This is a genomic window from Gordonia sp. UBA5067, assembly GCF_002414845.1.
GTDB classification, from domain to species: domain Bacteria; phylum Actinomycetota; class Actinomycetes; order Mycobacteriales; family Mycobacteriaceae; genus Gordonia; species Gordonia defluvii.
Genome location: NZ_DIAX01000045.1, coordinates 13,138 through 115,847 on the forward strand (window position 1 = coordinate 13,138; position 102,710 = coordinate 115,847).

The window sequence follows — 102,710 nt, forward strand, 5'->3', positions numbered from 1 at the left end:
GCGGGAGCAGACCCTCAACCAGCTCCTCGTCGAGATGGACGGGTTCGGCGAGCGTTCCGGCGTCATCCTGATCGCCGCGACCAACCGGCCCGATATCCTCGATCCGGCCCTCTTGCGCCCCGGGCGGTTCGACCGCCAGATTCCCGTGAGCAACCCGGACATGCGCGGCCGGGAGGCGATCTTGAAGGTGCACGCGCAGGGCAAGCCGCTGGCGCCGGACGCCGACTTGGCCGGGCTGGCCAAGCGCACTCCGGGGATGTCGGGTGCGGACTTGGCGAACGTGATCAACGAGGCGGCACTGCTCACCGCCCGGGAAAACCAGCTGGTGATCACTGCGGCAACGCTGGAGGAGGCCGTCGACCGCGTCGTCGGCGGGCCGCGTCGCAAGAGTCACATCATCAGCGAGCACGAGAAGAAGGTCGTCGCCTACCACGAGGGTGGCCACACGCTGGCCGCGTGGGCGATGCCCGACCTTGACCCGATCTACAAGGTGACGATTCTGGCCCGCGGTCGCACCGGCGGCCACGCGCTGGCCGTACCCGAGCAGGATAAGGACGTCCTGACCCGCTCGGAGATGATCGCGCGACTGGTCATGGCGATGGGTGGCCGTGCGGCCGAGGAACTCGTGTTTCGCGAGCCGACGACGGGTGCGTCGTCCGACATCGACCAAGCGACCAAGATCGCGCGCGCGATGGTGACCGAGTACGGCATGAGTGCGAAGCTGGGCGCGGTCCGCTACGGCCAGGAACAGGGCGACCCGTTCATGGGCCGCTCGATGGGGGCGCAGGCGGACTACTCCGACGCGGTCGCCGCCGAGATCGACTCCGAGGTCCGCCGACTGATTGAGGCGGCGCACAACGAGGCGTGGGCCATCCTGGCCGAATACCGTGACACCCTCGACGTTCTCGCCAGCGAATTGCTCGAGAAGGAGACGCTGACCCGCAAGGATCTCGAGGAGATCTTCGACGGCGTCACCAAGCGCGACCGCATCTCCGACTTCAACGACTTCGGCGGCCGCACCCCCAGTGATAAGCCGCCGGTGAAGACTCCGGGCGAGATGGCGATCGAGCGGGGCGAGCCGTGGCCGCCCGAGCCCGATCCGGTTCCCTCGCCGGCCGGGGCCCGCCCTCCCATCGGCGCGCCCGCGTATCCGGCGGATACCGGCTATGCGCCGGTCCCGGGCACCGACTACGGCGCTCCGGCTGGCTGGTCGGCACCAGGGTGGCCGCCGGCCCCGCACAACCCGGGCCGACCGCAGGGAATCCCGGTCGCCCCCCCGAACGGCCAGCCGCCGGCATCCGGGCAGCCGCCGGCATCCGGGCAGCCGCCGGCATATGGGCAACCGCCGGCATACGGGCAACCGCCGACGGCGCCGGGATACGGGCCGGCGCCCGAGTCTGATGAGCGCTGAGGGCATTCCCGGCGCCCCGGCCGGGGTGTGCGCCGGACGATTCGACCAGGCGCGCGCCGAGGCGGCCGTGCGCGAGCTGCTGATCGCGATCGGTGAGGACCCCGACCGGGAGGGGCTGCGCCGGACGCCGACCCGCGTCGCGAACGCGTACCGAGAGGTATTCGCCGGTCTCTACACCGATCCCGGCGCGGTACTCGAGACGACCTTCGACGAGAACCACGAGGAACTCGTCCTGGTCAAGGACATCCCGCTGTACTCGACGTGCGAACACCACCTCGTCGCCTTCCACGGGGTCGCCCATGTCGGCTACATTCCGGGGGCATCCGGACGCGTGACTGGCCTGTCGAAGCTGGCGCGCGTCGTTGACCTCTACGCCAAGCGGCCGCAGGTGCAGGAGCGGCTGACCAGCCAGATCGCCGACGCGGTCATGGTCAAACTCGATCCGCGGGGAGTCATCGTCGTGATCGAGGCCGAGCATCTGTGCATGGCCATGCGAGGTATCCGCAAGCCCGGGGCGAGCACCACCACCTCGGCCGTGCGCGGCATCTTCAAGACCAACGCGGTGTCGCGCAGCGAGGCCCTGCAACTGATAGCCCGCTGACGTGGTGGACGGGGCCGGCGTGAAGATCCTGGGAGTGGTCAACGTGACCGCCGACTCGTTCTCCGATGGTGGCCGGTACCTGGACCTCGATGCCGCGCTGGCGCACGCCCGGGCCCTGCACGCCGACGGCGCCGACATCATCGATGTCGGGGGCGAGTCCACCCGGCCGGGCGCGCACCGGGTCGACGAGGCGGTGGAGGCGCGGCGAGTCGTGCCGCTCGTCGCCGCGCTGGCCGCCGACGGCATCGATGTCTCCGTCGACACCATGCGCGCGGGGGTGGCGGCGGCGGCGATCGAGGCGGGCGCGAGCTTTGTCAACGACGTGTCCGGGGGACGTGCCGACCGGCGGATGGCCGAGGTGGTCGCCGACTCGGGGCTGCCCTGGATCCTCATGCACTGGCGCCCGTTGACCGAGCGCGCCGGGTCGGGGCCGTATGGACCGGAGGACTTCACCCATCGCGCCGGGCAACCCAGCGCCTACCGCGACGTCGTCGGCGAGGTCAGTGGCGAGTTACTCGCCCAAGTCGATGCGGCCGTCGCGGCGGGCGTCGACCCGGATCGGCTGATCCTCGACCCCGGGCTTGGCTTCGCCAAGGGCGCCGAACACAATTGGGGCCTCCTGCGCGGCCTGCCGACGCTGGTCGGACTGGGCTTTCCGGTCCTCGTGGGGGCATCCCGCAAGAGGTTCCTGGGATCGTTGCTCGCCGCCGACGGCGTCGCCCGCCCCCCGGCGGGGCGGGAAGTGGCCACGGCAGCGGTATCGGCGCTGGCCGCCGCAGCGGGGGTGTGGGGCGTGCGGGTGCACGACGCGGCCGCGAGTCGGGACGCAATCGCGGTCGCGCAAGCATGGGCCGGCCGGACGACAGGAGAGATCGGTGGCTGATCGAATCGAGTTGCGGGGGCTGACCGTCCGCGGACACCACGGTGTGTTCGACCATGAGCGCCGCGACGGCCAAGACTTCATCGTCGACGTGTCCGTGTGGCTGGACCTGTCGGTCGCCGCCGACTCCGATAACCTCGCCGACACCCTCGACTACGGCGAACTCGCGCAACTCGTACACGACATCGTCGCCGGTGAACCGCACAACCTGATCGAGAAAGTCGGGGCCGACATCGCCGAGGCCGTCATGGCCGATGACCGACTGCATGCCGTCGAGGTCACCGTGCACAAGCCGTCGGCGCCGATCCCGCTGTCGTTCGCCGACGTCGCAGTCGTGACCCGTCGCTCGCGAAAGACGCTGCTCGCCCGGGGGCGGCCATGACAACGGCGATCCTGTCGGTCGGGTCGAACGTCGGCGACCGGCTGGCTCACCTGGCCGTGGTCGTCGGGGGCTTCACCGCGCCCGGCGACCACGTCGTCGCGATCTCCCCGGTGTATGTCACGCCACCGTGGGGTGGAGTCGAGCAGGACGACTTCTACAACATCGCCATGATCGTGACGGGCCGCCGTGACGGATCGTCCTGGCTGCGCCGCGGAGCCGAGTTGGAGGCAGCGGCCGACCGTCGCCGCGACGTCCACTGGGGGCCGCGCACCCTGGACGTGGATGTGATCGCGGTGCGCGACGACAGCGGTCGGCCGGTGTTTCGCGCGACCGATGAATTGACGCTGCCGCACCCGCGCGCACACGAGCGCGGATTCGTCCTGATCCCGTGGCTGGCCATCGACCCCACCGCGGTACTCGACCTGCCCGACGGCTCGTCGCCGGCTGTTGCCGACCTTATCGCGGCCCTCAACCCGGCCGAACGGTCCGGCATCGAGACACTCGGTGCCGAACCGCCGTGGCGCCTCGGGGCCGTCCGATGACCGCCACCCGACCGCCCAATCGCCGCGACGATGCCGACGGGCGTCTGGGTCCGACGCGAGTCCGCGACCTGGCGTGGATCACTCTCGCCGCAGCGATCCTCGCGTGGGTATTCGTCTCCTACAATTTCGGCGACCTGCCGACGATCGCCTGGTACACCAGCGCCGCACTGCTGGTCCTGGCGGTGCTCGAGGCGATCGCCGGCTTCGCGGTCCGGCGGCGCGTCACCGATAACGAAGTCGGTCAGGACCGTGAGCAACTGCATCCGGTAACCGTGGCCCGCCTCGTCGCCCTGGCGAAGGCGTCGGCGATCCTGGGCGCGGTCGCGGCCGGCGCCTGGGGTGCCATCGCCCTCTACCTATTCCGTCTGCAGGACGTGGCCAGTGCCAATGCCAGCAAGCCGGGAACCGTCATCGGAACCCTCGGCGGAGTCACCCTCGTCGTCGCCGCACTGTGGCTCGAACACTCCTGCAAGACACCCGATGACCCGACCGAGGACGGCCAGGCGGCCAACGCCGACGCCGCCTGAACCGATGGGTGCGAATTCTCGAAATGTGACGCTCCGGTGTAGGTTGACCCGTGATCGTACGAGAGACGGGTAAGTTCACGACTATGGCGACCTCCACGAGTCGTTCGACTGATAAGCGCACTGCGTCAGCTCAGCGAACTGCGTCCGCGCAGCGCGCTGCGGGCCAGTGGCTCCTTGGCCTCTTGATCGTCCTCGCGCTCGTCGCGAGCGTCATGATGGTCTGGAGTGACCAGTTGTCGATCAACGCCTCGGTCGCGGTGATCGCCGCGTTGTGGGCGGCGGTGCTCGGGGCGATCGGCGTCACCCGCTTCCGGCGTCAAGCAGAGGTCGCCGAGGCGAAGAGCCATGACATGCGACTGGTGTACGAACTCCAGCTGGAGCGCGAGATCGCCGCCCGCGGACAGTACGAAGCCGACATCGAGGCCCAGATCCGTCGGGATATCGCTGCCGGGGCGAGTGACGACCTGCGTGAGCTGCAAGCGCAGATTGCGGCGCTTCGCATCAGCCTCGAAACGATGATGGGCCACGAGTTGCCCGATGATCGGGTCGCGCTGCCGAATGAGCGCCTCCGCGAGCTGTCCTCGGCGTTGTCGAGTTACACCGGTGACGACAGCCTGTTGGCCGCCACGGACTTCGCCTCGACCGCGCCGCCGGCCGCAGATGGCCGGCATTTCCCGCCGCAGGGAGGCCGGGACGATCTCACCGAGATCATCCCCGTCGTCGAAGATGACGCCACGACCTACGTGAGTCCCTTTGGCGGGACGACGTACACGGTTCCGGTTGACGCCGAGAGCTACACGATTCCGGCGACCGACCAGACCTACGATCCGCCTGCCGTCGAGGAGACGTACACGGCGGCCTGGACCGGCGCGCAGGCGTACACGGCCGGCGATTACCACGCCAACCAGTCGACGGCCGGCCGCCCCGAAGCCGACGGGGAGAATCCCACCGTCGCATGGGTGACACCGTCCTCGACGGCGGAGTCCGCCGTGGAGACCGGTGGCCGCCGCCGTGCCGAGGGGCAGCACGAGTCGGGAGTCTCGGCGGCAGATCTGCTCAATCAGCTCCGGGGTAGCCGATCGGTGAGAACCCCGGCTATCGCGGGTGAAGCCGATCACACCGCGTAGCCACCGCTGACGCGGTGGCACTATCCTCGAGCACGTAAACGTCTGGTACCCGCCGCTGGTGGTGGGACTGGAACGAAACTGGAGGATCCGCGGTGACCGATTCACCGATGATTGGTATTGCCGACCCGCTCCCCGCGCCGGCCCGGCTGGCCGTGGGCGTCATTTCCGCCGGTCGCGTCGGCACCGCGCTGGCCCAAGCCCTCGAAGCGGTCGGCCACGTCGTCGGTGCCGCACTCGCCCGATCGCCGGAGTCCCGCGCGCGCGTCACCCGCCAACTGCCCGATACCGAGATCTTCGATAGTCCCGGTGCGGTCGCGGCCCGCGCCGAACTGCTCATCCTCGCTGTTCCCGACGACGTGCTGCCCGCGGTCATCGGGGAGCTCGCCGACGGCGGGCACGCGCGTCCGGGCACTATCGTGGCCCACGTCGCCGGTGCCCACGGAACCGGCATTCTCGCGCCGCTGACCGCCCACGGGGCGCTGGGGCTGGCAATCCATCCGGCGATGACCTTCGTGGGCGGGCCGCCGGACGCCGAGCGGATGCGCTCGGCCTGTTTCGCGGTCACCGCCGACGACGAGATCGGCCACGCCGTCGGCGCGTCGCTCGTCTACGAGATGGGCGGCCATCCGGTCCGGATCGCCGAGGCCGACCGCACCCTCTACCACGCCGCACTCGCACACGGGGCCAACCATCTCGTCGCATTGATCAGCGACGCCGCCACGGTGCTCAGATCGGTGATCGAGCGTGCCGACCCCGAGGGCACCGCCGCGCCGCTGCGATCGGCGCAGGAGGTACTGGCCCCGCTGGTGACCGCAGCCCTCGGTAATGTGCTCGACCTCGGTCCGTCGGCCCTCACCGGACCGGTGGCGCGCGGGGACGCCGCTGCCGTTGCCGCACATCTGGCCGCACTGCGCGAATGGGGTGCGACGGCACCGCCGGCCGACGCCACGATCGTGGACTCCTATCTGGTGCAGGCCCGCCGCGCCGCCGCGCACGCCGGCCCGGCACCGTCGCTGGACCGGGTCCTCGGGGAGGCATCGTGACCGCAACCGATCGGGCCTTCGCACCGGGCGAACTGACCGTGCACCGCGACCCCGCAGTGATGAGTCAGGTGACCGCGGCGCTGCGCGGCACCGGTCGTCGCGTGGTGTTGGTGCCAACGATGGGCGCGTTGCACGACGGCCATCTGACCCTGGTCCGAGAGGCGCGCAAAGCCGGCAACACCACCGTCGTCGTGTCGATCTACGTGAATCCGCTGCAGTTCGGGGCGAATGAGGACCTCGACGCCTACCCGCGCACATTCGACGAGGACTGTGCGAAGCTGCGCGCCGCCGGCGTCGAGTTGGTATTCGCCCCCACCGATACCCAGATGTACCCGAACGGGCGCCGGACCACGGTTCATCCCGGCCCCGTGGGGGAGATCCTGGAAGGGCGGTCGCGCCCGACCCACTTCGCCGGGATGCTCACCGTCGTCGCCAAGCTGCTCTCGATCGTCCGGCCGCACGCCGCGTTTTTCGGAGAGAAGGACTATCAGCAGCTTGTGCTGATCGCACAGATGGTTACCGACCTGAACCTGGGCATCGAGATCGTCGGTGTTCCGACGGTGCGCGAGCCCGACGGTCTCGCCCTCTCCTCCCGTAACCGCTACCTCGATTCCCGCCAGCGCGAACTCGCCACCACCTTGTCGGCGGCGCTGACCGCCGGATCACATGCCGGACCAGGTGGGCCGCAGGAGGTGCTGGCCGTGACCCGCGCCGTTCTCGACGCCTGCCCCGAGCTCGTCGTGGATTATCTCGAGTTGCGCGGCCGCGACCTCGGACCGCCCCCCGACACCGGCGACGGGCGTCTGCTCGTCGCCGCGCGGCTCGGCTCGACGCGACTGATCGACAACGTCGGCGTCGCAATCGGGATGCCGCGCGCCGAATCACCTTCCGTCCCCGACCACGCCGACCATCCCAGAGGGAGCTGACATGTTCCGCACCATGATGAAGTCCAAGATCCACCGGGCGACGGTGACGCAGGCCGACCTGCACTACGTCGGCTCGGTGACGATCGACGCCGACCTGCTCGACGCCGCCGATCTACTCGAGGGCGAGCAGGTGTGCATCGTCGACATCAACAACGGCAATCGACTCGAAACCTATGTGATCGCCGGTGAGCGAGGCAGTGGTGTCATCGGGATCAACGGCGCTGCCGCCCACCTCGTCCACCCGGGCGACCTAGTGATCATCATCGCCTACGGGATGCTGAGCCCAGCTGAACTGGCCGACTACTCGCCGGCCGTCGTGTTTGTCGACGACCACAACTGCGTGCTCACCGAAGGCAGTGACCCGGCCGATGTCCCCGCCGGATCTGGTCTGAAGGATCCGCGCGGGCGCGCCGGTGCCGTTGTCGACGACCTCATTGCGTCGCTGGCCTGATGCTGCTCACCGCAGCCGTCGGCAACACCAACATCCACCTGGGGGTATTCGCCGGTTCGGCCGAGCATGCGCGCCTGGTCCGCGACTGGCGCATCCACACCGACCCGAACCTGACCGCCGACGAACTCGAACTGCTCATTCGCGGACTGCTCGAAGCCGACCTGGATCAGGTCACCTCCGTTGCCGCCCTCTCGACCGTGCCGTCGCTGCTGCGAGAGTTGCGGGTGATGGTCGACAAATACTTCGGCGCCGGGCCCCATGTCTTGCTGGAGCCGGGCGTGCGGACCGGGGTGCCGCTGCTGGTGGACAACCCCAAGGAGGTCGGCACCGACCGGGTTGCCAATGCGGTCGCGGTCAGCGGATCCTTTCCGGGTTCGCCGTGCATCATTGTCGCCTTCGGCACGGCCACCGTCGTCGACGCGGTGTCGGCCAAGGGCGAGTTCCTCGGCGGCGCGATTGCGCCGGGGGTGAACCTGGCCGTCGATGCGCTGAGTGAACACACCGTCACCGTGCGCCGCGTCGAGCTGCGCCCACCGCGCGGCGTGCTCGGAAAAAATACGGTCGAGGCGCTGCAGTCCGGGATCCTGTACGGGTTCGCCGGGCAGGTCGACGGGCTGGTCGACCGCATCCGCGACGAGGTGGACGGCTTCGGTGGCGACGACGTGCGGGTCGTCGCCACCGGTCACGCGGCCCCGCTGATGCTCGGCGAGTGCGAGACGATCACCGACCATCACGCCCACCTCACTCTCGACGGGCTGCGGCGGGTGCACGAGCGGGTAAGTCAATCAGTGCGGTTCCCGCCGACCGCTCGTCGGTGACACTGTCCCGCAGCGTGATTGTGATCGTGCAGCGTCGATCGGCGCTGCATCGTCATAATCACGCTGCGCGACTCGGGCGGCCGATAACAAGCGAGCCCCGCACCTGGTGGTGCGGGGCTCGTCGTCGAACTGTCCCTTACGGGATGGTGACGACCTGACCGACGTTGATCAGGTCCGGGTTCGCGATGTTGTTGAACTTCGCGATCTCCGGGTAACGGTTGCCGTCGCCCAGGAAGCGCTCGGCGATGGCCCACAGGGTGTCGCCCTCGACGACGGTGTAGGTCTGCTTCGGCGCGGGGGCCGGCTTCTCGTCGGCGACCGGAGCAGCGACCGGGTGGTCGGTCACGGTCTTGGAGCTCCACTCGCCGTTCTCGCCGATGTAGAGGACGACGTTGCGGTCGTCCTGCAGCACCAGGCGAGCACCGGCGCCGGAGGTCTTGGTCGACCAGACGCCCTCGTCGGAGCCGTTGTACAGGACGAAGTTGCCGTCGTCCTGGACCGATGCGCGCACGACGCCCTTGCCGTTGGTCTTGGTCGACCAGACGGCGTTGCCGCCGTCGGTGAGAACCAGGTTGCCATCGTCCTGCAGGGTCAGCGTGTAAGCGCCGTTCGCCGATGTCAACGACTGGCCGGTGCCGAGACGGTCACCCACGTTCAGAGTGTCACTCATCAAAAATCCACCTTCGGTTTTGGTTGTACTCCGTGCAGTGCACGATGCCTCGTCCACCCTAGCCACCGGCGTATGCAGGTGGGTGAACCGGTAGTGAAATCAACCGGATTGGGCGCAGTGCTGCGTGAAAGTGTTGAGCCGATGGGTGCACTCGTGGCACACTGGTGGCCGTGATCAAGCGTTGTCGAATGTGTTGCCAGGGCTGAGCTGCCTCATCAGCAAGCAATTGCTGTGGCGCCGGCCCCGAGTCCGCACCTTCTGACATACCGCAACGCTCGCCCGTCCCGGGCTTGAGCGATCACCCGGAAAGATCTCTGATGACCATCACCACCCTGCCCGTCGCACCCATCGAGGCCCCCGCGTCCGGCGACCGTTTCTCTGTGCCCGCCCACCATTTCCGCGTCGCGGTGGAGGCGGGCCTGCGTGCCGTCGACATCCGGACCCAAGACCGGCGCAGCGCCGGCGGGGCCATCCACGGCGCGCTGGCGCTCGACCCGCACGACGCCCTGGAGCGACTAACCCCGGGGACGGGGGATTCGCTGCGCACCGCGTCGGCCGATGCGCGGTGGCTGCTCATCTCCGATGACGGCGATGATGCCGAATGGCTGGCCTGGCACCTGCGGGCGCGCGGTGTCACCGGTGCTGCCTTCCTAGCCGGCGGTCACGATGCGCTGCGCCGCCATCGGCTCAACGGCGATCTGGCCGCGGGGGAGCTGGCGATGATCTCCGATCACCCGCAATAGCGCCGGTGTGCCCGAGAATCCGCCGAGCGTGCCCAGCGGATACAGTTGTGACCCGTGAGTGACGCCAAGGAGCCGGCTGGGAGCGGGCGGTCCGAATTGACTGACGATCTGCCCGAGCAGCTGCGTATTCGCCGTGAGAAGCGGGCGCGGATCCTGTCAGAGGGGCGTGACCCGTACCCGGTTGCGGTGGCGCGCACCCACCCGCTGGCTCAGATCCGTGCGGAGTATGGACACCTCGAAGCGGGCGCGGAGACCGGGGTGGAAGCCGGGGTCGCCGGCCGTGTCATTTTCGTCCGAAACAAGGGAAAGCTCTGCTTTGCCACCCTGCAAGACGGCGACGGCACGCAACTCCAGGTGATGATCAGCTTCAACGGGGTGGGCGAGGAGGCCCTCGCGCGGTGGAAGGCCGATGTCGACCTGGGTGACATCGTGTTCGTGCACGGCCAGATCATCTCGTCGCGGACCGGTGAGCTCTCGGTGCTGGCTGACTCGTGGAGCCTCGCGTCGAAGTCGCTGCGTCCGCTGCCGGTGGCCCACAAGGACCTCAGCGAGGAGACGCGGGTGCGACAGCGCTACGTGGACCTCATCGTTCGCCCCGAGGCCCGGGCGACCGCGCGGATGCGCATCGCGGTGCTGACCGAGCTGCGCGCCTTTCTAGCCGAACGCGACTTCCTCGAGGTCGAGACGCCGATGCTGCAGACCCTGCACGGCGGTGCCGCGGCCCGGCCATTCGTCACCCACTCGAACGCCTTCGATATGAACTTGTACCTGCGCATCGCGCCGGAGCTGTTCCTCAAGCGCTGCGTCGTCGGCGGCATCGACCGCGTCTTCGAGGTCAATCGCAACTTCCGCAATGAGGGCGCCGACTCCACCCACAGTCCCGAGTTCGCGATGCTCGAGACCTACCAGGCCTACGGCACCTACGACGACGCCGCCGAACTCATCCGCGGCCTTGTGCAGACCGTGGCACAGCGCGCGGTGGGCACGCTCACGCCCGCGATGCCCGACGGAAGTGTCTACGACTTGTCTGGCGAATGGATGTCGGTCTCGATGTACCCGTCGCTCTCGGAGGCGCTCGGTCGCGAGATCGTCCCACAATCGGAGATCGATGGGGTTGCGCAGGGCACCAGCGTCGACCAACTACTCATGATTGCCGACGAAGTGGGTCTGGAGGTCCCGCCAGACAAGGGTTACGGCCACGGCAAGCTCGTCGAGGAATTGTGGGAGCAGCTCGTCGGCGCGAAACTCGACCAGCCGGTTTTCGTCCGCGACTTCCCGGTCGAGACGTCGCCGCTCGTGCGGGCACATCGAACCATTCCCGGTGTGGTCGAGAAGTGGGACCTCTACGTGCGCGGTTTTGAGCTGGCCACCGGGTACTCCGAACTGGTCGACCCAATCATCCAGCGTGAACGCTTCGTCGATCAGGCCCGATTGGCGGCCGCGGGCGACGACGAGGCGATGATCCTCGACGAGGAGTTTCTCGCTGCGATGGAGTACGGCATGCCGCCGACGGCGGGCACCGGGATGGGGATCGACCGCCTGTTGATGGCGCTCACCGGATTGGGGATCCGTGAGACCGTGCTCTTCCCGCTGGTCAAACCGCGGGCCGACTAACCGCGCAGCGCACGCGTCACGGCCGCGACGGTGTGCCCGTCGGATAACAGGCACGTCCAGCCGGCGGCAGGAGGCTCCACCGAGTTGGTTTGGGCGCGTGCGACGGCGGCCGTGGCATCGGAGGCATCTGGGCCCCGGCCCTCGATACGGGTGATGCGCTGTCCTTCGGGCAGCTCCAGCCAGATGCCGGCGAACTCGCAGCCGGCCCGCGACGCGGTGGCTATGATTCCCTCGCGCTCGGCGTTCTGGCCGAACACCGCATCGGCGATGACGCTCATGCCGCCGGACAGATCGGCGGCGGCGAGTCGACCCAGTTCGGCGTAGACCTGTGAACCCCGCTCCGGGGTGTATCCCGACGACGGTAGCCCGGTGAGTGCCGGCACCCCGGCCAGCCGTTTTCGCAGCACGTCGGATCGGAGGACGCGCGCCCCCGGTGCCGCACCGATGTCGCCGCTGATCGCCCGGGCCAGCGTCGACTTCCCGGTGCCCGACGCGCCGCCGACCGCAATGAGGCGGGCCGGCGTCGGCTCGAGCACCGACCGGGCGAGGGCCAGATAATCGCGGGACTCCTCGGCATCGCCGGCGGCGGCACGGACGTGGGCACGCACCGTCGCACGGACCGCAACCATCGTCGGGAGCAGGACAAAACCGGACTCGTCGTCGGGGGCGGCGTCCAGGTAGGCGTTGACGAGAAGGTTCGCCTCGTGTCGTAGCCCGCGGGCCCACAGGTCCATGAGCGTGAACGCCAGGTCGTAGAGAACGTCGGCGATGGCGTATTCCGGATCGAATTCGAGGCAGTCGAACGGGACCGGTATGCCGTCGAGGACGGCGATATTGTCCAGGTGTAGATCGCCGTGACCGTGGCGGACCCGACCGCCCGCCGCCCGATCGTCGAGCAAAGCCGACTGGGCCCCGATCTGCGCGGTGAGCTGATCGGTGACGGTGTCGGCGAGCGCGGGGTCCAGGATCGCCGGATAGCGCGCCATGCTGGCCCGGTTGCCGACAACTACGTCGAGCAGGCGGCGCGCACCGTGGGTGTCCCCGGAGATCTCGGCACCGTGATGCAGGGCAGCGATCCGTTCGGCCAGCGCGGTCAGGAGAGCGTCGTCGAGCAGCCCGTCGTCGGCGTACCGGGCCAGCAGCGCGTCATCGGGGAACCGGGTCATCTCCAGCACCCAGTCGACCGGCTCGCCGGCACCATCGAGAGAAACCCCACCGCCGTCGTCGCGGGTGATGGCGTGCACGCCGCGGTAGAGCTGCGGTGCGGTCCGGCGGTTGAGCCGTAGCTCCTCCCGCAGGGTGTCGCGACGCCGTTCGGCGGTGGAGAAGTCCAGGTACCGGTAGGCCACCGGGCGCTTGAGCTTCCAGGCCCGGTCGCCGTCGAGGATGATCACCGCCCCGTGCGTGACGATGCGGGTGGCGTCGGGGCTGATGGCGCCGGTGCGGGCGAGTAGCTCGACCAGGGGGGCGTCCGGATCGTCGCGGGCCATGGCAGCGAGCCTATGGTCCCTACGCAACTGTGGCCAACAGCACCCCGTACCCGCTGCTCCTAGGCCTAAGCTGAAGGGGTGAGCAACAAGTATCCGCGGCCGGGTATCGGGGAGTTCATCCCGTATGCGTACGGTCGGCGCACGTACGGCAAGCGTCCGCTGCCGGCGAAGTATCAGGACTGGGTGCGCGAAGACAACGCCGGTCCGGGGGCAACTCGCCGGGTGGTGATTCGGTTCATGGCGCCGGTCCTGCTGCTGCTGCTGCCGATCGGGTTCGCCGCCTACCCCAGCGTGGGTATCGGCACCGCGATCATCATTACGATGCCGATCTTCCTCGGTGCCCTCTACTTCACCTTCGTCTTCGACAAGTCCTATCGTCGCGCAACGCTTCAGCGAAACGGGCTCGATCCGGCGCTGGCCGACGAGGCGGTCCGGATGAAGCACGAGGCCGAGTACGAGGACTACGAACGCCGCCACGGCCGAGCCTGACGGCTGGCCGATGCCGGTGGCGCAACGTCGGGGTGCGCGCTAGCCGAGTTCGCGTTTGAGGATCTTGCCGGACGCGTTGCGGGGGAACTCGTCGATGACGATGACCGACCGCGGCACCTTGAAGTTCGCGAGGTAGTTGCGCGCGTGGGCGAGCAACGCATCGGGATCGATGTGTGCGCCCGGTCTGGCTGTGACAAACGCGCGACCCACCTCACCGAGCCGGTCGTCGGGCACGCCGACGACGGCGACCTCGGCGACCCCGGTCAGGCGGGCGAGGACCTGCTCGACCTCGGCCGGGTAGACGTTGAAACCACCGCAGATGTACATGTCCTTGAGTCGGTCGGTGATCCGCAGGTTGCCGTTCGCGTCGATTGTTCCGACGTCGCCGGTGTGCAACCAGCCGTCGTCGTCGATCGTCTTCGCGGTGGCCGCCGGGTCGTTGAGATAGCCGCGCATCACCATCGCGCCGCGGGCGAGGACCTCACCGGCGCCGTACTCGTCGGGGTTTCCGAGCTTGATCGCCATGCCGGGGTATGGGCGCCCGCAGGTCGTTGCGACGGTGACCGCGTCGTCGTCGCCGGTGCAGGTGGTGATAAATCCACTGGTCTCGGTCTGACCGTAGGCGGTCAGCACGGTGTCAACACCGAGGTCGGACTGCAGGCGCTCGATGAGGACCACGGGAACGACGGTGGCACCGGTGACGACCAGGCGCAGTGACGACAGGTCGTAGCCGGACCGCTGCGGACTGTCGAGAATGGTCTGGAAGACCGTGGGCGCGCCGGGGAAGACGGTGATCCGGTGCTCGGCGATCATCTGCATTGCCGTGTCGGGAGTGAAGACCGCCAGCGGCACCATGGTCACGCCGAACAGGATGCTCGGCAGGATCCCGGCCTTGTAGCCGAAGGTGTGGAAGTAGGGGTTCGCCTGGAGGTAGCGGTCGTTCGGGTTCAGTTGGCCGTTGGCTCCCCAGGCGTGCGCGCCCGCCAGGGTCTGGCGGTGCTCGGCCAGCACGCCCTTGGGGGCGCCGGTCGTCCCGGAGGTGAAGAGGATGTCAGCGATGTCGGTCGGTTTGACCGCGGCGGCCGCAGCGTCGGCCGCCCCCAGTTCGGTGCCGCTGGTCAGAAACTCGGCCCAGGGGATCGCCGGGGTGGGCATCGTGCCCGACCCGTCCAGACCGATGCCGATGACGGTGCGGCCGGCCCTGACCGGATGGCCCAACAAGTCGGCGAGCCGATTGGTGCCGACGAAGTCGTCGACGGTGACGACGACCCGCGCATCGGCGCGATCGATGATCTCGGCGGCCTCGCTGATCGTGTAGCGGGTGTTGAGGGGGACCAGTGCGGCTCCGGCGTAGTGGGTTCCCAGTGCGGCGATCGGCCAGTGGTAGCTGTTGGGCGCCCATATCGCCACCCGGTCGCCGGGTTCGATGCCGGCGGCGATGAGTGCCGCGGCAAAGACGCGGACCTCGCCGAGTAGTTGGCGCCAGGTGAGGGTGATCGGCTCGGTGCGATCGAGCGCTGCGTCCCACTGTCCGTCAATGACTGCGGTCCGGTCCGGCCAGGTCGCAGCGGTGCGTTGGAGAGCTTGCGGGGTGGTTGGGGCGGGCGCATCCATAACAGAAACCTAGCAAATGCTTGGTAGGTTAAGCTAGGGGTCATGACGTCGATCAATCTGGCCGACCGCGCCGTCGACCTCGGCGAATGGGCCAGCACCGTCCCCGAGGCCGATGAGGTGTTCGCGCGAGCGGTACGCACGTGGCTCGACGAGAATCTGGTGGGCGACTTCGCGGATCTGCGCGGCCGCGGCGGCCCCGGCAGCGAACACGAGTTCTTCGAGCAGCGCCTGGCCTGGGACCGCCGCCTCGCGCAGGCGGGCTGGACGTGTCTGGGCTGGCCGTCGCGTTATGGCGGCCGCGGCGCGACCATGGGTCAGCGCATCATCTTCCACCGCGAATACGCGCGGGCCAACGCACCTGCGCGGGTCAACCATCTGGGTGAGGAACTGCTCGGCCCGACGCTCATCGAGTTCGGCACCGAGGAACAGAAGGATCGCTTCCTGCCCGGCATCGTCAACGTCACCGAACTGTGGGCGCAGGGCTACTCAGAGCCGGGCGCCGGCTCTGACCTCGCCGGGGTGTCGACCACTGCACGACTCGACGACGGCGCCTGGGTCATCAACGGGCAGAAGATCTGGACATCGCTGGCCCACCACTCCCAATGGATATTCGTCCTCGCACGATCCGAGCCCGGGTCCGGGCGCCACGCCGGGCTGTCGTTCCTGCTGGTGCCGCTCGATCAGCCGGGCATCACGATCCGGCCGATCCAGCAGCTCACGGGTACCTCGGAGTTCAACGAGGTCTTCTTCGACGACGCCGTCGCCGACGCCGACCAGATTGTCGGCGAGCCCGGGCAGGGCTGGGCGGTGGCGATGGGGCTGTTGCAGTTCGAGCGCGGGGTGTCCACCCTCGGCCAGCAGGTCGGATTCGCGCGCGAGCTCGACCACCTGATCGCCGTCGCGACGACAAACGGGTCGATCGACAAGCCGGCGATCGCCACCGCGCTCAAACGCGCGCGTATCGAGCTCACCGTCATGCGCGCCCACGCCGGGCGAACCCTCGGCGCAACACTCGACGGTATCGGCGTCGTCCGCACGACCCACGGGTTCGACACGAGCGCCGGTGACGCTTCGGTCGCCAAACTGCTCTGGGCCAACTGGCATCGACGTCTGGGCGAGTTGGCGATGCAGGTCGTGGGCGCGCAGTCTCTCGTCGGACCGTCCGCCACGTCGGAGGGGCGGCCCAATGACGTCGCCGACCCCGAGCACGTCGAACTCGACGAGTGGCAACGACTCTTCTTGTTCACCCGCGCCGACACGCTCTATGGCGGGTCCAACGAGGTGCAGCGCAACATCATCGCCGAGCGTGTGCTCGGCCTACCCCGAGAGGCCCGTGCATGACTGACCGCCCCGTTTCCCCGCTCGCCGCCGTGCCCGACGAGATCGGCGGCCACGACCTGCTCGTCGGCAAGAAGGTGGTCGTGACCGCCGCCGCCGGTACCGGAATCGGGTTCGCCACGGCTCGGCGCGCCTTGCTGGAGGGGGCCGACATACTCGTCTCCGACTTCCACGAGCGACGTCTCGGCGAGACGGTGACGGCGCTGTCGGCCGAGTTCCCCGACCAGCAGGTCGTGTCGTTCGTCTGCGACGTCTCCAGCACCGACCAGGTTGATGCGCTGATCGCCTCGGCGGCGCAGCAACTCGGGCGCATCGACGTCCTGGTGAACAATGCCGGCCTCGGTGGCGAGACACCGGTCGCCGACATGACCGATGAGCAGTGGGACCGCGTCCTCGACATCACGCTGAACAGCACTTTTCGCTCCACTCGCGCCGCGCTGCGGTACTTCCGCGACGCACCGCAGGGTGGCGTGATTGTCAACAACGCTTCCGTGCTCGGGTGGCGCGCCCAGCATGGCCAGGCGCACTACGCGGCAGCCAAGGCTGGGGTCATGGCACTCACGCGGTGTTCGGCGATTGAAGCCGCCGAGTATGGCGTGCGCATCAATGCGGTGGCGCCGTCGATCGCACGGCACCCGTTCCTGGCGAAGGTCACCAGCGACGAACTGCTCGATGAACTCGCCTCGCGAGAAGCCTTTGGCCGGGCTGCCGAGGTCTGGGAGATCGCGGCGACCATCGCGATGCTCGCCAGCGACTACACCACCTACCTCACCGGTGAGATCGTCTCGATCTCCAGCCAGCGCGCCTGACACCAAGGAGTCCACATGAGCACACCGCAGGCCTATATCGTCGACGCGATCCGCACCCCGGTCGGCAAACGAAAGGGATCGCTCGCCAACGTCCATCCCGCCGATCTCGGTGCCCATGTGATCTCGTCGATCGTCGAACGGACCGGCATTGACCCGAACGTGGTCGACGATGTCGTGTTCGGCTGTGTCGACACCATCGGACCGCAGGCCGGCAACATTGCGCGTACCGCGTGGCTGACTGCGGGGATGCCGCTGGCGGTACCCGGAACCACCGTCGACCGGCAGTGCGGCTCGAGCCAGCAGGCGATTCACTTCGCCGCGCAGGCCGTGATGAGCGGAACGCAGGACGTGGTGCTCGCCGGCGGGGTGCAGAACATGAGCGCCATCCCGATCAGTCAGGCGATGATCGCCGGCCAGGAACTCGGCTTCACCACGCCGACCGCCGAGTCCCCCGGATGGCGCAAACGATTCGGTGATGCCGAGATCAGCCAGTTCGTCGGCGCGGACATGATGGCCAAGAAGTGGGATATCAGCCGCCGCGATATGGAGGAGTGGGCGCTGCAGTCTCACGAGCGCGCCCGGGCCGCGATTGCTGCGGGCCGCTTCGACAACGAGTACGTGCCGCTGGGCGATTGTGTCGTCGACGAGTGCCCGCGCGAGACGTCGCTGGAAAAGATGGCCTCGCTCGACGTCTTGGCTCCCGGCTCGGATCTGACCGCCGCGGTCGCCTCGCAGATTTGTGACGGATCGTCGGCGGCACTTGTCGTTTCGGAAAAGGCGCTGAAGGAATATGGCCTGACCCCCCGCGCCCGCATCCATCACATGTCGGTGCGCGGGGACGATCCGGTGATGATGCTGTCCGCGCCGATTCCGGCCACCGCGTATGCGCTGGCGAAGGCTGGTCTGGGGATCGATGACATCGACGTCGTCGAGATCAACGAGGCCTTTGCGCCGGTTGTGCTGGCCTGGCTCAAGGAGACGGGCGCCGACCCGGCGCGGGTCAACCGCAACGGCGGTGGCATCGCACTGGGCCATCCGCTCGGCGCGACCGGTGCCAAGCTGTTCGCGACACTCCTCAACGAGCTCGAGCGCACCGGCGGCCGCTACGGCCTGCAGACGATGTGCGAGGGCGGCGGCACCGCGAACGTCACGATCATCGAGCGCCTGTAGCGGTGACCATGGGTGTGACTCCGGCCACCCGAGGGGTAGTCTCTGGGATATATCAGGGTGTTTGTCTCACGTATGGGAGTTCCACATGACCAAGCCTGCCGAAGCCGGTGTGCGCACCGGCGACAAGGTGTCCTCCGAAACACACACCATGGAGGAGTTGCTGGAGATCCAGCGCGCCGCGTTCCTGCGCGACGGGATTCCGGATGCGAAGACGCGCATTGACCGAATCAACCGCCTGCAAGCACTCCTGCTGGACAACGCCGAGGAGATCTGCGAAGCGCTCGACGCGGACTTCGGCACGCGGCCGCGCGAGCTGTCCATCGCCGCGGACGTCGCCGGCTGCATGATCGACCTGACGCACCAGCGGCGCAGCGTCGAGAAGTGGATGAAGGAGACCAATGTTGCCAAGCTGCAGGGCCTGCTCGGCTTCAAGCAGCGTCTCCGCCACGATCCACTCGGCGTCGTCGGGATCATGGGGCCGTGGAACTTCCCGCTGCAGCTGACGGTCGTGCCGGCCGGGTCGGCCTTTGCCGCGGGCAACCGGGTGCTGATGCGCCCCTCGTCGATCACCGCTCGCACGACCGAGGTCATCGCCCGCCACGCGCCCGACTACTTCTCCATCGAAGAGTTGGCGGTCATCACGCCCAAACACGGCGGCGGGTCGGACTTCGCCAAGCTCAAGGTGGACCACATGTTCTTCACCGGCTCCCCCGAAGTGGGTGCATCGGTGGCGTCGGAGGCCGGTAAGAACCTGGTGCCGGTGACCCTGGAGCTCGGTGGGAAGAATCCAGCTGTCGTCGACATCGACGCAGACATCGACGAGGCGGCCTCCTTCCTGGCCGATGCGCGGATGGTCAACGGTGGCCAGGTCTGCTTGTGCCCGGACTACGTGTTCGTGCCCGAGGCCAAGCTCGGCGAGTTCACCGACAAGGTCATAGAGCGGTGGACGGCAAACTTCCCGACGGTTCTGTCCAATCGGCAGTACACCTCGACCGTCAACGAGAAGAACTACCAGCGCATCGTCGGGCTGATCGATGATGCAGTCGACCTCGGCGCCACCAAGCGTCAGGTCATTCCGGCGGGGGAACAGCTTCCGGACGCCGGCGCACGCAAGATTCCGCCGACCGTGCTGACCGGTGTGAAGGCCGGGATGAAGATCGAAGAGGATGAGGTTTTCGGTCCGGTGCTGACCGTCTACCCCTACCGGGACCTGGGCGAGGCGATCGACAAGATCAATTCGGCGAGCCACCCGCTCACCCTGTACTGGGTCGGCAAGGACAACGAAAACCTGGCGTGGGTCGCCGATAACACCCGGAGTGGGTCCATCAGCGGCAACGATTTCGCACTGCACCTGATCTCGCACGGTCTGCCATTCGGCGGTGTCGGTCGGTCTGGCATGGGCAATTACCACGGCCGGTTCGGATTCGAGACGTTCAGCCACGCGCGTGCGGTAACGGTCTCGACGCTGCCGATCAGCTTTGCCGAGATGATGGTGGCGCCGTTCACCGATCGCGACGTGAAGCTCACCGACGGGCAAATGGCGATGTTCCGGCGATTCCTGAAGGGATCGATCCGCAAGAACGCCAAGCGCTAGCGGCCATGGCGGTTCATGGGATATCCGATCCGCGATTCGATCGCGTTCGGGTGGCATTCCGGCGCCTGCTCGCCGGCCGGATCAACGGCGGCGGTGCGCTGTGCGTCTATGAGGATGGCGTGCCCGTTCTCGATATCTGGGGCGGGACCAGTGACCGCCGGGGCACGGCCGCGTGGACGCCGTCGACCGGCGCAATGCTCTACTCGGCGTCGAAGGGGCTGTCGGCGATCGTGGTGCACCGCCTGGCGGACCGTGGGCTGATCGACTATGACGAACCCGTGGCGACGTACTGGCCGGAGTTCGCCTCGGCCGGCGGTGAGCGTGTCACCGTGCGCAAACTGATGCTGCACCGCGGCGGACACTCCCAACTGCGCGGGATCGCCGCCCATCCATCGGAATTGCTGGACCACGAGTTGATGCAGTCCCGATTGGCCGCCGCACTGCCGGACCGGCACTACGGCAAACCGGCCTACCATGCGCTCACGTTCGGGTGGCTGCTGGCGGGCCTTGCCGGAGCGGTGACCGGGCTGTCGATGCGGGAACTGTGGGCGGCCGAACTGTCGGGACCGCTGGGGATCGACGAGTTGTCGCTCGGCGCGCCCGGGCCCGGTAGCCCGTTGACACTGGCCGAGGTCGTCGATCCCTTTCGGCTGGGCAACGCCGGCCTGCGCGACCCGGTGCTGAAGGTGATGGGTAGATTACCGAGCCCGCTCGGCCCGCTGGCGGGCGGCATCGATGCAGGTCGGGGGAGTGCGCGCCTTTTCAAGGCGCAGGATCCAGCGATTTTCGAGGCCGAGATGGGTGCGGCCAACGGTGTCGCCTCGGCGCGCGCGCTGGCCCGCATCTATGCGCCGCTGGCCGGCGACGGGACGCTCGACGGGCAGCGCTTTCTCTCCGCGCAGACCGTCGCCGCGTTCGAGGGCCCGTTCCGGCGGAAGGCTGATCGCGCCCTCGGCGTGCCGATGTCGTGGAATCACGGCTTTCATCGCGCACCCATCCCCGTGGTCAACGGCTTCGGCCACGTCGGCTACAGCGGGTGCTTCGGGTGGGCCGACCGGGAGACCGGGATGTCCGTCGGGTTCGTCCACAACCGCCTGACGTCGACGGTGGTCGCCGACCTCGGAATCTTCCTCTGGTTGCTGCCGATGATCACCCGCGCTGCCAGCGGAACCCAGAAAGGCGCGAAGTTGGCCCTTCACCAGGGTCAGTCGCCGGGGTCCTAGGCCCCGCCAACCCGGAAGACGTCGAGGTCGGTGCCGCTGCGGCGCCGGCCTTCGTCGGCGTTGGCGTGGCGATGACGACCCTTCCGCCGCCAACCAAGCACTTGCTAGGGTGGGGCGACGTAGACACGTGAGGAGGCGTTGTGGCGACCAGGCCGACAGCAGGGGCGACCCGGCGCGAGGAGTTGCTCAGTATCGCCGGCGGACTCTTCGCCGACCGCGGCCTGCGCTCGACGACGGTGCGCGATATCGCCGACACCGCGGGAATCCTCTCCGGCAGCCTCTACCACCACTTCGATTCGAAGGAGTCGATGGTCGACGAGTTGTTACGCGGATTCCTCGACGCCTTGTTCCAGCGGTACCGAGAGATTGTCGACGAAGGCCTGTCGGCAGCCGAAACGTTGCGTCAGCTGGTGGTGGCATCCTTCGAGGCGATCGACGCCAGTCACACCGCGGTCGCCATCTACCAGAATGAGGCGCGGCACCTCGCCACGCAAGATCGGTTCTCCTATATCAACGAGCGCAACGTCGAGTTCCGTGATCTGTGGGAGTCGGTGTTGCGGCGTGGAGTGGTCGAGGGCGACTTCCGGGCCGACCTGGACGTGGACCTCCTGTACCGATTCCTGCGCGACACGGTGTGGGTGGCGGTGCGCTGGTACCGTCCGGGCGGCGCGATGCCCGTCGACGAGATCGCCGCTCAGTACTTGAGCGTTGTGCTCGACGGAATCCTGTCTCGCTGATTCATCGGCGGGTGGACGCGGTCACCGTGAACTTGTGGTTACGCACAACTTGCCGGGTCGGCCCGACAATTCGCTGCAGCGCGCCGCGATAGCGCAGGTGCGAATTCCACACGCACCACAGCTCGCCGCCCGGTTTCAGGATGCGGCCCGCTTCGGCGAAGAGGCGGAGGGCCACTGCCGTCGACACCGCGGCGTCCGAGTGGAACGGAGGATTGAGGAGCACGAGGTCCGCTGTTGCGCCGGGCAAAATCTGGGCGCCGTCAGATTGCGCGACCTCGATGCGGTCGGCGACGCCGTTCAGAGCCGCTGTCACTCGCGTCGAGTCGACGGCGGACGCCGATCGGTCGACGGCGACGATCCGAACGTCGGGGTGCGCCCGGCCGAACCATGCGGACACGGTCCCGTTTCCGCAGCCGAGGTCGACGACCGTCTCGACGTCGGGCAGCCCGTTCTGTGCGGGGCGGGCCAGATGTGCCAGCAGCAGCCGGGTGCCGATATCGACGCCGGTGCCGGCGAACACGCCCCCGTGGGCGGCAATGGTGAGATCGAGGCCGGGGTGGAACTCGGTACGCGGCCACTCGAGGAGTAGGCGATCGGCGGCGCCGGTCCGTGGACCGCGGGCGAACAGAACGCGCGACTTTTGTCGCGCATGACTGACGTCGACGCGGTCGAACACCTCGCGCAGGACGTCGTTCATCCGCGGTGTCATGTGTTTGATTCGCCCGCCGGCCACGACGACCACGTCGGGTGCGGCCCGCGCTGCGATCAGGGCGCTGACTTCGGTGAGCCGGTCGAGTGATCGCGGCAGTCGCATCACGACAAGCCGTGCGCCGTCGAAGAGTTCGGGACCCCACCGCATCGAGTGATACCCCGTGGTGGTGTTGCGCTCGGCGTTGGCGGCGAGGGCTCGCTCTCCGGTGACCAGGTCCTGGTGTACGCGAATCTTGCCCGGACCGTCGATGAGGCCGACCAGCCCCAGGGTTAGTGCCCCATAGGCGTCGTCGATGACTGCTACTTCGTTGCGGGCCCGCGGTGCTGGGCCCGGCAGTGCCGGGAGCTCGTCGAGGATTAGCCGATCTGCCGCATCGACGGCGACCAATCCGGGTCCCTCGACGTCGGGGAAGCGGCGCAGATTCACGAACAAGAGCCTACGTCGTCCCGATCGGCAGGAATTGTGCCGATCACCTGACCCCGCATGTACACCCGGATCGGCACCGTGCTCTGCTGCTTGCTTTGCCCGGCACACTGGACATCAACTGGCGGCGGGCGAACAATCGTAGACATGACTGCCTACTCCGCGCCGGTCGGCGCTCCCATCTGGTTCGATCTCGCCACCAACGATCCGGTCACCGCGGCCTCGTTTTACAACGAGGTCTTCGGCTGGGCCGCCGAGGTCGCCAACACCGAGTTTGGCGGCTACCAAAACTTCATCCTCAACGGTAGGCGCGTCGCCGGGATGATGCCGAGCATGCCGAACAGCGGCAGTCCAGAAAACGTCTGGTCGGTGTACCTGCGCACCACCGATGCGGCGGCGACGTCCCGAGCAGCGGCGAAGGCCGGCGGCCAGGTCCTGGTCGAACCGATGAAGGTCGGGGACGAGGGGACGATGGCGGTGTTCATCGATCCGGCCGGCGCCGCGATTGGCGCGTGGGAGTCCGACACGCACACCGGCTTCAGTGAGTGGGGGGTGCCCGGTGCGCCGTACTGGTTTGAGAGCCTCACCCTCGGCCAATCGGCCGCAATACCGTTCTACGAGAATGTCTTTGCGGCCCGCGCGCAAGCCGTCGAGGGCGCTCCCGGCAACTACACGCAGCTCTTCTGGGGCGACACCTCCTACGCCGGGATCATGGACGCGAGCGGCATGCTGGCCGAGGGTGCACCGTCCACGTGGGGCGTGTACATCACCGTCGACGACGTCGAGACGACCCTGCAGAAGGTCGTGGATCTAGGTGGCACGATCATCGTCGGCCCAGACGCAACCCCGTGGGGCATCCTGGCAACCGTCGTCGACCCCCTCGGCGCGGTCATCAGCATCGGTAAGGCTCCAGCGGAGTCGAGCTGAGATCCGCACCGTGACGACCCTGCGGCGTGATAGTCACACCAGCACCCCGGAGCGGGCCGGATCTTCGCAGGACTGTTGCTAGCCGGTACGCCGGATGGCCAGTTCGGCGAACACCGCGAGGAGATCGGGGTTGTCCACCGATGCCGGGTTGACGACGTCGCCGACGTCGGCGCCCTGGAGAAGGCGCTTGACAGGAACTTCGAGCTTCTTTCCGGTACGCGTGTGCGGGACGCCGGGGATGGCGATGACCTCGTCGGGGACGTGGCGGGCCGATGCGCGTTCGCGGATGCGGGACTTGATCTGGTCGATCAGCTGCTGGTCGAGTTCGCGGCCGTGCTCGAGCACGACGAACAGCGGCATCCAGTAGGAGCCGTCGGGCTGTTCGGCACCGATCACCAGTGACTCGGCCACCCCGTCGACGGTGTCGACCGCGGCATAGATGTCGGCGCTGCCCATCCGGATCCCGTGCCGGTTCAACGTCGAGTCGGAACGCCCGTGGATGACGACGCTCCCGCGCTCGGTCAGGGTTATCCAGTCGCCCTGCCGCCACGCAGTCGGGAACATCTCGAAGTAGGCGTTGCGGTACCGCTGCCCGTCGGGGTCGTGCCACAGCTGCACCGGCATGCTCGGCAGCGGTTTGGTCAGGACAAGCTCGCCGTATTGAATTGGCCCGCTCGCTTCGCTCCCGGCGCCGGGCTGACCGTCTGGCACCGGCTTCCCGTCGGGCCCCCACGCTTCGATGGCCGCTCCGAGGCAGCGCACCGATAGCTCGCCGGGCCATGTCGGGACGGTGGGGACACCGGCGATGAAGGCGCTGCACACGTCGGTGCCGCCGGACAGCGACCACAGTGGGACGTCGGGGAGCTGCGCCGCCTGCCAGCGGTGTACGTCGGGGGAGAGCGGTGAGCCGGTCGAGCCCATCGACCGCAGCGACGCCAGCGTGCGCGTACCACTGATGGGCACCACGCCCGCCGTCTGGCTGGCCAGCAGGTAGCCGGGGCTGGTGCCGAAGAAGGTGGCCGCATGCCGATCGACGAGATCCCACATCGCGGCCGGATCGGGAAAGGACGGCGACCCGTCGTAACAGATCACCGACGCGCCGACGGCCAGGGCGGCGATCTGGGCGTTCCACATCATCCAGCTCGGCGAGGTGTACCAGAACAGGCGATCGCCGGGGCCCAAGTCCCAGTGCAGTCCAAGTTGCTTGAGCAGCTCGACGAGGATCCCGCCGTGCCCGTGGACCAATCCCTTGGGGATACCGGTGGTTCCGGACGAGAAGAGGACCCAGAGCGGATGGTCGAAGGGGACGCGGACGGGGGCAAAGGCGGCCGGTTCGGCGACCGCGTCGGCCCAGCTCATCCCGAGGCCATCGCCGTCGAATCCGGTGCGCGGCACGACGATCGTGGTGGTCACGCTCGGCAAGCCGGCGCGCAACCGGGACACATCGTCGCGGCGGTCATGGGTGCGGCCGTTGAAGTGATAGCCGGTGGCGGTGATCAGTACCTTCGGCTCGAGCTGACCGAACCGGTCGATCGCCGCGTCGGCGACGTAGTCCTGCCCGACGCCGGACCAGATTGCGCCCAGCGACGCGGTGGCGGCGAGGGCGACGATGGTCTCCGCGATGTGCGGCAGATAGCCGGCGACGACATCGCCCCGTGCCACCCCAGCCTTGGCGAGGGTGGCGGCCAGCGACCCGGCCTCGTCGCGCAGGCGCTGGCGGGTCCAGGTGGTGGATGCGCCGGACTCGTCGGTGGCGATCACCGCGACATCGTCAGGCTCGCCCGGCTGCAGGAGGAACTCGGCGAAGTTCACCGTCGCGCCGGAGAACCACTGCGCGCCGGGCATGGTGGCGTCGGCCAGCACGCTGTCATAGCTACTCACCGCATCGAGGCCGAAGAAACTCCAGATCGCGCCCCAGAAGCCTTCAAGGTCGGAAACCGACCACTCCCACAAAGCTGCGTAGTCGTCGGAACCTCGGCCGGTGAAGGCGGCGAAATCGGTGATTCGGGCCCGGGCGACCCGATCAGCGTCGGGGGTCCACAACGGCTCAACAGATTCACTGCGCATGTCCGACATTATCGCTGAAGGGGCATTTAGTTACTAGTGACTAACTGAGATTTCGACGCGGTTTGCTAGATGTAGGTGCGCAGCGCCGCCAGCCGAGCATGTGCCGTCGTCATTATCGATTCGATCAACTCGGCGCAGGACGGCAAATCATCGATCATTCCGACCACCTGCCCAGACGCCAGCACGCCGGCCTCGGTATTGCCCTCGACGAGCCCGGCCTTCAGGAGCATCGGGGTGTTGCCGGCCATGATGATCTGCTGCCAGGAGCGCTCACCGGACTTCTTCATCGACCGGCCGTCGCGCAGCATGGTCGTCCAGCGCATGCCGGTCATCTGCTTGAACTCGTTGGCGTTGCGCGCCGCGGCCGTCAGGGCACGCACGCGCGAGCCACTCTCCAAGGCCTCCACCAGTTCGGTGCGCAGCACCCGGTGCGGCATGCCGTCGACCTTCGTCGACACGACCGTGTCGCTCAGTCCGCGCTGCAGGTACTCCTGCTTGACCGAATCGGGCACGACCGAATCCGACGTCAGCAAGAAACGGGTGCCCATCGCAACGCCTTCGGCGCCGTAGGCCAGTGCGGCGACCAGGCCGCGTCCGTCGAAGAATCCGCCGGCTGCGACGACGGGAATCGACGTCACGCCGTTGTCGTCGGCGAGCGCATCGATCACCGACGGCAGCAGCAGCGTCGTGGCGACCGGGCCGGTGTGTCCGCCGCCCTCGCCACCCTGCACGATGACTGCGTCGGCGCCCCAGGAGGCGACTTTCACCGCATGCTTGGCGGCCCCGATCGACGGGATGACGACGACGCCGTGGTCCTTGAGCTTGGCGATCAGCTCGGGCTTGGGGGCCAGCGCGAAGGAGGCGACCTTGACGCCCTCGCGGATGAGCAGGTCGATCCGTTCCGGCGCGTCGGTCGCGTCGGCGCGCATATTCACCCCGAAAGGCTTGTCGGTCAACGACTTCGTCTTGACGATGGCCGCCTCGAGTTCGGCAAAGGTCATCGTCGCCGAGGCGAGGATGCCCAGGCCGCCGGCGTTGGCTGTCGCGGAGGTCAGCGCGGGGCCCGATACCCAACCCATCCCGGTCTGCACGATCGGGTACTTGACTCCGACCAGCTCGGTGAACCGGGTGGCCAGGGTCGGCGCACTCACGACTTCACCTCTCGGTTGCGAACGCCCTTGGGGTCCAGCACCTCTCGGATGATCCGTAGCTGCTCGGCGGTCGGTGTCGCGGTGGTCGGTGCGTCGGCGAGCCCGTCGATCTCGAAGGTCGTGTTCTCGGCCACCTCGTCGGCGGTCACGCCGGGGTGCAGCGACAATGCGCGCATCGAGTGGTCGGGGCCACTGAAGCCGAACACCCCGAGATTGGTGACGACGCGGTGGATGTTGAGGTGGTCGAAGGCCGGGTTGGCCGGGTCGACCTTGTCGAAGCCGACGCCGGACACGATGTCGACAGCGTCGACGAACACCCGCGCCGAATGGCGGGGCACCCAGTAGCTCGTCGGGTGGTTGATCGTGTTGCCGGGGGCGCCGCGCACACCGAACATCTGACGGGTCGGATGCTGCAGCGGACCGAAGGCCGACAGGTTCTGGTTGCCGAACCGGTCGATCTGGTTGGCGCCCATCACGACGTGGCGACGGCCCGACGCGACGACGTCGAACACCCGGCGAAACGGCATCCAGCCTTCGATCGGACCAGGCCTGCCGATGGCGGGAGTGTCGGCGAAGATGAGTGCCTCGCCGTCGGTGATCAGCAGGTCGGGCTCGGTGGTGAGGCGGGCCAGTCGGGCGCCGAGCAGCGGGGTGGGGGCCATGGGGGAGGCCATGATCTCGCCGGCACCGGTGAAGATGTCGGCGCAGGCGGCCACGCAGTATTCGGCGCGGGTGATATCGGTACCGTCGGTGCTCACTTGTTGTCCTCCTGCTGCGCCTGCCACGCGGAAACCTCGCGCTGGTAAGTCTGCTCGTCGACGTCGAGGAAGCGATGCTTGAACGCTGCCCACGTCTGCTCGTCGCCGGCCTGCTCGACGTAGAACCGCTGGAATGCCTCGTCGCGGCCGTAGGAGCCGCTGAAGGTGAAGTGGGCGCCGCCCGGCGTGTGGATCACGCGGTCGACGTTCATCCGGTTGATCAGCAGCCGCTCGCGCTCGACGGAGCCGACCAATTCCTCGGTCGACACAACCTCGTCGGCCTCGAGGTAGCGACGGTCGGCCGCGGCGAGGAACAGATCGTCGAAATACGGGTCGATGCCGGTGTAGGCGGCGTTGCCGTGCGCGTCGGCGCGGTCGAGGTGCACGAACGCCGCGTCCAGGCGCAGTGCGGGCATCGCGATGAGCGTCTGGGTGCGGCCGTCACTATCTGCATATGGGGAGACGACGGTCTTCAGCTCGCCATCCCAGAAATTCGGCACGTCCGAGCCGAGGCCGGCGCGAATCGGCAGGAAGGGCAGACGGGCCGCGGCGGCCTCCAGGCCGCATTTGATCATGCCCTCGTCCATCTCGCGCACGGTGATTGCGCCGGCGGTGCGCGCCTTGGCGAACCACGGATCGTAGAACGGCGCGGAGTCCAGCGACACGAAGCCGTAGTAGGCCTTGGCCACCTTCCCGGCCTCGCAGAGCAGGCCGAGATCGGGGCCGCCGTAGGTCACCACGGTGAGATCCTTGACGTCGGAGCGAGCCAGCGCCCGCACCAGGGCCATCGGCTTGCGCCGCGAACCCCAGCCGCCGATGCCGATGGTCATCCCATCGCGCACCTCGGCGATCACGGCGTCAAGCGTCGAAGTCTTGTCCGTTGCCATCACTTTGCTCCTTTCGCTGACGATCCACTGTCGGCGACGAAGGCGTCACGATGTTCGTCGGCGACGCCGGCCAGGTTCAGCTCGTAGGTGTAGCGCTGCTCGAGCAGGTAGCTGTTCTTCACGTCGATCGGGTCGATGCCGTTGATCGCCGCCTTCGCGGCGCGGATGACGCGGGTGTCCTTGTCGGCGATCTTCCGGGCGACGTCGAGGGCCGCCTCGAGGAGTTCCGCGCGCGGGACGACGCGGTAGACCGAGCCGAACTGGTGGAGCTGCTGGGCGGTCGCATTCTGTGCGGTGTAGTAGAGCGTGCGCATCATGTGTTGCGGTACCAGCCGGGCGAGGTGCGTGGCCGCGCCGAGGGCACCGCGGTCAACCTCGGGCAGGCCGAACACCGCGTCGTCGGAGGCGACGATGACATCGGCATTGCCGACCAGCCCGATGCCGCCGCCCACGCAGAAGCCGTTGACGGCGACGACGACGGGTACCGCGCAGTCGTAGACGGCGGAGAAGGCGGCCGCGCAGCCCTGGTTGGCGGCGATGAGCGCGCCGAATCCGCTGGTGGCCTGCATCTCCTTGATGTCGACCCCGGCGTTGAAGCCGCGGCCTTCGGCGCGCAGGATCACGACGCTGGTGGTCGGGTCCGCGCCGGCGGCGAGAATCGTGTCGGCCAGTTCGAACCAGGCTGCACTGGGCAGGGCGTTGACCGGTGGGAAGTCGACGGTGACGGTGACGATCCCGGCGTCGTGGGACCCCGGTTCACCGCGGGTGGTCGTGATGGGCACGAGAAGCTCCTCGTCGTTGCGTCGATGCGTTGCTCGCGAAAGCGAACCAAGCAAATGCTTGGTTGTTTGGTAGAGTAGCACTCATGTCTGCAGAGCGTCATACCCCTTCCGGCGTCGACTTGGGTCTTGCCGGTGCGGTCGTCTTGATCACCGGCGGCGCGCGTGGTGTCGGCGCGGGAATTGCCGGCGTGCTCAACGGGCTCGGCGCAGTCCCCGTCATCTGCGGGCGCACTGCGCCAGATCCGAACGAGTCCGGCTTCGACTTCCACCCCTGCGATGTCCGCGACTCCGGCGCCGTGTCTGCGATGATCGCGGCCATCGTCGCCAAGCACGGCCGGATCCACGGCGTGGTGAACAATGCCGGTGGATCACCGTTCGCATTGGCCGCGGATGCTTCGGACAACTTCGCGCGCAAGATCGTCGAGTTGAACCTGGTTGCCCCGCTGGTCGTTGCTCGTGCCGCGCACGCCGTGATGTCGACGCAACCCGGCGGCGGTGCCATCGTCAACGTGTCCAGTGTCAGCGGGCACCGACCGTCGCCGGGCACCTCGGCATATGGTGCTGCGAAGGCCGGACTCGACAACCTCACGCAGAGTCTGGCTGTCGAGTGGGCGCCTGCGGTGCGGATCAACTCGGTGGTCTGCGGGCCGGTGCAGACCGAACTCTCCCATCTGCACTACGGCGACGACGACGGGATTGCGGCCGTCGGCAAGACGATTCCGATGGGGCGACTCGCTTCGCCCGCCGACATCGGGAACGCCGTCGCCTTCCTGCTGTCCCCGCTGGCCGCCTACGTCACCGGGTCGGCGCTGACCGTCCACGGCGGTGGCGAGAAGCCCGCCTTCCTCGCTGCCGGCAACGCCGACAACCGCGTTTGACCAACCCCATCTCTCGTCGAATCAAGGAGCATCCATGTCTGACCTGCTGAGCACCGACCGCGTCGTCATCGTCACCGGCGCGGGCCAGGGCATCGGCCGCGCCCATGCGCTGGCCTTCGCCGCCGACGGGGCCGCCGTCGTGGTGAACGACTTCAATGCCGACGCTGCGCAGGCGGTCGTCGACGAGATCGTTGCCGGCGGCGGCAACGCCGTCGCCGACGGCGCGGACGTCGCCGACTGGACGGCCGGTGCCGAGTTGGTGGCTACCGCGATTCGCGAATTCGGCGGGCTGGACACCGTGGTCAACAATGCCGGATTCCTGCGCGACCGGATGCTGGTGTCGCTGTCCGAAGACGAGTGGGACGCGGTCGTCCGGGTTCACCTCAAAGGGCACTTCGTCGTCTTGCGCCACGCCGCTGACTATTGGCGCGCGCAGTCCAAGGCCGGCGCGCAGCGTGCCGCTCGCGTCGTCAACACGTCGTCGGGAGCGGGCCTGTTCGGGTCGGTCGGGCAGGGCAACTACGCCGCGGCGAAGGCGGCGATCGCCGAGCTGACCATCCAGGCGGCCGCGGAGTTGGGCGGCTACGGTATCGCCGTGAACGCGATCGCCCCGGCCGCGCGCACCCAGATGACGATGGGTGCCGGCGAGGCGATGGCCGCGCAGATGGCGCCGCCGGCCGACGGCTCCTTCGACGCGATGGACCCGGCCAACATCTCCCCGCTGGTCGTGTGGCTCGGTTCGGCTGCTGCCGACGTGACCGGCCGCGTCTTCGAGGTCGAGGGCGGGACGATTACCCTCCTCGACGCCTGGCAGCGGGCCGCGTCACGCGACAAGGGCGCCCGGTGGGAGCCCGCCGAGGTGGGCGCCGTCGTCGACACGCTCGTCGCCGAGTCGCCGGCGCCCGTCCCGGTCTACGGCGCTCGTTAGGGCGAATATCGAAAGTGCCGGGATTCCGTCGCCAGGTAGACGATGAACCCCGGCACTTTCGCCGTCTGTGGGCTACGCGCCGCTGGGCCCGCGGACGACCATCGGGACACCGGGGAAGTAGGCCGCCATTTCTGAGCGCGACTTGCGCAGGGTGGCCATGCCATAGCCCTGCTTGCGGCGATCTGGGGTGATCCAGATGCGCACATCCACCTCGCCATCGTGCAACTCGGCCATGACCAGGCCAACCTTGGCGCTCTGCTCGGTCGCGACCAGCCAGACGGCCTCCTCGTCGTCGACGCGGTGGGCGGCGGCGGCGATTTCGGTGTCCAGGTCGCCGGCCGGGGCACCCGAACCATCGCCGGCGATCCCCTGTTCATCGGTGCGGACCTTGAACAGGTCGGCATCACTGTCCGGTGAGAACGGGCGCAGGTCGAGGGTGTCGCCGCTGGACGCGGGGCGCTCGGCGAGGGTGAAGGTCAGGGCTGAGTTGAGGTCGTCGAGTTCGGCCTGGTTGCGGCGGCGCTGGTCTTTGGTGAGTTGGTAGAAGGACATCCCGAGTACGGCTTCGGCGCCGAGCTTCGACTTGCCGAGCAGGGTCGCGATGGCGTCGACGGCGGCGGCACGGTTCTCGGCGTCGACGACAGCGTCGAGAACTTCGTGACGACGCTCGAGCGCGGTGATGAGCGCGTCGGTGATGTCGCGGCGGGCGGTGGTCTGGTCCAGATCGGTCATGTTGCCGATCGTAGTGCCGGAACGTTGTTACTGGTGAGTCTACTGAGGAGTAGCTTTCAAGACACAGAGATGTAACACGTTCCAGGTCGCAATCACGCACCGTACACCCGTGGTGAACAGCGAATAATAGCTGTGTGCTGTCCCAGAACTAGAACACGTCCTAGTCTGAAGTGATGACTGACATCGACCTCCTCCGCGGCGACATTCATCTCGGCGACTTTCTGGTGGCCGCGCTGCGCCGCCACCGTGACCGCAACGTGTTGCAGCTCGGCGACGTCGAGCTGACCGGTGCGGCGATGGCCGAGGCGATCAGTACCTACGTCCAGGCATTCGCAGCGGTCGGTGCCGGTTCCGGTACCCCCGTGGGGCTGCTCGCGCTCAACCGTCCCGAGGTGCTGCTGGTGATCGGCGCGGGTCAGACGCAGGGCTACCGTCGCACGGCACTGCACCCACTCGGATCCGCTGACGATCACGCCTTCGTCCTCGACGACGCCGGCGTGTCGACGCTGATCATCGACCCGATTCCCAAGTTCGTCGAGCGGGCCGCCGAACTACTGGCAAAGGTGCCCGGCCTCAAACAGGTCCTGACCCTTGGGCCCGTCCCGCCCGAACTCGCCGACGTCGGCACCGATCTGATCGCGGTGGCCGCCGAGTTCGATCCGCAACCGCTGCAGGCCGCCCGGCTGGCGCCGGACCACGTCGTCTCGATCACCTACACCGGTGGCACGACGGGCAAGCCGAAGGGCGTCATCGGCACCGCGCGCGCCATGTCCACCATGACCCAGATCCAACTGGCCGAGTGGGAATGGCCGGAGCATCCGCGCTTCCTCATGTGCACCCCGCTATCGCACGCGGGTGCCGCTTTCTTCACCCCGACGCTGATGAAGGGCGGCACGATGATCGTGCTCCCGGCCTTCGACCCGGCAGTGGTGCTCAAGACGATTGAGGAACAGCGCATCAGCGCGACAATGCTCGTGCCGTCGATGCTCTACGCGCTCATGGACCATCCCGATTCGCGTACGCGGGACCTTTCATCGCTGCAGACCGTCTACTACGGCGCCTCGCCGATCAACCCCGTGCGCCTGGCCGAGGCCATCGAGCGATTCGGCCCGATCTTCGCCCAGTACTACGGCCAGTCCGAGGCGCCCATGGTCATCAGCTACCTGCGACGCGACGAGCATGATCCGGCGCGGCTGGGTAGCTGCGGCCGGCCGTCGGCCTTTCTGCGCACTGCGCTGCTCGACGCGGACGGCAACGAGGTCGCGCGCGGCGAGCCCGGCGAGATCTGCGTTTCCGGCCCGTTGCTGGCCGGTGGATATTTGGGTCTGCCCGAGCAGACCGAGGAGACCTTCACGCCCGACGGTTGGCTGCACACCGGTGACGTCGCGCGGGAGGACGCCGACGGCTTCTGGTTCATCGTCGACCGCACCAAGGACATGATCGTCTCCGGTGGCTTCAACGTCTTCCCACGCGAGGTGGAGGACGTCATCGCCGAGCATGCGGCGATCGCCCAGGTCGGCGTCGTCGGTGCGCCCGACGAGAAGTGGGGGGAGGCGGTCACCGCTGTCGTCGTCCTGCGCGACGGTGTCGGTGCAACCGAGGAGGCGCGCAACGTGATCGCCGATGAACTCAAGGTCGCCGTGAAGGAGCGCAAGGGAGCGGTGCAGGCGCCCAAGCACGTGTACTTCGTCGACGCTCTGCCGCTCACCGCGCTGGGTAAGCCGGATAAGAAGGCGCTGCGTGCCAGGTTCTGGGAGGGCAGCGAACGCGGCGTCGGTTAATCCCCTGAGATCTGCGACTGGCCGGGTCGTACAGGGAGCCACTCCTTCGGAGCGCGAGTATTCGGCAGATCCCAAGGTGTCCGCTCAGCCTGCCGGGTGATGGGCGCCGAGTTGGTGACCGCTGTCGGCAAGCAAGGCGCCGATAGCGGTCGGGACCTCGCCGGTCACCGTGCGGCACATCGAGAAGGCGATCCGCGCGGCCTGCAACTTGGCCAGGTCGGCGTTGGGGCCGGCGTGCCGGTCGTCGACGGTCTGTTGCCAGATCTGCAGCCACCGCTCAAAGTGTGCGGCGCCCAGCTGCGCCTTCTCCTGCAGTTCCTTGTGCGGGACGAGCACGTTGCGCTTATAGGTCCCCTGCCGCAGGACGGTCTTGCACCAGAAGTCGGTGATGGCGGGAATGTGCTCCGCCAGATCCATCTGGGCGATGTCGACGAAGACCGGCCGCAGCAGGTCGTCGGCAAAGGCGCGCCGGTAGAAGTCGTCGAGAAGTGCAGCGACATCGTCCCGGTCGGCGAGGTCACCCACCTCCGAGCCGGTCATGCCTTCGACCCTACGCCGGTCAGGACTTTCCGACGGGGCAGCCGTAGTCGACGCCGAGACCCTTCACACCATTGAGCCAGCCCGACCGCACCCGCTTGATTTCGCTGACTCGGCTGATGTCGGGCATGACGTCGGCGATGGCGTTGAAGATCAGGCCGAGTTCCATCCGGGCCAGGTTGGCGCCGATGCAGAAGTGCGCGCCGTTGCCGCCAAAAGCCAAGTGCGGATTCGGGTCTCGGGTGATTGTGAAGGAGAACGGATCGTCGAAGACCTCTTCGTCGTAGTTGGCTGAGCTGTAGAACAGTCCGACTCGTTGGCCGGCGGCGATGTCGACCCCGCCGACCTGAGTGTCCGCGGTGGCGGTGCGTTGGAAGGCGTGCACGGGCGTGGACCAGCGCAGCACCTCGTCGACGGCGGTGGCCGTGGGACGATCGGCCTTGAACAGCTCCCACTGGTCGGGGTTGTCGAAGAAGGCGTTCATGCCGTGGCTGGTGGCATTGCGGGTCGTTTCATTGCCCGCGGTGATGAGCAAGATGACGAAGAAGCCGAATTCGATCTCGGTCATCGCCTCGCCGTCCTCGCCGGCCTGCACGAGGGTGGTGACGATGTCGTCGGTCGGATTCTTTCGACGATCCTCGGCCATCTGATACGCGTAGGCCATCAGCTCGGCGTTGGCGGTGATCGGGTCGAAGGGCTGGTCGGGATCGTCGCTGTTGATGATTGAGTCGACGAGCTGGTGAATGCGCCCACGGTCGGCCTCGGGTACACCGAGCAGGTCCATGATCGCTTTGAGTGGCAGGTGGATGGCCACGTCGTCGACGAAGTTCCCGGAGCCCTTGGCTAACGCCTCTTCGACCACCTGGCGCGCCGTCTCGGTCAAGGTGTCTTCGAGTGCGTGCACGGCGCGGGGGGTGAAGATCCGCGACACGATCTTGCGTAGACGGGTGTGCTCGGGCGGGTCGTGGTTGATCAGGAGGGCCTTGGTGAACTCGAGTTGCTCGGGCTCCATGTACTCGGGCAGGCGGACGATCGCGCCCTTGGCATTGGTCGACCACAGTCCGCTGTCTTTGGAGATGTCGCGGATGTCGCGGTGCTTGGAGATCACCCAGAAGCCGTCGTCACCGAAGATGGGGGTGAGGGTGGGCTGCTCATTCCACCAGACCGGGGCCGTCTTGCGGAGCTGGGCGAACTCGGCGACCGGCATCCCGCGTTCGAGTAGTTCGGGGTCGGCGAAGTCGAATCCCTTGCCGATCGGGCAGGTCTGTGCGGCTGCGGTCATGGCGGTCCTCCCGCGGGGTTGGCTGTGGTGACAGTCACCACACCATACACCAATACTCTGTATGTATGGTCGATGGTTTTGGTCGACGACCCGATAGGCTGAGGGCCCATGCGCACCCACGGCTGGGGCGGTCATCCGCCCATCGACGACGACGAGGCGGTCGCGCGCATCCTCGCCGCTACCCGCGCGGTGATCGACGCGAAGGGTGCGGCGACAAGTCTGACCGACGTCGCCCGCCACCTCGGGGTGACCCGCCAGACCGTGTACCGGTACTTCCCGAGCACCGTCGACCTGCTTGCCGCGACGGCGATGGGGGCGGTCGGCGGCCTCCTTGACCGCGTGGCCGCCGAATTGCGGGATTTCACCCGCCCCGACGAGGCGGTGGTACAGGGGTTGATTGCGGTGATGTCAGCGCTGGCCGATGACGCCTATGTCGGGCTCGTGCTGCGCGGCGACCAATTGAGCCTGCCCGTCGTCGGTGACTTCACCTCCGAGGTGGGGCGGGGCTTCGCGCGTTCGGTGATGGCGCGGATGGCCGTCGACTGGGCGTCCTGGGGTTTTGGGGAGAGTCAGCTCGCCGATATCGCCGACATCATCCTGCGGACGCTGCAGTCTCTCGTCCTCGACGATGGCAAGCGCGACGCCACGGAACTCACCGCGTTCCTCGATCGGTGGACGGGCGCAGCGATCCGAGAATTGAGCTCAGTCTCCTTGCCTACGCCGACGCACAGATGACGACGGGGATTTCGCGCTGCGTCCATGCGTCGTAGGCGTCGAAGTCGGCGTAGAGGTCGACCAGTCGCGGCCAGAGGTCGGCACGCTCTGCCGCGGACGCCGTCCGCGCCACCAGCGAGTACGTTTCCCTGCCAACCTGGATCGTCACCGCAGGATTGGCCTGCAGATTCAGGTACCAGGCCGGGTGCCGCGGCGAACCGCCCTGCGACGCGACGACGATGAATCGCTGCCCGTCGCGCAGATAGATCAGCGGTGCTGTCCGCGGCTCGCCCGACTTGCGGCCGATTGTCGTGAGCAGGCAGACCGGCGCGGGTTTGCGCAGGGCCGCGCCCACCCGCCAGGTGCCGCCGAGGCGGCCGCCCGTCGCCCGGTACAGCCGCGTGTTGAGGCGGGAACCGAGTCGGATGACGCGTGCAACGATCGGTGAGTCGAGTTGTGCCGGGCGGCGGGCGGCATCCATGGCGCTAGATCCGCTCGATGATGGTGCCGGTGGACAACGCGCCGCCGGCACACATGGTGATCAGCGCCGTCTCGCCGTCGCGCCGCTCCAACTCGTGTAGGGCGGTGGTGATCAGGCGCGACCCGGTGGATCCGACGGGGTGCCCCAGCGCGATGGCGCCGCCGTTGACATTCACCTTGTTCATGTCGGGGTTGTGCACGCTGGCCCAGCTGAGTACGACCGCCGCGAAGGCCTCGTTGACCTCGAAGAGGTCGAGGTCACCGATCGACATCCCGGCCTTGGCCAGTACTCGTTCGGTGGCCTGCACCGGGCCGTCGAGGTGGTAGTACGGCTCCGCGCCGACCAGTGCCTGCGCGCGCAGGCGGGCCCGTGGCTTGAGGCCGAGTGCCTTGGCTTTGTCCTCGTCCATCAGCAGGACCGCGGCGGCACCGTCGGAGATCTGCGACGAGGTGCCGGCCGTATGGCGGCCACCCTCGATGACCGGCTTGAGGCCGGCCAGCGACTCGGCGGTGGTGTCGCGCAGCCCCTGGTCGCGGTTGACGGTCAGCTTTTCGCCGGTCAGCTCGCCCTCTTTGGTGCGCTCGGGGGCGATGACGGTGAGGATTTCGCGGTCGAAGCGGCCCTCCGCCCAGGCCTGTTTGGCCAACTGCTGGCTGCGCAGGCCGAAGGCGTCGAGGTCGGCCCGGGTGATGCCGCGGCGGTCGGCGATCCGCTCGGCCGCGTCGAACTGGTTGGGCATGTCGATATCCCAGGACTCGGGGCGGCGTGGACCGGCGTTCTCGCCGACGTTCGCGCCGAGCGGTACGTGGCTCATTGCCTCGATACCGCAGGCGACGCCGACGTCGATGGTGTCCGTGGCGATCAGCCCCGCGATCAGGTGGTTCGCCTGCTGTGCGGAGCCGCACTGGCAGTCGATGGTGGTGGCGCCGGTCTGCCACGGCAGTCCGGCATGCAGCCAGGCGGTGCGGGTGACATTGTTGCCCTGTTCGCCGACCTGCATGACGCAGCCGCCGATGACCTGCTCGACGAGCTCGGGGTCGATCCCTGCGCGCTCGATGACGCCGCGTTGGGCCGCACCGAGGATCTCGGTGGCGTGCAGGCCGGACAGCCAGCCGTTGCGCTTGCCGATCGGCGTCCGCGCCGCCTCTACGATTACCGGGACACCCATGGTGATTCCTACTTCCGTTTGCTTAGGGACTTCAGACTCAAAACTAGAACAAGTTCTTGTTCGATGTCTATGCCTGTGGCAGAGTGAGGGCCACACGAAATTGGAACACGTTCCTGTCCGGTTGCAGTCCGGCCGGGACACTGTTGGAAGAGGTATTGACGTGACCCAGGCGAATGACACCGTGGTCTCGCAGGGAGACGACGCGGCGCAGTGTCCGTTCATGAGCGAAAAAGGCTGGGACTTCACCAGCCCCGCGCTCTTGGAGCAGGGTATTCCGATGGAGGAGTTCGCCTGCTTGCGCACGACTGCGCCGGTCTGGTGGAACGCGCAGGAGCCCGGCAAGGGTGGCGGCTTCACCGACGGCGGCTACTGGGTCGTCTCCAAGCACGCCGATATTCGCGACATCTCCAAGAACAACGATGACTGGTCGACCAACGCCAAGGGCGTCATCATGCGCTTTGAGGATGACATGCCGCCCGAGGCGATGGAGATCACCAAGGCACTGCTGATCAACCACGATCCGCCCGAGCACACCCGACTGCGCAAGGTCGTCTCCAAGGCGTTCACCCCCAAGGCCGTCCACGGCCTGGAGGAGGCGCTCGACGAGGCGGCGCGCAAGATCGTGCGGGAGGCGGCCGCGACGGGCCATGGCGACTTCGTCCACCAGGTCGCCGTCGACCTGCCGCTGATGGCGATCGCCGATCTCCTCGGAGTTCCGCAAGAAGACCGGATGAAGCTTTTCGACTGGTCGAACTCGATGATGAACGCCGACGACCCCGAGTTCACCACCCCGCCCGACGTCGCCTCCGCGGAGATTCTCGGCTACGGGTACAACATGGCCGAGGCCCGTCGCAAGTGCCCGGCCGAGGACATCGTCACCACGCTGGTCACCGCCGATATCGACGGGCAGTCGCTCGACGAGATCGAGTTCGGCTACTTCTTCATCCTGTTGACCGTCGCCGGCAACGAAACGACGCGTAACGCGATCACACACGGGATGAATGCCTTCCTCGACAACCCCGAGCAGTGGGAGATCTTCAAGCGCGACCGGCCGGCCACCGCCGTCGACGAGATCGTCCGCTGGGCGACCCCGGTCAACGCCTTCCAGCGCACCGCGATCCGGGACACCGAGATCCGTGGCGTGAAGATCAAGGAGGGCGACCGCGTCGGCATGTTCTACGGCTCGGCGAACTACGACGAAGAGGTCTTTGAAGACCCGTTCACCTTCAACATCTTGCGTGATCCGAACCCGCATGTCGGCTTCGGCGGCAACGGCTCGCACTTCTGTGTCGGCGCCAACCTGGCCCGCATGGAGATCAGCCTGATGTTCAACGCGCTGGCCGATCTCGTGCCCGACATCACCAAACTGGAGGCGCCGCGTCGCCTGCGGCACGGCTGGATCAACGGCATCAAGGAGTTGCAGGTCGACTACGGCACCGGTGCTAAGTGAGCACCCCTGCCTACCTGAACATCGACCGCGAGAATCACCCGGCCGTGTTGGCGGGTCATCGCTCGCGCGCGGCTGTTGAGGCCCGTGACAAGGACGCCTGGCTGGCCAACTTCGCTGCGAACGGTACCGTCGAGGACCCGGTCGGGCCGTCAATGTTCGACGAAGAGGGCACCGGCCACCGCGGCGCTCAGGAACTATCCGAGTTCTGGGATAAGACAGTGGGCACCACCGAGAAGATCGACTTCGAGTTCGACGAGGAGATCATCTGCGGCAGTGAGGTCGCCTACATCGGCAAGATCGTGACGCACATCGGCGGCCACATTTCCGAGTCCCGCGGCGTGTTCACCTACCGGGCCGACGCCGACGGCCACCTCGCCGCCCTGCGTGCCTTCTGGGAAGTCGAGAAGACCATACAGTCGCTGCGTCCGGCGTAGCCGACCGGCAAACTTCGTCCGAGATAGCGGTCGCTGAGGGGTGTATGCCCTAGCCGACCGCTATCTCGGACGAAGTTGTTTTCAGGTCGTCGGCTTGTCGGCGCCGACCAACCACATCGAGAAGTATTGCGACCCACCGCCATAGGCGTGACCAAGGGCCTTGCGGGCGTTGGGGACCTGGTGATCGCCGGCCTTGCCCATGACCTGAATCGCGGCCTCGGCAAACCGGATCATGCCCGATGCGCCAATCGGGTTCGACGACAAGACGCCGCCGGACGCGTTGACCGGGAGCTTGCCGCCTATCTCCGTTTCGCCGGCCTCGGTCAGTTTCCAGCCTTCGTTCTGGGGCATGAAACCGAGGTTCTCGAGCCACATCGGTTCGAACCAGGAGAAGGGCACGTAGATCTCGGCGGCATCGATCTCTTCGAGTGGATTGGTGATGCCGGCGGCCTTCCACAGCGCCGCCGACGCATCCCGCCCGGCCTGCGGACTCACCACGTTGCGGTGCGCGTAGTTCAAGGGTTCGGTACGCATCGCGGTCGCATGGATCCAGGCCACCGGATTGCCGGCGGCGACGGCTGAGTCTGCCACCTCCTCCGCGCCGATCACCACCGCGCACGCGCCGTCGGAGGAGGGGCACGTCTCATCGAATCGGATTGGGTCCCACAGCATCTGGGACTCCATGATCTTCTCGACGGTCACGTCCGGCTGATGCAGATGGGCCAGCGGGTTCGTTGCTCCGTTGCGCCGGTCTTTGGCGGCCACGATTGCACCGACATGCGGCGGCGCACCGGATCGTCGGATGTAGGAGCGGACGTGGGGGGCGAAGAATCCGCCTGCGCCTGCGCCGACCGGCTTGGTGAACGGCACCGGGATCGACAGCGCCCACATCGCGTTCGACTCGGACTGCTTCTCCCAGGCGACGGCGAGTACGCGCTGGTGGATCCCCGCGAAGACGAGTGACGCGGCCAGGTTGGCCGTCGATCCGCCCACCGAGCCGGCGGTATGCACGCGCAGGAGCGGCTTGCCGACGGCACCGAGCGCCTCGGCCATCGCGAACTCGGGGATCATTGCGCCTTCGAACAGGTCTGGTGCCTTGCCCACGACGATGGCGTCGATCTCGTCAATCGTCACATTGGCGTCGGTCAACGCGCGATCGATCGCTTCGCGACACATACCGGCCATCGTGACGTCGTGACGCTTGGCCACGTACTTGGTCTGCCCGGTGCCCAGTACCGCGGCGCGATTGAGGTGGCCCATCAGCGTTGTCCCCCAGAGGTCAGTTCACTCGCGGCCGCCAGGGTGACGACCATGTTCTGCTGCAGCACCGGTCCGCCGGACGCATGGGCGACGGCGGTCTTCGCGTCGCCGGTCAAGATGGCGTGCGCGGCGTAGCCGATGCGCTGCAATCCGGCCGAGAACAGTGAGTTTCCGGTTAGCGCCCCGCCGGATGGGTTGATCCGGACCGATTCGGGCAGGCGGAGTGCCTGTCGCACGATCAGCTCTTCGTGCGTGACTGCCGCGTGGATTTCGGCGACGTCCACCGAGCGGCTCCGATCGCCGAAGGCGTGGTCGCCGGCCAGCTCGGTCGACGGTGAGATGGTCAGGTCGCGCGCACCGAAGTTGGGCGAGTCGATCCGGTGGTCCCAGCCGGTGATGAAGGCCGGGTTGGCGACCAGTTCGCGCGCCCGCTCCTCGCTGGCGAGGATGACGGCCGCGCCGGCATCGGTGTACGGCGCGATGTCATGGGCCCGGAGCGGATTTGCGACATAGTCGGCAGCGAGCAACTCGTCGACCGGCCGGCCGGAGGTGCGGGCCGCGACGGCGGCCATGTCGGCTTCGCTCCACGCGCCTGAATCCACCCCGGCCCGCGCCTGCAACGCGCTGAGCGAACTCGCGCGCGGCCACAGGGGGGCCACGGTGTATGGGTCGGTCTGCAAGGCGAGCGTCAGGTCGACGTCGGAAGCGCTGGACTTGCCGAAGCCATAGGCCAGTGCGGTCTCGACCTCGCCGGTGGCAATCTTGACGTAGGCCTCGTATGCCGCCCACGCCGCGTCCATCTCCAGGTGCGACTCGTTTATCGGCGGCATCGCGCCGATTGAGTCGATCGCCGAGATGAACGAGAATGCCCGCCCCGCAAGGTAGTCCGACGATCCGCTGCACCAGAAGCCGATATCGGTTCGGGTGATTCCGAGGTCGGCGTAGAGCTTGTCGAAGCACGGGATCAGCATTTCGACACCGTTGGTGGTGCCGGGGGAATCAGTGACATTCGGGCTGTGCGCGAAGCCGACGATTGCGATCCTTCGAGGCGTCATCACACGTACTCCTGGTAGCTGTCGTAATCGGCGTCGGGCTCGCCGGTCGGACGGAAGTGACTGATGTTGCCCATCGAGTGCTCCCACTGGTCGTCGGGAAGCCAGACCGCCTTCACTCGCATTCCCATCCGGACCTCGTCGGCGGGGCAGTCCAGGATCAGGTGCAGGAACGGGATGTCGGTGCCGTCGATCAGGACGTACGCCGCCACATAGGGCGGCTTGATCTTCTGGCCCTGGAATGGGACGTTGACGATGCAGAAGGTGGTGACGATGCCGGTATCGGGCAGATCGACATACTCGGCGGCGGGGGCGCCGTCGGCGGGGCTGACGTCGCGGGGCGGGAAGTAGACGCGCCCCTCGTCGACGCCGGCGGCCATCCGGTTGCCGATCAGCTTGCCCCGCGCCATCCCAGCCAGGTACACCGACTCGGCTTCTGAGGCCGAGTGGGTGATCGCGGTGGCGATCGGCGTGGTGACGATGACGTTGCCGTCGGTTTCGCCGGGCAGTCCAGCGGTGTTGGCGGGTGCTTCGGCCGCGACGTCGCCCGGCTCGAAATGTCTGATGTCGGTGATCAGTCCGGTGCGCGCCGCGCGCCATACCGCCCGCACGCGCATCCCGGTGCTCATGGCGCCGGCCGACGGTGCGAGCACGGCGTGCAGCAGCGCGGTGTCGGCGCCGTCGAGGCGGATTAGGGCCCAGGCGAACGGCGCGGCGGCGGGCTGTGCCCCGGCGGGACTGGATTCCCACGTCCAGCCGGTCACGGTGCCGACGGCACCGACCTCGACCAGGTCGGTCGAGAGCCGGCCGGTCGCCGGGTCGAATTCGACGGGGGGAGCGTAGATTCTGCCGTCTGCGCTGCGCGAGCCCAGGATGCGGCCGGCGCGCAGTGCGAGGGCGAACTGAGATAGGACCGGGCCCAGCGACCGGGTGTAGTCGAAGTTGTTGGTCAACGGTGCAGACAGGATCGTCGTGGTGGGTGCGGGCACCTCCGCGACGGGATCAGTGATCGGGCTTGTGCTCACAAACTCCACTAGAACACGTTCTAATCTTGGAGCGCAAGGAACAGTTGAAACCGTGCTCTTCCGGCCTGAACCTGTTCTACTCTTACTTCCCGGTGAAGACGGGCTTCTCCTTATTGACAAACGCCCGTGGCCCGATCTTCGCGTCGGCGGACTCGAAGACGGCCTTGCCGAGTTCGGCGTCGATCTTGAAGGCCTCCTCCTCGTGCATGCCTTCGGAATCTCGGATCGTCTTGAGGATCGCCTGTACGGCCAGCGGGCCGTTGGCGGCGATCTGCCCGGCGAGCTCCAGCGCTTTGTCGAGCGCCGCACCGTCCGGCACCACATGCCCGATCAGGCCGTACTCGAGAGCCTCCGCGGCACTGACGTGCCGACCGGTCAGCAGGATGTCGCAGGCGACGGTGTAGGGAATTTGGCGGACGAGGCGGACCGCGCTGCCGCCCAGCGGGAACAAACCCCACCGCGCCTCGGAGACCCCGAACTTGGCGCTCTCGCCGGCGACCCGGATGTCGGTGCCCTGCAGGATCTCGGTGCCCCCGGCAATGGCCGGGCCCTCGACCGCCGCGATCAGCGGCTTGGTCAGGCGGCGTCCCTTGAGTAGCGCCGGCAGCCGGGTCAGATCCCAGCTGCTCTCGGTGGCGAAGCGATCGCCGGGAGCGGTCTTGTTCATCGACTTGAGGTCCGCGCCCGCGCAGAAGTAGCCGCCGGCGCCGGTCAGGACCGCCACCCGGATATCGGGATCAGCGTCGACGGTGTCCCACGCCTGCTCCATGATCGCCATCATCTCAGTCGACAGCGCGTTGCGTGCTTCCGGCCGGTTCATGGTGACGATCAGCGTGTGGCCGCGCTTTTCGACGAGGCACTCCGGTTCACGTTCGGTGGTGGTGGTGGGCATCGATGCTCCGATTGGCGCGGGGTTCGGAAAATGCTTGCATGGAACAGTAACACGTTCTAGTTTCAAGGGGTGGCCTTTACCATTGCCGACCTGATCGAGCATGCCGTGGACTTGATGCCCGAGCGTGTCGCGCTCGAGTCCGGGGAGCTGTCGCGCACCTACGCCGACCTCGAGGAGCGCGCGAACCGCCTTGCGCACGCACTCCTCGACGCGGGAGTAAAGCCCGGCGACGCGGTAGGCCTGTACAGCAGAAACACCATCGAGGCCGTTGAATCGATGCTCGCCATCTTCAAGGTGCGCGCCGTGATGGCAAACGTCAACTTCCGGTATGTCGAAGCCGAACTCGAGCACATCTTCACCGACTCCGGCATGACCGTGTTGATTCACGAGGACCACTACACCGACCGTGTCTGCAACACGTTGCAGAACTGCTCCACATCGATTACCCATCGGATCGTCATCGGCGGGTCCGGGGACTCGCCGCGCGAATGCGGCGGCGAGCGGGCGCAGGGCGTCGTCGTCCAGTCGTTCGAGGATGCGATCGCCGCGTCGTCGGCCGAGCGGGACTTTTCCGAGCGGGCCGACGACGACCTCTACCTCCTCTACACCGGCGGCACCACCGGGAAGCCAAAGGGAGTGGTCTGGCGCCAGGAGGACGTCTGGCGAGTCCTCGGCGGCGGAATCGACTGGTACTCCGGGGAACCGGTTGCCGACGAGTGGCAGCTGGCCAAGGCAGGCGCCGAGGGGGGGCAATTGGTGCGCTTCCCCGTCCCCCCGTTCATCCACGGCGGATCGCAATGGGCCATCTTCCAGTCGTTGTTCGCGGGCGGCAAGGCCGTCGTCTATCCCGACTTCGACGCGCGGCAGGTATGGCAGATCATTGAGCGTCACGGTGTCAACGTCGTCTTCATCACCGGCGACGCGATGGGCCGCCCCATGATCGAAGCCTTCGAGGCCGGCGACTACGACGCGTCGACGCTGGTGTCGGTAGCCTCCTCAGCGGCCCTCTTCTCGCCCACGGTCAAGGACCGCTATGTCGCTGCCTTCCCGAACGCGGTGATCGTCGACGCGATCGGCTCCTCGGAAACCGGCTTCGGTGGGATGAGCGTCGTCGTCAAGGGGGAAAGCCACGTCGGCGCACCACGGGTGAAGGCCGATCCGGAGACCCACGTACTGCGGGCCGATGGCACGGCCGTCGAGCCGGGTAGCGGGGAGGTCGGGATGCTCGCCCGTTCGGGCCACGTACCCCTCTGCTACCACAACGATCCAGCGAAGTCCGCCGCAACTTTCGTCGACTACGCCGGAGTCCGGTTCTCCCTGCCCGGCGACTTTGCGACCCTCGAGGCCGATGGCACCATCACGATGCTCGGGCGCGGTTCGGTATCGATCAACTCCGGCGGCGAGAAGGTCTTCCCGGAAGAAGTCGAAGCCGCACTCAAAGGCCATCCCGATGTCTTCGACGTATCGGTCGTCGGCATTCCCGACGAACGGTTCGGTCAGCGGGTCGCCGCGGTGATCGCCGGTCGTGACGGCGCCCGGCCCTCACTCGCCGGGTTGGGCGAGGTCGTGCGGACCGAACTCGCCGGGTACAAGGTGCCGCGCGCCCTCTGGTTCGTGGACGAAGTCAAACGCTCACCGGCGGGTAAGCCCGACTACCGGTGGGCGGCGTCGATCACCGATTCGCGTCCCGCCGACGAGGCCGAATAGGTTCATTCCCCCCTTGCAACGACGTCAGGAATCACCGTGAAGACCCAGCTCAGCGAGCGTTTCGGCATTGAGTACCCCATCTTTGGATTCACCCCCAGCGAGGATGTCGCCGCCGCGATCAGTCGTGCCGGTGGCCTTGGCGTGCTGGGCTGCGTGCGGTTCAACGAGGCCGACGAGCTCGACGCAGCCCTTGACCGGATGCGTGAGCTGACCGAGGGTAAGCCCTTCGGTGTTGACGTCGTCATGCCGGCGAAGATTCCCACAGAGGGTTCCAAGGTCGACCTCGATGCGATGATCTCGCCCGAGCACCGGGCGTTCGTCGAGCGCACCCTCGACGACCTCGGCGTGCCTCCGTTGCCCGACGGCAGCCGGATCAATACCGGGGTGCTGGGCTGGCTGCACTCGGTCGCTCGCAGCCATGTGGACGTGGCGATGAAACATGCCGGCAAGTACGGACAGATCAAGCTGATCGCCAACGCCTTGGGATCGCCACCCGACGATGTCATAGCGCTCGCCCACCAGAACGGCGTCGCCGTCGCGGCCTTGGCCGGCGCCACCGAGCATGCGCGCCACCACGTGCAGGCCGGCGTCGACATCGTGATCGCGCAAGGGTATGAGGGCGGCGGTCACACCGGTGAGGTGACTTCGATGGTGCTGTGGCCCGAAATCGTCGATGCCGTGGGGGACACCGCGCCGGTGCTGGCGGCGGGCGGGGTCGGGAGTGGGCGGCAGATCGCCGCCGCGATCGCCCTTGGCGCCCAAGGGGTTTGGATGGGGACCTACTGGTTGACGGCGGCCGAGTACAAACTCGGGGCGAGGGGCGACGGACCGTCCACGGTCCAGGAGGCGCTACTCAAGGCCACCTCGCGCGACACGGTGCGCCGGCGGATCTACTCCGGGAAGCCGGCGCGGCTCCTCAAGACGAAGTGGACCGACGCGTGGGATGCGCCGGATGCGCCGGAACCGCTGCCGATGCCGTTGCAGAACCTGCTCGTCGGGGAGGCACACGCGCGCATCTCATCGTCGGATGATCCCGAGGTGATCGCCATGCCGGCGGGGCAGATCGTCGGGCGGATGAACGCGATCACCCCAGTCGCAGAACTGATCACCGATCTGGCCGCGGAATATGAGGCGGCCGTCGCCCGGCTGGACGCCACGTTGTAGTCGTTGCCGGATCCATCGGCCCGGCCGCGCCGCCGATGTGATCGAATTGAGTTCGAGCGGTGCCGAGGGCTTCTCCGGCGGCGCACCTGGCGGAAGGATTCTCGTGGCGTGGTCGACAGCGCAGATTGGTGACCAGTCCGGGCGCACGGTGGTCATCACCGGGGCGAACGGCGGATTGGGCGAGGTGGTGACACGAGTTCTCGCCGAGCGCGGGGCGACGGTCATCATGGCGTGCCGGGATACGAAGAAAGCGGAGTTGGTTGCCGAAGGCATCTCCGGTGACGTGCGGCCCAAGTCGCTCGACCTCGCAAATCTTGCTTCGGTGCGGGACTTCGCCGCTCGGATCGGCGACTTTGACGTGCTGATCAACAACGCCGGGCTGATGAACCTACCGCTCAAGCGCACGGCGGACGGCTTTGAGATGCAGTTCGGCGTCAACCATCTCGGCCACTTCGCGCTGACCGGGCTGCTGCTCAACCAGATCGCCGATCGCGTCGTCACCGTCGCCAGCATCGCGCACCGGCAGACGCCGAAGCTGTGGATCGACGACCTCAATTACGAGCACCGTCGCTACCAGCGAAACCTTGCCTATGCGCAGTCGAAGCTGGCCAATCTGATGTTCGCCCGCGAGTTGCAGCGCCGACTCGACGAGGCCCGATCGCCACTGCGCTCCTACGCGGTGCACCCCGGGGTGTCGGGCACCGACCTGTTCACCCGCACCGAGACGCCGATTGACTTCTTCGGGAAGGGTTTCGCCTCGGTTTGGGGTCACCGGCCGACCAAGGCCGCTGAATCAATTCTCTTCGGCGCCACCGAGCCCGACGCCGATCCCCATCTGTACTGGGGGCCCACCGGCGGGCTCGGGCAGTCCCGCGGCCCGGTGCGCTCGGCGCCGTCGTCAAAGCTCTCGGAAGACCGGGACCTATGGCGGCGGCTGTGGGACGCGTCGGAGGCGATGACCAACGTGACCTATCGGCTGCCGCGGCCGGTCGACGAAGCCGCCCGATAGTTCGGCCATGGGTGCACCACTGGTGGTCGCGACGATTGACCATATTCAGAGTTGGACGATCAACCGGCCGGAAGTGGGCAACGCCATCACCGGCGCCGATGTCATCGAGGCCATTGAGACAGCAGTCGACGCCGCCAACGAGGATGCCGATATCCGCGCCGTAGTCCTCACCGGCGAGGGCCGGATCTTCTCCGCCGGTGGCAACGTCAAGGAGATGGCCGACCGGCAGGGCATGTTCGGCGTCGACGAGCGCGCCAAACGGCGGGCCTACGTCACCGGCATTCAGCGCATCCCCCGGGCGCTGAAGGGTCTGGAGGTACCGATCATCGCGGCGGTCAACGGTGCCGCGATCGGGGCCGGACTGGATCTGGCGCTGATGTGCGACATCCGAATCGCATCGGATCGCGCGTCGTTCGCAGAGAGCTTCGTGTCGCTCGGCCTCATTCCGGGTGATGGTGGAACATGGTTCTTGCCGCGTGCCATCGGGTGGGAGCGCGCGGCCGAAATGACGTTCACCGGCGATCGGATCGATGCCGCCACCGCGCTTGAGTGGGGGTTGGTCAGCCGAGTCGTCCCGCATGACCGCCTGCTCGCCGACGCCGATGAGTTGGCCGGGAGGATTGCGAAAAATCCTGGTGAAGCACTACGGATGGCGAAGCGACTGCTGCAGGAGTCGCAGGCGGGATCGCTGGACTCGGTGCTGGGGATGGCTGCTGCGATGCAACCGCTGGCGCACTTGGATCCCGAGCATGAGGTACGGATCGCGAAGTGGCGGACGGACTGAACCCGACCGGCGGGCCGGGCACGCTCGGCCAGATTCTGGGCACGCTCGGCCGTTAGGCGGGGGAGGTCGGCCGGTACCGGCCGGCGACCCGGGACCAGTCGGGATCGGTACGGGCCCCCCGCAACGAGGCGCGGACGGTCTTGAAGGTCGCGGTCTGCGGCAGGCTGTCGACGATTCGGACGTGCAACGGCCATTGTTTGGGGCCGAGGTCGGGTTGGGCGGCAAGAAAGTCGGTGAGCGCATCGGCGGTCAATTCTGGCGCGACGAGGGCGGCCCACAGGTCATCGCCGATCGGTGCCGGCAGGCCGTAGACCGCGGCCCGGTGGATCGCCGGACACCGCAGCAGGATCGCCTCGATCGGCGCGGTACCCATGTTCTCCCCGTCGACGCGGACCCAGTCGCCGAGGCGGCCGGCGAATCGCACGTAGCCGTCGTCGCCGACCCAGCCGAGATCGCCGGTGCGGTACATGCCGCCGCGCATCCGCTCGGCGGAGGCCGCGTCATCGCGGTAGTACCCGTCAAATAGTCCGGGCCCGGAGGTGTTGACGATCTCGCCCACCTCGCCGACGGGCATGGGTGCCAGCGTTGCCGGATCGACGACGGCGATCGGGGCGAGTAGTGGGCCCAGTGCGTCGGCCGGAGTGTCGGGGGTGCGCGAGATTGAGACACCGGCCTCGGTGGAACCGAACCCGTCGACCACCGTGCATTCGAAACGCTGTGCGAAAGCCGTGCGATCAGCGGCGCTCGCCTCGCTGCCGTACATGATGCGCAAGCCATTGTCGGCGTCGTCATCGGCCGGGGGGACAGCGAGGATGTAGTGCAGCGGCGTCCCGACATAGTTGGCGTAGGTGACTCCGTACCGGTGCAGGTCGTCGATGAAGCCGCGTGCGGAGAATGCCGGCCGCACCACGATCGATGCCCCGGCAGCCACGGCGACGGCCCAGCCGGCGACGGTCGCGTTGGAGTGGAACAGCGGCATCGAGAGGTGGGCCACGTCGTGCTCGCCGAGCCCGAATCGATCGGCAAGCATTGCCGCCGGGGCGGCGAACTTGCGCTGGCTGCACCGCACCGCCTTCGGGTGGCCCGTGGTTCCCGACGTGAAGATCAACATGATCAGCTCGTCGGGATCCCGCCGAGGTACCGCGACCTCATCAGGAACATGTTGTGCGGCAACGAGTTCCAGCCATTGTCGACTCTCGATCTCGACAATGGGCACGGGCAGGTCCAGCCCGGTGAAGAGTTCGGTCGTCGTAGCATCGGCGAGGACGAACTGGCAGTCGGCGATCGTCACGTCGCGCGCCAGCGCGTCGCCGCGCCGCGTCGTGTTCAGACCGACGACGACGAAGTCCGCAAGCACCGCGGCCGCCAGCAGTGCGCAGTACTCGATCGAATTGGCGCACGCCACCCCGACGTGCGGCGGCCGATCGGGGGTGAGTCGACCGCGGACGGCGGCCGCCCATCGCGCGGCATCGCGCAGGTGATCGCGCCAGCAGACATAGCGGTCGCCGCAGTGCAGTCCGCGATCGGTGACCCCGGTCAGCGGCGCCAGCAACTCCGACAACGAGCGTTCGTCGGTGACCGAGGGCATGGGCGGTGGTCGCTTCGGGCCGTCAGTCGGACTCGGCCGCGATGCGGTCGCCGAGGCGGGCGAGGATCGCGGGTTCCCCGGCCAGAGCGAATTCGTTCTGCTTTGCGCGCAGGAAGTAGCGGTGCACCGGGTGCGAGGTGTCGAGTCCGACGCCGCCGTGGACGTGGATGGCGGTGTGTCCAACCCGGTGCCCGGCCCGGCCGGTCCAGAATTTGGCGGTGTCGATGGCCGCGCCGGCTTCGATTCCCACGGACAGTAGCCAGGCTGCCTGGGTCGTGGTCAGGAGCAGGCCCTGCACGTCGATATAGGCATCGGCGAGTCGCTGGGCGACAGCTTGGAACGAACCGATCTTTCGGTCGAACTGTTCCCGCTCACGGGCGTAGTCGGCGGTCTGCCGCAGGGCCTCGTCGAGAATCCCGCATTGTTCGGCGCAGGCTGCGAGAGTCAGCCGATCAACCAGTGCGGCAACAGCTTCGGCCCCGTCGACGACGATTACGGCGGGCGGTGCGGCCACCCCGGCGAAGTCCACCTGGGCCGTTGGCAGCAGGCCGGTCGAGGGGGTCGGGGTGATCCTCAGCCCGGGAGCATCGGCGTCGATGAGAACCGCGACCGGGCCGGCTTGGCCCTGGGCCGTGACCAGGAAGGCGTCGGCGGCCTTCGCGAAGGCGACGTTGACCTTGGTGCCGCGCAGGACCCCGTCGGTCAAGCTCGTCGCCGCGGGCGCGGCCGGGTCATAGCCGAGGTCCTCGTCGACGGCGGCCGCGATGACCGCACCGCCGCTCCCAACGCGGGCCAACCAGTTCTCGCGCGCCTCGCCAGCCCACCCGGCGAGAGTGGGGAGGACGGCGATCGCCGTCGACGCGAAGGGGACGACGCCGAGTCCGCGCCCGACCTCGGTCGCCACCGCGACGGTGTCCACGGCTGATTGTCCGCCGCCGACGCCGGCGAGGTCCGCGGGGAGTTCCAGCCCGATGAGGCCCGCGGCGCCCAGCGCCTGCCACAGTGCGGTGTCGATCGGCGCGTTCGCCGACTCCAGTTCTGCGACGCGCTCGGGGGTGGACAGCTTGGTGACGATGCTCCGGGCCAGTCGGGTCAGTTCCGCGGTGGTCTCATCGGTGGTGAAGTCCATGTCCGCACTCCTATCGTCGGTACGGCTGGCCGAGGGCGAGCATGGCGATCATGTCGCGCTGGATCTCATTGGTGCCGCCGCCAAAAGTCAGGATGAGTGACGAGCGCTGGAACCGCTCCAACCGCCCGAGCAGGTGCGCCCCGGTCGAGCCCGGCCGCAGCGTGGCCGCCGGGCCGATGACCTGCATGAGCAGCCGGTATGCCGCGGTGGCGAACTCGGTGCCGTACACCTTGGTCGCCGATGCGTCAGCCGGACTCGGCGCCTCCCCGGAACTCGCCTGTGAGGCGATTTTCCAGTTGATCAGCTTGAGGAACTCCACGCCCGCGTGCACTCGGGCCAGATTGGCCCGCACCCACGCGGTGTCGATGACGCGCGCACCGGCGGGGGTCATCGTCTGTTGTGCCCACTGTGCCGTCTCGCGCAGCGCCGTCTGGATCGGCGCCGCGCTGCACAGGGCGACGCGCTCGTTGTTGAGCTGGTTGGTCACCAGCGACCAGCCGCCGCCGAGCTCGCCGACCAACGCTGACTTGGGCACCCGCACATCCTGGTAATAGGTTGCGGAGGTATCGACGCCGGCCATGGTGTGCACGGGGGTATAGCTGAATCCCGTCGCCGTGGTGGGTACCGCGAGCATCGAAATGCCTTTGTGTTTCGCGGCGGTGGGGTCGGTCCGGCATGCCAGCCATACGTAGTCGGCGTAGGGGATCAGGCTGGTCCACATCTTCTGACCGTTGATGACGAACTCGTCGCCGTCCTCGGCTGCGTTGGTCCGCAGCGCTGCCAGGTCGGTGCCGGCGCCCGGCTCGGAATAGCCGATGGAGAAGTGGAGTTCGCCGGCGGCGATCTTGGGCAGGAAGAACTTCTTCTGTTCATCGGTGCCGTACGCCATGATCGTCGGCGCCACGGAGTTGATGGTCAGAAAGGGAACGGGGGCGCCGGCGATGGCGGCCTCGTCGGTGAAGATCAACTGATCCATCATCGACCGGTTGCCGCCGCCGAACTCTTCGGGCCACCCCAGCGCGAGCCAGCCGTCGGTACCCATCTGGCGGACCACCTCGCGGTAGGCGTCGCCTTCGCCCACCTCGCCGCCGGCTGAGGTGAGTGCCGCACGGCGTTCGGGGGTCATGAGCGTGCTGAAGTAGGCGCGCAGCTCCCGGCGCAGCGCCTCCTGCGATTCGGAGTAGGCGATGCGCATCGCGATCCAGCTTTCGATTGGGGGGGTCACTCGCTTGTTTCTGTAACACGTTCTAACCTGAATCTAATGGGTTCGTCAACCGAGGCGATCCCCGAGGAGAGGAGTGGTGCGATGCGCATCAGTTGTGACTTCGACCTGTGTGAGTCAAATGCGATCTGCGTCGGGATGGCGCCGGACGTGTTCGAACTCGACGATGACGATTACTTGGTTATCCTGCAAGAAGACATCCCGGTCGGGCGTGCCGAAGAGATGCGGCAGGTGGTGGCCAGCTGCCCCAAGTCGGCTTTGACGCTGCACGAATAGACGCACCGCCAATTTTTGGGGGTGTCGGCCCGCGTCTCGCTGCGAACCTGTATGGTGCCTGAAACAGGTTCTAGTTTTGCTGTCCGGTGCGTTGACTGGGACGGGCGGAACAGATTCAGCGAAATCGATGTAGCGGAGGACAAGCGTGAGTGAATTGCTGGCTGGCCGCGTCGCGGTCGTCACCGGCGCCGGAGCAGGTCTGGGCCGGGCCGAAGCCATCGGTCTGGCGCGCGCCGGTGCGACGGTGATCGTCAACGATCTCGCAGCGGCCCTGTCCTCGAGTGACGTGCTCGACGAGATTGCCGCCGCGGGCACTCGTGGTGTCGCGGTGGCAGGCGACATCTCGGCGTCGGAGACGGCGGCGGAGATCATGCGAACCGCCACCGAGGACCTCGGCGGGCTGGACATCGTCGTCAACAACGCCGGCGTTGTACGCGACACGATGCTGTTCAACATGACCGACGACGAGTGGGACCTGGTGCAACGGGTCCATCTGCGCGGCCACTTCCTGCTCAACCGCAATGCTGCCGCCTATTGGCGTGAGCGGGCCAAGCGCACCGACGGCACCACCTACGGCCGGTTGATCAATACCTCGTCGGAGGCGGGTCTGCTCGGGCCGCCCGGCCAGGCGAACTACGCGGCGGCGAAGGCCGGTATCACCGCGCTCACCATGTCGGCCTCACGGGCGCTCAGCCGGTACGGCGTCACGGCGAACGCGATCTGCCCGCGCGCGCGCACCGCGATGACCGCCGATGTGTTCGGGGACGCTCCGGCCGACGGTGTCGATCCGCTGTCGCCCGAGCACGTCGTCAAACTTGTCAACTATCTCGCCAGCCCGTCGGCGTCGGCGGTCACCGGCCAGTTGTTCGTCGTTTACGGGCCGAAAGTTACGCTCATGGCTGCGCCGGAGATCGCCGAGGTCTTCGCCGCGGGTGGGGACGACTGGTCCGGGGATGAACTGGAAGAGACGCTGAACAGCTATTTCGGTGCCCGTGACCCCCAGGTGGGCTTCTCGGCCAACGCCTTGATCAACTGACTAACGATTAAGTACAACGCATGATAGGTTCGCCAAAGCCTATGGGGGAGGGAGTGTCGGTGCTCACAAAGCTGTCCACGCCGTTCGCGGCTTTCGGCGACTTTTTTGCGCTCACCACCGAGGCCAGTCGCGAACTCTTCCGCCGCCCCTTCCAGTGGCGCGAAACTGTCGAGTGCTCGTGGGCCATCGCGCGCGTCTCCATGGTTCCGACGTTGCTCGTGGCGATCCCGTTCACCGTGCTGGTGAGTTTCACGCTGAACATCCTGCTGCGCGAGATCGGCGCGCAGGACTTGTCCGGAGCGGGCGCGGCCCTGGGCACCATCACCCAGATCGGCCCGATCGTCACCGTGCTGATCGTCGCCGGCGCCGGTGCCACGGCGATCTGCGCCGATCTCGGCGCCCGCACGATCCGCGAAGAGATCGATGCGATGAAGGTACTGGGCATCAATCCGATTCATCGGCTGGTGGTCCCGCGCGTGGTGGCCTCGACGGGTGTCGCGCTGTTGCTCAACAGCCTGGTCTGCACCATCGGCATCGGCGGCGGATTCGTGTTCTCGGTCTACCTCCAGGACGTCAATCCCGGTGCATTCCTTGCGAACCTGACCCTGCTGACCGGCTTGGGAGAGTTGATGATCTCGATGGTCAAGGCCGCACTCTTCGGCCTCTTCGCCGGCCTGGTCGCCTGTTACCAGGGGCTCAACGTCTCCGGTGGCGCGAAGGGCGTCGGTGACGCCGTCAACGAAACGGTCGTCTACTCGTTCATGGCCCTGTTCGTCGTCAACATCGTGGTGACGGCGGTTGGACTGACGGCGACGGGGAGCTGACCATGGTCCTGCCAACGGCGACCTATCTCCGGCGCACCCGCGTCGCGCTCAAGCGCTCCGGTGACAGCTGGGCGCAGATCGGCGACCAGGCGCTGTTCTACTGGGACAGCATCGCCTCGATCCCGCGGGCCCTGAAGCACTATAAGAAGGAGACGCTGCGGCTCATCGCCGAGATCTCGATGGGCACAGGTGCTCTGGCGATGATCGGCGGCACGGTCGTCGTCGTCGGCTTCCTCACCCTGTTCACCGGCGGAACCATTGCGGTACAGGGCTACAACTCACTGTCCAACATCGGCATCGAGGCGCTCACCGGCTTCTTCTCGGCGTTCATCAACGTCCGTATCGCGGTGCCCGTCATCGCCGGCATCGCGCTGGCCGCGACGATCGGCGCGGGTGCGACGGCACAACTCGGAGCAATGCGGGTCAGTGAGGAGATCGACGCGCTGGAGACGATGGCGATCCACTCCATCCCCTACCTGGTGTCCACCCGGATTATTGCGGGGCTGGTCGCGATCATTCCGCTCTACGCACTTGCCTCGTTGGCATCGTTTCTGGCCAGTCGCATGGCGACGGTCTTCCTCTACGGGCAATCACCGGGCGTCTACGACCACTACTTCAACACCTTCCTCATCCCGTCGGACATCTTGTGGTCCTTCGCGCAGGCGATCTGCATGGCCATCGCCGTGATGATGATCCACACCTACTACGGCTACACCGCCTCGGGCGGTCCGGTGGGCGTGGGCGTCGCGGTCGGCAACGCCGTGCGCACGTCGCTCGTCGTGGTCGTCGTGATCACGCTGCTCACCTCGCTCGCCATCTATGGCGCCGATGGCAAGTTCAATCTGGCGGGGTAGGGCGATGATCGGAGCAAACGAACGAAGCATTGCGGCGCGCCGGATCGCCGCGGCCGTCATGGTCGGCGCGCTGGTCCTCGTGGTCGCCGGCGCCGCCGGCCAGTTCCTCGGCTGGTTCAAGTCGACGGTGCCGGTGACGGTGGTGGCGCCGCGCGCCGGACTGGTGATGAATCCCGACGCCAAGGTGAAGTTGCGCGGTGTCGAGGTGGGGCGGGTGCGGTCGATCACCGAACAGGACGGGCATGCCGTGCTCGCCCTGGCGATCAACAGCGACCAGCTGCGCGACATCCCCGGCAACGTCACCGCCGACATCAAGTCGAACACGATCTTCGGTGCCAAAGCGGTCACGCTCGTCGAACCCGCCGAAGGCGCCGCCGGAACGCTGCAATCCGGCGCGACGATTGACGCCAAGCACGTCACCGTCGAGCTGAACACGGTGTACCAGCGCTTGGTCACCATCCTGGCGGAGTTGCAGCCGGACAAGCTCAATGCGGCGGTCGGGGCGATTACCACCGCCCTCGACGGCAACGGCGACGCGATCGGCCGGGGCATCGACAGCCTGTCCAGGCTGCTGGGCAAGACAAATCCGCACCTGGGCGAGTTGACCACGCTGATCAACGAGACATCGGCGACGATGAACCTCTACGCGGGTGCGATGCCGAACCTGATGCGAACCGTTGACAATGCGGTATTCCTGGGCAATACCCTGCTGGACAACCGGTCCAACTTCGACGCGCTGTTGGTCAACGCCACCGGCATGGCCAACACCGGCAACGGGATGATTGAGCCGAAGAAGGCCCAGGTCATTGCGATGCTCAACGACTCGAACCCGACGATGGCGCTGCTCGGCTACAACGCGCCGGGCATCGCCTGCTTCATTCGTACCGCTGCGGCGGGATTGAAGATCGGCGCCCCGATCTTCGGTCTCAACGACGGTGTCCTCAAGCTCAATGCCGGTCTACTGCCCGGCAAGGACCAGTACCAGTACCCAGAGGACCTGCCCCAGGTTCGCGGGGCGGCCCCGCCGACCTGCGAGAACGGCCTGTCCAATCCACGTACCAAGACCAAGGCGAACTTCCTCGTGATCGACAACGCACCGCGGCCCTACCAGCCGCGTACTCAGCCGAAGCTGAACACGTCCAAGGTTTTCCAGTTGCTGTTCGGAGCACCGCCTCGTGGATAGTCGCGCGCGCGAGTTTCGCGCCACAGTCATCAAACTCGGTGCCTTCGGCACCGCCATGGTGCTCGTCTTCGCCGGGCTGGTGGCCGTCTTCAGCAGCTTCCAAGGCAGCCGGACCCACTCCTATTCGGCACTGTTCACCAGTGCCTCGGCGATCAAGACCGGCGCCAAGGTGAAGATCGCCGGCGTCGACGTCGGTTCGGTTCGCGACGTGGGACTGACCGGTGACAACGTGGCCCGGCTGGGGTTCTCGGTGGACCGGAAGTATCCGCTGCCCAAGTCGGTGCAGGCACTCATCCGCTACGAGAACCTCACCGGTGACCGATATGTCGAGTTGCGCCGCGGCGCCGGCGACCCGGGACAGGCCCTTTCCCCCGGTTCGACGCTGCCGGTCACGCAGACCGAGCCGGCCCTGGATCTCGACAAGTTGCTGGGCGGGTTCAAACCGCTGTTCCGGACTCTGGACGGCAAGCAGGTCAACGAGTTGTCCGGCAGTTTGATCCACGTGTTCCAAGACGAGCAGATGGGCCCGGCCCTCAACCAGCTGTTGGGTATGACGGCTCAGCTCACCGACGCCCTCGCTGATCGTGACCAGTTGATCGGTTCGGTCATCGACAACCTGAACTCGATGCTGAGCACATTGGACGCCGATCGGACCGGGCTGATCGACAGCATCGACCGCCTCGAAGGTCTCATGACCGGGCTGGCCGGCCAGAAGGAGATCATCGGGTCGTCCTTGACGTCGACCGCCGCGGTCGCGACCGACATGGCCCGCCTGCTCGGCGATACGCGGCCGGGCCTGCAGAACATGGTGCGCAATCTCGGTCGCACCTCCGAGGAGGTCATCCGCGGCGAGGACTTCATCCGGCCGCTGCTGTCCCGCCTGCCCGGGGACTTCAAGAGCCTGTCCAACCTGGGCAGTTATGGCGCGTGGCTGCAGATCTGGATCTGTCGTCAGCGACTGATCTTCGGTGCACCGGGCACGCCGCAGTTGATCATCCCGACCATCGACGCGCTGGGCGACACCCAGAAGGCCGGCGGAAGGTGCCAGATGTGACCGACTCGCCTCCCGAAGTCCACCGCAGCGGCTCGAACTCCGCCGATGTCGAACGCGATTCCGCGCGCGGTCAGCGCACCCGCGCAAAGACCGGCATCATCGGCTTCCTCGTGATCGGCCTAGTGGTGCTGACCGCACTCCAAATGAACAATTTGCCGTTCCTGGCGCCGGTGAGCACGTATCGGGCCTTCTTCGACGACGCGGGCGGTCTGGTGCCCGGTGATGTCGTCGCGGTCGCCGGCGTCAACATCGGCAGCGTCGAGAACATCGCGCTGGCCAACACCCCCGATGGTACGAAGGCTGCGGTACGGTTCCGGATCAACGACAAGGTCAACCTCGGTGTCGACACGCAGGCGGCAATCAAGACCGAGACCGTGCTGGGCCGGCGCAACCTCACCCTGATCCCCCACGGCCCCGGCCGGATCTTGCCCGGCGGGGAGATTGCAAACGAGAACACCGTCGCGCCGTATTCGCTGACCGATGCCCTCGACAATGCCTCGGGCACCCTCGAGGAGACCGATACCGATCAGCTGCGCGTCGCGGTCGACACGCTGTCGCGGACCTTCTCCGCGACGCCGGCCTCGGTGCGCGGCGCCGTCGACGGCGTCGCCCGGCTGTCCCAGGTGATCGCCGACCGGGATAAGTCGCTGCGCGAACTATTGGGCCGGGCAGATCGGGTCAGCGCGGTGCTCGGCGATCGCAATGATCAGGTGAATCGCCTGCTGTTGAATGCAAACGCCCTGTTGGGCGAGCTGCAGAGCCGGTCCAACGCTCTCGACGAGATCATCACCGGTGCGCGCGACGTCACTACCCAGATCCGGGGCTTCATCGCGGAGAACAACGCGCAACTCGCACCGGTGCTCGCGAAACTCGACCGGGTGATGCAGATTCTCATCGACAAGAAGTCCGATCTGACCCAGGCGATCGACCGGCTCGGCCCGTACGCGAATCTGCTCGGCGAAGCAGTCGCCTCTGGTCCGTACTTCTCGTCCCTGGTCGGCGTGCCGACGTTCGGTGACTACACAGCGGTCTTCATGAAGGCGCTCCAGCGCAAGTACCCAGAGATATTCCAGGCGTTCTGGTTCACCGGGGGTAACTTCGACCCGACGCGTTACCGCATCGAACCCGGGTTCGACCCGAATAAGCCGAGGCCGCCAGCGCCGAAGATCGAATACCCGAAGCCGGGGAGGTAGGGCATGACGTACGCAAAACGGATGTGGCTCTCGGCAATTGCCGTCCTCACCGCGCTGCTGATCCTGGTGGTGGGCTACTTCGGGTTCCAGAAGGCGACCACCGACACGGTCACCGCCTACTTCCGCTCGGTGAGTGGGCTGTTCGCCGGCGATCCGGTGCGGGTACTCGGTGTCAACGTCGGGCGCGTGGTCTCGATCGAACCGCAGTCCGATGCGGTCAAGGTCCGGATGCGTCTGCATCGCTCGGTTGACGTCCCGGCCGACGCGAAGGCGCTGATCATCGCGCAATCGCTGGTCTCCGGTCGTTTCGTCCAGCTCGCTCCGGTCTACTCCAGTGGGCCCAAACTGGTTGGCGGCGCCGACATTCCGATGAACCGGACGGCCGTTCCCATGGAGTGGGACGATCTCAAAATGCAGCTGACCCGGCTCACCGACGCGATCGGGCCGGACAGCACTGGAAGTAGCACCGCCACTCGGGCACTCGGCGTCGCCGATCGCAACCTCGAGGGCAATGGCGAGTCGATCAACAAGTCGATCAGGCAGATGTCCAAGGTGATGGGCACCCTGTCGGCGGGGCGCGGTGACCTGTTCTCAACGATTCGCAGTCTGCAGAAGCTGACCGAGGCATTGTCGTCGAGCCATGAGCAACTGATGCAGTTCAACGGCCGGATCGCCTCGGTCTCCGCGGTCTTGTCCAACACCGATGGCCTCAATGACGCGCTGCGCGGGCTCGACTCGGCGATGACCGATATCAAGAAGTTCCTCGACACCAACGGGGCGGCGATGACGTCGTCGGTCCAGCAGATCGCCACCGCCACGAATCTGGTGCGCGAGAAGGATGCGCAACTGCGCGGCCTGCTGCACTCGGCACCCACGCAGCTCTCCAACTTCTACAACATCTACAACCCGTTGACCGGTTCGCTCGGCGGCATCTTCGGGCTGGGTATGGGCTCGAACCTCATAACACTGCTGTGCGGCACCATGGAGGCCAACAATCGGCCCGGACAGAGTCAGGCCGAGGTCGACAAGTGTGTCGATGTGCTGGCGCCGGTACTCAAGTCGCTGGTGATGAACTACCCGCCGTTCTTGATCAACCCCGTTCAGGGCCAGAATGCGCTGCCGCGCCAGATCAGCTACCAGAACGCCGACGTCAAAGCGCGTGCCCAGCAGGGCATTCGGGATCTCGATGAACAGACCCGCCGGTCCAATGGACTGCCGAACCCGCTGGGTGGAATGTTGGTGCCTTACGGAGCGGAGCGGTAGTGGGAACGACGATGATGAGGCGCCGTGCGGCCGCGGCGGTGGTCCTGGGGACCGCGGTGGCGACCGGCCTCGTGGGGTGCGGCTTCGGCGGCGCCAATACTATTCCTGTTCCAGGGGCCCCCGGGACCGGCGGCGGCTCCTATCGGATCAGCGCGATTGTGCCGACTGCGGCCGGGTTGGTGACCAATGCGCCGATCATGCTCGCTGATGCCACGATCGGTTCGATCGGATCGATCACGGTTGACAACTGGAATGCCCGACTGGAGATGCGTCTCAACAAGGGCGCCCAGGTGCCCCAGGGCTCCCAGGTGATGGTCGGGATGACCAGCGTCCTGGGATCTCAGCACCTGCAGATCCTCCAGCCCGACAATCCGACCGGTTCGATGATGCGTGCCGGCGACACCATTCCGCTGGCCAAGTGCCCGGAGCAAAAGAACCTGAGCCCGACCGCCGCGCCGGGTCAGCAAATTCCTGATGTCAGTGTGGCGCAGCAGGTTTCGGCATGTACCTTCCCGACCACCGAGCAGGTTCTCAGTTCGTTGTCGGTTGTCCTCAACGGTGGTGGGCTGTCGCAGTTCGGCGACATCGTCACCGAGGTGAATAAGACCTTCAACGGCCGTCAGGACACGATCGCGAAGCTGGTGCCGCGGCTCAACCGGCTCGTCGGGACCCTCAACGCGCAGCGGGACGACATCATCGGCGCGATCGACGGTCTCGACCGGCTGACCGCGACGATGAATGCGCAGCGCCCGACGATCGAGAAGGCACTGGCCGACAGCCCGCGCATCCTGCAGTTGCTCGTCGATCAACGCCAGCAACTCGTTGACACCCTTGGTGCCATCGGGAAGCTATCGTCCACCGCGGACGACATCCTCAAGGCCAACGGCGATGACATCCGGCTCGCCGTGAAGTCGTTGGTGCCCACGCTCGACCAGTTGCAGTCCACCGGGCCGGCGCTGACCCAATCGCTCGGTGTACTGCTGACGTTCCCGTTCCCGGAGACGGCTATCAGCAAGGTTGTCAAAGGCGACTACGCCAACACCGACCTCAACCTGGATCTGACTTTCGCGCGACTGGGTGCGGGTCTGTTCCCGGCTGCCCTCGGCAGCAGGATCCTGGGTCCCGAAGCTATCGCCGGTCGCCCCGCGGGCGCCGCACGGCGCGGCCTCAACCCGTTCCAGTCGCCGATGGAGCGCGGTCAGCCGGCTAATAAGCCCACCGTGCGTAAGCCGAACGGGGGGTCGGCACCGCGATGAAGATCACGAACTTCGTACGTACCCAGTTGATCATCTTTTCCGTGGTCACCGCGATTGCGATGGTCGCGATGGCCGTCTTGTACATCCGGATCCCGGCGATGGCCGGCCTCGGCGTCTACCGCGTGAACCTCGATCTGCCGTCCACCGGCGGGCTGTATCAGAACGCCAACGTCAGCTTCCGCGGCGTGAACGTCGGGAAGGTTGACTCGGTCACGCTCAATGGCGCCGGAGTACGGGCCAGGCTCACGATCGACTCATCGGCGAAGATCCCCGACAACTCGCATGCCTCGGTCCGATCGGTGTCGGCGGTGGGTGAGCAGTTCGTCGAATTCGCGCCGCCGCCGACGCCGTCGACGGCCAATCTCGGCAACAATGCGACGGTCGCCAGTACCGACGTGCCGGTCGAGATCTCGACGATGCTGGATCAGGCCGACCGGCTACTTGTCGATGTCGGCGACTCCAAGCTGCGCTCGGTGATGGATGAGGCGTTCAAGGCTTTCAACGGCACCGGCGAGGACTTGCAGCGCCTGCTCGACTCGATGACGCTGCTCACCGACGACGCGTACAAGAACTCCGATGCGATGATCGCGCTCGTCCGCGAGGCCGGCGACGTCATGTCGACACAGAACCAAACGGCCGATTCGGTCCGCGCCTGGACGTCGAACATGACCAAGGTGACCGATCAGCTGCGCACGAACAAGCCGCAGATCACCGGAATCCTGGCTAAGGGCCCCGGGGTTACCAGGGGCGCGGGGCAGCTTTTCGACTCGATGCGGATGTCGTTTCCCCTCCTGGTGGACAATCTGGGCACCACGGCTAAGACGATGGCCGTGTACCACCCGAACATGCGCCAGATCCTGGTGCTGTACCCGCGCCTGCTGGACGTCCTCATGACCGCGGTGAACACCGGCGATGTGGAACGATACGGTGCAAACGCCGATTTCGCGCTGGGCTTCCAGGACCCGGGCACGTGCACCGTGGGATTCCTGCCGTACGACCAGTGGCGACCCGCTTCGGCGCAGACCCCGCGGGACCTGCCGCCGGGCCTTCTCTGCCGTGTTCCGCAGGATCAGAACCTTGCCGTGCGAGGCAGCCGAAACTTCCCGTGTGTAGAGTTCCCGGGCCGGCGCGCGCCGACGCCGGAGGAGTGTCGCACCGGGTACAAGCCGCTCGCCAAGCAGAATTCACCCTTCCCGAACGGCCTACCGTTCGGCCTGAAGTGGCAGGGTCCGGGGTCGGGCCCCGGGATGGCGCCGGCGAGCCACACCCCCGCGGGCGGCACCGGTACGGTGGTACCGGCGGGGCCGGCGCAGTTCCGCAAGGACGGCAATCAGCCCGCCGTGTACTCGACGACCTACGACCCCAAGACCGGGGACTACGTCGGGCCGGACGGGAAGATCTACAACGCGGGCCTCGGCAGGGACACGCGGGGGAAAACGACAACATGGCAACAGATGATGAACCCGACGATTCGGTGAGTGAGCCGGCATCGACATCGCAAGACGAGCAACACCGGCCCACCGTCGACGACGGGGCTGAGGCCCGGCGCGCGAAGAAGAGTGCTGCGCCTGTTCGGGTGGCGCCGCTGCGCCGCCGGCCGAAGGTGAAGCCCAGATCCGACCAGGCGTCGCCGACGGCCGAGACGGGGCCGCCACTTGCGGCGGACGAGGCGACGGCGGACGAGGCGACGGCGAAGCCGGCGAAGGCCGCGTCCTTTGTGACGGTTGACCGTGCCGATCCCCGCACCACCCTGAAGTGGCTTGCGACGACCGCGGTCGCCGTTGTACTCGTCGTAGCGTCGGTATTGCTCGCCGTCGGCGCGCACCGGCTTCAGCAGCGCCAGGACCTGCGGGCCGAGTATGACTCGTTCGCTCAGCAGGTGACGGTGAATCTGACGTCGTTGAACAAGTCCAACGTCGACGACATTCGCAAGACGCTGCTCGACAAGACGAGTGGGACCGCGTACGAAAACCTCGAAATGGTGACCCAGCAGATCATCTCGCAGATCGAGCAGTTTGGGATCCAGACGCAGGGGCGGGTGTTGTCCAGTGCGGTCACGCTCGCCGACCCCGACTACGGGAAAGTGCTGATGGTACTGGGGTGGACGCAGCGTATCGGCAACGGCGCCGGTGACATCGAATCCCAGGTGTTCCGCTGGCGCGTCGAGATCCGGCGGATCAACGGCGCGCTGAAACTGACGAAGTTCGATTGGGTGTACTGAGTGGTGACCGAGAAGAAGCAGAACAGCAAGCCGATGTCGCGGCCGAAGCCGGACGGCGCCACCCGTGTTTCCCCGGTGCTGCTGGTTGCGGTGGCGATCCTGGCCGCGCTGGTGGTCCTCACCGGCTTCCTGGGTTTTCGCTATTACCGGCTCGCGTCGCAGGAGTCGGCCCGCACCTCGTCGCTGGCCGCGGCGCAGGACTACGCGCAGACGATGTTCAGTTATGAGCCCGGCAACGTGGACGCGAAGATCGCGCGGGCACGGGGATTCGTTATCGACGGCGCTGCCAAGGAGTTCGACGAGCAGGTGAGCAAGCTCAAAATGGCGCACAACGTCAAGAGCAACGGCATCATCTCAAAGCTGGCCGTTGCCGACGCGGGCGTGGTGACCAATACCCGATCGAGCTCGACGGTCCTGCTGTTCCTCAATCAGTCGGTCACCAGTGCCGCCGAGCCCAAGGTTCGCATCGATCCGAGCCGGGTTCAGTTCGCCATGGTCCGCAAGGGCGGCGACTGGAAGATCAACTCGATCGAGATCTTCACCGACGATTCGCTGCGCAAGATCGTCGAGCGCCAGTCGGCGCAACCCGCACCGCCCCGCTAACGCCCGCCGCGGGTGCCCGGTTTTCCGGCGTGTGTGCCCAACGGAGCGGACCTGGCGCGCTCAGTTCCCCGACGAGTAGCCCATCGGCATCAGAATCGACTTGTGCTCGAGGTAGGACTCGAGGCCCTCGCGCCCGTTCTCACGGCCGATGCCGGAGTTCTTGTACCCGCCGAACGGTGATGCCGGATCGATCGCGTACCAGTTGATCCCGTAGGTGCCGGTCCGGACCTGTTTGGCGATCTCGACGCCGCGCGCGATGTCGGAGGTCCAGACCGAGCCGGCGAGGCCGTAGTCGGAGTCGTTGGCGATCGCGATGGCCTCGTCAACGGTGTCATAGGCGATTACCGAGATGACCGGACCGAAGATCTCCTCGCGGGCGATGGTCATGTCGTTGGTGACGCCGGTGAAGATCGTCGGCGCGACGAAGTGGCCCGAGTCCAGGCCGTCGGGGCGGCCGCCGTCGAGTACGGCCGTGGCACCCTCGGCTTTACCCGTCGCAATGTAGTCTTCGACCTTGCTTCGCTGCTTGTCGGTGATAATCGGGCCGAGTTTGGCATCGGGATCGCCGGGCACGCCGGGGGTAAACGTCTTGGCGGTCTCGACCATGGCGGCCACAATCTCGTCGTGGCGCGAACGCGGCACCAGCACACGGGTCTGTGCGACGCAGGCCTGGCCGTTGTTGAGTAGCCCGGAGAAGACAAGCATGTGGATATTCGACGGCAAGTCGACGTCGTCGAGGACGATGGCGGCGGACTTGCCGCCCATCTCCAATGAGCACCGTTTGAGGAGGTCGCCGCACCGTGCGGCGATGATACGGCCCGCCGCGGTGGAGCCGGTAAAGGTGATCTTGTCGACGTCGGGGTGTTCGACGAGCGCTTGGCCGGCCTCGAGTCCGCCGGTCACCACTGAGAGCACCCCCGCGGGGACGCCGGCCTCGGTGAAGATCTCGGCGAGCAGATTGGCGTCCAGCGGTGTTTCCGGGGCCGGCTTCAGCACGATGGAACAGCCGGCCGCCAGGGCCGGTCCGAGCTTGTTGCAGATGAGGAACAGCGGCACGTTCCAGGCGATGATGGCGCCGACGACCCCGATCGGCTCGCGCACGACGAGCGTCTCGCCGAACAGGCCGGTCCGCTTCTCCTCCCATGGATAGGCCTCGGCGGCGTCGGCATAACCGCTGAGCACGCCGGTGCCGGGCAGTTGCTGCAGCGTTGCCACATCGGTGGGCGACGCGCCCATTTCGGCCGAAATCAACCCTGTGATATCCGCTGACCGCTCGTTGATGAGTTCCGCCGCGCGGCGCAGCACGGCGGCACGTTGCGCGGGAGTCTTGGCACGCCAGACGCCCGATTCGAAAGCCCGGCGGCCCTTCGCGACGGCGGTGTCGACATCGGTGGCGTCACCGTTGGGGACCGAGCCGACCTGCTCGCCGGTCGCGGGGGAGAAGACGTCGATCCGAGTGGTGCTGTGGGGTGCCACCCATCGCCCGCCGAGGTAGAGGTCGGGCTGATCGCCGCCGCCGACGAGGGTGGCGGCAGCGGTGGCGGTGTCGGTCATGGTGCTCCCAGGGTCGGGGTGATGAGATTCACCCTCGATACTAGAACACGTTCTAGTTCGCGGCCAGGGTTGTCCGATTCTCGACCGGCACCCGCTGGGTCCGCCTAGTCGCCCGTTGCCGGCTGCGCGTCGATGACGACCTCGAACTCAAAGAGGTTCGCTCCCGACGCCACAGGCTTCTCCTTGCGCTCGCCGGCATGCGCGGCACGAGCATCACCATTGGCCCAATTCTGGTAATCCTCCTCGGACGCCCACTGGGTGTAGACGAAGTAGCGGTCCTCGCCGCTGACGGGGCGCAACAGCTGGAAGCCGAGAAATCCCGGCGAGCCGTCGACGGTGTGCGCCCGGTTGGCGAAGCGCTTCTCCAACTCGGGTCCGGCGCCTTCGGGGATGCTGATCGCATTGATCTTCACTACTGCCATGGGCCCAACCCTATCGGCACGAAGTGATCGGTCGGGCGGGCGGTGCGGACCGAGACCAAGCTCCCGGGCGAGCCGGGATAGGGTCGGGCCGTGAGCGATATCGACGCGCTGACCGATCACGGCGGTGACGGCCTGCCGATTCTGCTGCTGCACGGACTCATGGGTCGCGGCCGCACCTGGTCGCGCCAGGTCGGCTGGCTGCGCCGCTATGGCCGGGTGTTCACCGTCGACGCCGCTTGGCACACGGGGCCGATCCGGCATCCCGAGCTGATCGGCCCCGACTCCGTCGCCACCGAGCGCTTCGTCGCCGATGTCGTCGCCGTCCTCGAGCGGATCGACGACGGCCCCGCGATCCTGATCGGGCATTCGATGGGGGGACTGCACGGCTGGTGTACGGCTGCCGCGCGCCCCAACCTGGTTCGGGCGGTGGTCGTCGAGGATATGGCCGCGGACTTCCGCGGCCAGACGACGCGCAGCTGGACGCCGTGGTTCGACAGCTGGCCTGAGCGGTTAACCTCGCTCGGCCACGCCCAACAGCTGTTCGGGGTGGTGGCCGGCCGGTACTTCTACGAGGCCTTTGATGACGGACGGCTGCACGGCGACTGGCGCGTCTTCGCCGATATCGCCGAGCAGTGGGGCCGACGCGACTATTGGGCCCAGTGGGAGGCGGTTCAGGTTCCGACCCTCCTCCTCGAAGCCGGCTTCACCGTTACCCCGCCCGGGCAGATGGCGCAGATGGCGCGGCGCAACGAGAATGCCGAGCACGTCGTCGTCGGTGGCGCCGGGCATTTGATTCATGACGATGCTCCCGACTTCTTCCGGGGTGCCGTCGAGGCGTTCCTGAGCGGTATCGCCGCCGGCTAGCCGCCGAGGCGGTACCGGTCGTCGTCGGTGATCGCGACCAGCCCGTCGACGAGCAGCGAGTCCAGCGCTCGCAGGCGTTGCCCCGGGTCGTGCGGCCATGCTTGGTCGAGGCGGACGCGGTCGACCGGCCCGTGGTGATCGCGCAGCACGCCGAGCAGCCGTCCGCGCGCTTGGCGGTCGGTGCCCTCGTAGCGCTGTGATCGCCTGGGCGGGCCCGCCGGCGCCGGGCGGCCCGCAGCCACCCACGCGCAGGATTGGACGATGGGGCACCGCTGGCAGCCCGGGTTGCGCGCGGTGCAGACCAGTGCGCCGAGTTCCATCACCGCAGCGGAGAAGCGCGGCGCAGTGGGCGCCAGGTCACCGTCGGCGGTGCGTGGCGCAACCGCCAGGGCGTCATCGAGGTCGGATCGGCGTGCGTTGGCTGCGTCGGCGACGCCGTGGCACGCGCGCGCGATCACTCGGCGCACGTTGGTGTCGACGACCGGAACGGCGCGTCCGTAGGCGAAGCAGGCGACTGCGCGGGCGGTGTACTCGCCCACGCCGGGCAGTGCCAACAATTCGTCTACGTCACTGGGCACGACATTATCGTGGTGTGCCGCAATGGTTTTCGAGCATTCATGCAGGCGTTGCGCCCGCCGCGGGTAACCCAATCGGCCCCAGGCCCGCAGGATATCGGCGCCCGGCGCCGCGGCCATCTCTGCGGGTGTCGGCCAGCGCTCCACCCAGTCGCGCCACGGTGCCAGCACCCGGGCGACGGGCGTCTGCTGGAGCATGAACTCGCTGATCAGGACATGCCAGGCAGTGGCGTCGGCGCGACGCCAGGGCAGGTCACGCTCGTGGGTGTCGAACCAGGCCAGCACACGGTCTGGTGGCATACTCAGATCCATGTCCGGAACCTCAACACGAATCACGCCCGCCCAAGCCTGGAACAACCTGAAGGCCGGGAACGAACGCTTCGTCGCAGGGGAACCGGATCATCCCAATCAGGGTATCGTCCACCGCGCAGTCCTCGCCGACGGGCAGTCGCCCAACGTCGTGTTGTTCGGCTGCTCGGACTCGCGCGTCGCCGCGGAGATGATTTTCGACCAGGGTCTCGGCGATATGTTCGTCGTGCGCACCGCCGGTCACATCATCGACTCGTCGGTCCTCGGATCTCTCGAGTTCGCCACCGAACTGCTCACTGTGCCACTGATTGCCATTCTGGGCCACGACTCCTGCGGCGCCGTGGGATCGACGGTCGCCTCGCTCAACGACCTGACCATCCCGGGCGGCTACATCCGCGACATCGTCGAGCGCGTCGGCCCGAGCATCTTGTCGGCCCGGGCAAAGGGCAAGACTCGGCTCGACGAGTTCGAGGCCGAGCACGTCGTCGAAACCGGACGTCTGCTCATGCAGCGCAGTCTTCTGATCAAGCAGCGGGTCGATCGCGGCGACGTCGCGATCGTCGGTCTGACCTACCATCTGGCCGACGGACGGGTGTCGTTGCGCAGCGTGCTGGGCGACGTGGCCGACGAACCGGGTGAGCCCGTCGAGGTGTGACCGGTCACAGTTGGGCTCCACGGTGATCAGCGGAGGATCGCGACACGCCGAATAGCCTCATCGGCCTCATCAGTGCTGGCAGCTAGCGTAAAGGGGTGATTGAACCCCAAGGCCCACTGCCGCCCGAGATTTACTGGCGCCGGCGAATCGTCGCCGGGGTCGGTGGGGTCGCGTTTGTTGGCCTGGTTCTCATGCTCATTGTTTCCGCACTGCCGTCGAAGACGGACGGCCAGCAGGTCGCCGCGACGAGTTCGGCCGCAGCGCCGGCGCCCGCGAAGAAGCCCCAGCCCGACGCACCGTCGGGGAACCAGGGCAACCAGGCGCAGGACCAGCAGAACCAGGGTGGCCCCGCACCTCAGGGCGACCAGGGTCAGCAGGCCGCCCCGCAGAACCAGGCGGTCCCGCAGAATCAGGGCGCACCGACCGATGCGGCTGCCCCGGTCGCCGTTCCGGCGCAGAATCTCTGCACCGATCAGAGCCTCTCGGTGGTGCTATACACCGACAAGTCGACCTACAAGGTGGGTGATCAGCCGGTTTTCACCCTTGCGGTGACCAATGGCGGGCTGAGCGAGTGCACCCGCGATATTGGCAAGTCGGCGCAGAACGTCGTCGTGCGTTCCCTCGATGGCACCCGTACGCTGTGGACGGCGCGTGACTGTTCGCCCCTGCGAACGGTGCGCAACGTTGTTTTCGCGCCCGGTCAGCAAGAGCGTGACACGATCAACTGGTCGGGCACTACCAGCACCCCCGGCTGCAAGACTCCCCGCGAGCCGATTCCGCCGGGCGCCTACCGCGCCATCGGCAAGATCGGAGAGCGCGAGTCGGCGCCGATCACCTTCAACGTCGTCGCACCCGCACAGCAGCCGTAGCGGCTCAGAAACGGTCGAGGCTCGTCTCGGCCAGCCGGGAAAGACCCTCGCGGATGTGCCGTGCCCAGATGCTGCCGATACCCTCGACGCCTTGTAAGTCGGCGGCGCTGGACGCCAACAATGCCTGCAATGAGCCGAAACTCGCGACCAGCCGGTCGATGTGCGCGAACTGCAGCCGGGAGATTCGGGCCAGCAGTCGGTAGCCGCGCGGAGTCATCGCCGCGTCGAGTGCCTCGACGGAGCCCGGGTAGCCGAGGCAGCGACCGATCAGGGACACGTCGAGGAGGTCGGCGTCGGAGAGCTTTCCGATCAATGTCAGGGCGCGCTGCAGCTCTTCTGCCGTGGGCGGCTCTGGCGATGCGAAATAGTCGCGGACGAGTAGTTCGCGGATCGCATCATTGTCGCGGAGGAGTTCTTCGCGCTGGAGGCGCACCTGACGGCCGTTGGTGCCCAGTTCCAGAATGTATAGATCGATCTCGTCGGCCACCCGCCGGACCATTTCCATGCGCTGGGCCGCGCTGGCCACTTCGCGCAAGGTCACATCGTCTTCGATTTCCGAGCGCGACAGCTGGCCGAGTACCTCATCGAGTCGGGACCGGTAGCGTTCAAGCGTGGCAAGCGCGACGTTGGCGCGCGACAGGATGGCGTCGGGGTTCTCCACGACGTGACGGGCACCGTCGACATAGGCGCTGACGATCGACATCGATGCGCTCACCGAGATGACCGGGTGGCCGGTCTGGATCGCGGTGCGCTCGGCGGCGCGGTGCCGGGTACCGGACTCGACGGTCGGGATCGTCGGGTCCGGCATGAGCTGGACGTTGGCTCGCAGGATTCGCGAACCGTCGGTCGAGAGCACCACGGCGCCATCCATCTTCGACAGCTCGCGCAGCCGGGTGGGGGCGAACTCGACGTCGAGGTGGAACCCGCCGTCACAGAGCCGTTCCACGTCGGCGTCGTGGCCGAGGACGATGAGTGCGCCGGTTCCGCCCCGCAGGATTCGCTCGAGGCCGTCACGCAACCCGGTGCCCGGGGCGACGCGCGCGAGAGTGTCACGGGTCAGGTCCGACATGGGGGTGGTCATGGGTACTCCGGCGGCTGATGGAAGTGGCGGAACTAGACTATCGGGCTGTGAGAGGTAGTTTCGCAGTACCCGATGACTTGGAGCCGCTGGACCGGCACCCGAAGGCGACGCCGCCGGGTGAAGCGATGCGCTATCACCACGCGCTCTGCTATGGCTGCGGTGATGACGCGGTAAACGGATTGCACGTGGTGGTGACAGCCGGTGACGGGGTGACCGCGACGGCGACGATGAGGGTCGCACCCTGGATGGAGGGCGGGCCCGGACTCATTCACGGGGGCATCCTCTCCGCGGCCTTTGACGAGGTGATGGGGACGACTGCACTGCTGATCGGGGTTCCGGTGGTAACCGGGCACCTGGAGATCGACTACGCCAGACCGATCCCCATCGACTCGTCCCTGCGGTTCACCGCCGACGTTCTCGGCCGGCAGCGCCGCAAGGTCTACCTGAGCGCCGCCGCGCACATCGTCGGCGACGCGGGGGAGTTACCGGTGGGGCCGGTCGCCACCAGTCGGGCACTGTTCATCGGTATCGACCCGCGCGAGCACTTCGCCGAACATCTGGCCAACGCCCAGCGGCCCGACGAACATCAGCGGTGGACGAAATACTCGAGCCCGTAGCCGCCGCGACGACCACCGGCGGATTCAGAAGCCGAACGCGGGCTTTCCGTCCGGCATGCACGCGTCGACAGCGGCCGCGAGGTTGTCGACACGGGTGATGCGGATTCCGCTGGGCAACTCTTCCCGGTCGGCGCCGGCGGCGGGGATGACGGCGTGACGGAATCCGAGTCGTTTCGCCTCGGCGAGGCGCCGGGTGAGCGCGCTGACCGGGCGCACCTCGCCGGCCAGGCCGACTTCGCCGATCGCGACCGTGGTGAACGGAATGGTCCGGTCGTTGACAACCGACGCCACCGCCATGGCGATCGCCAGGTCGGCGGCCGGTTCGGTGACTCTCATGCCGCCCACCGTCGAGGCATACAACTCGGCCTTGCCAATCTTCTTCATGCCGAGGCGCGCCTGCAGGACGGCCAGCACCATCGCTACCCGGGCGCCGTCCAACCCGGAAACGGCCCGGCGCGGATTGGTCATCTCCGTATCATTTGCGAGGGCTTGGACTTCGCCGACCAGAGCGCGTTTACCGTCCATCGTGACCAGCACGGCAGACCCGGTGACATCGCCCTGGCGTTGATGCCAGAAGATTCCCGACGGGTCGGTGACCTGGTGGATACCGTTGTCGCGCTGCTCGAAGCACCCCACCTCGTCGGCGGCGCCGAAGCGATTCTTGATGCCCCGGATCATGCGCAGCGGTGAGTGCCGGTCACCCTCGAAGCTCAGCACCACGTCGACCAGGTGCTCCAGGGAACGAGGCCCGGCGACAGCGCCGTCCTTGGTGACATGACCGACGAGGACGACCGCCACCCCACTGTTCTTTGCCAGCGATACCAGCGCCGTCGTGACTGCGCGGATTTGGGTGACGCCCCCGTGGACACCATCAGCGTCGGTCGCAACCATCGTTTGGACCGAGTCCACGATCAGGAGTGTGGGATCGACCGCCGTGACGTGGCCCAGGACTGTTGCGAGATCGGACTCGGCGGCGAGGAAGACGTTCTCGTCGACGGCATCGGTGCGTTCGGCGCGCAGCCGCACCTGTCCGGCCGACTCCTCTCCGGTGATGTAGAGGACGCGCCGCCCGGCCCGGGCCCAGTGTTTGGCGGCCTCGAGCAGCAGAGTGGACTTACCGACGCCGGGCTCGCCGGCCAACAGGATCACCGATCCCGGGACCACCCCGCGACCCAATACGCGGTCGAATTCACCGATCCCGATGGGAATGACTTGTGCAGCTTCGGACCCGACTTCGGTGAGGCGCCTGGCCGGAGTCGGCGGCGCGACCCCCACGACTCCTCGGCCCTTCGACGAGCCCGGGCCCGCGGCCTCATCGACGGTGCCCCACTCCCCGCATTCGGGGCAGCGTCCAACCCATTTGGCCGGCTGGTGCCCACATGCGCCGCACCGGAATATCGCTCGGGTCCTCACTGCCACGAGCACAGCCTACCGATGCGCTCCGACATCGATAATGGTCCGGAACGGACCTAGTGGTGCGCGCCTTCGGCCGAGTCGGCCGGGTCCTTGTCTTTGCGCTCCATCAGTGCGCCGGCATCGACGGGCGTGTCGACGACAATGCTCGTCATCTTCCCCTTGGTGTCGAAGTTGAAGGTCAGCGGCACTGTCAGGCCGGGGCTGACGGTCTTGCCGGTGTTGGTCAGCGTGGCCTCGAGAACCTTCTGGCCCTGCGCCGGGGTCATCCCTGCGGGGCGGCCGGCGCGCAGCATCAGGCCGGGGGCGACGGTGGCGTCGCCGTCGAGGGCGACCGTGCCGGTCGGTGTTGTGATGGACACTAGTTTGGTGGCGTTGACCGGATCGTCGTTGGTGACGACGAAGGCCAGCTGGAACGGCCCGCCCGCGGCGAACACGGTCGCAGGATTGCTGGTGGTCGGATACACGATCAGCACGTCGCTGAGGGCGAGTGCGCCGTCGTGCACGGTCGCGCCGTTGACTGCCGGGGCTTGAGTGGCGGTCTGCGAGACCTGCCCGGAGCCGCACGCGGACACCGAGACGATGACGCCGACGCCGATGGCCGCGGCGAGGGCGGACTTGACGAGTGTGGACTTGACGAGCTGTGACACCGTAATCCTCCAGCTGTGGTCTTCGTTGGTTTCTGCAGGCCGACCCGGAAACCTTCACTACGCAGCGTAGTGGGCGTGGTGGGGTCCCGTCCGCCGGGGTGGCGAGATTCGTCGAAAATTACGACGGCCAACCGCCTGCACGTTGTCCACGATTGCCGTGGCAGGTGTGTTGCACCACAGCCCTCGGTGGTGGCCGATAGTCGCCCTGGCCAGCGCAAAGGTTGAGGATCACCCGCTTGACCTGCACCGTTGTTCGGAGCGCGGCTGAGTCACGTGTTAGACTGGGGTTAGCTGAAAGGGGCGCTACGTTCATGAATTTCAAAGTCGGTGACACTGTTGTGTACCCCCACCACGGTGCCGCGAGGGTCGAGGACATCGTCACCCGCACCATTAAGGGTGAGTCGGTCGAGTACCTCGTTTTGAAGGTCGCCGACGGTAATATGACCGTCCAGATCCCCTCCTCGAAACTGGAGTACGTCGGAGTCCGCGATGTGGTGGGCGCTGAAGGTCTCGATCAGGTCTTCCAGGTTCTCCGCGCGCCGCATACCGAGGAGCCCACCAACTGGGCCCGCCGTTTCAAGGCAAACCAGGAGAAGCTGATCTCGGGCGACATCATCAAGGTGGCCGAAATCGTCCGCGACCTGTGGCGTCGCGAGCAGGATCGTGGGCTGTCGGCGGGGGAGAAGCGCATGCTCACCCGGGCCCGTCGCGTTCTGGTCGACGAGTTGTCCCTCGCTCAGAACACTGACGAAGAGAAGGCCGCCAGCATTCTCGACGAGGTCCTGGCCGCCGCTTCTTAGCCGCGCAGCCGGCATCCGCACTTGACGACATCGGTCATCATCCCGGCCGCCGGGTCGGGTACGCGCCTGGGTGAGGATCGCCCGAAGGCGTTCGTCGACGTGGGCGGGGTCAGCATTCTGTCCCGCACGGTCGCATCGGTCCTGGCTGCGGACTGTCTCGACCTGGACCGGATCATTGTTGTCGTCCCCGATCACCTGATCGATCCAGTGACCGATGACCTGCGCATCGCGCCCTGCGAGGTGGTCGTCGTGCCCGGTGGTGCCGAGCGCACCGATTCCGTGCGGGCCGGGGCCGAACACGTCACCGGCGAATTCGTCCTCGTCCACGACGCCGCGCGCCCCTTCACACCGCCCGCCGTGTTCGATCGCGTCGTCGCGGCGTTGCGCGCGGGCCACCCCGTCGTCGTCCCCGGCCTACCCGTGGTGGACACCCTCAAACGGGTCGACGAGCACGGCCGCATCGGCGCGACCGTTGACCGGTCGGTTTTGCGCGCCATTCAGACCCCACAGGGTTTCCATGCCGATGCACTGGTGACCGCCTACGGGAACACCGTGAGCGCGCCGGATTCCGCAGTTGGGGCCAACACAACCGACGACGCCGCCCTGGCCGAGCGTGCGGGTCTGCCGGTGTACCTCGTCGACGGTGACCCCGACGCGTTCAAGATCACGACCCCCTGGGATCTGCGTCTAGCGCGCGCCATGGCGCAAGGATGGGACTGAAACTATGCGGGTGGGTATCGGCACCGACGTGCACCGGGTCGCAGCGGGCGTTCCGTGCTGGCTGGTGGGGCTACACTTTCCCGATGACGACGGCTGCGAGGGCCATTCCGACGGTGACGTCGGGGCCCATGCGCTGTGCGACGCCGTGCTGTCGGCGGCCGGCCTCGGTGATCTCGGCAGTGTCTTCGGCACCGGCCGGCCGGAATGGGACGGGGTCTCGGGAATCCAGATGCTCAACCATGTCGCGGACTTGATTGCCGATGCGGGCCTCGTTGTCCGCAACGGTTCGGTCCAGATCATCGGCAATCGGCCGCGAATCGGTCCCCGTCGCGACGAGGCGGTCGCCGTGCTGTCGGCGGCCCTGGGGGCGCCGGTGTCGGTCTCGGCGACGACGACCGACGGCCTTGGCCTCACCGGACGGGGTGAGGGCATCGCCGCTGTGGCGACCGCGCTGGTCGATGACGCAGTGGCCAGTGCCGCGAGATAGGTCGCAACCGGTCCGGTCAGTCCCGGACTCCCCACGGCCTTCCGACGAGTGACCAGCGCGCGAGTTCGGTCATCATCAGGTCGGCCAGGACCGCCGCGGTGGGCACGTGGACGGGATCGGCCGAGGCAGCCGTCCAGGTGGCGACATCCCCGTCGATCCAGAACCAGCCGTGCACCCCGCCGCCGCGCCGGGCGAACTCTGCGGGCGTCGCGACGGTTCCCGCCCGCATCAGTACGGTCGCGTCGAGGCCGGTGCCCAAGGTCCGGAATTCCTCGGGAAGGCGGCCGATATTCGAGGCCAGACACAATGGCGTGGGCGCGTTGGCGGCGAGTTTGCCGATGACCGCGTCGGGCAGCAACTGCATCGCGCTGACCAGAGCAGCCGAGCCGCCGGGGCGCTCGTCAAGCCGGACAAACGCTTCTTTGCACGCTTGGCGAATAGCCGAGAGGTCGTCATACCGGCTGTCCTCGACGACGATGTACGCCGTGGCGCCCGCGGTCACGTTCGCCCGCCGGTCGCCAGCCGCATCCCGCCCGGCAACCGGGATGGCCAGCGGCACCAGGTCGCCGCGGCGCACCCGGCCGGACCGTTCCAGCAGTCCGATCATCAGCGCGGTGAACAGGCTGTTCAGGGTACCGCCGGCCGATTCGCTCACCCGTACCGCGGCGGCGGCGTCGATCGTGATACCGACCGATGGGTTCGGTTCTGCGCTGGCCAGCATCTCGGCCACGTACTCGGACGACATATCCCGACTGACCGGGGCGGCCGGTGGGACCGGACCGGACGGCTGTCGCGGATGGCGAAGTCGTGCGGCCGCACGACCCGCCGACCAGACCAAACCGGCGGTGTCCCGCAGGTTGGACAGCGTTCCCGCCGGGGTGAGGTTGGGCTCGAACGCCTCACCCCGAACGGCTTCCACGATCGCCGCGACCCCGGCCGTCCCGTCGCCGGTGACATGCGAGCGGGTGAACGAGACGAGGGTCGTATCGCCCGGTGCCGACGTCGCGATGGCGACGCGCCACGCGGGTCCGTTGACGATGTCCAGCGGTGCCCGCAGTTGCGCGTCCGCCCAGCCGGTGATGTCGGCGGGCTCGACGGGATCAGGATCGAAGTGATAGTCGCCGGCCTTCTCGGTGTAAACCCACGAATCCCGGCAGGGCAGCCGGTGTCTGGCCACAAGTCGGCTCAACCGTCCGCGGCCCAGTCGCTCGACGAGGGTGTCGAGGTGCGCACGATCGACGTGGCCGTCGAGGAGCCATACGGCCTGTACCGCCGTGGGCAACCCCAGCGCGCGGTCCATGCGGACGAATAAGTTGTCGTCGGGAGTCAGGCGATCCGGTCCGGTTTGCACTGCATACTCCTTCGGAGATCCGGTGGGCGCCGCTTCGCCTACTGACTGAGAGTGGGGCTTTAGCCTATCCGGTTACGCCGGCGTTCAGGCGTGCCGCGCATTCCTTTAGACCGTTTTGGAAGGTAGGCCCGTTTCCGGAAGTGGGATCTCCTGCGGTACGCTGCATCACAAGGGGTTCCGGTTTGTGAGCTGCGACGCAGACACAAGGGGCGGACGGACCGTTCGTTCTTTGTGTTGAAGGGCTCTCAAGCTATGGCGCCTCACTTGGCGTGCGTGGGTACGGCCGCGCCTCGGGCATTCGGTTGCGCGCGCATCAGCGTGGTACTGGCCGCAATTGCCTCCACGATCGCAACGGGCCTGATCTGCGGTATCGGTCCCGCGACGGCGGTGTCGGGGCGCAGCTACATCGATCGGGTGGTGGCCGAGCCCGGCAAGCTGCGCGCGGCCTACGTCTACTCGGCCGCGATGCGCCGGACCATCAAGGTCCAACTGGCCGGCGCTGAGTCGTCGAGCCGCCGCCCGACGCTGTATCTCCTCGGTGGACTGGGCGAACAGGATCCGGCGAACAGTATCTGGAATATCAAGACTCCGGTCGGCGCCTTCTTCGCCGATAAGGATGTCAACGTCGTGCTCCCCATCGCCGGGAACGGGTCCATGTACACCGACTGGCAGCGAGACGATCCGAAGCTCGGCCGATACCGATGGGAAACGTTCCTCACCAAGGAGTTGCCCCCGCTGATCGAAAAGCGCTTCGCCGGCAACGGGCGCCGCGGGATCGCCGGGCTGTCGATGGGGGCGGGTGCGGCGATGGTGCTGGCCGCGCGGAACCCCCGGTTCTACCACGTGGTGGCGTCCTACAGTGGGTGCTTCACCACCGAGGGGGCGGGTCAGGCCTATCCGCGTGGCATCGTCCGCGCGTTCGGCGGTAATCCCGACAATATGTGGGGACCGCCGGCAGATCCGGGCTGGGCGGCTCACGATGTCATCGAGCGCGCGGCGAACCTGCGCGGGACCGTCTTGTACGTGTCGACCGGCACCGGTCGGCCGGGGCCATACGACGCACCGGGCTATCCCGGTAATGACAACCCGCTAGATCGCCAGGTCGTCGGCGGCGGCATCGAGTTCGGCACGTACCTGTGTACCCGCCAGCTCAAGTCGCGACTGGCGGCGCTGCGCATCCCCGCGACGATCCGCGTCATCGATCCCGGAACCCACTCATGGCCGTCCTGGATAGACCAGCAGCGCGAGAGCTGGCCGGTCATCAAACGCGGACTCGGTGTGGCGGACTGACCCGGTCCCAGCGCTATTCGACCAAGCAGCCGAGGCCCCAAGCAGCCAAGGCGCAAGCCTCAGAGGTAGGAGCAACCATGGAATACACCGAACTCGACGACTATTCGCTGCCCGGCGGCCGCCTCACCACGTGGGAACCGCAGACGGCACCGCAGGCTTGGCGCGACGATCCCCGCCGCCTGTCCTACATCCACGCCGAGCACGTTCGGCGCGCCCAGTCGGCCGGCAGCGAGTGGTACAGCCAATGGATCGGCACGGCGTTCTGGATCCCCGGCCGCCTTGACCGCGAAGCGATGGAACGAACGATACTGGCGTGGTACGGCCGGCACGAGGCCTTCCGCACGACGGTCCAGGAGGAGGCGACCCATCCCGAGGACGATGTCACCCGGATCACCGTGGCGCCGGAGGCGGTCACCGTGGCCGGCCGCGTCGTCGACACTGCACTCTCGGCCGAACAGGCGCGGGCTTACACCGCCGAGTATTTCAACACGACCATCTCGCCGTTGCGCTGGCCCCATTGCGTGTTGGTGACCATCGAGCCCGACGACGGGACTGACGCGTTCGCCGTGGTGTTTGCGGCCGACCACACCGTCATGGACGCATACACGCAGGTCTTCGCCATCCGTGAACTGTCTGCCCTCTATGAGTCGGAGGTATCGGGTGAGCCGCACGATCTGGTCGACTACGGCAGTTACGCCGACTTCAGTGATGCCGAGCGCGAACTCGGCAACCAGATCGACGCGGGCAATATCGCCGTCGCAAAGTGGCGCGACTTCTTCGACTCCACGCGCACGACGACGCAGCCGGCACCGATGCCCGGATTCCCCGACTTCACCCCGCTCGGGGACGCACCCCGCATGATCACGTCCACCCGCGCCAGCGCTCCCGGATATCAGACGACACTGTCGCAGTGGCTGCTCGACGCCGGGCAGACCGCCCGGTTCAACGGAATCTGCAAGGCGGCCGGCGGTTCGATGACCACCGGCATCTACACCGCGCTGTCGATGGCCACCGCCAAGCTCACCGGATCGGGCGAGCTTCGGTTTATCAGCCCGATCCACACCCGGACGTCGCGGGAGTGGATGGAGGCGGTCGGCTGGTTCGTCGGCATCATCCCGGTCACGCTACGGCCGGCCGCGGCGCGCACTTTTGCTGATGCGCTTGCGCCCATCGGGTTGAGCTACGGGCAGTATAAGGATGTCGGCGCCGCGCCGTACGCGCCGATCGCGGAGTTGATCGGCGGCGATGCCACGCCGCCCGGATTCGTCGTGTCCTACATCGACTTGCGTACTGCGCAGGGCGCACAGGAGTGGGAGCCGCGCGGCGCGCGTGTCTTGCGGAGCGCCACCCTCGACGCCGACGAGGTCTACCTGTGGATCAATCGCATTCCGGGCGGGACGAACATCTCGGCCCGGTACCCGGCTGAGCGAGCCGAGGCGGTGGAGGTGTTCATTTCGGCATTCCTCGAGGTATTGCACCGGGTCGTCGTTGACGGGAACGCACGGTACGAGATGGAGATCCCGGCCCTGTCGATCGAGTCGTGGTAGTGGAACCGGAGCTGCGATTCGGGCCGAGCGGCGCAATCGGGCGTGCCGTGCGGACGCCACCGCTCGGCGGCGAGATCGTCGAGTGGGATCTGGTCGGGGCGACGAGGGCCCAGGCGTCCGCCGAACCCGCGCCGGGCGGCGTTTCACTGCTTCAAGCTGATCACCTGCGCGGCGTTGTCGCGGCCGACGCCGCAGGCAGAGTCCATTGTGCCTTCGTGGGCGGCATGCTGCGCTTCGACGAGCCACTCGATCCCGGGGCCATGGCGCGCGCGCTGACCGGTTTCGTGCGTGATCACGAGGAGTTGCGCTCCTTCTACCCGCTCTCGGAGGGATCGTCGTTGCGGCGGCTGGTCGCCGCCCCGGAAACGATCGAGATGACCGTCGTCGACGGTCCGGATGCCTCGGTCGCGGGCGAGGATCTGGTGGAATGGATCAGCGATCGGGCATCGCGACGCTCTCGTCCGGATTCTTTTCCGGCGGTGTCGTTCGGGGCCGCACGAGATGACACCGGATTTACGTTCTACTACACCACCGACCACTCGCACGGCGACGGGTACTCGCTCCTGCTGGCGTTGTCGGAGGTCGCCGCGCGATACCGGGCGCAGGTCCACGGCGAACCGGTGCGATTGCCCCGCGCCGGCGCGTTCGGGGACTACGTCAGTGCCGAACGGGCGGCCGCCGCCGCGGTCGACCCGACCGGGTTCGGAGCCGGCCGCTGGCGCGACGCGCTGCGCGCCAACGGCGGCCGCATTCCCGCCGCACCGCTGGACCTGGGCCTTTCCGGCGGACTGCCGCAGCCGGCCGTGACGGTGGTTGAGCACACTCTGCTCGACGCCGCGCAGGCGCAGCGCATCGATGCACTGCTCGTGGGCGGCGAGGCCACTTTTGCCGGGGTCCTGCATGCGGCGCTCGCCCTGGCCTACTACGAACTCAGCGGCAGCACCGACTACTTCGTGGCGACGGTGGTCGCCACGCGCTCCAACGGCCACGAGCGCACCCAGGGCTGGCTGTGCAACTTCGTACCGGTGGCGTTCGCCGTCGATCCGTCCGCTACCCCGCTGGCCGTCGCCGTGACTGCGTCCGACGTGCTGCGCGCGGCACGCCGGGTCTCGGCGGACCCGGTACACGGGGTACTCGCGGTGCTCGCCGCCGAAGGAACAATCGATGCGGTCGACGGCTCGCCGCAGATGGTGTCCTACATCGACGCGCGACGGCTGCAGGACCCGGATGACCCCGTCTTGGGGACGATGATGCTGCTAACGGGAGCCGGCTTGACCCGCAACGCCAACGTCTGGTTCACCCGGTACGCCGACGACGTCGCCATCTCGTCGCTGGTTCCGGACAACCCCACATCGCGGCGGTCGGTCACCCAGCTGATTGCGGCGGTGTCGGCCCGGCTGGCCGAGTTTGCATCCGGGGCCGCCACGTGAAACTCACGAGTTCGGACCAGGCCGACATCGCACCCGGTGACCTGGTTCGGTGGCACGTCGAGCCGGTAGGCAGGGCGGAGTCATTGTCGACGCCGCTGTCGGAGAATGAAACCTTCCACCTGGCGTCGAACCACAGCGGTACCCCGGGATGGATCGCGCTGACGCTGGACTACGCCCGGCCGGTCGCGCGTGCCGCGGTGGATCGGGTGATGCGCACGCTCATCGAGCGCCACGACATGTTGCGATCCCACTTCGCCGCCGTCGACGGCGGCTTCACCCGAGTCGGGTATTCGGCGGCGCGAGTAGTCGCCCGCGAAGTCCGGTTGTCGGACGCCCAATCGGGGCCGGCATTCGCCGACGGGCTGATGTCGCAGATAGCCGGGGTGTGCAACCCGCTGCGTCCGATGCCGCATTACCTGGCGGCCGTCGAACGACCCGACTCGACGACGGTCATCCTCGCGTTCGATCACTGCTATGTGGACGCGCGGGCCCTGGCGGTGCTGGGCGCCGAAACCGACGAGTTGCTCGCCGGACGCGAGCTCGGCAAGGCAGAGTCGGGACTGGCGGCGATGAGCCGCACGATCGCGCATGACGCGGGCGTCACCCCGGATGATTGGCGGTTGCGCGGCTGGCGCGACTTCTTGGCTGCCGCCGATTGGCGTGTGCCCGAATTTCCGCTCGATCTGGGGCTCCCGGCGGGCGACACCGCGCCCACCCACACGCAGGTGCGCACCCTGTTGCCGGCTGAGCCGGCCGAGCGCCTGAGCAGTGCTGTTCACCAGTTGGGCGGTCGGACCTACCCGGCGGTACTTACCTGCGCGGGAAGCGCCATCGCGCGACTGGGCGGGCCGGCCGAACTCGGCGTGGTGATTCCGGTGCCGGTGGTCAAGTCGTCGCGTGCGGTGGCGTGGCTCGTCGGTAGCGCCCCCCTGCGGGTCGACTGTGCCGGCGCCGGCCTCGCGTCGGCAGTCCAGGTCAACACAGCGCGCCTCGCGGCCGCCTTGCCGCTTGCGGAGATCGGCCTGACCCCCGTCTATCAGGCGTACGGAGATCGCCTGCGGCGCGCGCGCAGCGATGTGTTCATGATGTCCTATGTCGACTACACGCGGCTGCCGGGCGCCGATGCCGCCGCGACGGCAGCGCAAATCTCCAGCGAGAAGCAGTCCGATACCGCCCAGTGGTGGTTTTGGCGCGACCACGCCGGCATCCACGTCCGCGTGCGCCACCCGCATACCGAGCAGGCCGGCCAGGTGATTGCCCGTGCACTGGAGGTGACCGCCGCCCTCATGCGCGACCTGGCGGGGCCGCCGCCGAATCCGTCGGACCCGGTCGCCGGACGTCCCGGCGCTGGCCAGGTCGACGCTGACCCGCAGGGTTGACTGCGGTTGGTCCAGTATCATCGCCAGTCGTGACCCTACGCCTGTACGACACCGCGGCCCGCGAGGTCCGCGACTTCACGCCCAGCCACGATGGTCGGGTGACCGTCTATCTGTGCGGCGCCACCGTGCAGGGGGTCCCACACATCGGACACGTCCGCAGCGGAATCGCTTTCGACGTGCTGCGACGGTGGTTGGCGCACGCGGGCAACGACGTCCTGTTCGTTCGCAACGTGACCGACATTGACGACAAGATTCTGCGCAAGGCCGCTGAGGCCGGCCGGCCGTGGTGGGAGTGGGCCGCGACCCACGAGCGCGCATTCGACGATGCCTATCGCATGCTGGGGGTGCTGCCGCCGTCGGCAGAGCCGCGCGCCACCGGATTCATTCCGCAGATGATCGGGTACATGCGGCGGCTCATCGATCGCGGACATGCCTACGTCGCTGATGGCAACGTGTATTTCGACGTCCTGAGTCTGCCGTCGTATGGCGCGCTCTCGGGGCACCGGCTCGCCGACGTGCACCAGGGTGAGAGCGTCGGCATCGGCAAGCGCGACGCACGCGACTTCACGCTCTGGAAGGCGGCCAAGCCCGGGGAGCCGTCGTGGGACACCCCGTGGGGGCCCGGGCGACCCGGCTGGCACCTGGAGTGCTCGGCGATGGCGACGAGCCTACTCGGACCTGAGTTCGACATCCATTGTGGCGGAATGGATTTGGTCTTTCCGCATCATGAGAATGAGATCGCCCAGAGTCATGGCGCCGGTGATGGTTTCGCCCGTTACTGGTTGCACAACGGCTGGGTGACGATGAGCGGCGAGAAAATGAGCAAGTCGCTCGGCAACGTTGTCGCCATTCCCGAGATGCTGCGCAAGGTGCGGGCGGTGGAGCTTCGCTACTACCTCGGCAGCGCGCACTACCGGTCGATGCTGGAATACTCCGACGGTGCCCTGGCCGAGGCCGCCACCGCCTACCGGCGGGTGGAGTCCTTTGTGCGCCGGGTCGATTCGCGGGTGGCGCCGGTGCCGTTGGGCGAAGTGGCCGACGCGTTCACCGTGGCGCTCGACGACGATCTGGGGGTGCCCGCCGGGCTCGCAGTGATCCACAACGCCGTCCGTTCGGGTAACACGGCGCTGGAGAACGGTGATAGCGATGCCGCTGTCGTGATCGCCGGACAGGTCCGTGCGATGCTGGGGGTTCTCGGCGTTGACCCCATGGCACCCGAATGGGGCGACGCCCAGGACGATTCGTCGGCGATGAATGCGCTGGATGTGTTGGTGCGCGCCGACCTCGATCGCCGCGCGAAGGCCCGTGCGGACAAGGATTGGGCCGTGGCCGACGAGGTCCGCGACCGATTGGTGAAGGCTGGGGTGGAGGTCACCGATACCGCAGAGGGTGCGCAGTGGTCACTGCGCGAGACAGTATCCCCTCGCTCCGCAGAGACAGGTGTGTAATGGCAGGCAATTCCAAGCGGCGCGGCGCGATCCGCAAGTCCGGCACGAAGAAGGGGCAGGTCGTCGGGTCGGGCGGGCAACGCCGGCGGGGTCTCGAGGCGCGTGGCGCGACTCCCAAGGCCGAGGACCGCGTCTACCATGCCGCGCACAAGCGGGCCAAAGCCACGCAGCAGCAAGCGGCCACCCGTCGACCGCGCAAGGATGACGACGCCCCCGAGCACGTGCTGGGCCGCAACCCGGTCGTCGAATGCCTGCGTGCCGGTGTGCCGGCGACCGCGCTGTACCTGGTCACCGGACTCGAGGCCGACGAGCGAGTCGCCGAGGCCGTTCAACTGGCCGGGGCGAAGGGGATCTCGATTCTCGAGGTGACGAAGAATGAACTGGACCGAATGTCGTCCAACGGGCTGCACCAGGGCATCGGACTGCAAGTCCCCCCGTATGTCTACGCGCACCCGGACGATTTGATGGCCACCGCGATCGCCTCCGGCGAACCGCCGTTGCTGGTGGCACTCGATAACATCACCGACCCGCGGAATCTGGGGGCGGTCATCCGGTCGGTGGCGGCGTTCGGCGGGCACGGCGTTCTGATTCCGCAGCGCCGGAGCGCGAGCGTCACCGCGGTCGCGTGGCGGACCAGTGCGGGTGCGGCGGCGCGATTGCCCGTCGCGCAGGCGCCGAACCTGACCCGATCGCTCAAAGAGTGGGCCAAGGCCGGTGCGCAGATCGTCGGCCTCGACACCGAGGGGGCGGTCAGCCTCGACGACTATGACGGCACCGGTCCGACGGTGATCGTGGTCGGCTCCGAGGGCAAGGGTCTGTCGCGATTAGTCCGGGAGACATGCGATTCGGTGCTGTCGATCCCGATGGCAGGCAATGTGGAGAGCCTCAACGCCTCGGTCGCCGCCGGGGTCGTGCTCGCCGATTTTGCCCGCCAGCGGCGGCAGGCGTGAGCTAGTCCGGCAGCGTCCGGCACGTCAACCCTCGATCGGAGTGGGTTGAGCGGGCGAGCCGTTAGCGGCGAATGACCGGCGCGAGGTTGATGCCGGCGCCGAGAAGTGCGGCACGCGTGGCCTGGGCGTGTCCGACGGCTCCGGGGGTGTCGCCGTGCAGGCAGATCGATTTGGCGTCGATGTCGATCCGCGATCCGTCGACCGCGGTGAGTGTTCCGGTGGTGACCAATTCGACGACGCGCCGGGCGATCTCGGCCGAATCGGTGAGGAGCGCGCCGGCCTCCCCGCGGGGGACCAGCGTGCCGTCGCGGCGATAGCCACGATCGGCGAAGGCCTCGGCAATGGTCGACAGCCCCGCATCGCGGGCCAGCGCCAGCACCAGCGACTGGGGCAGCCCCATGACGGCCAGGCGGGGGTCGACCGAACGGACCGCGGCGACCACGGCGGCCGCCTGCTGCTCGTCGGAGACGATCGTGTTGTATAGCGCGCCATGCGGTTTGACATAGCCGATCTGTGTGCCGGCGGCCATGGCGAGAGCCGTGAGCGCTCCGATCTGATAAACGATGTCCGCGCGCAGGTCCTCCGTGTCGATGTCCATGTAGCGGCGCCCGAATCCCTCGCGGTCCGGGTAGGAGACTTGAGCGCCGATGGCGACTCCCCGGCTGTGTGCTTGCACACACGTGCGGGCGAGGAGTATCGGTGACCCGGCGTGGAAGCCGCATGCGACGTTTGCGCTGGTGACGACACCAAGCATGGCCTCGTCGTCACCGACTCCCTCACCGAGGTCGGCATTGAGATCGATAGTCGCTACCACGAACTCGATGATAGGGGGCCTATCCTGGAACCATGACGCCGATGAGTGACATGATCGCGACGGCCGACGGGATAGTGGTCGGTGCGCGCGGCAAGCGGACCCGTGCCGGGACGATCAGCTGGAAGGGCATCCCCTTTGCGGCTCCGCCGGTTGGCCCGCGCCGGTTCTTGGCCCCGGAGCCGGTGACACCGTGGAACGGCAAGCGTGACGCGCGTGCCTACGGCACCGCCGAAGTTCAGGACAAGCTCTACACCGCGGTCGGCCCGGGGCGATTCCAGCCGACCGGCGAAGACTGTCTGACCCTCAACGTGTTCTCGCCGGACCGGATTTCGGCGAGCCCGCGGCCGGTGATGGTGTTCATCCACGGTGGCGCCTACCTTCTCGGCACCACCGCGACGCCGCTCTACGACGGCGCGCTCCTCGCCCGGTCCGGCGACGTCGTCGTCGTCACCGTTCAGTACCGATTCGGTCCGTTCGGCTGTCTGGACTTTTCGCAATACTCCGACGCCGGTCGCCGGTTCGACGACAATCTTGGTCTGCGCGATCAGGTCGCGTCGCTGCAATGGGTGCAGCGCAACGTCGCCGCCTTCGGCGGCGATCCTGACAATGTCACCGTCTTCGGCGAAAGTGCCGGTGGGTCGTCGGTCACCGCGCTGCTGGCTACACCGGCCGCGAAGGGACTGTTCCACCGCGCGATTGCGCAGAGTCCGGCCAACGAGCTCAACATATCGGCGGAGGCCGCGGCCCAATTCGCCCAGGAGTTCGTCGCCATGCTCGACGACCCGTCCTACCGGGCGGGTGACGGTACGGCGGCGATCAGTCCGGAACGGGCACGCGAATTGCTGCAGGGGGCCAGTGCCGCTGAATTGCACCGGGCGGGCAAGCATTTGACCGCCTACGCGCCGCAGTCGGGTACCGGCGAGTTCCTCCCGTTTGGTCCGACCTTCGGTACCGAGTTCCTGCCCCAGGATCCCAATCAGGCGGCGCGCGACGGCAACACCCACCCGGTGCCGCTCATCATCGGGACCAATCGCGACGAGGCGAACCTTTTCACCAAGGCGATGGGTTTGCTCGGCGACGACTCGGGCGAGGCGGAGAGTATGCCATTCCCCGAGGGTGACGAGGTCTTTCTCGGTGTCAACGATGCGGCGCACCGGGCCGCACTGTTGCAGGCATACCAGGTCGGTCATCGTGGCGGCGACCCGATCCATATGCTTGGCGATTCGGTCTTCTGGGGACCGGCGATCGCGTTCGCCGAAGGCCATGCGGCTGCCGGGAATCCGACGTACGTCTACCGCTACGACTTCGACACGCTGGTGCTGCGTGCCAGTGGGATGCGGGCCACGCATGCCACCGAGTTGTTCGCGGTGTTCGGGGCGTTCCGGACCGCGATCGGGGCCGGGCTGGCACTCGGCGACTGGCGCAGCACCGGCAAGATGACCCGAGTCATGCAGGGGCACTGGACGACGTTTGCCCGTACCGGGCGGCCGGAGTTGCAATGGACGCCCTACGCCGCCAATCATCGCGACACACTTGTCTTCGACAACCACTCGCGGATAGTGCGCGACCCGTACCCGCAGCGCCGGGAAGCATGGATGCGCGCGCACGGACTCGTTCCGGCCTGAGTGTGCGGGCGCCGCCAGTCGTCGTGGCACTGTCGGCCGTGCTGGTCCTCGGCGGGTGCGGCGGCTCCCCGCGGGGCAGCGACTACCCGTCGCTGCCACCCGTCGGCGCGAGTCCCGCGCCGGTGGAAAACGGGCCGGCGGAAAACGGGCCGAGTCAACCGGTGACCTACCTGCCGGCACCGTACATCTCCCGCACCGTGTGGGTCGAGACAACGGTTGGACCGAGCCTTCAGGTCTACCCGACCGATGCCGGCCGTCGGGTGACCGCACCCGACGCTCAGGCGAAGGCCTGGCAGGAGGTTGTCGCGATGACGTCGCGCCATGGGCGCTACGGGGCGACCTCGCCGGGTATGCGCGCACAGTTCGACTGTCACTGGAACTGGGCCCGCGCCGTCCAGCCGGACAAGCCGTCGTGGAATCTGGAGCCGGGCCGGCCGGTGGTCACCGAGGATCAGATGGTCGCCGCCCGGTGCAATCCGGGAGCGGCCGAGGAGTAGCCGTGGCCGATTGGGCGATTGGCCCGAGAAGCCCAACCCAAGAAGCCCAAGAAGGAGAGAGTCATGACAGAGGCAGTGTTGACGATCTACCGCGACGGGCTGGACTTCTTCGGGTCGATTGTGCAGGCTGTCCCCGATGGGGCCTGGCAGCGGCCGTCGCCGTGCGCTGGCTGGACGGCGTCGGACGTCCTCGGGCACGTCGGCGAGACCACCAAGTTGGGGGCCAAGATTCTGGGCGGCTTGCAGGCGGCACCGACCGCCGCGGAGCCGCCCTCGACCGCGATCGATGGCGACCCGGTGCTCTGGTGGCTGCAGCAGGCCGGTCAGGTGCGCGCGGCCCTCGACGCCGGAGTCGACCTCGACCGCGAGGTCGTGAGCCCCATGGGGCGGCGCCCGATACGGGAGGGCATGTCCTTCCCCGCGGCGGACCTCTACTTGCACGGCTGGGATCTGGGCGCGGCAACCGGCAATCCGGTGACGATCCCCGGGGATGCGATCGCCTTCATTTCGGGGATGTTCGAGTTCGTCCCCGTGGAGATCACCCGCAGTCCCGGCGTCTTCGGTCCGGCGGTGCAGGTGGGTGCCGATGCGACGGCGACGCAGCAGCTGATCGCCTTCACCGGTCGAGATCCAGCCTGGTCGCAGTAGGCGCGACGCCGTGAGCGAGCAGTCGGAGGCGCGACCGTCAGGTCTGTCCGTGTGCCCGGTTGCGGCCCAGGTAGCGGCAGACCAGGTAGATCACGAACGAGATCGTCGTGACGAACACCGACACCGGAAGTCCGGGGGCCAGCGACAGGATGAGGCCGCCCACGGCGGCAATCTCGGCGAACAGGATTGCCAGGCCGGTGACTACCGCCGGGTTTGAGGACACGCGCATCGCTGCCGCGCCGGGGGTGATGAGCAGTGACATGACCAGGAGGGCGCCGATGATTTGCACGCCCTGCGCGCAGGCCAAACCCATCAGCACGGCGAACACAATCGACAAGGTCCGCGTCGGGACTCCGCTGGCCATGGCCACCCGGGGGTCAACGGATGCGAACAACAGCGGCCGGTAGATGACGGCGAGAACGGCGATCACCACTCCGGTGGTGACCGCGATGGCGGTCAACCCGCTGATTCCGACACTCACCACCTGGCCGGTGAGCATTGCGAAACCCTTTGACGCATTGCCGTAGAGCGCAAGGAACAGCACGGCCAGACCCAGGCCGAACGCCATGACGACGCCGATCACCGAATCTCGTTCGCGCGCACGATTGCCGAGAAACCCGAAGGTGAGGGCAGCGATGACGGCGCCGATGACCCCGCCGATGTTCACGCCGACCCCGGCGAGGAGTGCCGCAGCGGCACCGGTGACGGACAACTCGCTGACACCGTGGACGGCGAAGGACATCTGACGTGCGACGATTAACGGTGAGAGCAGCCCGCCGAGGAGGCCGAGGAGCGCCAGGGCCAGCACCGCCTGCTGGACGAAGTCGCGGGCGAGCAGGTCGCCGGTCGTCGCCAGGTCGAAGAAGCTACCCACCGAGCACCGACTCGTCTGCGCAATGGTGGCCGTCCTCGGCTCCGAGGACGACGAGCCGAGCACCGATACGTGCGACATCGACGCGGCTGCCGTAGAGCGCGGAGAGGACGTCGGTGGTCATCACTTCATCCGGGGTGCCGATCACGAACCGGCCGCCAACCAGGTAGAGGACACGGTCGACGTAGGGCAGGACCGGATTAATCTCATGGGTCACGAACACCAGCGCGGTGCCCTCGGTGCGTCGGCGCTGGTCGAGGAGTTCGAGGATCCGTTGTCCGCTGCCCGGGTCCAAGCTCGACATCGGCTCATCGCAAAGCAACAGTTCTGGGTCGCGGGTCAGGGCCTGCGCGACGCGCAATCGCTGCTGCTCGCCACCGGAGAGCAAGCCGAATGGACGTGACGCGAATCGCGCTGCGTCCACCTGGGCCACCGCCGCGGCGACGAGTCGCCGTCTGCGACGGCGATGGCGCCATCCCACGCCCCACGAGGCGCCATCGACGCCGAAGCCGACCAGGTCGAGTCCGCGAACCGCGAGCGGATCGGCGTCGTCGGCATGCTGCTGGGGAACGTACCCCACGCTGCCCGCGACCTCGACCGAACCTGCGGTCGCCCGAAGCTGCCCCAACAGCATCCGGAGCAGCGACGTCTTGCCCGATCCGTTGGGGCCCAGGACGGCAATGAACTCACCGGGCCGGATCGATAGTGTGAGCCCGCGCCAGAGTGGGCGGCCGCCGAGGGACAGTTCGACGTCGGTCAGCTCGACGAGCGGACTATCGCGCGGCGTCCTCACTTGTCGAGGGCTCTGGCGAGGGCGTCGATCTGACTTCCCTGCCACACGAGGTAGGAGGTGACACCAGCGGGCAGCGATTCGGTGAGGGTGACCACCGGAACGCCCGATTTCTCGGCGGTGGCCCGCACTGCTGCGGTTACCGGATCGACGGCCTGGGTGTTGTACAGGAGTACCCGTGCGGTGCGTGAGGTCAGCAGATCGTCGAGCTTGGCGCGGTCGGCCGCCGATGGCGACTGCCCGTTCTCCACGGCCGCGGTGAAGGCCGGCGGTGATGCATCGACCAGTCCCGCGGCGGCGATGAGGTAGCCGGCCAGTGGCTCGGTCTGGGCGACTCGGGTACCGCTATGACGGGCCGCGATGCCGTCGAGCTTGCCGACCAGCCCGTCGAGCTGCCTGCCGAAGTCGGCGGCATTGCGCCGGTAGTCGGCGGCGTGATCGGGGGCGTGTTCGGCCAGGGCGGCGGCGAGTGCGTCCGCCGATCTGCGGACCGCGGTGAGGTTGTAAAAAACGTGCTCATTGGCGCTGTCTGCACTGTGCTCGGGGCGGGCGGTGTCGTGGCCGTCGCGATCCTGGCCCCCGGGCCGGTCGCCGACGCCGATGAGGGCGGCCGCGTCGATGACGGTCGCGGTCGGCGACTTCTTCGCCTTGGCGAGATATTCGTCGTAATGGCCGCCGTTCATCAGGACGATGTCGGCATCGGATACCGACGCGGAATCGGCGGCCGATGGGGTGAAGTCATGCGGGTCGCCATCGGGTGTGGTGTAGAGCGCTCGCACGGTTCCACGGTCGCCGACGATGGCCTGTGCGACCGAGCCCCAGACCGTGGTCGAGGTGACGATCAGGGGCCGGACGACCGGGGAGTCGTTGCCAGATCCGGTCGAGCACCCGCTCAGGGCCGCGGTGGCGATGAGCCCCGCAGCCGTCGCGGCGGCGATCAGAGAGTGACGGTGACGCAACGTGGGCCTCTTTCGGGGGATCGCGGCGGATGACGGACCACCATTAATGAAAATGGTTTCCGAAAGCATATCGCGCCACCCCGGGTCGCGTGCAATCGTCCGGCCAGGGGGCTAGCCGACGACGACGGGCGCGACGAAGCTCCGCAGCATCCGCTCCTCGTCAGCAACGCCGGTGCCGGGGGTGGTCAGCAGCGAAAGCATCACCCGGACGAGCCATCGGGCACGCTCCTCGGCGTGGGGAACCTGGTCCGAGCCGCTGAGGAAGTTTCGGGCCAGGGTCTCGATGACGGGGGAGACGGTGGCTAGTTGCGCTGCGGTGGCGACGCCGTCGGCGCGAAACCAGGTCGCGAACGCCGGCGTCTCCCGCACCATCCGCAGTGCGGTGGTGACCGCGGTGACCAGTCGGTCGACCGCGGTGCCGCTCGGTGCGGAGTCGGCGACCCGCCGGGCGAGCCGCGCTGCCGACCGGTCGATGAACGCGGTCTGCACCGCCTCGCGGCTGGGAAAGTAGCGATAGAGCGTGGCGCGCGAGCAGCCGACCTCGGCGGCGAGGGCTCGCATGGTGACGCCGTCGACTCCGTTGGCCGCGTACAGTCCTTCGGCGGTGTCGAGAATCCGCTGCGCGGCGGCATCGTTGCGCTCCGCCTGCCACATCGCGGCTGGCGCGGTCACGCCGATCGCCCAGGATAGAAGGGCACGAACTCGGGCCGCCGGACGTAGTTGCCCGGTGCCCAGCGGATCCCGTCCGAATCCACCTCGAAGGCGGGAAACCGGGCCAGGAGTTCGGTGAGTGCGACGCGGGCCTGCATGCGGGCGGCGGCCGCGCCGAGGCAGTGGTGGTTGCCGTGGCTGAAGGTGAGGATTGACCGTGGTTCGCGTCCAACGTCGAGCCGCTCGGCATCCGGGCCGAACCGGCGCGGGTCTCGATTGGCGGCGCCGTAGCACAGCAGTACCTTGCGCCCGGCGGGGATGATGACCGGCCCCCGCGGCGTATCGGTGACGGTGACGTCGACGGTGGTCGTGCGCGCCAGGCCCTGCACCGGAGAGGTCAGCCGCAGCAGTTCCTCGACGGCCGGCGTGATCCGGGCCGGTTCGTCGAGGAGTAGGCGCCGCTGATCGGGGTGTGCGGCGAGGAGGTCGACACTGCCGCCCAGCATGCCGGTGGTGGTGTCGTTGCCGCCGGCAACCATTGTGAAGGCAAACGCCAAGATCGACAGCAGGCCGTGCGGATCATCGGCTTGGCCGGCGGCCACCAGTGCGGACACCGTGTCTTCACCCGGATGGTTGCGGCGGTAGTCGATCAACTCGCTGAAATATCCGAGCATCTCGGCGGTGGCCGCCCCCGCTCCGTCCCCGGCGAGGGCGGTCGGCCCGCCGCCGGCATTCGCGCCGACGATGGCCTGCGTCCACCCGTCGAATCTCGACCAGTCCGACTCGGGCACGCCCAGGTAGTGGGCGACCACCATTGACGGCAGTGGCTTGAAGAGGGACCCGACGATGTCGACTGCGGAGTCCGCGGTGGCGGCGATCTCGGCGAGGCGTGCGACGACGAACTCGCGAACGCGGGGTTCGACCTCGATGACCTGCTTCGGTGTGAAGCCGCGGGCCACGAGTTTGCGGAATTCGGTGTGGCCCGGCGGGTCTTGCATGACCAGCGGCGGATGCTCGGTCATCCCGATCGCCTCCAGTTCGCCGTAGCTGACGGTCAGGCCCTGCGCGGATGAAAAGGTCGTCGCGTCGTTCGCGGCCGCCCACACATCGGCATGGCGGGTCAGTACCCAGTACTCGGCGGGGGAGTCGCCCGGTGTTGCCGCCGGACTCGTCGCCACTCGGTGGACGGGATCGTGCTCGCGCAATTCCCGATACATGGTGAAGGGATCACGCCAGCTGTCGCCGGAGCGCAGCCGGAACCTCGGTGGATGTGACACAATTGAAGACATGATTCAAGAATAAGACACAGCACGACAAGTGTCTATCGCTGCGGTGTTCCGCGCGCCGAGCCGGTGCCGGCCCAGCTGCGGCGTAACCTCACCCGCGTGGCAGGCGTCGACACCCAGCAGCGACCGGCGCCGACGATCCCGACACCGGCGGTGGCGGTCATCTACGCGGCGGCGCTCGGCGCACTTATCTGGCACCTGTTCGCGGTGCCGCTGTTCGACGGCTACGGGCTTTTCACCAATGGCGTCGATACCAAGGTCTATCGGGGCGGCGCACGTGCCGTCCTCGACGGCAGACACCTTTACGACGCCCCGGCGTATCGCTATTGGTGGTTCACCTACCCGCCGTTCGCCGCCCTCACGATGCTGCCGCTCGCACTCGTCAGCCAGGCCCATGCCATTCGGCTGATGGAGGTGGCCACCGTTGTGTGTCTGTTCCTGTTCATCGTCCTCACCCTCCGCGGGCTGGGGTTCCGCTGCGATCGGCGATTCTGGGCAACCGCGGTGGCCGCGACGATTGCCGCCACGCTGCTCGAACCGGTGCACACAACCATCTGGCAGGGGCAGGTGAATCTGATTCTCGCGGTCCTCATCGTGGGCTGCCTCACCCTGCCGGTCGGCCGGTGGCGGGGAACCGGGGTGGGACTGGCGGCCGGAATCAAGCTGACCCCGATCCTGTTCGTCGCCTATCTGGTCATCACCCGCCAGTTCCGTGCCGCGCTGACCGCGGCCGCAGTGTTCGCGGCGACCGTCGCGGTCGGCCTGGTCGTTCTGCGCGACCAGGCCTGGAACTACTGGAGAAATCTGGGTGACACCGCCCACATCGGTGTCGAGTCGGCTCCGGCGAACCAGTCCATCCACGGACTGCTGGCGCGCCTGGGCGTACTGGGTGTCTGGCAAGCGCCGACCTGGCTCTGGGTTCCGCTCGGGGTGGTGGCCGGGTGTGTCGGGCTGTACGCGGCCTGGCGGGCGCAGCAGGCCGGCGCAACGATACTCGCGATCACCCTCGTCGGGATGACCACGTGCGCGATCGCGCCGTTCAGCTGGGGGCATCACTGGATCTGGATCGTCCCGCTGCTGTTGCTGGCGGTTCTCTGGGCCGGGGACTCGGTACGCTGCGGCCGGCCGCGCACCTGGGTGCGCTGGTTGGTGCCGGCCGCGATCGCGGTGGGGGGCCTGGCATGGCGGGTTCAGGAACCACTGGGCGGCCGGCTGGTGTGGCGAACCGGCAGCTTCCGGGTGTTCTGGACGCCCGGCGCCCACGGCTGGCAGGCCGCGCTCGCGGTGGCCGGCTCAGCCTCCTACCTGGTGATATTCGCCGGATCGGTGGCGGCGACCCTCTGGTGGTCCGGGCGCGCCCGGCGGCTCGAGGACGCATCGAGGTCGGGGTGAGACGCGGGTTGTCGACGCGGTGACGGCGCTAAGGTGGAGCCATGCCTTCCGTGCTGCCCCGTCGAATCGCGATGATCTCGGTGCATACCTCGCCGCTGGCGCAACCGGGCACCGGTGACGCCGGCGGAATGAATGTGTACGTGTGGCAGACCGCGCTTCGCCTCGCCCGTCGCGGGGTCGAGGTCGAGATCTTCACCCGGGCCACCTCGTCCGGCGATGCCCCGGAGGTCCACGCCGCACCCGGCGTCCTGGTGCGCCAGGTGCCGGCCGGACCGTTCGAGGGTCTGGACAAGGCCGATTTGCCCGCTCAGCTCTGCGGCTTCTCGGCGGGCGTGCTCGGTGCCGAGGCGGCGCACGCCAGCGGGTACTACGACCTCATCCACTCCCACTACTGGTTGTCGGGCCAGGTCGGCTGGCTGGCCGCGAACCGCTGGGGTGTGCCGCTGGTCCACACCGCGCACACGCTCGCCGCAGTCAAGAACGCGTTCCTGGCCCAGGGGGATACCGAGGAGCCGCGGTTGCGGATCATCGGCGAGCAGCAGGTCGTCGACGTCGCCGACCGACTGATCGCCAACACCGCGACCGAGTCCGATGAGTTGGTGTCGATGTATCGCGCCGATCCGGACAAGATCGACATCGTCGCCCCCGGCGCCGATCTCGATTGCTTCACCGTGGGCGACGCCGCGGCGGCCCGCGCCGAACTCGGCCTCGACGCCGACGAGGTGATCGTCGCCTTCGTGGGCCGCATCCAACCGCTCAAGGCCCCCGACGTGCTGGTGCGAGCCGTCGCACCGCTCATTGCTGCCGCGCGGGCGGGCACGCGCGCCCCGCTGCGGCTACTCATCGTCGGCGGTCCGTCGGGTACCGGTCGCGAGCACCCGTCTGCACTCGCCGACCTGGCCGCGGAACTCGGCGTCGCCGACCGGGTCACCTTCCTCCCGCCCCAGCCGGCGCTCCGGCTGGCCCAGGTGTACCGGGCCGCCGACGTCGTTGCGGTGCCGAGCTATTCGGAGAGCTTCGGCCTGGTCGCCATCGAGGCGCAGGCGTGCGGTACGCCGGTGATCGCCGCCGAGGTGGGCGGACTCGGTGTCGCCGTCGCCGATGGGCTCACCGGCACCCTCGTCGCGGGCCATCGGGTCGCAGATTGGAGCAACGCCGTGGAGAAGATACTGGCCGATCCACAACGGCTCGCCGCGATGGCGGCCGCGGCCCGCGGCCACGCCGAGCAGTTCTCCTGGGACCGCACCGCGGACGGTCTACTCGCCTCCTATGCGCGGGCGATCGAGTCCAGGCGGGCCGGCCGGACCGGTGGAACCGCCCGGCCGCGGTGGCGCCGGAGCCGACGGCAGGGGGTGGCCCTGTGACCGGCGCGGAGGCGAATCTCGGCGTACTCGTCGAAGCGCTGGCCGAGCGCGGTATCGGCTACAGCCGCAAGTCTTCGGGCGGTCCAGACGGTGAACACGTCATCGTTGAACTCCCCGGGGAACGCAAGCTCACGACGACCGTCTTACTCACCGCGACCAGCCATGGCGTGCGGGTTGAGGCATTCGTCTGCCGTCATCCCGACGAGAACTTGGCCGGCGTCTTCAAGTACCTACTCCAGCGCAACCGGAGGCTGTACGGCGTCGCCTACACGGTCGACAACATCGGCGATATCTATCTCGTCGGCCAGATCGGCTCAGAGGCGCTGACCCCCGGGGAACTCGATCGGGTACTCGGGCAGGTCCTAGAGGCTGCCGACGGCGACTTCAACGTGCTGCTCGAACTCGGCTTCGTCACTTCGATCCGCCGCGAATGGGCGTGGCGGGTGTCGCGCCGCGAGCCACTGCACAATCTGCTCGCCTTTGAGCACCTCATCGACAAGGAGTCGCTCCCGGCACCGGGGGAGCCCCTGCCCGAGCAGTACCGCCCGAACCGGTCGGTGCCCGATGCCGGCGACGGGCCACTGGGGACGCCTGGGTGACTGTCGCTGTGCGAAGATGGCTGGTATGAGCAACGGCACCTTGATCCTGATGCGCCACGGCGAGAGCGAGTGGAACGCCTCCAACCAGTTCACCGGCTGGGTCGACGTGGCCCTCACGCAAAAGGGTGAGGCCGAGGCGGTGCGCGCGGGTGAACTGCTCATCGAGCACGACGTACTTCCCGACGTGCTCTACACATCGCTGCTGCGCCGTGCGATCAACTCGGCGCAGATCGCACTCGATCGCGCCGACCGCCAATGGATTCCGGTCGTGCGCGACTGGCGACTCAACGAGCGCCACTACGGCGCGCTGCAGGGACTGAACAAGGCTGAGACCAAAGAGAAGTACGGCGACGAGCAGTTCATGCTGTGGCGGCGCAGCTACGACACCCCGCCGCCGCCGATCGACCCGTCCTCGGAGTACAGCCAGACCAATGATCCGCGCTACGCCAACCTTGCGCGGGTCCCGCTGACCGAATGCCTCAAGGACGTGGTGGTGCGGCTGATCCCGTATTACGGCCAGACCATTGCGGCCGATCTGCGTGGCGGAAAGACGGTCCTCGTCGCCGCCCATGGCAACTCGCTGCGCGCCCTGGTCAAGCACCTGGAGGGGATTTCCGACGCCGACATCGCCGAACTCAACATCCCCACCGGCAACCCGCTGCGCTATGACTTCGACGACGCTGGAAACGTGACCGGCAAGGGGGTCTACCTCGATCCGGAGTCGGCGGCCGCCGGTGCGGCGGCGGTGGCCGCCCAGGGGCAGAAGTGACCTGGCGGGTCGGGCGACCGGCACGCTAGGCTGACGGCATGGCTGAGCTTCGCGTGGACCACCAGCCCGCCAGAGAGCGCTACGAGGCGTTCCTCGAGGACGGCGGCGTTGAAAAGTCGGTCGGATACATCGACTACATGACTGAGCCGGGCACCTTGGTGCTGACGCACACAGTGGTCCACGACCAGTTCAGTGGACGCGGGTTCGCCGGTCAGCTGGCGAAATCGGTGCTCGACGATGTTCGAGCGAACGGCAAGCAGTTCGTCCCCGTTTGCAGCTACATCCAGAGCTACGTGGAGAAGCATCCGGAGTACGCCGCATTGGTTCGCGAGCAGCACTGACCCCGGCCTGAACGCCAGGTGAACGACCATCGAATTCCGGCGGTCGGGCTGGGTTTTCCGCACCTGTGCGTCGTAAGGTTGTGGTGTGACCGTTGCTTTGATCGTCGCGACGATCGCCTGTGCGTTCGTCTGCGGCCTTGTCGTCGGTCGACTCGCCTTCGGCCAGCCGGTCTTCCGTTTCGATGAGCCCGTCACACCGCTGTCGGTCCTGCCGGCCGCACCGCCGTCGCCCGAGCACTTGAGCCCGCAGGACCGCAACGACGTCCTTCGGATGATTGTGCGTTCCTCTGAGCACGCGGTCGTGGTCGTCGAGGAAAGCGGCGATCTGGAGTTGTACAACGAGGCGGCGGTCAAGCTCGGCCTGGTCACCGGAGACGAGCTGCACCCGACGGTGGCCGAGCACGCCGCGGAGGTACTGAGCCTGCGCGAGGACGACCGGTTCGAGATGGTGCCGGTGCCCACCAATGCCGGATTCTTGGCGACCGCGCGCCCGCCGACGGCGCACCCGGTGCTCGCGGTGCGCTGTCTGGCCCGTTACGTCGAGCTCAACGGCATGCGGTTCATCCTGGTCTACGGCGACGACGACACCGAGAACATTCGTGTCGAGGCGACCCGGCGGGACTTTGTGGCCAACGTCAGCCATGAGCTCAAGACACCGGTCGGGGCGATCGCGCTGCTGGCGGAAGCGCTCCTGGAGTCGGTGGACGACCCCGAATCGGTGCGTCACTTCGGGTCTCGCGTCTCCTCGGAGAGCAAGCGGATGGGCAATCTGGTGACCGAGTTGATCGCCCTGTCCCGGTTGCAGGGCGGCGAAACCGCAGAGTTCGAACCAGTCGATGTCGATGGGCTGATCGGCGCGGCCATGACTGCGGTGCAGATTCCCGCCGAGGCCGCCCATATCACTCTGACCAGCGATGACCCCTGTGGGCTAGCGGTGTACGGCGACCGACCGCTGCTGGTTACCGCGCTGACCAACCTGCTTTCCAACGCGATCGCCTACTCCCCTGCGGGGACCACCGTTTCGGTGAGCCGGCGAATCATCGAGGCGCAGGACGAGGATCACCGCCCGATGGTGGCGATGGTGGTCACCGACCGCGGCATCGGCATCGCCCCAGCCGACCAGGAACGCGTCTTCGAACGGTTCTTCCGTGTCGACAAGGCGCGGTCGCGGCTGACCGGCGGGACCGGCCTGGGCCTGGCGATCGTCAAACACGTCGCCGCCAACCACTCGGGTGCCATCTCGGTGTGGAGCCGCCCCGGTACCGGGTCCACGTTCACCCTGGCGATCCCGCAGGCCCGCGCCGATCCGCCCGCACATCGCCAATCCCTGGAAACCAACCGGACAGAAGAGGAAGTCTCGTGACCCACGTTCTCATTGTCGAAGACGAAGAATCGCTGGCCGATCCGCTGGCGTTCTTGCTGCGCAAGGAAGGTTTTGAGGCGAGCATCGTCAACGATGGCGCGTCGGCCCTGACTGCCTTCGACCGCGTCAACCCCGACATCGTGCTGCTGGATCTGATGCTGCCGGGGATGTCGGGCACCGAGATCTGTAAGGCGTTGCGGGCGAAGTCGTCGGTCCCGGTGATCATGGTGACCGCGCGCGACAGCGAGATCGACAAAGTCGTCGGCCTCGAACTCGGCGCCGACGACTATGTGACGAAGCCGTATTCGGCGCGCGAGCTCATCGCGCGGATTCGGGCGGTGCTCAGGCGCGGAACCGAGAACAGTGCCGACGACGAGTTGCTGGTGGGCGTCCTAGAGGCCGGTCCGGTGCGGATGGACATTGACCGGCACACCGTCAGCGTCAATGGCCAGCCGGTCACGCTGCCGCTCAAGGAGTTCGACCTGCTCGAGTTCTTGATGCGCAATGCCGGGCGGGTGCTGACCCGCGGCCAGTTGATCGACCGGGTGTGGGGAGCGGACTACGTGGGTGACACGAAGACGCTCGACGTGCACGTCAAACGTCTGCGCTCGAAGATTGAGCCGGATCCGTCGGCACCGAGCCACCTGCTCACCGTTCGCGGACTGGGGTACAAGCTCGAGGTCTAGCCGCGGCGAGGCGCCTCTGTCGATGGCACCGCGCCGGACCTGTGCCGTCGGCCGGGCGCGGCCGTGGCGACCGCTACAGAATCTCGTACTTGATATCGGTGGCGCGGCGGGTTCGGGCGGCCGCGGTTGCCGGATGGACGGCGATGAGGCCCAGCCCGGCACGCCGGCGGCACACTGCGGCCAGCACCGTGTAGGCGGCGGTGCCGATCAACTCGATCAATTCGGGCGCGTAGGACTCCCATACCTGCTTGGCGCCCACATGGGCATCGGGCGACCCCGAGCAGTACCACTGCAGATCATGGCCGCCCTCGCCCCAGCCGCGACGGTCGTACTCGGTGATCGTGTCGACGAGGATGGATGAACCGTCGGGGCGTTCCTCCCACTCCTGGGTGCGCCGCACCGGTAGTTGCCAGCACACGTCGGGTTTCACCTCGAGCGGTTCCATACCCCGGAGCAGCGCCATCGCGTGCAGTGCGCAGCCCGGGCCCCGGGCGAAACCGGGCCGGTTGAGGAAGACGCAGGCGCCGTCGTGCACCCGGGTTTTCAGCGCGGGCTCATCGGCGTCGTCGTCGGCCTCCACGAGGTAGCCGCCGGGGCCGAGTGGATCGGCTCCACCGGCCAATCCTGCGAACTGCCAGTCCTCGTGACCGAGGAGCGCCACGCCGGCCGCCAGGCGTCGCCGGTCGTCGGCGTCGGAGAGATAGGCCCCATGGGTGCAGCAGCCGTCGTCGGGCCGCCCGGCCACAATTCCGGCGCAGGCCGGCGTACCGAACACGCAGGACCAGTGTGAGCACAGCCACGTCAGATCCGCCCGAATCCAGTGTTCGGGGTTGTCCGGGTCGGCGAACTCATACCATTCGCGCGGAAAATCAAGGTCTGCTTCGGGCTGCACCACTCCAACCTAATCCTCCGTCTCAGTGCGGTTGTGGGCGTGCCGGGTCGGCGCGGGCGCGGTCCACCCGCTAGCGTGGGTAAACGTGCGATTGGGAGTGCTAGACATCGGGAGCAACACGGTCCACCTTTTGGTGGTCGACGCCCACCGCGGCGGGCATCCGGCGCCGATGAGTTCGACGAAGTCGGTGCTGCGCCTGGCGGAGCGGATCGAGGCCGACGGCCGACTCGCCGCCGATGCCGCCACCGAGCTCGTCGAGGCAATCGGCGAGTTCACCAGGATCGCGAGCACGTCCGGATGTGAACAGGTCATGGCGTTCGCCACGTCGGCGGTGCGGGACGCAACCAACTCCGACGACGTGCTGACCGAAGTGCTGACGAAGACCGGGGTTCAGATCGGGGTGCTGTCCGGACGCGACGAGGCGAGGTTGACCTCCCTGGCGGTCCGGCGCTGGTACGGCTGGAGCGCCGGCCGGATCCTTGCCCTGGACATCGGGGGCGGTTCGCTGGAGATGTCGAACGGTGTCGACGAGGAGCCGGATGTGGCGCTGTCGGTGCCGTTGGGCGCCGGACGACTCACCCGCGACTGGCTGCCGGGCGACCCGCCTGACCGTCGTCGCATCAGCGTGCTCCGCGACTGGCTCGACGCCGAGTTGAAGCCGGTGGCGGCCGAACTGCGTGCCCCGGGCCGGCCGGATCTCGCGGTGGGCTCGTCGAAGACCTTCCGTAGTCTGGCGCGGCTCACCGGGGCGGCGCCGTCGAGTGCGGGGCCACGTGTGCGCCGACAGTTGACCGCCAGCGGCCTGCGGCAGCTGATCGCATTCATTTCCCGGATGACCCGCGCCGACCGCGCCGACCTCGAGGGGGTCAACGCCGAGCGCGCCGGTCAGTTGGTCGCGGGGGCGCTGGTCGCCGAGGCCGCAATGCGTGCGCTCAATCTCGATACACTCGATATCTGTCCGTGGGCGCTGCGGGAGGGCGTGATTCTGCGTCGCCTGGACTCCGATGTGTTCGACGATGAACTCCCGGGTCCGCAGTCGGCGAACTCGGACCAGAACTAGTGAGGACGTGGCGCAATGGCCAAGGATGAACCGGACTCCCGGCCGATCCCGGTGTCGGAGCTGCTGGCGCGCCAGCGGGAGTCGGCCGACGCCAGCGCCCAGACTGGCGAGATCCCCCGGGTCGCGTTTCCCCGTTCGGCCAATCCGGTGGCGCAGCGCGCCGCCCGGGCCCAGGCCGACGCCGACGTGGGCTCGGGGTCGCGTACGGCCAGTGGCATGCCCTCCTACCCGCCGGCCCATCTCTCCGGGGCACTGGTGGACCCCGACGTCGAGGCAAATCAGGTGACCGGGATCATTCCGGCGGTGGCGGAACCGCCCGTGGAGGTTCCTGCGGCGGACGACGGCGGATCTGTGACACCGGCGGCGGAGCCGGTAACCAACTCCTTCCTGAGTGGCGGCGACGACGTCGACTTCGAGTCCTACCGCAACTTCGACGATGTCATCGCGACCGACGACGGACCGAAGAAGCGCAAGCGCGGACTCTTCGGGCGCCGTCGGGGCGCCGCGGAAGCGGAGACCGCCCGCCCTGCGCCGTCCCCGCGTGCGGTCCGGCGGGCGACGCGCGCGGCCGGACCGGTGAACGTCGACGAGGTAGCCGTGGCCGAGGCTGCCGCGCAGACCACCGTCGTCGAGTCCCCTGTCGACTCGGGCGACACCACGCGCGGTGTCCCGTCCGGGCCGGTCCCCGCCGTCGAGGACACCACCACGCTGGCGCCCGTTGAGCCGGAGGATCTCTACGACGACGAGATCCCGGTGCTCGACCAACCGTTCGTCGACCCGGTGACCGGGCGCTTTGCCCCGCGCGC

102 protein-coding genes and 1 pseudogene are annotated in these 102,710 nt (G+C 67.5%); 68 read left to right on the forward strand and 35 right to left on the reverse strand.

The features are described 5' to 3' along the window. The 11 genes from B4M62_RS06785 to B4M62_RS06835 all read left to right on the forward strand — a co-directional run. Positions 1–1,411 (forward strand): ATP-dependent metallopeptidase FtsH/Yme1/Tma family protein (locus B4M62_RS06785; protein ID WP_290706219.1); only part of this gene is annotated, 1,411 nt, incomplete at its 5' end. Beyond that, positions 1,401–2,012 carry a GTP cyclohydrolase I FolE gene (gene folE / locus B4M62_RS06790; RefSeq protein WP_290706220.1) on the forward strand — a complete coding sequence of 204 codons (612 nt, stop codon included), beginning with the start codon at positions 1,401–1,403 and terminating at the stop codon, positions 2,010–2,012. The genes B4M62_RS06785 and folE, both read left to right, overlap by 11 nt. A gap of 25 nt (positions 2,013–2,037) precedes the next feature. Beyond that, the gene (gene folP, locus B4M62_RS06795) at positions 2,038–2,895 is read left to right on the forward strand and encodes a dihydropteroate synthase (protein WP_290706406.1); all 858 of its coding nucleotides are present in this window, start codon (positions 2,038–2,040) and stop codon (positions 2,893–2,895) included. Next, a complete protein-coding gene (folB, locus tag B4M62_RS06800) occupies positions 2,888–3,274 on the forward strand; it encodes a dihydroneopterin aldolase (protein ID WP_290706221.1) in 387 nt (128 codons plus the stop codon). The genes folP and folB overlap by 8 nt, the downstream gene beginning before the upstream one ends. Beyond that, positions 3,271–3,816 (forward strand): 2-amino-4-hydroxy-6-hydroxymethyldihydropteridine diphosphokinase, encoded by a 546-nt coding sequence (gene folK / locus B4M62_RS06805; RefSeq protein ID WP_290706222.1) that lies wholly within the window; start codon positions 3,271–3,273, stop codon positions 3,814–3,816. The genes folB and folK overlap by 4 nt, the downstream gene beginning before the upstream one ends. Then, positions 3,813–4,343, forward strand: a complete 531-nt coding sequence (locus B4M62_RS06810) for a DUF3180 domain-containing protein (RefSeq protein WP_290706223.1) — start codon at positions 3,813–3,815, stop codon at positions 4,341–4,343. The genes folK and B4M62_RS06810 overlap by 4 nt, the downstream gene beginning before the upstream one ends. Positions 4,344–4,426: 83 nt before the next feature. Then, on the forward strand, positions 4,427–5,470 hold the full coding sequence (locus tag B4M62_RS06815) for a DUF6779 domain-containing protein (protein ID WP_290706224.1): 1,044 nt from the start codon (positions 4,427–4,429) through the stop codon (positions 5,468–5,470). Between the two features lie 92 nt (positions 5,471–5,562). Beyond that, positions 5,563–6,513, forward strand: a complete 951-nt coding sequence (locus B4M62_RS06820; RefSeq protein WP_414651803.1) for a Rossmann-like and DUF2520 domain-containing protein — start codon at positions 5,563–5,565, stop codon at positions 6,511–6,513. Further along, the gene (gene panC, locus B4M62_RS06825) at positions 6,510–7,439 is read left to right on the forward strand and encodes a pantoate--beta-alanine ligase (protein WP_290706225.1); all 930 of its coding nucleotides are present in this window, start codon (positions 6,510–6,512) and stop codon (positions 7,437–7,439) included. The genes B4M62_RS06820 and panC overlap by 4 nt, the downstream gene beginning before the upstream one ends. Position 7,440: 1 nt before the next feature. Then, positions 7,441–7,890, forward strand: coding sequence for an aspartate 1-decarboxylase (gene panD, locus B4M62_RS06830; protein ID WP_290706226.1), 450 nt, complete (start codon positions 7,441–7,443; stop codon positions 7,888–7,890). Beyond that, positions 7,890–8,708 carry a type III pantothenate kinase gene (locus B4M62_RS06835; RefSeq protein WP_290706227.1) on the forward strand — a complete coding sequence of 273 codons (819 nt, stop codon included), beginning with the start codon at positions 7,890–7,892 and terminating at the stop codon, positions 8,706–8,708. The genes panD and B4M62_RS06835 overlap by 1 nt, the downstream gene beginning before the upstream one ends. A 136-nt stretch (positions 8,709–8,844) precedes the next feature. Here the strand turns inward: B4M62_RS06835 and B4M62_RS06840 are convergent, their stop codons facing one another. Further along, the gene (locus B4M62_RS06840) at positions 8,845–9,378 is read right to left on the reverse strand and encodes a LysM peptidoglycan-binding domain-containing protein (protein ID WP_290706228.1); all 534 of its coding nucleotides are present in this window, start codon (positions 9,376–9,378) and stop codon (positions 8,845–8,847) included. A gap of 317 nt (positions 9,379–9,695) precedes the next feature. Between B4M62_RS06840 and B4M62_RS06845 the strand changes: the two genes are divergently transcribed. Further along, a complete protein-coding gene (locus tag B4M62_RS06845) occupies positions 9,696–10,121 on the forward strand; it encodes a rhodanese-like domain-containing protein (protein ID WP_290706229.1) in 426 nt (141 codons plus the stop codon). 54 nt (positions 10,122–10,175) lie between these two features. Then, positions 10,176–11,735 (forward strand): lysine--tRNA ligase, encoded by a 1,560-nt coding sequence (gene lysS / locus B4M62_RS06850; protein ID WP_290706230.1) that lies wholly within the window; start codon positions 10,176–10,178, stop codon positions 11,733–11,735. On the opposite strand, the gene B4M62_RS06855 is transcribed toward lysS, so the two are convergent. After that, positions 11,732–13,225, reverse strand: a complete 1,494-nt coding sequence (locus tag B4M62_RS06855) for an AAA family ATPase (protein ID WP_290706231.1) — start codon at positions 13,223–13,225, stop codon at positions 11,732–11,734. The two genes, lysS and B4M62_RS06855, sit on opposite strands and share 4 nt — an antisense overlap. Positions 13,226–13,303: 78 nt before the next feature. Between B4M62_RS06855 and B4M62_RS06860 the strand changes: the two genes are divergently transcribed. After that, entirely contained in the window at positions 13,304–13,714 is a 411-nt protein-coding gene (locus B4M62_RS06860; RefSeq protein ID WP_290706232.1) for a DUF5313 family protein, read from the forward strand. Positions 13,715–13,753: 39 nt separating this feature from the next. On the opposite strand, the gene B4M62_RS06865 is transcribed toward B4M62_RS06860, so the two are convergent. After that, positions 13,754–15,328 (reverse strand): FadD3 family acyl-CoA ligase, encoded by a 1,575-nt coding sequence (locus B4M62_RS06865; RefSeq protein WP_290706233.1) that lies wholly within the window; start codon positions 15,326–15,328, stop codon positions 13,754–13,756. Between the two features lie 42 nt (positions 15,329–15,370). On the opposite strand from B4M62_RS06865, the gene B4M62_RS06870 reads away from it, so the two are divergent. The 6 genes from B4M62_RS06870 to B4M62_RS06895 all read left to right on the forward strand — a co-directional run bounded on the left by B4M62_RS06870 (position 15,371) and on the right by B4M62_RS06895 (position 22,199). Further along, positions 15,371–16,669, forward strand: coding sequence for an acyl-CoA dehydrogenase family protein (locus tag B4M62_RS06870; protein ID WP_290706234.1), 1,299 nt, complete (start codon positions 15,371–15,373; stop codon positions 16,667–16,669). After that, entirely contained in the window at positions 16,666–17,475 is an 810-nt protein-coding gene (locus B4M62_RS06875) for an SDR family oxidoreductase (RefSeq protein ID WP_290706235.1), read from the forward strand. The genes B4M62_RS06870 and B4M62_RS06875 overlap by 4 nt, the downstream gene beginning before the upstream one ends. Before the next feature lie 15 nt (positions 17,476–17,490). Next, complete coding sequence (locus B4M62_RS06880; protein WP_290706236.1) at positions 17,491–18,645, forward strand: acetyl-CoA C-acetyltransferase; 1,155 nt, start codon at positions 17,491–17,493, stop codon at positions 18,643–18,645. Positions 18,646–18,730: 85 nt separating this feature from the next. Further along, positions 18,731–20,239, forward strand: a complete 1,509-nt coding sequence (locus B4M62_RS06885) for an aldehyde dehydrogenase family protein (protein ID WP_290706237.1) — start codon at positions 18,731–18,733, stop codon at positions 20,237–20,239. 50 nt (positions 20,240–20,289) lie between these two features. Further along, on the forward strand, positions 20,290–21,462 hold the full coding sequence (locus tag B4M62_RS06890; protein WP_290706238.1) for a serine hydrolase domain-containing protein: 1,173 nt from the start codon (positions 20,290–20,292) through the stop codon (positions 21,460–21,462). Positions 21,463–21,602: 140 nt separating this feature from the next. Further along, positions 21,603–22,199 carry a TetR/AcrR family transcriptional regulator gene (locus B4M62_RS06895; protein ID WP_290706239.1) on the forward strand — a complete coding sequence of 199 codons (597 nt, stop codon included), beginning with the start codon at positions 21,603–21,605 and terminating at the stop codon, positions 22,197–22,199. A gap of 1 nt (position 22,200) precedes the next feature. On the opposite strand, the gene B4M62_RS06900 is transcribed toward B4M62_RS06895, so the two are convergent. Then, positions 22,201–23,337, reverse strand: a complete 1,137-nt coding sequence (locus B4M62_RS06900) for a class I SAM-dependent methyltransferase (protein ID WP_290706240.1) — start codon at positions 23,335–23,337, stop codon at positions 22,201–22,203. A gap of 144 nt (positions 23,338–23,481) precedes the next feature. Between B4M62_RS06900 and B4M62_RS06905 the strand changes: the two genes are divergently transcribed. Further along, the gene (locus B4M62_RS06905) at positions 23,482–24,261 is read left to right on the forward strand and encodes a VOC family protein (protein ID WP_290706241.1); all 780 of its coding nucleotides are present in this window, start codon (positions 23,482–23,484) and stop codon (positions 24,259–24,261) included. A gap of 78 nt (positions 24,262–24,339) precedes the next feature. Here the strand turns inward: B4M62_RS06905 and B4M62_RS06910 are convergent, their stop codons facing one another. From B4M62_RS06910 to echA20, 5 genes are all read right to left on the reverse strand, one after another. Beyond that, positions 24,340–26,328 carry an acetoacetate--CoA ligase gene (locus B4M62_RS06910; protein WP_290706242.1) on the reverse strand — a complete coding sequence of 663 codons (1,989 nt, stop codon included), beginning with the start codon at positions 26,326–26,328 and terminating at the stop codon, positions 24,340–24,342. 65 nt (positions 26,329–26,393) lie between these two features. Beyond that, the gene (locus B4M62_RS06915; protein WP_290706243.1) at positions 26,394–27,479 is read right to left on the reverse strand and encodes an NAD(P)H-dependent flavin oxidoreductase; all 1,086 of its coding nucleotides are present in this window, start codon (positions 27,477–27,479) and stop codon (positions 26,394–26,396) included. Continuing rightward, entirely contained in the window at positions 27,476–28,237 is a 762-nt protein-coding gene (locus B4M62_RS06920; protein WP_290706244.1) for a CoA-transferase subunit beta, read from the reverse strand. Before B4M62_RS06920 ends, B4M62_RS06915 begins: the two co-directional genes overlap by 4 nt. Then, positions 28,234–29,124, reverse strand: a complete 891-nt coding sequence (locus B4M62_RS06925; RefSeq protein WP_290706245.1) for a CoA transferase subunit A — start codon at positions 29,122–29,124, stop codon at positions 28,234–28,236. The genes B4M62_RS06920 and B4M62_RS06925 overlap by 4 nt, the downstream gene beginning before the upstream one ends. Continuing rightward, entirely contained in the window at positions 29,124–29,906 is a 783-nt protein-coding gene (gene echA20, locus B4M62_RS06930) for a (7aS)-7a-methyl-1,5-dioxo-2,3,5,6,7,7a-hexahydro-1H-indene-carboxyl-CoA hydrolase (protein ID WP_290706246.1), read from the reverse strand. The genes B4M62_RS06925 and echA20 overlap by 1 nt, the downstream gene beginning before the upstream one ends. An 83-nt stretch (positions 29,907–29,989) precedes the next feature. Between echA20 and B4M62_RS06935 the strand changes: the two genes are divergently transcribed. After that, entirely contained in the window at positions 29,990–30,784 is a 795-nt protein-coding gene (locus B4M62_RS06935) for an SDR family oxidoreductase (protein ID WP_290706247.1), read from the forward strand. Between the two features lie 34 nt (positions 30,785–30,818). Further along, a complete protein-coding gene (locus B4M62_RS06940; protein ID WP_290706248.1) occupies positions 30,819–31,712 on the forward strand; it encodes an SDR family oxidoreductase in 894 nt (297 codons plus the stop codon). 72 nt (positions 31,713–31,784) lie between these two features. On the opposite strand, the gene B4M62_RS06945 is transcribed toward B4M62_RS06940, so the two are convergent. Beyond that, positions 31,785–32,444, reverse strand: a complete 660-nt coding sequence (locus B4M62_RS06945; RefSeq protein ID WP_290706249.1) for a GNAT family N-acetyltransferase — start codon at positions 32,442–32,444, stop codon at positions 31,785–31,787. A 173-nt stretch (positions 32,445–32,617) separates the two neighbouring features. On the opposite strand from B4M62_RS06945, the gene fadD8 reads away from it, so the two are divergent. Next, positions 32,618–34,225 (forward strand): fatty-acid--CoA ligase FadD8, encoded by a 1,608-nt coding sequence (gene fadD8 / locus B4M62_RS06950; protein ID WP_290706250.1) that lies wholly within the window; start codon positions 32,618–32,620, stop codon positions 34,223–34,225. An 84-nt stretch (positions 34,226–34,309) separates the two neighbouring features. On the opposite strand, the gene B4M62_RS06955 is transcribed toward fadD8, so the two are convergent. Both B4M62_RS06955 and B4M62_RS06960 read right to left on the reverse strand, forming a co-directional pair. Then, entirely contained in the window at positions 34,310–34,765 is a 456-nt protein-coding gene (locus B4M62_RS06955; RefSeq protein ID WP_290706251.1) for a group III truncated hemoglobin, read from the reverse strand. A gap of 19 nt (positions 34,766–34,784) precedes the next feature. Next, positions 34,785–36,044 carry a cytochrome P450 gene (locus B4M62_RS06960; protein WP_290706252.1) on the reverse strand — a complete coding sequence of 420 codons (1,260 nt, stop codon included), beginning with the start codon at positions 36,042–36,044 and terminating at the stop codon, positions 34,785–34,787. Between the two features lie 108 nt (positions 36,045–36,152). Here B4M62_RS06960 and B4M62_RS06965 point away from each other — a divergent pair, with 108 nt between their 5' ends. Then, positions 36,153–36,779, forward strand: a complete 627-nt coding sequence (locus tag B4M62_RS06965) for a TetR/AcrR family transcriptional regulator (RefSeq protein ID WP_290706253.1) — start codon at positions 36,153–36,155, stop codon at positions 36,777–36,779. On the opposite strand, the gene B4M62_RS06970 is transcribed toward B4M62_RS06965, so the two are convergent. Next, positions 36,760–37,239 (reverse strand): nitroreductase family deazaflavin-dependent oxidoreductase, encoded by a 480-nt coding sequence (locus B4M62_RS06970; protein ID WP_290706254.1) that lies wholly within the window; start codon positions 37,237–37,239, stop codon positions 36,760–36,762. The two genes, B4M62_RS06965 and B4M62_RS06970, sit on opposite strands and share 20 nt — an antisense overlap. A 4-nt stretch (positions 37,240–37,243) precedes the next feature. Next, positions 37,244–38,407, reverse strand: a complete 1,164-nt coding sequence (locus tag B4M62_RS06975) for a steroid 3-ketoacyl-CoA thiolase (protein ID WP_290706255.1) — start codon at positions 38,405–38,407, stop codon at positions 37,244–37,246. A gap of 220 nt (positions 38,408–38,627) precedes the next feature. On the opposite strand from B4M62_RS06975, the gene B4M62_RS06980 reads away from it, so the two are divergent. Then, positions 38,628–39,857, forward strand: a complete 1,230-nt coding sequence (locus B4M62_RS06980) for a cytochrome P450 (protein WP_290706408.1) — start codon at positions 38,628–38,630, stop codon at positions 39,855–39,857. Further along, entirely contained in the window at positions 39,854–40,291 is a 438-nt protein-coding gene (locus B4M62_RS06985; protein ID WP_290706256.1) for a nuclear transport factor 2 family protein, read from the forward strand. Before B4M62_RS06980 ends, B4M62_RS06985 begins: the two co-directional genes overlap by 4 nt. 81 nt (positions 40,292–40,372) lie before the next feature. Here B4M62_RS06985 and B4M62_RS06990 read toward each other — a convergent pair whose 3' ends face one another. The 4 genes from B4M62_RS06990 to B4M62_RS07005 form a co-directional block, all read right to left on the reverse strand. After that, positions 40,373–41,551 (reverse strand): thiolase domain-containing protein, encoded by a 1,179-nt coding sequence (locus B4M62_RS06990; RefSeq protein ID WP_290706257.1) that lies wholly within the window; start codon positions 41,549–41,551, stop codon positions 40,373–40,375. Further along, positions 41,551–42,606, reverse strand: coding sequence for a thiolase domain-containing protein (locus B4M62_RS06995; protein WP_290706258.1), 1,056 nt, complete (start codon positions 42,604–42,606; stop codon positions 41,551–41,553). Before B4M62_RS06995 ends, B4M62_RS06990 begins: the two co-directional genes overlap by 1 nt. Further along, complete coding sequence (locus B4M62_RS07000) at positions 42,606–43,628, reverse strand: Zn-ribbon domain-containing OB-fold protein (RefSeq protein ID WP_290706259.1); 1,023 nt, start codon at positions 43,626–43,628, stop codon at positions 42,606–42,608. The genes B4M62_RS06995 and B4M62_RS07000 overlap by 1 nt, the downstream gene beginning before the upstream one ends. A gap of 82 nt (positions 43,629–43,710) precedes the next feature. Beyond that, entirely contained in the window at positions 43,711–44,520 is an 810-nt protein-coding gene (locus B4M62_RS07005; RefSeq protein WP_290706260.1) for a crotonase/enoyl-CoA hydratase family protein, read from the reverse strand. 69 nt (positions 44,521–44,589) lie between these two features. Here B4M62_RS07005 and B4M62_RS07010 point away from each other — a divergent pair, with 69 nt between their 5' ends. From B4M62_RS07010 to B4M62_RS07025, 4 genes are all read left to right on the forward strand, one after another. Continuing rightward, positions 44,590–46,227: an acyl-CoA synthetase gene (locus B4M62_RS07010; protein ID WP_290706261.1), complete on the forward strand. Its 1,638-nt coding sequence runs from the start codon at positions 44,590–44,592 to the stop codon at positions 46,225–46,227. Between the two features lie 36 nt (positions 46,228–46,263). Continuing rightward, the gene (locus B4M62_RS07015) at positions 46,264–47,391 is read left to right on the forward strand and encodes an NAD(P)H-dependent flavin oxidoreductase (RefSeq protein WP_290706262.1); all 1,128 of its coding nucleotides are present in this window, start codon (positions 46,264–46,266) and stop codon (positions 47,389–47,391) included. A gap of 103 nt (positions 47,392–47,494) precedes the next feature. Further along, positions 47,495–48,400 (forward strand): oxidoreductase, encoded by a 906-nt coding sequence (locus B4M62_RS07020; protein ID WP_290706263.1) that lies wholly within the window; start codon positions 47,495–47,497, stop codon positions 48,398–48,400. 7 nt (positions 48,401–48,407) lie between these two features. Continuing rightward, on the forward strand, positions 48,408–49,184 hold the full coding sequence (locus B4M62_RS07025; RefSeq protein WP_290706264.1) for a crotonase/enoyl-CoA hydratase family protein: 777 nt from the start codon (positions 48,408–48,410) through the stop codon (positions 49,182–49,184). A 52-nt stretch (positions 49,185–49,236) separates the two neighbouring features. Here B4M62_RS07025 and B4M62_RS07030 read toward each other — a convergent pair whose 3' ends face one another. Genes B4M62_RS07030 through B4M62_RS07040 form a run of 3 tightly spaced genes read right to left on the reverse strand, consistent with a single transcriptional unit; the run spans position 49,237 to position 53,096 of the window. Next, positions 49,237–50,772, reverse strand: a complete 1,536-nt coding sequence (locus B4M62_RS07030; protein WP_290706265.1) for an AMP-binding protein — start codon at positions 50,770–50,772, stop codon at positions 49,237–49,239. Positions 50,773–50,794: 22 nt separating this feature from the next. Further along, the gene (locus tag B4M62_RS07035) at positions 50,795–51,901 is read right to left on the reverse strand and encodes an acyl-CoA dehydrogenase family protein (protein WP_290706266.1); all 1,107 of its coding nucleotides are present in this window, start codon (positions 51,899–51,901) and stop codon (positions 50,795–50,797) included. 10 nt (positions 51,902–51,911) lie between these two features. Beyond that, positions 51,912–53,096, reverse strand: a complete 1,185-nt coding sequence (locus B4M62_RS07040; RefSeq protein WP_290706409.1) for an acyl-CoA dehydrogenase family protein — start codon at positions 53,094–53,096, stop codon at positions 51,912–51,914. Positions 53,097–53,207: 111 nt separating this feature from the next. Between B4M62_RS07040 and B4M62_RS07045 the strand changes: the two genes are divergently transcribed. The 12 genes from B4M62_RS07045 (at position 53,208) to B4M62_RS07100 (ending at position 64,886) form a co-directional block, all read left to right on the forward strand. After that, positions 53,208–53,399 carry a ferredoxin gene (locus tag B4M62_RS07045; RefSeq protein WP_290706410.1) on the forward strand — a complete coding sequence of 64 codons (192 nt, stop codon included), beginning with the start codon at positions 53,208–53,210 and terminating at the stop codon, positions 53,397–53,399. A gap of 145 nt (positions 53,400–53,544) precedes the next feature. After that, positions 53,545–54,435: a 3-oxoacyl-ACP reductase gene (locus tag B4M62_RS07050; RefSeq protein WP_290706267.1), complete on the forward strand. Its 891-nt coding sequence runs from the start codon at positions 53,545–53,547 to the stop codon at positions 54,433–54,435. Between the two features lie 41 nt (positions 54,436–54,476). Further along, on the forward strand, positions 54,477–55,259 hold the full coding sequence (locus B4M62_RS07055; RefSeq protein ID WP_414651804.1) for an MlaE family ABC transporter permease: 783 nt from the start codon (positions 54,477–54,479) through the stop codon (positions 55,257–55,259). A gap of 2 nt (positions 55,260–55,261) precedes the next feature. Continuing rightward, positions 55,262–56,113: an MlaE family ABC transporter permease gene (locus tag B4M62_RS07060; protein ID WP_290706268.1), complete on the forward strand. Its 852-nt coding sequence runs from the start codon at positions 55,262–55,264 to the stop codon at positions 56,111–56,113. Positions 56,114–56,117: 4 nt separating this feature from the next. Beyond that, on the forward strand, positions 56,118–57,296 hold the full coding sequence (locus B4M62_RS07065) for an MCE family protein (protein WP_290706269.1): 1,179 nt from the start codon (positions 56,118–56,120) through the stop codon (positions 57,294–57,296). After that, positions 57,289–58,350, forward strand: coding sequence for an MCE family protein (locus B4M62_RS07070; RefSeq protein ID WP_290706270.1), 1,062 nt, complete (start codon positions 57,289–57,291; stop codon positions 58,348–58,350). The genes B4M62_RS07065 and B4M62_RS07070 overlap by 8 nt, the downstream gene beginning before the upstream one ends. Then, the gene (locus tag B4M62_RS07075; protein WP_290706271.1) at positions 58,347–59,543 is read left to right on the forward strand and encodes an MCE family protein; all 1,197 of its coding nucleotides are present in this window, start codon (positions 58,347–58,349) and stop codon (positions 59,541–59,543) included. The genes B4M62_RS07070 and B4M62_RS07075 overlap by 4 nt, the downstream gene beginning before the upstream one ends. Before the next feature lie 3 nt (positions 59,544–59,546). After that, complete coding sequence (locus B4M62_RS07080) at positions 59,547–60,806, forward strand: MCE family protein (protein ID WP_290706272.1); 1,260 nt, start codon at positions 59,547–59,549, stop codon at positions 60,804–60,806. 11 nt (positions 60,807–60,817) lie between these two features. Continuing rightward, positions 60,818–62,062: an MCE family protein gene (locus B4M62_RS07085; RefSeq protein ID WP_290706273.1), complete on the forward strand. Its 1,245-nt coding sequence runs from the start codon at positions 60,818–60,820 to the stop codon at positions 62,060–62,062. Continuing rightward, on the forward strand, positions 62,059–63,540 hold the full coding sequence (locus tag B4M62_RS07090; RefSeq protein ID WP_290706274.1) for an MCE family protein: 1,482 nt from the start codon (positions 62,059–62,061) through the stop codon (positions 63,538–63,540). Before B4M62_RS07085 ends, B4M62_RS07090 begins: the two co-directional genes overlap by 4 nt. Next, positions 63,507–64,283 (forward strand): hypothetical protein, encoded by a 777-nt coding sequence (locus tag B4M62_RS07095; RefSeq protein WP_290706275.1) that lies wholly within the window; start codon positions 63,507–63,509, stop codon positions 64,281–64,283. The genes B4M62_RS07090 and B4M62_RS07095 overlap by 34 nt, the downstream gene beginning before the upstream one ends. Further along, a complete protein-coding gene (locus tag B4M62_RS07100; RefSeq protein ID WP_290706276.1) occupies positions 64,284–64,886 on the forward strand; it encodes a hypothetical protein in 603 nt (200 codons plus the stop codon). A 60-nt stretch (positions 64,887–64,946) separates the two neighbouring features. Here B4M62_RS07100 and B4M62_RS07105 read toward each other — a convergent pair whose 3' ends face one another. Together B4M62_RS07105 and B4M62_RS07110 are read right to left on the reverse strand one after the other, a co-directional pair. Beyond that, positions 64,947–66,440: an aldehyde dehydrogenase gene (locus tag B4M62_RS07105; RefSeq protein ID WP_290706277.1), complete on the reverse strand. Its 1,494-nt coding sequence runs from the start codon at positions 66,438–66,440 to the stop codon at positions 64,947–64,949. A 104-nt stretch (positions 66,441–66,544) separates the two neighbouring features. Next, positions 66,545–66,862, reverse strand: coding sequence for an antibiotic biosynthesis monooxygenase family protein (locus tag B4M62_RS07110; RefSeq protein WP_290706278.1), 318 nt, complete (start codon positions 66,860–66,862; stop codon positions 66,545–66,547). A 90-nt stretch (positions 66,863–66,952) separates the two neighbouring features. Between B4M62_RS07110 and B4M62_RS07115 the strand changes: the two genes are divergently transcribed. Further along, positions 66,953–67,726, forward strand: a complete 774-nt coding sequence (locus B4M62_RS07115) for an alpha/beta fold hydrolase (RefSeq protein WP_290706279.1) — start codon at positions 66,953–66,955, stop codon at positions 67,724–67,726. Here B4M62_RS07115 and B4M62_RS07120 read toward each other — a convergent pair. Continuing rightward, positions 67,723–68,613: an A/G-specific adenine glycosylase gene (locus B4M62_RS07120; protein WP_290706280.1), complete on the reverse strand. Its 891-nt coding sequence runs from the start codon at positions 68,611–68,613 to the stop codon at positions 67,723–67,725. The two genes, B4M62_RS07115 and B4M62_RS07120, sit on opposite strands and share 4 nt — an antisense overlap. Here B4M62_RS07120 and B4M62_RS07125 point away from each other — a divergent pair. Next, complete coding sequence (locus B4M62_RS07125; RefSeq protein WP_290706281.1) at positions 68,612–69,265, forward strand: carbonic anhydrase; 654 nt, start codon at positions 68,612–68,614, stop codon at positions 69,263–69,265. The two genes, B4M62_RS07120 and B4M62_RS07125, sit on opposite strands and share 2 nt — an antisense overlap. Before the next feature lie 95 nt (positions 69,266–69,360). After that, positions 69,361–70,134: a hypothetical protein gene (locus tag B4M62_RS07130; protein ID WP_290706282.1), complete on the forward strand. Its 774-nt coding sequence runs from the start codon at positions 69,361–69,363 to the stop codon at positions 70,132–70,134. A 4-nt stretch (positions 70,135–70,138) separates the two neighbouring features. Here the strand turns inward: B4M62_RS07130 and disA are convergent, their stop codons facing one another. After that, complete coding sequence (gene disA / locus B4M62_RS07135; RefSeq protein WP_290706283.1) at positions 70,139–71,215, reverse strand: DNA integrity scanning diadenylate cyclase DisA; 1,077 nt, start codon at positions 71,213–71,215, stop codon at positions 70,139–70,141. Between the two features lie 47 nt (positions 71,216–71,262). On the opposite strand from disA, the gene B4M62_RS07140 reads away from it, so the two are divergent. Continuing rightward, positions 71,263–71,832, forward strand: a complete 570-nt coding sequence (locus B4M62_RS07140) for a PaaI family thioesterase (RefSeq protein ID WP_290706284.1) — start codon at positions 71,263–71,265, stop codon at positions 71,830–71,832. A gap of 24 nt (positions 71,833–71,856) precedes the next feature. Here the strand turns inward: B4M62_RS07140 and radA are convergent, their stop codons facing one another. After that, positions 71,857–73,251, reverse strand: coding sequence for a DNA repair protein RadA (gene radA, locus B4M62_RS07145; RefSeq protein ID WP_290706285.1), 1,395 nt, complete (start codon positions 73,249–73,251; stop codon positions 71,857–71,859). Positions 73,252–73,301: 50 nt separating this feature from the next. Continuing rightward, entirely contained in the window at positions 73,302–73,895 is a 594-nt protein-coding gene (locus B4M62_RS07150; RefSeq protein WP_290706286.1) for a hypothetical protein, read from the reverse strand. Between the two features lie 311 nt (positions 73,896–74,206). Between B4M62_RS07150 and B4M62_RS07155 the strand changes: the two genes are divergently transcribed. The 3 genes from B4M62_RS07155 to ispF are packed head-to-tail and all read left to right on the forward strand — an operon-like array spanning position 74,207 to position 75,902. Further along, a complete protein-coding gene (locus B4M62_RS07155; RefSeq protein ID WP_290706287.1) occupies positions 74,207–74,695 on the forward strand; it encodes a CarD family transcriptional regulator in 489 nt (162 codons plus the stop codon). A 21-nt stretch (positions 74,696–74,716) separates the two neighbouring features. After that, on the forward strand, positions 74,717–75,415 hold the full coding sequence (gene ispD, locus B4M62_RS07160) for a 2-C-methyl-D-erythritol 4-phosphate cytidylyltransferase (RefSeq protein WP_290706288.1): 699 nt from the start codon (positions 74,717–74,719) through the stop codon (positions 75,413–75,415). A 4-nt stretch (positions 75,416–75,419) separates the two neighbouring features. Then, positions 75,420–75,902 (forward strand): 2-C-methyl-D-erythritol 2,4-cyclodiphosphate synthase, encoded by a 483-nt coding sequence (gene ispF / locus B4M62_RS07165; RefSeq protein ID WP_290706289.1) that lies wholly within the window; start codon positions 75,420–75,422, stop codon positions 75,900–75,902. 16 nt (positions 75,903–75,918) lie between these two features. On the opposite strand, the gene B4M62_RS07170 is transcribed toward ispF, so the two are convergent. Next, complete coding sequence (locus B4M62_RS07170; RefSeq protein WP_290706290.1) at positions 75,919–77,253, reverse strand: hypothetical protein; 1,335 nt, start codon at positions 77,251–77,253, stop codon at positions 75,919–75,921. 387 nt (positions 77,254–77,640) lie between these two features. Here B4M62_RS07170 and B4M62_RS07175 point away from each other — a divergent pair, with 387 nt between their 5' ends. From B4M62_RS07175 to rlmB, 6 genes are all read left to right on the forward strand, one after another. Further along, complete coding sequence (locus B4M62_RS07175) at positions 77,641–78,543, forward strand: alpha/beta hydrolase (protein ID WP_344717023.1); 903 nt, start codon at positions 77,641–77,643, stop codon at positions 78,541–78,543. A gap of 77 nt (positions 78,544–78,620) precedes the next feature. Next, entirely contained in the window at positions 78,621–80,090 is a 1,470-nt protein-coding gene (locus B4M62_RS07180; RefSeq protein ID WP_290706292.1) for a condensation domain-containing protein, read from the forward strand. Beyond that, positions 80,090–81,520 (forward strand): condensation domain-containing protein, encoded by a 1,431-nt coding sequence (locus B4M62_RS07185; protein WP_290706293.1) that lies wholly within the window; start codon positions 80,090–80,092, stop codon positions 81,518–81,520. The genes B4M62_RS07180 and B4M62_RS07185 overlap by 1 nt, the downstream gene beginning before the upstream one ends. Then, entirely contained in the window at positions 81,517–82,899 is a 1,383-nt protein-coding gene (locus B4M62_RS07190; protein WP_290706294.1) for a condensation protein, read from the forward strand. Before B4M62_RS07185 ends, B4M62_RS07190 begins: the two co-directional genes overlap by 4 nt. Before the next feature lie 29 nt (positions 82,900–82,928). Beyond that, complete coding sequence (gene cysS, locus B4M62_RS07195; RefSeq protein ID WP_290706295.1) at positions 82,929–84,347, forward strand: cysteine--tRNA ligase; 1,419 nt, start codon at positions 82,929–82,931, stop codon at positions 84,345–84,347. Continuing rightward, complete coding sequence (rlmB, locus tag B4M62_RS07200) at positions 84,347–85,297, forward strand: 23S rRNA (guanosine(2251)-2'-O)-methyltransferase RlmB (protein ID WP_290706296.1); 951 nt, start codon at positions 84,347–84,349, stop codon at positions 85,295–85,297. The genes cysS and rlmB overlap by 1 nt, the downstream gene beginning before the upstream one ends. A gap of 61 nt (positions 85,298–85,358) precedes the next feature. On the opposite strand, the gene B4M62_RS07205 is transcribed toward rlmB, so the two are convergent. Beyond that, positions 85,359–86,111 (reverse strand): LamB/YcsF family protein, encoded by a 753-nt coding sequence (locus B4M62_RS07205; RefSeq protein WP_290706297.1) that lies wholly within the window; start codon positions 86,109–86,111, stop codon positions 85,359–85,361. 32 nt (positions 86,112–86,143) lie between these two features. Between B4M62_RS07205 and B4M62_RS07210 the strand changes: the two genes are divergently transcribed. From B4M62_RS07210 to B4M62_RS07220, 3 genes are all read left to right on the forward strand, one after another. Beyond that, positions 86,144–87,736 carry a carboxylesterase/lipase family protein gene (locus B4M62_RS07210; RefSeq protein ID WP_344717020.1) on the forward strand — a complete coding sequence of 531 codons (1,593 nt, stop codon included), beginning with the start codon at positions 86,144–86,146 and terminating at the stop codon, positions 87,734–87,736. A gap of 23 nt (positions 87,737–87,759) precedes the next feature. Next, positions 87,760–88,233: a DUF2599 domain-containing protein gene (locus tag B4M62_RS07215; RefSeq protein WP_290706298.1), complete on the forward strand. Its 474-nt coding sequence runs from the start codon at positions 87,760–87,762 to the stop codon at positions 88,231–88,233. 63 nt (positions 88,234–88,296) lie between these two features. After that, on the forward strand, positions 88,297–88,881 hold the full coding sequence (locus tag B4M62_RS07220) for a TIGR03086 family metal-binding protein (protein ID WP_290706299.1): 585 nt from the start codon (positions 88,297–88,299) through the stop codon (positions 88,879–88,881). A 37-nt stretch (positions 88,882–88,918) separates the two neighbouring features. On the opposite strand, the gene B4M62_RS07225 is transcribed toward B4M62_RS07220, so the two are convergent. From B4M62_RS07225 to B4M62_RS07245, 5 genes are all read right to left on the reverse strand, one after another. Beyond that, positions 88,919–89,755, reverse strand: a complete 837-nt coding sequence (locus B4M62_RS07225; protein WP_290706300.1) for a metal ABC transporter permease — start codon at positions 89,753–89,755, stop codon at positions 88,919–88,921. Beyond that, on the reverse strand, positions 89,748–90,545 hold the full coding sequence (locus B4M62_RS07230; RefSeq protein ID WP_290706301.1) for a metal ABC transporter ATP-binding protein: 798 nt from the start codon (positions 90,543–90,545) through the stop codon (positions 89,748–89,750). Before B4M62_RS07230 ends, B4M62_RS07225 begins: the two co-directional genes overlap by 8 nt. After that, entirely contained in the window at positions 90,542–91,501 is a 960-nt protein-coding gene (locus tag B4M62_RS07235; RefSeq protein WP_290706302.1) for a metal ABC transporter solute-binding protein, Zn/Mn family, read from the reverse strand. The genes B4M62_RS07230 and B4M62_RS07235 overlap by 4 nt, the downstream gene beginning before the upstream one ends. A 111-nt stretch (positions 91,502–91,612) precedes the next feature. After that, the gene (locus B4M62_RS07240; protein ID WP_290706303.1) at positions 91,613–92,173 is read right to left on the reverse strand and encodes a TetR/AcrR family transcriptional regulator; all 561 of its coding nucleotides are present in this window, start codon (positions 92,171–92,173) and stop codon (positions 91,613–91,615) included. Then, positions 92,170–93,441, reverse strand: coding sequence for a cytochrome P450 (locus B4M62_RS07245; protein WP_290706304.1), 1,272 nt, complete (start codon positions 93,439–93,441; stop codon positions 92,170–92,172). Before B4M62_RS07245 ends, B4M62_RS07240 begins: the two co-directional genes overlap by 4 nt. Before the next feature lie 96 nt (positions 93,442–93,537). Here B4M62_RS07245 and B4M62_RS07250 point away from each other — a divergent pair, with 96 nt between their 5' ends. From B4M62_RS07250 to B4M62_RS07280, 7 genes are all read left to right on the forward strand, one after another. Next, the gene (locus B4M62_RS07250) at positions 93,538–94,830 is read left to right on the forward strand and encodes a glycosyltransferase 87 family protein (protein ID WP_290706305.1); all 1,293 of its coding nucleotides are present in this window, start codon (positions 93,538–93,540) and stop codon (positions 94,828–94,830) included. A 41-nt stretch (positions 94,831–94,871) separates the two neighbouring features. After that, entirely contained in the window at positions 94,872–96,194 is a 1,323-nt protein-coding gene (mshA, locus tag B4M62_RS07255) for a D-inositol-3-phosphate glycosyltransferase (RefSeq protein WP_290706306.1), read from the forward strand. Beyond that, positions 96,191–96,793, forward strand: coding sequence for a YbjN domain-containing protein (locus B4M62_RS07260; protein WP_290706307.1), 603 nt, complete (start codon positions 96,191–96,193; stop codon positions 96,791–96,793). Before mshA ends, B4M62_RS07260 begins: the two co-directional genes overlap by 4 nt. 16 nt (positions 96,794–96,809) lie before the next feature. Continuing rightward, entirely contained in the window at positions 96,810–97,562 is a 753-nt protein-coding gene (locus B4M62_RS07265; RefSeq protein ID WP_290706308.1) for a phosphoglyceromutase, read from the forward strand. A gap of 38 nt (positions 97,563–97,600) precedes the next feature. Next, complete coding sequence (locus tag B4M62_RS07270; protein WP_290706309.1) at positions 97,601–97,903, forward strand: GNAT family N-acetyltransferase; 303 nt, start codon at positions 97,601–97,603, stop codon at positions 97,901–97,903. A gap of 85 nt (positions 97,904–97,988) precedes the next feature. Then, on the forward strand, positions 97,989–99,266 hold the full coding sequence (locus B4M62_RS07275) for a sensor histidine kinase (protein ID WP_290706310.1): 1,278 nt from the start codon (positions 97,989–97,991) through the stop codon (positions 99,264–99,266). Then, positions 99,263–99,952 (forward strand): response regulator transcription factor, encoded by a 690-nt coding sequence (locus B4M62_RS07280; protein ID WP_290706311.1) that lies wholly within the window; start codon positions 99,263–99,265, stop codon positions 99,950–99,952. Before B4M62_RS07275 ends, B4M62_RS07280 begins: the two co-directional genes overlap by 4 nt. Positions 99,953–100,025: 73 nt before the next feature. On the opposite strand, the gene B4M62_RS07285 is transcribed toward B4M62_RS07280, so the two are convergent. Next, on the reverse strand, positions 100,026–100,844 hold the full coding sequence (locus B4M62_RS07285) for a hypothetical protein (RefSeq protein WP_290706312.1): 819 nt from the start codon (positions 100,842–100,844) through the stop codon (positions 100,026–100,028). A gap of 85 nt (positions 100,845–100,929) precedes the next feature. Between B4M62_RS07285 and B4M62_RS07290 the strand changes: the two genes are divergently transcribed. Both B4M62_RS07290 and B4M62_RS07295 read left to right on the forward strand, forming a co-directional pair. Beyond that, a complete protein-coding gene (locus B4M62_RS07290; RefSeq protein ID WP_290706313.1) occupies positions 100,930–101,904 on the forward strand; it encodes a Ppx/GppA phosphatase family protein in 975 nt (324 codons plus the stop codon). Positions 101,905–101,919: 15 nt separating this feature from the next. Then, positions 101,920–102,710: pseudogene (locus tag B4M62_RS07295) on the forward strand (hypothetical protein); the annotation flags it as partial.

What these genes read in the sequence shown, in the direction of transcription:
- B4M62_RS07155 (WP_290706287.1), top strand. Translation starts at nt 74,207, where the DNA reads ATGAATTTCAAAGTCGGTGACACTGTTGTGTACCCCCACCACGGTGCC.
- fadD8 (WP_290706250.1), top strand. Translation starts at nt 32,618, where the DNA reads ATGACTGACATCGACCTCCTCCGCGGCGACATTCATCTCGGCGACTTT.
- B4M62_RS06905 (WP_290706241.1), top strand. Translation starts at nt 23,482, where the DNA reads ATGACTGCCTACTCCGCGCCGGTCGGCGCTCCCATCTGGTTCGATCTC.
- B4M62_RS07045 (WP_290706410.1), top strand. Translation starts at nt 53,208, where the DNA reads ATGCGCATCAGTTGTGACTTCGACCTGTGTGAGTCAAATGCGATCTGC.
- B4M62_RS07105 (WP_290706277.1), bottom strand. Translation starts at nt 66,440, where the DNA reads ATGACCGACACCGCCACCGCTGCCGCCACCCTCGTCGGCGGCGGCGAT.
- B4M62_RS07270 (WP_290706309.1), top strand. Translation starts at nt 97,601, where the DNA reads ATGGCTGAGCTTCGCGTGGACCACCAGCCCGCCAGAGAGCGCTACGAG.
- B4M62_RS06885 (WP_290706237.1), top strand. Translation starts at nt 18,731, where the DNA reads ATGACCAAGCCTGCCGAAGCCGGTGTGCGCACCGGCGACAAGGTGTCC.
- B4M62_RS07220 (WP_290706299.1), top strand. Translation starts at nt 88,297, where the DNA reads ATGACAGAGGCAGTGTTGACGATCTACCGCGACGGGCTGGACTTCTTC.
- B4M62_RS07040 (WP_290706409.1), bottom strand. Translation starts at nt 53,096, where the DNA reads ATGCGCATCGCCTACTCCGAATCGCAGGAGGCGCTGCGCCGGGAGCTG.
- B4M62_RS07180 (WP_290706292.1), top strand. Translation starts at nt 78,621, where the DNA reads ATGGAATACACCGAACTCGACGACTATTCGCTGCCCGGCGGCCGCCTC.
- B4M62_RS06875 (WP_290706235.1), top strand. Translation starts at nt 16,666, where the DNA reads ATGACTGACCGCCCCGTTTCCCCGCTCGCCGCCGTGCCCGACGAGATC.
- B4M62_RS07005 (WP_290706260.1), bottom strand. Translation starts at nt 44,520, where the DNA reads ATGCCCACCACCACCACCGAACGTGAACCGGAGTGCCTCGTCGAAAAG.
- B4M62_RS07110 (WP_290706278.1), bottom strand. Translation starts at nt 66,862, where the DNA reads ATGGCAGTAGTGAAGATCAATGCGATCAGCATCCCCGAAGGCGCCGGA.
- rlmB (WP_290706296.1), top strand. Translation starts at nt 84,347, where the DNA reads ATGGCAGGCAATTCCAAGCGGCGCGGCGCGATCCGCAAGTCCGGCACG.
- B4M62_RS06815 (WP_290706224.1), top strand. Translation starts at nt 4,427, where the DNA reads ATGGCGACCTCCACGAGTCGTTCGACTGATAAGCGCACTGCGTCAGCT.
- B4M62_RS06880 (WP_290706236.1), top strand. Translation starts at nt 17,491, where the DNA reads ATGAGCACACCGCAGGCCTATATCGTCGACGCGATCCGCACCCCGGTC.
- B4M62_RS06865 (WP_290706233.1), bottom strand. Translation starts at nt 15,328, where the DNA reads ATGGATGCGCCCGCCCCAACCACCCCGCAAGCTCTCCAACGCACCGCT.
- B4M62_RS06855 (WP_290706231.1), bottom strand. Translation starts at nt 13,225, where the DNA reads ATGGCCCGCGACGATCCGGACGCCCCCCTGGTCGAGCTACTCGCCCGC.
- ispF (WP_290706289.1), top strand. Translation starts at nt 75,420, where the DNA reads ATGCGGGTGGGTATCGGCACCGACGTGCACCGGGTCGCAGCGGGCGTT.
- B4M62_RS07210 (WP_344717020.1), top strand. Translation starts at nt 86,144, where the DNA reads ATGACGCCGATGAGTGACATGATCGCGACGGCCGACGGGATAGTGGTC.
- disA (WP_290706283.1), bottom strand. Translation starts at nt 71,215, where the DNA reads ATGACCACCCCCATGTCGGACCTGACCCGTGACACTCTCGCGCGCGTC.
- B4M62_RS06970 (WP_290706254.1), bottom strand. Translation starts at nt 37,239, where the DNA reads ATGGATGCCGCCCGCCGCCCGGCACAACTCGACTCACCGATCGTTGCA.
- folE (WP_290706220.1), top strand. Translation starts at nt 1,401, where the DNA reads ATGAGCGCTGAGGGCATTCCCGGCGCCCCGGCCGGGGTGTGCGCCGGA.
- B4M62_RS06810 (WP_290706223.1), top strand. Translation starts at nt 3,813, where the DNA reads ATGACCGCCACCCGACCGCCCAATCGCCGCGACGATGCCGACGGGCGT.
- folK (WP_290706222.1), top strand. Translation starts at nt 3,271, where the DNA reads ATGACAACGGCGATCCTGTCGGTCGGGTCGAACGTCGGCGACCGGCTG.
- B4M62_RS07245 (WP_290706304.1), bottom strand. Translation starts at nt 93,441, where the DNA reads ATGTCTTCAATTGTGTCACATCCACCGAGGTTCCGGCTGCGCTCCGGC.
- B4M62_RS07095 (WP_290706275.1), top strand. Translation starts at nt 63,507, where the DNA reads ATGGCAACAGATGATGAACCCGACGATTCGGTGAGTGAGCCGGCATCG.
- B4M62_RS06835 (WP_290706227.1), top strand. Translation starts at nt 7,890, where the DNA reads ATGCTGCTCACCGCAGCCGTCGGCAACACCAACATCCACCTGGGGGTA.
- B4M62_RS07060 (WP_290706268.1), top strand. Translation starts at nt 55,262, where the DNA reads ATGGTCCTGCCAACGGCGACCTATCTCCGGCGCACCCGCGTCGCGCTC.
- B4M62_RS06935 (WP_290706247.1), top strand. Translation starts at nt 29,990, where the DNA reads ATGTCTGCAGAGCGTCATACCCCTTCCGGCGTCGACTTGGGTCTTGCC.
- B4M62_RS06925 (WP_290706245.1), bottom strand. Translation starts at nt 29,124, where the DNA reads ATGGCAACGGACAAGACTTCGACGCTTGACGCCGTGATCGCCGAGGTG.
- B4M62_RS06955 (WP_290706251.1), bottom strand. Translation starts at nt 34,765, where the DNA reads ATGACCGGCTCGGAGGTGGGTGACCTCGCCGACCGGGACGATGTCGCT.
- B4M62_RS06845 (WP_290706229.1), top strand. Translation starts at nt 9,696, where the DNA reads ATGACCATCACCACCCTGCCCGTCGCACCCATCGAGGCCCCCGCGTCC.
- B4M62_RS06975 (WP_290706255.1), bottom strand. Translation starts at nt 38,407, where the DNA reads ATGGGTGTCCCGGTAATCGTAGAGGCGGCGCGGACGCCGATCGGCAAG.
- B4M62_RS06910 (WP_290706242.1), bottom strand. Translation starts at nt 26,328, where the DNA reads ATGCGCAGTGAATCTGTTGAGCCGTTGTGGACCCCCGACGCTGATCGG.
- B4M62_RS06960 (WP_290706252.1), bottom strand. Translation starts at nt 36,044, where the DNA reads ATGACCGCAGCCGCACAGACCTGCCCGATCGGCAAGGGATTCGACTTC.
- B4M62_RS07085 (WP_290706273.1), top strand. Translation starts at nt 60,818, where the DNA reads ATGATGAGGCGCCGTGCGGCCGCGGCGGTGGTCCTGGGGACCGCGGTG.
- B4M62_RS07055 (WP_414651804.1), top strand. Translation starts at nt 54,477, where the DNA reads ATGGGGGAGGGAGTGTCGGTGCTCACAAAGCTGTCCACGCCGTTCGCG.
- B4M62_RS06840 (WP_290706228.1), bottom strand. Translation starts at nt 9,378, where the DNA reads ATGAGTGACACTCTGAACGTGGGTGACCGTCTCGGCACCGGCCAGTCG.
- B4M62_RS07080 (WP_290706272.1), top strand. Translation starts at nt 59,547, where the DNA reads ATGACGTACGCAAAACGGATGTGGCTCTCGGCAATTGCCGTCCTCACC.
- B4M62_RS07120 (WP_290706280.1), bottom strand. Translation starts at nt 68,613, where the DNA reads ATGGATCTGAGTATGCCACCAGACCGTGTGCTGGCCTGGTTCGACACC.
- B4M62_RS06965 (WP_290706253.1), top strand. Translation starts at nt 36,153, where the DNA reads ATGCGCACCCACGGCTGGGGCGGTCATCCGCCCATCGACGACGACGAG.
- B4M62_RS07265 (WP_290706308.1), top strand. Translation starts at nt 96,810, where the DNA reads ATGGCTGGTATGAGCAACGGCACCTTGATCCTGATGCGCCACGGCGAG.
- B4M62_RS07035 (WP_290706266.1), bottom strand. Translation starts at nt 51,901, where the DNA reads ATGGACTTCACCACCGATGAGACCACCGCGGAACTGACCCGACTGGCC.
- B4M62_RS07065 (WP_290706269.1), top strand. Translation starts at nt 56,118, where the DNA reads ATGATCGGAGCAAACGAACGAAGCATTGCGGCGCGCCGGATCGCCGCG.
- B4M62_RS07090 (WP_290706274.1), top strand. Translation starts at nt 62,059, where the DNA reads ATGAAGATCACGAACTTCGTACGTACCCAGTTGATCATCTTTTCCGTG.
- B4M62_RS06870 (WP_290706234.1), top strand. Translation starts at nt 15,371, where the DNA reads ATGACGTCGATCAATCTGGCCGACCGCGCCGTCGACCTCGGCGAATGG.
- B4M62_RS07025 (WP_290706264.1), top strand. Translation starts at nt 48,408, where the DNA reads ATGGGTGCACCACTGGTGGTCGCGACGATTGACCATATTCAGAGTTGG.
- B4M62_RS07125 (WP_290706281.1), top strand. Translation starts at nt 68,612, where the DNA reads ATGTCCGGAACCTCAACACGAATCACGCCCGCCCAAGCCTGGAACAAC.
- B4M62_RS06940 (WP_290706248.1), top strand. Translation starts at nt 30,819, where the DNA reads ATGTCTGACCTGCTGAGCACCGACCGCGTCGTCATCGTCACCGGCGCG.
- mshA (WP_290706306.1), top strand. Translation starts at nt 94,872, where the DNA reads ATGCCTTCCGTGCTGCCCCGTCGAATCGCGATGATCTCGGTGCATACC.
- B4M62_RS07030 (WP_290706265.1), bottom strand. Translation starts at nt 50,772, where the DNA reads ATGCCCTCGGTCACCGACGAACGCTCGTTGTCGGAGTTGCTGGCGCCG.
- B4M62_RS06990 (WP_290706257.1), bottom strand. Translation starts at nt 41,551, where the DNA reads ATGGGCCACCTCAATCGCGCCGCGGTACTGGGCACCGGGCAGACCAAG.
- B4M62_RS06995 (WP_290706258.1), bottom strand. Translation starts at nt 42,606, where the DNA reads ATGACGCCTCGAAGGATCGCAATCGTCGGCTTCGCGCACAGCCCGAAT.
- panD (WP_290706226.1), top strand. Translation starts at nt 7,441, where the DNA reads ATGTTCCGCACCATGATGAAGTCCAAGATCCACCGGGCGACGGTGACG.
- B4M62_RS06980 (WP_290706408.1), top strand. Translation starts at nt 38,628, where the DNA reads ATGAGCGAAAAAGGCTGGGACTTCACCAGCCCCGCGCTCTTGGAGCAG.
- B4M62_RS06945 (WP_290706249.1), bottom strand. Translation starts at nt 32,444, where the DNA reads ATGACCGATCTGGACCAGACCACCGCCCGCCGCGACATCACCGACGCG.